Genomic DNA, 95,582 nt, shown 5'->3' with positions numbered 1-95,582 from the left:
AGAACCGCAACTACATCACCCGCAAGAACCGGCGGAACGACCCCGACCGGATCGAGCTGAAGAAGTACTGCCCGACCGACCGCAAGCACACGGTCCACCGCGAGACGCGCTGACCGCAGCGGTCGCGAGGAGAGGGCGGGAGCATGGCGCTGGACGCAGGACTGGTCGGGCGCAGCTACCCGCCCTCTGCCGTGTACGAGGTCGGGCGCGAGAAGATCGCGGAGTTCGCCACGGCGCTGGCCGACCCTGACCCGGTCTACCGCGACCCGGCCGCGGCCCGCGCCGCCGGTCACCCCGACGTCATCGCCCCGCCGACCTTCGCCATCGTGCTGTCCCTCGGTGCGGGCAACGTCGTCGTCGAGGACCCCGAGGTGGGGCTCGACTACAGCCGGGTCGTGCACGGCGAGCAGCGGTTCACCCACCACCGCCCGATCCGGGCCGGCGACCGACTGGTCGCCACCGCCACCATCGACGCGGTGAAGACGGTTGCCGGCAACGACATGCTGACCACCCGCGTCGACCTGGCCACCGAGGACGGCGAGCCGGTGTGCACGACCCGCTCGATGCTCGTCGTCCGGGGCACGGCGTGAGCCCGCGACCGACCGACGTCGAGGTCGGCACCGAACTGCCCGAGCAGACCTCCCGGGTCACCCGCGCCGACCTGGTCCGGTACGCAGGCGCCTCGGGTGACCTCAACGTCATCCACTGGAACGAGCGGGTCGCCCGCGAGGTCGGCCTCCCGGGTGTGATCGCGCACGGGATGCTCACCGCGGGCCTCGCCGTCCGAGCGGTCACCGCCTGGGCCGGCGACCCGGGTGCCGTCGTCGACTACTCGGTGCGCTTCAGCCGGCCGGTCGTGGTGCCCGACGACGACCTCGGTGCCGAGCTGACCGTGCGCGGCAGGGTCGCCGCCCTCCTCGAGGACGGCCGGGTGCGCGTCGACCTCACCGTGACCAGTGGGGGCGACAAGGTCCTGTCCCTGGCCCGCGCCGTCGTCGCGCTGGGCTGATCGGGTCCGCGGGTCTCAGCCTGCGGAGCCCAGGAGCTGCTGCATCCGGCGGACACCCTCGACCAGGTCGTCGTCCCCGAGGGCGTAGGACAGGCGGAGGTACCCCGGCGTGCCGAAGGCCTCGCCCGGGACGACGGCGACCTGGGCCAGTTCCAGCAGCAGCTCGGCCAGCTCGGCGCTGGTGGCGGCCGTGCGGCCGGCGATCGAGCGGCCGAGCAGGGCGGTGACCGACGGGTAGACGTAGAAGGCGCCCTGTGGCTCGGGGCAGGCGATCCCCGGGATCTCCCGGAGCATCCGGACGACGGTCCGGCGGCGCCGGTCGAGGGTGGCCCGCAGCTCCGCGACGCAGGACTGGTCACCGCTGAGCGCGGCCACCGCGGCGGCCTGGGCGACGTTCGAGACGTGCCCGGCCGGGGCGACTGCAGGGCCGTCGCCCCGGCCACCACGTCGGCCGGCCCGATCAGCCAGCCCACCCGCCAGCCGGTCATCGCGTACGCCTTGGCGACGCCGTTGACGACCACGCACCGCGGCTGGACCTCGGGCACCAGGGCGGGCAGCGACGGCGCCGTCGTCCCGTCGTAGGTCAGGTGCTCGTAGATCTCGTCGGTGACCACCCAGAGGCCGGCAGCCAGCGCCCACCGGCCGATCTCGGCCACCTCCTCGCGCGGGTGGACGGCGCCGGTGGGGTTGGCCGGGGAGCAGAACAGCAGCAGCTTCGTCCGCGGGGTGCGAGCCGCCTCGAGCTGTCCGACGGAGACCAGGTAGCCGCTGGCCTCGTCGGCGACCACCGGGACGGGCACGCCGCCGGCCAGCCGGACCGCCTCCGGGTAGGTGGTCCAGTGCGGCGTCGGGAGCAGCACCTCGTCGCCGGGGTCGAGCAGCGCCGCCAGTGCCTGGGCGACCGCCTGCTTGCCCCCGGCGGTGACCAGGACGTCGGTCGGCTGGGCGGTCAGGCCCGAGTCGCGCAGCGTCTTCGCGACGATCGCCTCCCGGAGCTGGGGGAGGCCCCCGACCGGGGTGTACCGGTGCATCGCCGGGTCCCGGGCCGCCCGGACGGCCGCCTCGACGACGTGGTCGGCCGTGGGGGAGTCCGGTTCGCCGGCGGCGAAGCTGATCACGGGCCGCCCGGTGGCCCGCAGCGCCTTGGCGCGGGCGTCGGCGGCCATCGTCGCGGAGGAGGCGATGGCGGCGACCCGCCGGGAGACCCGCCGCTCCGCCGATGGCGCCGGTTCGACGGGCTCGGACCCGGGGGCGGGGGCGGTCGGCATGATCCGATCGTGGCAGACGGACCGGGTGTCCCAGCCCGCTCCGTGTCCCCCGCGGAGGCGCCCCGGCTCCCGTGTTGGCTGCTGGCCGGGCCGGTCCCGTACACTCGACGACCTGGGGCCTGTGGGACCCCGCCACCGGCGTGCCCCGGAGGCCCTCTTCGGGGGGTCACGTCGAGACTGGGGCCGCGTCGCGACGCGGACCCGGCGTTCCCTAGGGGTGTAGCTCAATTGGCAGAGCAGCGGTCTCCAAAACCGCAGGCTGCAGGTTCAAGTCCTGTCACCCCTGCCACGACCTGACGACCGACCGAGAAGAGCCGACCGAAGTGAGCCGGACCGACGTGAGCGAGGCGCTGTGAGCGAGAAGGACGGCGAGCCGAACGGCGAGCAGGTCGACGCCGAGCAGCTCGACGCCGAGACGCCGGGCGTGGAGGACGCGGGAGCGCTCGAGGCCGCCGAGGCCGACGTCGCCGACGAGGCGGAGACCGACGAGGACAAGGTCGTCGCCACCCCCACCCAGCGCCGGTCCCGCACGTCGAGCCGTCCCTCCGGGCGGACGCCGGACACGGGTTCCACCGGGACGCGCACCCGCGCCGCCGCCGAGCGCGAACGCGCCGCCGAACAGCGGAAGAAGCGGGACCTGGGGCGGTTCCTCCGCGAGGTCGTCGCCGAGCTGCGCAAGGTGATCTGGCCCGGTCGCAAGGAGCTGATCACCTACACCACCGTGGTGATCATCTTCGTGGCGGTCATGGTCGCGATCGTCGCCGGCCTGGACCTCCTCTTCGCCCAGGGCGTGCTCGCCGTCTTCGGCTGACCGCCCTCCGCGACTGCACCACACCCGACAAGGAAGAGACCCTGTGACTGACCCCCGCGAGCCCTTCGAGACCGACAGCGCCGTCGAGGGCACCGACCTCGACGACGCGCGTGCGGACGTGCGCGGTAGCGCAGACCTCGAGACGGGCGCCGGCGAGACCGGGTCCGCCGAGGGATCGAGCGACACCGCAGACCAGGACACCGACACCGGTTCCGCCGACGCCGTCCCCGAGGTGGAGTCCGGTGGCCGCGACACCCTCGTCGCCGACCCCCTGGCCGAGCCCGCCCCCGACCACGACCCCGTGGTCGTCGAGGCCCTCGAGACCGCGGCGGCGGAGGACGAGGACCCGGCAGAGGCCCTGCGGTCGACGCTGCGTGGCCAGTTCGGCGACTGGTACGTGATCCACTCCTACGCGGGCTACGAGAACAAGGTGAAGACCAACCTCGAGTCCCGGATCACGTCGCTGGACATGGAGGACTACATCTTCCAGATCGAGGTGCCCACCGAGGAGGTCACCGAGATCAAGAACGGCAAGCGGACGCAGGTCAACCGCAAGAAGCTGCCCGGTTACCTGCTCGTCCGGATGGACCTCAACGACGAGTCCTGGGGTGCGGTCCGCAACACCCCGGGCGTCACCGGCTTCGTCGGGGCCACCTCCAAGCCCTCGCCGCTGAGCATCGACGAGGTCGTCAACCTGCTGGTGCCGGCCACCACCGCCAAGCCGGTCTCCACGACCGAGGCGGCGCCCAGCGCCGGCCCCGCGCCGGAGGTCGAGTTCGAGGTCGGCGAGTCCGTCACCGTCATGGACGGGCCGTTCGCGACGCTGCCGGCGACCATCAACGAGATCAACCCGGAGCAGCAGAAGCTCCAGGTGCTCGTCTCCATCTTCGGCCGCGAGACGCCGGTCGAGCTGTCGTTCACCCAGGTCACCAAGATCTGAGGACCCCCTCGCCCCCCACCCTTCGCAGGCTCGGGGTGGGGCCCTGCGAGGGAGCCGTTCCAGCCAGTCACCACCGTCACGAAGAAGGAAGTCATGCCCCCCAGGAAGCGGTTGACCGCGGTCATCAAGCTCCAGATCAACGCCGGTGCGGCCACCCCCGCGCCGCCCGTGGGCCCCGCCCTCGGTCAGCACGGCGTCAACATCATGGAGTTCTGCAAGGCGTACAACGCCGCGACGGAGGCGCAGCGCGGCAGCGTCATCCCCGTCGAAATCTCGGTCTTCGAGGACCGGTCGTTCACCTTCGTCACCAAGACGCCCCCGGCAGCGCGCATGCTGCTGAAGGCCGCCGGTGTGGAGAAGGGCTCGGGTGAGCCGCACAAGACCAAGGTCGCGACGGTCACCCGCGACCAGGTCCGCGAGATCGCGCAGACCAAGATGGCCGACCTGAACGCCAACGACCTCGAGCAGGCCGAGAAGATCATCGCCGGCACCGCCCGGTCGATGGGCATCACCGTCAAGTGAAGGACGCCGGTGCCTCCCGGCACCGGGGCCGTTCCATCGCTGACCCGGTCAGCACCTCACCTCAGTAGTCGTGGGAGGGCCTCGCCAGGCCCGCACACCACATGACCCCCGTCCCGGGGGAAGGAGAACCACCATGGCGAAGCACGGCAAGAACTACCGCAAGGTCGCCGAGCTGGTCGACGCGGACACGCTCTACAGCCCGCTGCAGGCCGCCGGTCTGGCCAAGCAGACCTCGACCACCAAGTACGACGCCACCGTCGAGGTCGCCATCCGGCTCGGGGTCGACCCGCGCAAGGCCGACCAGATGGTCCGCGGCACGGTCAACCTGCCGCACGGCACCGGCAAGACCGCCCGCGTCATCGTCTTCGCGACCGGCGACAAGGCAGCCGAGGCGGAGGCCGCCGGCGCCGACGTCGTCGGCTCCGACGACCTGATCGAGCAGATCCAGGGCGGTTTCCTGGACTTCGACGCCGCGATCGCCACCCCGGACCAGATGGCCAAGGTCGGTCGCATCGCCCGCATCCTCGGCCCCCGTGGCCTGATGCCGAACCCGAAGACGGGCACGGTGACCCCCGACGTCACCAAGGCCGTCAACGACATCAAGGGCGGGAAGATCAACTTCCGCGTCGACAAGCAGGCCAACCTGCACCTGGTGATCGGCAAGACGTCCTTCGACCAGGCCAAGCTGGTGGAGAACTATGCCGCTGCCCTGGACGAGGTCCTGCGGGCCAAGCCCTCGGCGGCCAAGGGCCGGTACCTGCGGAAGGTCACCGTCTCCACCACCATGGGCCCGGGCATCCCGGTCGACCCGAACCGCACCCGCAACCTCACCGTGGACGAGCCCTCCTGATCGGCGCACCTGTCTGATCGACGGACCCCGTCCCCACGAGGGCCCCGCAGCGCACGTCGCTGCGGGGCCCTCGTGCGTCGGGGCCCGCGTGCGTCGGGCCGGCAGTCCCGTGTACTCTTCCTGCTGTTCCCCCCAAGACCGCTGGTCGTCGCACGTCCGCGTGCGATCGAAGGTCCGGAAACGACCGGACGACCCGCGCAGGTGGACGGTTCGACGAACGTGGCACGGCCTGGGCTCAGCGCCCGGACCGTGAACGTCCCTCGCCCCGTGCGCCCTGCGCCGGGGCGTTCCTCGTCTCCGGGCCCGATCGCCCCGGGCGCACGTCGCCGGTGGTCGCCCGACAGACGAGAGGAGGCCCATGCCCACGCAGGCGAAGGCCGCGGTGATCGAAGAGATCACCGAGCGGTTCCAGAAGTCCAGCGCGGCCGTGCTCACCGAGTACCGCGGGCTGACCGTGGCGCAGCTGACCGAGCTGCGTCGTTCCCTCGGTGCGGGCAGCAGCTACGCCGTCGTCAAGAACACCCTGACGAAGCGTGCGGCGGACTCGGTCGGTCACTCCGACCTGGCCCCGCTGCTCAACGGCCCCACCGCGATCGCCTTCATCGAGGGCGACCCGGTCGAGGCCGCCAAGGCCATCCGTGACTTCGCGCGGGCCAACCCGCTGCTGGTCATCAAGGGCGGCGTGGTCGAAGGCCGCACGGTCGACGCAGCCGAGGTCACCCGCCTCGCCGACGTCGAGTCCCGTGAGGTCCTGCTGGCCAAGCTGGCCGGCGCCATGAAGGGCAACCTCACCAAGGCGGCCGGGCTGTTCCAGGCCCCGCTGTCGCAGGTCGCCCGACTGGCCGAGGCCCTCAAGGAGAAGAAGCCGGCCGAGGGCGCTGCTGCCTCGGACGACGCTGCTCCCGCCGACTCTGCTGCTGACACCACCCCCGACACGACCGATGCTGCCGCGGACTCCGCGGCCAGCACCGACTGACCCCCTCAAGGAGACACCATGGCCAAGCTTTCCACTGACGAGCTGCTCGACGCCTTCAAGGAGATGACCCTCCTGGAGCTGTCGGACTTCGTGAAGCAGTTCGAGGAGACCTTCGAGGTCACCGCCGCCGCCCCCGTCGCCGTCGCGGCTGCCGGCGGTGGTGGTGGCGCTGCCGCCACCGAGGCCCCGGTCGAGCAGGACGAGTTCGACGTCATCCTCGAGGCTGCCGGCGACAAGAAGATCCAGGTCATCAAGGAGGTGCGCGGCCTCACGTCCCTCGGCCTCAAGGAGGCCAAGGACCTGGTCGACAACGCACCGAAGCCGGTCCTGGAGAAGGTCGCCAAGGACGCTGCGGAGAAGGCCAAGGCCGCCCTCGAGGGCGCCGGCGCCACCGTCACCGTCAAGTGACCCCCCACCCGGCCGCCACCTCCGTGGCGGCCGGGTAGCACCACCCCGCACTGACGACAGGGGCCGATCCACTCCGGTGGGTCGGCCCCTGTCGTGCGTCCCGGCCGCTGTCGCCGGGTGGGGTCCACGGGGTCTTCGTTCACCCACAGGTCGCGGCGTGGCGGTCCCACGTGGGCTGCGGCACTGGCATCATCGGCAGGGCACTCATCCCGCTCACCCCCGATCCCGCGGCACCGGGCTCCTGCTGGAGCCCCGTGTCCCCCGGGCCGGGTGGGCGCCGGCCACCCCTCGCGGGTGGGTCCCCGACCGCCCCGGCGGCCCGACGTGGACACCGGCGCTGAGCAGGGGTAGGGTCTCCTGTTGCGCTGCCCTCTGACTGCCAGCCCGTCGAGACGGGTCACGAGGGGTGCCCGGGAACGGCTCCGGGTCACCCCGTGTTGACCGTACCGACGGGGCAGGCATCCGCGGTCAGCCTCGCCGACAACGACGACGACCCAGGACGAACTGCACCCACCGCCCGCACGTCGTGAGGTCCTCGAAAGGACGCATCTTGGCAGGCTCTCGCCCCACCAGCACCACCACCACTGATCCCAGCACCACCGCGGTCGACGTCCAGCCCGGTCCCCGTACCGGCGGCACCGACCAGCAGAAGATCCCCGGCGCGCCGCTCCGCGTCTCGTTCGCCAAGATCCGCGAGCCCCTCGAGGTCCCGGACCTGCTCGCCCTGCAGACCGCCTCGTTCGACTGGCTGGTCGGCGCCCCGGAGTGGAAGGCCACCCTCGCCCCCGAGGACCAGGCCAACGCCGTCGGCGGCCTCGCCGAGATCCTCGAGGAGATCTCGCCGATCGAGGACTTCAGCGGCTCGATGTCGCTGTCCTTCTCCAACCCGCGCTTCGAGGACGTCAAGGCGTCCCTCGAGGAGTGCAAGGACAAGGACATGACCTACGCGGCGCCGCTGTTCGTCACCGCCGAGTTCATGAACAACACCACCGGCGAGATCAAGAGCCAGACGGTGTTCATGGGCGACTTCCCGGTCATGACGAGCAAGGGCACGTTCGTCATCAACGGGACCGAGCGCGTCGTCGTCTCCCAGCTGGTCCGCAGCCCCGGCGTCTACTTCGACAAGAGCCTGGACAAGACGTCGGACAAGGACGTCTACAGCGCCAAGGTCATCCCCAGCCGCGGTGCGTGGCTGGAGTTCGACGTCGACAAGCGCGACACCGTCGGCGTCCGGATCGACCGCAAGCGCCGCCAGCCGGTCAGCGTCCTGCTCAAGGCCCTCGGCTGGACCGAGGATCGGATCCGCGAGCACTTCCAGTGGTCGCCCACCATGCTGGCCACCCTGGAGAAGGACCACCTCGCCGGCCAGGACGAGGCGCTGCTGGACATCTACCGCAAGCTGCGGCCGGGCGAGCCGCCGACGCGTGAGTCGGCGCAGGCGCTGCTGGAGAACCTCTTCTTCAACCCGAAGCGCTACGACCTGGCGAAGGTCGGCCGCTACAAGGTCAACAAGAAGCTGGGTGTCGACGTGCCCAAGGGCACCTCGACGCTGACCGAGGACGACATCGTCGCCACCATCGAGTACGTCGTGCGTCTGCACGCCGGCGAGCCCGACCACGGCGTCGACGACATCGACCACTTCGGCAACCGTCGCCTGCGCACGGTCGGCGAGCTGATCCAGAACCAGATCCGGGTCGGCCTCTCCCGCATGGAGCGCGTGGTCCGCGAGCGGATGACGACCCAGGACGTCGAGGCGATCACGCCGCAGACGCTGATCAACATCCGGCCGGTCGTCGCCTCCATCAAGGAGTTCTTCGGCACCAGCCAGCTCTCGCAGTTCATGGACCAGACCAACCCGCTCGCGGGCCTGACCCACAAGCGCCGCCTGTCGGCGCTGGGCCCGGGTGGTCTGTCCCGTGAGCGTGCGGGCATGGAGGTCCGCGATGTGCACCCGAGCCACTACGGCCGGATGTGCCCGATCGAGACCCCTGAGGGCCCGAACATCGGCCTGATCGGCTCGCTGTCCTCGTTCGGCCGGGTGAACCCGTTCGGCTTCATCGAGACGCCGTACCGCAAGGTCGAGAACGGCACCGTCACCGACCAGATCGACTACCTGACCGCTGACGAGGAGGACCGCTTCGTCGTCGCCCAGGCCAACTCGCCGCTGGACGCGACGGGCCGGTTCGCCGAGGACCTGGTCCTGGTCCGCACCAAGGGCGGGGAGACCACCGACCTCGCCCCGGAGAACGTCGACTACATGGACGTCTCGCCGCGGCAGATGACCTCGGTCGCGACGGCGATGATCCCGTTCCTCGAGCACGACGATGCCAACCGCGCCCTGATGGGCGCGAACATGCAGCGTCAGGCGGTCCCGCTGCTGCGCAGCGAGGCCCCGCTGGTCGGCACCGGCATGGAGCTGCGTGCCGCCGTCGACGCCGGTGACGTCGTGGTGGCCGAGAAGGCCGGTGTGGTCGAGGACTCCACCGCCGACTACGTCACCGTGATGGCCGACGACGGGACCCGGCAGACCTACCGGCTGCTGAAGTTCCAGCGCTCGAACCAGGGCACCTCGATCAACCAGAGCCCGGTGGTCGAAGAGGGCCAGCGGGTCGAGGTGGGCCAGGTCATCGCCGACGGCCCGTGCACCGACGAGGGCGAGATGGCGCTGGGCAAGAACCTGCTCGTCGCCTTCATGCCCTGGGAGGGTCACAACTACGAGGACGCGATCATCCTGTCGCAGCGCCTCGTGCAGGACGACGTCCTGTCCTCGATCCACATCGAGGAGTTCGAGGTCGACGCCCGCGACACCAAGCTCGGTGCCGAGGAGATCACCCGGGACATCCCGAACGTCTCCGAGGAGGTCCTCGCCGACCTCGACGAGCGCGGGATCATCCGGATCGGTGCCGAGGTCGTCCCCGGCGACATCCTCGTCGGCAAGGTCACGCCCAAGGGCGAGACGGAGCTGACCCCCGAGGAGCGGCTGCTGCGGGCGATCTTCGGCGAGAAGGCCCGCGAGGTGCGCGACACCAGCCTCAAGGTCAAGCACGGTGAGTCCGGCAAGGTCATCGGCGTCCGGGTCTTCTCCCGCGAGGACGGCGACGAGCTGCCCGCCGGCGTGAACGAGCTCATCCGGGTCTACGTGGCCCAGATGCGCAAGATCAGCGACGGCGACAAGCTGGCCGGCCGCCACGGCAACAAGGGCGTCATCTCCAAGATCCTCCCGCAGGAGGACATGCCGTTCCTCGAGGACGGCACGCCGGTCGACATCGTGCTCAACCCGCTGGGCGTGCCCGGCCGGATGAACGTCGGCCAGGTGCTGGAGACCCACCTCGGGTGGATCGCCAAGACCGGCTGGGAGGTCGAGGGCACCCCGGAATGGGCGGCCAAGCTGCCGGGCGCTGCGCGTCAGGCCGCGCCGGGCACCCGCACCGCGACGCCGGTCTTCGACGGTGCCAAGGAGGAGGAGATCATCGGCCTGCTGGGCTCGACGGTCCCGAACCGCGATGGCAACCGGATGGTCAAGGAGACCGGCAAGGCGCGGCTGTTCGACGGCCGCTCCGGGGAGCCCTTCCCCGAGCCGATCTCGGTGGGCTACGTCTACATCCTGAAGCTGCTGCACCTGGTCGACGACAAGATCCACGCCCGTTCGACCGGGCCGTACTCGATGATCACCCAGCAGCCGCTTGGTGGTAAGGCGCAGTTCGGTGGTCAGCGCTTCGGTGAGATGGAGTGCTGGGCGATGCAGGCCTACGGCGCGGCCTACGCGCTGCAGGAGCTGCTCACCATCAAGTCCGACGACATCCTCGGCCGCGTCAAGGTGTACGAGGCGATCGTCAAGGGCGAGAACATCCCGGAGCCGGGCATCCCGGAGTCCTTCAAGGTGTTGCTCAAGGAGCTCCAGTCGCTCTGCCTGAACGTGGAGGTCCTCTCCAGCGACGGCAACGCGATCGAGCTGCGCGACACCGACGACGAGGTCTTCCGGGCCGCGGAGGAGCTGGGCATCGACCTCAGCCGTCGCGAGCCGTCGTCCGTCGAAGACGTCTGATCGGCCGCCGGCCGGCCCTGAGCGAGTCAGGGCCGGCCGGCCCCACACCCTCATCGATTAGAAGCGAAGAACTAGCCCCGGAAAGGGGTACATCGAGTGCTCGACGTCAACTTCTTCGACGAACTGCGCATCGGTCTGGCCAGCGGTGACGACATCCGCCAGTGGTCACACGGCGAGGTGAAGAAGCCCGAGACCATCAACTACCGCACTCTCCGTCCGGAGAAGGACGGTCTGTTCTGCGAGAAGATCTTCGGTCCCACTCGGGACTGGGAGTGCTACTGCGGGAAGTACAAGCGCGTCCGCTTCAAGGGCATCATCTGCGAGCGCTGCGGCGTCGAGGTCACTCGCGCCAAGGTGCGTCGTGAGCGGATGGGCCACATCGAGCTGGCCGCGCCGGTCACCCACATCTGGTTCTTCAAGGGCGTCCCCTCGCGCCTGGGCTACCTGCTCGACCTGGCGCCCAAGGACCTCGAGAAGATCATCTACTTCGCTGCGTACATGATCACCTCCGTCGACGACGAGGCGCGTCACCGCGACCTGCCGACCGTCGAGGCCGAGATCAGCGCGGAGAAGTCCAACCTCGAGGGTCGCCGCGACGCCGACGTGGAGGCACGCCAGCAGAAGCTGGAGGCCGACCTCGCCGAGCTGGAGGCCGAGGGTGCCAAGTCCGACGTGCGCCGCAAGGTGCGCGAGGGCGGCGAGCGCGAGATGCGCCAGCTGCGCGACCGGGCCCAGCGGGAGATCGACCGCCTCGACGAGGTGATGGACACCTTCCGCAAGCTCGAGGTCAAGCAGCTCATCGCCGACGAGGGCCTCTACCGCGAGCTGCGCGACCGCTTCGGTGAGTACTTCGAGGGCGGCATGGGCGCCGCGGCGCTGCAGAAGCTGCTCGCCGGCTTCGACCTCGACGCCGAGGCCGTCTCGCTGCGCGAGACCATCCGCAGCGGCAAGGGCCAGCGCAAGCTGCGGGCCCTCAAGCGGCTGAAGGTCGTCGCCGCGTTCCAGCAGACCCAGAACTCGCCCATGGGCATGGTCCTGGACTGCGTGCCGGTGATCCCGCCGGACCTGCGCCCGATGGTGCAGTTGGACGGTGGCCGCTTCGCGACCAGCGACATGAACGACCTGTACCGACGGGTGATCAACCGGAACAACCGGCTCAAGCGACTGCTCGACCTGGGCGCGCCGGAGATCATCGTCAACAACGAGAAGCGGATGCTCCAGGAGTCCGTGGACGCGCTGTTCGACAACGGTCGTCGTGGCCGTCCCGTCACCGGCCCGGGCAACCGTCCGCTGAAGTCCCTGAGCGACCTGCTCAAGGGCAAGCAGGGCCGGTTCCGGCAGAACCTGCTGGGCAAGCGCGTCGACTACTCCGGCCGTTCGGTCATCGTCGTCGGCCCCCAGCTCAAGCTGCACCAGTGCGGTCTGCCCAAGCAGATGGCGCTGGAGCTGTTCAAGCCCTTCGTGATGAAGCGGCTGGTCGACCTCAACCACGCGCAGAACATCAAGTCCGCCAAGCGGATGGTGGAGCGTGCGCGGCCGGTCGTGTGGGACGTCCTGGAAGAGGTCATCACCGAGCACCCGGTGCTGCTGAACCGGGCGCCGACGCTGCACCGTCTGGGCATCCAGGCCTTCGAGCCCCAGCTGGTCGAGGGCAAGGCCATCCAGATCCACCCGCTCGTCTGCACCGCGTTCAACGCGGACTTCGACGGTGACCAGATGGCGGTGCACCTGCCGCTGTCGGCCGAGGCGCAGGCCGAGGCCCGCATCCTCATGCTCTCCAGCAACAACATCCTGAGCCCGGCCGATGGTCGTCCGATCACCGCGCCGACCCAGGACATGGTGCTGGGCCTCTACCACCTGACCTCCCTCTCCGGGTCGGTCGAGGTGCCCGAGGGCGAGCGGCCCAAGTCGTACTCGACGACGGCCGAGGCGGTCATGGCCTTCGACAAGGGCGTGCTCGGACTGCAGGAGCGGGTCCTCATCCGCCTCGACGAGGTCTTCGGCGTCGACAGCGGCCCGAACGACCCGTGGGAGGCCCCCGAGGGCTGGGAGCCCGGCCAGCCGGCCGTCGTCTCCACCAGCCTGGGCCGGGTCCTCTTCAACGAGGCCCTGCCGGAGGACTACCGGTTCGTCAACTACCAGGTGCCGAAGAAGGCGCTGGGCGCGATCGTCAACGACCTCGCCGAGCGCTACCCGAAGGTGCAGGTGGCGGCGACGCTGGACGCCCTCAAGTCGGCCGGGTTCCGTTGGGCGACCCGTTCGGGCGTGACGATCGCGATCGACGACGTCGTCACCCCGCCGGTGAAGGCCGCGATCCTGGAGCGGCACGAGGACGAGGCCCGCAAGATCGAGCGTCAGTACGAGCGGGGCGTCATCACCGACGCCGAGCGTCGTTCCGAGCTCATCGAGATCTGGACGCGGGCACGGGCCGAGGTCAGCCAGGCGATGGTCGACAACTTCCCGACCACCAACCCGGTCTGGGTCATGGTCAACTCCGGCGCTCGCGGCAACATGATGCAGATCAGCCAGATCGCCGGCATGCGTGGCCTGGTGGCCAACCCGAAGGGCGAGATCATCCCGCGGCCGATCAAGGCCAACTTCCGGGAGGGTCTGTCCGTGCTGGAGTACTTCATCTCCACGCACGGTGCCCGCAAGGGCCTGGCCGACACCGCGCTGCGGACCGCCGACTCCGGGTACCTCACCCGCCGGCTGGTCGACGTCTCGCAGGACGTCATCATCCGCGAGGAGGACTGCGGCACCGAGCGCGGCGTGATCATGCCGATCGGCACCGTGGTGGACGGCGCGGTCATCCGTGACGCCCACGTGGAGACCAGCGTCTACGCCCGTGCACTGGCCGCTGACGTGGTCGCTGCCGACGGCACCCAGATCGCCCCGGCCGGGGCCGACCTGGGCGACGTGCTGATCGCTCAGCTGGTCGACGCCGGGGTCTCCGAGGTCAAGGTGCGCTGCGTGCTCACCTGCGAGTCGCTGCTGGGCACCTGCGCCACCTGCTACGGCCGGTCGCTGGCCTCCGGCAAGCTCGTGGACGTCGGCGAGGCGGTCGGCATCATCGCCGCCCAGTCGATCGGCGAGCCCGGCACGCAGCTGACGATGCGCACCTTCCACACCGGCGGTGTGGCGGGCGCGGACATCACGCACGGTCTGCCGCGTGTGGTCGAGCTCTTCGAGGCCCGTGTCCCCAAGGGCAAGGCCCCGATCGCCGAGCTGGCCGGCAACGTCCGGATCGAGGACGGCGACCAGTTCCGCAAGCTCACCATCACCCCGGACGACGGGTCCGACGAGGTCGTCTACGACAAGCTGTCGCGTCGCTCGCGGCTGCGGGTCGAGGACGGCGGGCACGTCGAGGTCGGCGAGCAGCTGACCGAGGGTGCGGTCGACCCGCACGAGGTGCTGCGGATCATGGGCCCGCGTGAGGTGCAGCTGCACCTGGTGCGCGAGGTCCAGGAGGTCTACCGCAGCCAGGGTGTGTCGATCCACGACAAGCACATCGAGGTGATCATCCGCCAGATGCTGAAGCGGGTGACCATCATCGACTCGGGCGCGACGGAGTTCCTGCCCGGTGCGCTTGTCGAGCGGACCCTGTTCGAGACGGAGAACCGTCGGGTGGTCGCCGAGGGCGGCGAGCCGGCCTCGGCCCGTCCGGTGCTGATGGGGATCACCAAGGCGTCGCTGGCGACGGAGTCGTGGCTGTCGGCCGCCTCCTTCCAGGAGACGACGAAGGTGCTCACCGACGCCGCCATCCAGGGGAAGAGCGACAGCCTGCTCGGGCTCAAGGAGAACGTGATCATCGGGAAGCTGATCCCGGCCGGTACCGGCATCAGCCGCTACCGGAACATCACGGTCGAGCCCACCGAGGAGGCGCGTGCCGCCGTCTACACCATGGCCGGTTACGACGACGGGCAGTACTACAGCCCGGACGTCTTCGGTCAGGGCACGGGCGAGGCCGTCCGACTCGAGGAGTACGACTGGCGCTGACGCGCTGAGTGAGTGACAGGAGGGCCCCGGGAGCGCGAGCTCCCGGGGCCCTTCTGCGTCTCACCGGAGGTCACGTGACGCAAGGGGCCGGGTTGCCCCGGCCCCGCCGGGCTCAGCCCGCCAGGCGGCGCATCGTCTCGACGGTGCGGAGCCGGCCCTCGCGGCTGTCGTCGAGGGGCTGCAGGTTGATCGTGGTCACCCCGGCCGCGGCGAACGCGGCGATCCGTTCGGCCACGTAGGACTCCGGCCCGATCAGCGAGGTCGCTCGCACGAGGTCCTCCGGGACGGCGGCGGCCGCCTCGTCCTTGCGCCCGGCCAGGTACAGCTCCTGGATGGCCTCCGCCTCGGCCTCGTAGCCGTACCGGCGGGCCAGGTCGTTGTAGAAGTTCTTGCCCTTGGCGCCCATGCCGCCGACGTACAACGCGATCCCCGGCCGCACTGCCTCCACCAGGTGCTCGACGTCCTCGCCGATCGCCACCGGGACGCCGACGACGACGTCGAGCTCACCGAGCGACGGGTCCCGCTTGGCCTTGCCCGCCTCGAGGGAGGCGCCCCAGACGTCGGCAGCACGCTCTGGGTGGAAGAAGATCGGCTCCCACTTCTCCGCGATCTCGGCGGCGAGCTCCACGTTCTTGGGGCCGAGCGCGGCGAGCAGCACCGGGATCTGCGGCCGCACCGGGGTGTTGATCAGCTTCAGCGGCTTGCCGAGGCCGGTGCCCTGGTCGGCCGGGAGCGGCACCTGGTACTTCTTGCCGTCGTGCTCCAGCCGCTCGCGGCGCCACACCTGGCGGCAGATCTCGATGATCTCGCGGGTCCGCTGCAGGGGGGCGTCGTAGGGCAGCCCGTGCCAGCCCTCGATGACCTGCGGCCCGGAGGCGCCCAGCCCGAGGGTGAACCTCCCGCCGGAGACGAAGTCCAGACCGGCCGCGGTCATCGCGATCAGTGCCGGCGTGCGGCTGTAGATGGGCAGGATGCCGCTCATCAACTCGACCCGGTCGGTCACGGCCGCCAGGTAGCCCAGCTGGCTGACCGCGTCGAACGTGTACACCTCCGCGCACATCGCGACGTCGAGCCCGGCGGACTCCAGGTCACGGATCTCGTCCGCGGTCTGCTTGAAGTCACCGGCGTAGCTGGCCTGGATCCCGATGCGCACGCGCCCTCCTCGGCGTCCGTGGCACCCTCGTCGGTGCCACTGCCGCGACGGTAACGGCCCGGCGGGGGAGTGGGCCCCCGGGGCGCTCAGAGGGCGCGGACGGTGCCGATCACGTGCGTGACGACCCGTACGCCGTCGACGTCGGCCGGCACGCGGGCGCCGGCGCCCGGCTCGGTCAGGTCGACCCGGACGACGTAGTCGGCGGCCTGCCGCGCCAGCCCGACCGCGGCGACGCCGGGGTCAGCGGCGAAGCGGGAGGCCAGCGCGTCCTTGGCTGCGCGGGCGGAGGCGCGGTCGGTCATGCCCCCATGGTGCCCCCCGCTGCCGGATCAGGACAGCGCAACGCCGGGCGAGGTCCTCCTCCCGGGGTCGCTCAGCCCGCGAACCACTCCACGTCGAGCTCGCGCAGCACCGTGGCCAGCGGGTTGGCGAAGGTGACGCCGCCACCGGCGCTGCCGCCCGTCGTCGACCCGGCGAACAGCAGACCGAGCGGTGCGCGGTCGCGGCTGCGCCAGATCACCGACCCGCTGTCGCCCCCGGCGCTGAACCCCCCGCTGACGCCCTCGATCTCCACCTGGTCGTCGAAGGTGTGCACGGCGTCGTCGAACTGCACCCCGACGCCGTCGACCTCGACGGCGGTGATCCGCCCGCGCGTGTGGCCCGTCGTGCGCCCCACCTTCTCCACCAGCTCGTCGGGGTCGGTGTCGTCCGCGGCGGCGACCACGGCGGAGAGCGGGCCGCCGGGGTAGCCGGCGGGGTTCGTCGTCATGCCGGGGTCCAGGGCGGCGACCGCGGCGTCGACCAGGTTCCCCGGCTCGAGGCGGAACCGGATGAAGGCGGCCAGACTGCCGACCCGGTCGGTGTCGAGGCCCCCGTCGGCGACACCCGGCTGGAACACCGGGTCGCCCGTCACGCCCGCGTCGCTGTTGGCCAGCACGTGGTTGTTGCTGAGCACGAGCAGCTCTTCCGTACCGCGGCGCCGGACGAACCCACCGAGGGTGCCGGCGGTGACGTCGCGATGGCCGACGGACGCCCCGGGCCGCAACGGACGCCCCCGCCGCCGCAGCTCATCGGGGGTGGGGGAGGTCAGCGGCCGGACCGGCCCGATGACCCGGACGTCCACCTCGTCCCGGGCGCCGGCGTCCAACCCGCCCAGCACGACGTCGGCGTCGGCCTGCTCGATCAGCCGGATCGCCAGGTGCACCTGACCTCTGGCGACCGGCGTCAGGCCCAGGGCCACCCCGCTCCACCGGGAAGGACCGTCGACGGAGCTGGCCGCGACGCTGGACAGTGGCACCTCGCTCAGCCGCTTGGACAGCCGGGCCTTCAGTTCGCGGGCGTTGTCGGGGAGCACGGCGTACCTCCGAGCGGCAGGCGCACCACGGACGAGGTGCGGGATGTGAGCGGTTCGCCACAGACGGTAGGGCGGGAGTCCGACAGAAGCGACGTGACGACGGACGACGACGCGCGCCGGGACCCCTGCCCGCCGCCGTCCGGTTCCGGTACGTTCCCCGCACGACCCCTCGGGCAGCTGCGTGCAGCGCCCGGGAACATGCCCGAGGCAACGGCAGTTGGTGCAGGACAGACCGGCTGAACCGGTGCGCAGCCCACATGTCGACCCGGCTTTGACCGGTCAGGCAGGGCCGGGTACTGTGGTCAGCTGTGCCCAGGATGACTGGGCCTGCTCCCGCAAGCGGTGCACCTGCGCGTCCATCGGTCCTCGGATCGACCGGATGCCGGGGGCCACTCCCGTCACCGACGGGGTCCACTGCAAGGTGGTGTGGCCGGCGCCGAGTCGCGAGGAGCAACGAGTCCGGTTCGATCAACTGGCCGGTTCTCGCGAAGGGCGACACGCCCGAGCGCGGGGGTCGGAGGGTGGGTCGCGGGCAGACTCGGTAGGGCCGGGCCACCGGGCACACCACAGGCAGTGCACCACATCCACAGCACGACCCAGCGCAGGCAGGAGATCCAGGCCACCCATGCCCACGATCCAGCAGCTGGTCCGCAAGGGCCGCGAGGACAAGGTCGAGAAGACCAAGACCCCGGCGTTGAAGGGATCCCCTCAGCGCCGCGGCGTGTGCACGCGCGTCTACACGACGACGCCGAAGAAGCCGAACTCGGCGCTGCGCAAGGTCGCTCGCGTGCGCCTCACCAGCGGTGTCGAGGTGACCGCCTACATCCCGGGCGTCGGCCACAACCTGCAGGAGCACTCGATGGTGCTCGTGCGTGGCGGCCGGGTGAAGGACCTGCCCGGCGTCCGCTACAAGATCATCCGTGGCTCGCTGGACACCCAGGGTGTCCGCGGCCGCAAGCAGGCTCGCAGCCGGTACGGCGCGAAGAAGGAGAAGAGCTAATGCCGCGCAAGGGCCCCGCGCCGAAGCGTCCGCTCGTCGCCGACCCGGTGTACCAGTCGCCGCTGGTGACCCAGCTGGTGAACAAGGTGCTCGTGGACGGCAAGCGCTCTGTCGCCGAGGCGATCGTCTACGGCGCCCTCGAGGGCGTCCGGGCGAAGAACGACACCGACCCGGTCGTCACGCTCAAGCGCGCGCTGGACAACGTGAAGCCCGCCCTCGAGGTGCGCAGCCGCCGCGTCGGTGGTGCGACCTACCAGGTGCCGATCGAGGTCCGCCCCTCCCGCAGCACGACCCTCGGACTGCGCTGGCTCATCCAGTACAGCCGGGCGCGTCGCGAGAAGACGATGACCGAGCGCCTCATGAACGAGCTGCTGGACGCCAGCAACGGCCTCGGTGCCGCGGTCAAGCGCCGCGAGGACACGCACAAGATGGCCGAGTCGAACAAGGCCTTCGCGCACTACCGCTGGTGACGCCAGTCCATCAGCAGCCGCTGCCCGCGGTGGAACCGGGCGACCCCCGGACACCGCGCACGGACGAGAACGAAGAGGAGTGACGTAATGGCCCAGAACGAGGCCCAACTCGCCAAGACCCGCAACATCGGGATCATGGCGCACATCGACGCCGGCAAGACGACGACGACCGAGCGGATCCTCTTCTACACCGGTATCAACTACAAGATCGGTGAAGTCCACGACGGCGCGGCCACGATGGACTGGATGGAGCAGGAGCAGGAGCGCGGCATCACCATCACGTCCGCCGCGACGAAGTGCTCCTGGAACGACCACGACATCAACATCATCGACACCCCGGGTCACGTCGACTTCACCGTCGAGGTGGAGCGGTCGCTGCGGGTGCTCGACGGTGCGGTCGCCGTCTACGACGGTGTCGCCGGCGTGGAGCCGCAGACCGAGCAGGTCTGGCGCCAGGCCGAGAAGTACAGCGTCCCGCGCATGTGCTTCGTGAACAAGCTCGACCGCACCGGCGCCGACTTCTTCCGGTGCGTCGACATGATGGTGGAGCGGCTCAACGCCAACGCGCTGGTGCTGCAGCTGCCGATCGGTGCCGAGGCCGACTTCATCGGCGTCGTCGACCTGGTCCAGATGAAGGCCCTGACCTGGCGCGGTGAGACCAAGATGGGCGAGGACTACGCCATCGAGGACATCCCCGCCGAGCTGGCCGACCAGGCCGCGGAGTACCGCGAGAAGCTCCTCGAGAACATCGCGGACTTCGACGACTCGCTGATGGAGGACTACCTCGCCGGCGAGGAGATCGCCGTCGACCGGCTCAAGGCGGCCATCCGCAAGGCCACCATCGCCGGCCAGGTGAACCCGGTCCTGACCGGTACGGCCTTCAAGAACAAGGGCGTGCAGCCCCTGCTCGACGCGGTCGTCGACTACCTGCCCAGCCCGCTGGACGTCGAGGCCATCGTCGGCACCGCGCTCGACGGCGAGACCGAGGTCCTGCGGCACGCCGACGAGAACGAGCCGTTCTCCGCGCTGGCCTTCAAGATCCAGACGGACCAGCACCTCGGCAAGCTCACCTACATCCGGGTCTACTCCGGCAAGCTCGACGCGGGTTCCCCGGTGCTCAACAGCACCAAGGACCGCAAGGAGCGGGTCGGCAAGATCTACCAGATGCACGCCAACAAGCGCGAAGAGCGCCAGGGCGTGGGCGCCGGCGAGATCGTCGCCGTCAACGGCATGAAGCAGACCACGACGGGTGACACGCTCTGCGACCCGCAGAAGCCGGTCATCCTCGAGTCGATGACCTTCCCGGCGCCGGTCATCTCGGTCGCCATCGAGCCGAAGACGAAGAGCGACCAGGAGAAGCTGGGCACGGCCATCCAGAAGCTGGCCGAGGAGGACCCGACGTTCCAGGTCCGCCTCGACGAGGAGACCGGTCAGACGGTCATCTCCGGCATGGGTGAGCTGCACCTGGAGATCCTGGTCGACCGCATGCGGCGTGAGTTCAACGTCGAGGCCAACGTCGGCAAGCCGCAGGTGGCCTACCGCGAGACGATCCGCAAGGCCGTCGAGCGCTACGACTACACGCACAAGAAGCAGACGGGTGGCTCCGGCCAGTTCGCGAAGGTGCAGATCGCCCTCGAGCCGCTGGAGATGAGCGGCGACTCGGCGACCTACGAGTTCGAGAACAAGGTCACGGGTGGGCGCATCCCGCGGGAGTACATCCCGTCGGTCGACGCCGGCATGCAGGACGCCATGCAGTACGGCATCCTCGCCGGCTACCCCATGGTCGGCGTCAAGGCGTCGCTCCTGGACGGCCAGTACCACGAGGTCGACTCCTCGGAGATGGCCTTCAAGATCGCCGGATCGATCGCCTTCAAGGAGGCCGCCCGCAAGGCCAGCCCGGCCCTGCTGGAGCCGATGATGGCGGTCGAGGTCGTCACCCCCGAAGAGAACATGGGCGACGTCATCGGCGACCTGAACTCCCGCCGCGGGACCATCCAGGCGATGGAGGAGCGTTCCGGCGCTCGCGTCGTCCGGGCCCTGGTGCCGCTGTCGGAGATGTTCGGCTACGTGGGCGACCTGCGCAGCCGCACTCAGGGGCGGGCGAGCTACACCATGGTGTTCGACACCTACGCCGAGGTCCCGGCCAACGTCGCCAAGGAGATCATCGCCAAGGCGACCGGCGAGTAACCGGACGGCGGTCCACCCGCCGGCCACCGCGAGCGTGAGCTCGCACCCCAGACACGCGAACGACTGCGAAGAATCGACGAGAGGAACCCAGTGGCCAAGGCCAAGTTCGAGCGGACCAAGCCGCACGTCAACATCGGCACCATCGGGCACATCGACCACGGCAAGACGACGCTGACCGCGGCGATCACCAAGGTGCTGCACGACAAGTTCCCGAACCTCAACGAGGCGTCCGCGTTCGACATGATCGACAAGGCGCCCGAGGAGAAGGCTCGCGGCATCACGATCTCGATCGCCCACGTCGAGTACCAGACCGAGAACCGGCACTACGCGCACGTCGACTGCCCCGGGCACGCCGACTACATCAAGAACATGATCACCGGTGCCGCGCAGATGGACGGCGCCATCCTGGTGGTCGCCGCCACCGACGGCCCGATGCCGCAGACCAAGGAGCACGTGCTCCTGGCCCGCCAGGTCGGTGTCCCCTACATCGTGGTGGCGCTGAACAAGGCCGACATGGTCGACGACGAGGAGATCCTCGAGCTCGTCGAGCTAGAGGTCCGCGAGCTGCTGTCCGAGTACGAGTTCCCGGGCGACGACGTCCCCGTGGTCCGCGTCTCGGCGCTGAAGGCCCTCGAGGGCGACGCCGAGTGGGGCGACAAGCTCATGGAGCTCATGAACGCCGTCGACACGGCGATCCCCGAGCCCGAGCGTGAGATCGACAAGCCGTTCCTCATGCCGGTCGAGGACGTCTTCACGATCACCGGTCGTGGCACGGTCGTCACCGGCCGCGTCGAGCGCGGCATCGTCAAGGTCTCCGAGGAGATCGAGATCGTCGGCATCCGCCCGAACTCGACCAAGACGACCGTCACCGGCGTCGAGATGTTCCGCAAGCTGCTCGACCAGGGCCAGGCCGGGGACAACGTCGGTCTGCTGCTGCGCGGCATCAAGCGCGAGGACGTCGAGCGTGGCCAGGTCGTCGTGAAGCCGGGTTCCATCACCCCGCACACGAACTTCGAGGGCTCGGTCTACATCCTCTCGAAGGACGAGGGTGGCCGGCACACGCCGTTCTTCAACAACTACCGTCCGCAGTTCTACTTCCGGACGACGGACGTCACCGGCGTCGTCACGCTGCCTGCGGGCACCGAGATGGTCATGCCGGGTGACAACACCGAGATGTCGGTGGAGCTGATCCAGCCCATCGCCATGGAGGAAGGCCTGCGCTTCGCGATCCGCGAGGGTGGCCGCACCGTCGGCGCCGGCCGGGTCGTCAAGATCAACCAGTGACACCCTGACGGGCGGCGGCCGGTTCGGCCGCCGCCCGTCAACCGGGTCGGGAGACCCGACCCCGGGTCAGCAGACCCACTTGTACTTTCACAACCGATCGGCAGGAGCGAAGACAACCGATGGCGGGACAGAAGATCCGCATCCGGCTGAAGGCCTACGACCACGAGGCCATCGATGCCTCGGCTCGGCGCATCGTGGACACGGTGACGAAGACCGGAGCGCGCGTCGTCGGCCCGGTGCCGCTGCCGACGGAGAAGAACGTGTACTGCGTCATCCGCTCGCCGCACAAGTACAAGGACTCGCGCGAGCACTTCGAGATGCGTACGCACAAGCGGCTCATCGACATCCTCGACCCGACGCCGAAGACGGTCGACGCGCTGATGCGCATCGACCTGCCGGCCTCGGTCGACGTCAACATCCAGTAAGGGCTGTCCAGACATGGCGAGCACATTCCGTGGTCTCCTCGGCGAGAAGCTGGGGATGACCCAGGTATTCGACGAGAACAACCGCATCGTGCCGGTGACCGTCATCAAGGCGGGCCCGTGCGTGGTCACCCAGGTGCGCACCCCTGAGAAGGACGGCTACTCCGCCGTCCAGCTCGGTTTCGGTGCGATCGACCCCCGCAAGGTGAACAAGCCCGAGGGCGGGCACTTCGCCAAGGCGGGCGTCACCCCGCGTCGGCACCTGGTCGAGCTGCGCACCGAGGACGCCGCCGACTACTCGGTCGGTCAGGAGCTGACCGCCGAGGTCTTCTCCGACGTGGCCAAGGTCGACGTCATCGGCACCAGCAAGGGCAAGGGCACCGCCGGCGTCATGAAGCGTCACGGCTTCAAGGGCCTCGGCGCCGGCCACGGCACCCACCGCAAGCACCGCGCCCCCGGCTCGATCGGCGGGGCCTCCACCCCGGGTCGTGTCTTCAAGGGCGTCCGCATGGCCGGGCGCATGGGCGCGGTCACCACGACCACGCTCTCGCTGAAGGTCCACCAGGTCGACACGGAGAAGGGCCTGGTCCTGATCAAGGGCGCTGTCCCTGGTCCGCGCGGCGGGCTCCTGCTCGTCCGTTCCGCGGTCAAGGGCGGCCCCGTAGGGAGTGACGCGAAGTGACCGCATCGACATCGGCAGGTCCGGCCGGCACCCGGTCCGACCGCCAGGTCGACGTCCGGACGCCGGCGGGGGAGACCTCCGGCAGCGTCACGCTGCCCGGCGAGCTGTTCGACACCCCGGCCAACGTCTCGCTGCTGCACCAGGTCGTCGTCGCCCAGCTGGCCGCGGCCCGCCAGGGCACGCACTCGACCAAGACGCGTGCCCAGGTCAGCGGTACCGGCGCCAAGCCGTACCGCCAGAAGGGCACCGGCCGTGCCCGTCAGGGTTCGCTGCGGTCGCCGCAGTTCACCGGCGGTGGCATCTCGCACGGTCCGCAGCCGCGGAACTACGAGCAGAAGACGCCCAAGAAGATGAAGGCCGCCGCCCTGCGCGGTGCCCTCTCCGACCGGGCTCGTGACGGCCGCGTGCACGTCGTCTCCGCGTTCGTCGACGGCGACGCGCCCTCGACCAAGGCCGCGCTCAAGGTCCTGGACGCGATCAGCACCGCCAAGCGCGTGCTGGTCGTCCTCGACCGCGACGACGTCCTCAACTGGGTCAGCCTGCGCAACGTGCCGCGGGTGCACCTGATCGAGGCCGGTCAGCTGAACACCTACGACGTGCTGGTGTCCGACGAGGTCGTCTTCACCGAGACCGCGCTGACCGAGTACGTCACCGGCCCGGCCCGGGGCGGCAAGGGCGCGGCCTCCTCGGCCGAGCTCCCCGACCTGGAGACCCACGAGATCGACGGCGACGTGCCCTCGATCGCGCCGGCCACCACGACCGAGACGTCCGAGGAGAAGGCATGAGCGTCCGCGACCCCCGGGACGTGCTGCTGTCCCCGGTCATCTCGGAGAAGAGCTACGGGCTGCTGGACGAGAACAAGTACACGTTCATCGTCCGGCCCGACGCGAACAAGACCCAGATCAAGATCGCTGTGCAGCAGGTCTTCAACGTGAAGGTCCTCGCCGTCAACACGATCAACCGCCAGGGGAAGAGGAAGCGCTCCAAGGGCGCTGTGATGGGGAAGCGCAAGGACACCAAGCGCGCCATCGTCTCCGTTGCCCCCGGTGACCGCATCGAGCTCTTCGGTGGACCCGGCGCCTGAGCGCCGGTGACCACCGATCGGACCAGAGAGAACAGACAGGGACTCTGAGGAACCATGGCCATCCGTAAGTACAAGCCGACGACGCCGGGCCGCCGCGGCTCGTCCGTCGCCGACTTCGCCGAGGTCACCCGCGACCATCCCGAGAAGTCGCTGGTCCGACCGCTGCACGGTCGTGGCGGGCGCAACGTCCACGGTCGTGTGACTGCTCGTCACCAGGGCGGTGGGCACAAGCGCGCCTACCGCCTCATCGACTTCCGCCGGGCCGACAAGGACGGTGTGCCGGCCAAGGTCGCGCACATCGAGTACGACCCGAACCGCACCTCGCGCATCGCGCTGCTGCACTTCGCCGACGGGGAGAAGCGCTACATCATCGCTCCGGCGAAGCTGAAGCAGGGCGACACGGTCGAGTGCGGCCCGGCGGCCGACATCAAGCCGGGCAACAACCTGCCGCTGCGCAACATCCCGGTCGGCACGGTCATCCACGCCATCGAGCTGCGGCCCGGTGGCGGGGCCAAGATCGCCCGCTCGGCCGGCACCAGCGTCCAGCTGGTCGCCCGTGAGGGTCGTTTCGCCCAGCTGCGGATGCCCTCGGGGGAGATCCGCAACGTCGACGTCCGCTGCCGCGCCACCATCGGCGAGGTCGGCAACGCCGAGCAGTCGAACATCAACTGGGGCAAGGCCGGGCGGATGCGGTGGAAGGGCAAGCGCCCGACCGTCCGTGGTGTCGCCATGAACCCGGTGGACCACCCGCACGGTGGTGGTGAGGGCAAGACCTCCGGTGGCCGGCACCCGGTCAACCCGAAGGGCAAGCCGGAGGGCCGGACGCGCAAGCGCAAGGCCAGTGATGCCCTGATCGTGCGCCGCCGGCGCACCAACAAGAAGCGCTGAGCGGGTAGAGGAGTCCGACAGACATGCCACGCAGCCTCAAGAAGGGCCCGTTCGTCGACGACCACCTGCTCGCCAAGGTGGACGTACAGAACGACAAGGGCACCAAGAACGTCATCCGCACCTGGTCGCGGCGTTCGACGATCATCCCCGACATGCTCGGGCACACGATCGCCGTGCACGACGGCCGCAAGCACGTCCCGGTGTTCGTCACCGAGGCGATGGTCGGGCACAAGCTCGGCGAGTTCGCGCCCACGCGCACCTTCCGTGGGCACGTCAAGGACGACCGCCGGTCGCGGCGCGGCTGAGCGACGACCAGGTAGAGAAGAGACCCAGATGACTTCCCAGTTGGGACAGGAGACGCCGGTCGCCCGGGCCACGGCCCGGTTCGTCAGCGTCACCCCCATGAAGGCCCGCCGGGTGGTGGACATGATCCGCTACCTGCCGACCGACGAGGCCCTGGCACTGCTGCGCTTCACCCCGCAGACCGCCAGCGAGCCGGTGGCCAAGGTCGTCGCCAGCGCGGTCGCCAACGCCGAGCACAACCTGCAGTTGGACCCCGCAGCGCTGGTCGTCAGCGCCGCGTTCGTCGACGAGGGCCCCACGCTCAAGCGGATCCGTCCGCGTGCGCAGGGCCGGGCGTTCCGCATCAACAAGCGGACCAGCCACATCACCGTCGAGGTGACCGAGGTGAGCTCGAGCGCTGAGCTGGCCCTGCGGTCGCGCAAGGCACGTCGGGAGACCGGGCAGTCTGGCCCGGCCACCCAGCAGCAGAAGAGCAACACGAGGGGAGGGACCCGCTAGTGGGTCAGAAGGTCAACCCGCACGGGTTCCGGCTCGGCATCACCACCGACTACAAGTCCCGGTGGTACGCGGACAAGCTGTACGCCGACTACGTCAAGGAAGACGTGGCCATCCGGAAGCTCATGGGCAAGGGCATGGAGCGCGCCGGGATCTCGAAGGTGGAGATCGAGCGCACCCGTGACCGGGTCCGAGTGGACATCCACACCGCCCGGCCGGGCATCGTCATCGGTCGCCGTGGTGCGGAGGCCGACCGCATCCGCGGTGAGCTGGAGAAGCTCACCGGCAAGCAGGTGCAGCTGAACATCCTCGAGGTGAAGAACCCCGAGTCCGACGCGCAGCTGGTCGCCCAGGGCGTCGCCGAGCAGCTCTCCAGCCGGGTCAGCTTCCGTCGTGCCATGCGCAAGGCGATGCAATCCGCGCAGCGCAGCCCGCAGGTCAAGGGCATCCGGGTGCAGTGCTCGGGTCGCCTCGGCGGCACCGAGATGAGCCGTTCGGAGTTCTATCGCGAAGGCCGCGTGCCGCTGCACACGCTCCGGGCGAACATCGACTACGGCATCTACGAGGCCCGCACGACCTTCGGCCGCATCGGTGTGAAGGTCTGGATCTACAAGGGCGACGCCAGCGGTTCGCGCGCGGAGCGGGAGGCCCTCGAGGCCCTCGCGCAGCGTCAGCAGCGCCGTGAGCGCGCCCAGCGTCCCCAGCGGCGGTCCGGCTCGTCCGGCACCACTGCCGGGGGCACCGAGGCAGGCCGCGCTGCGGCTGACGCCCCGGTCTCCACCGAGCAGCCGGCCGAGGCTCCCGCGGACGCCACCAGCGCCGTCGCCGTCGTCTCGGGTGAGGCTGCCCCCGCGCAGAGCATCGGCGAGGCCGCCGGTGCCGAGGGCACCGCGGCCGCGAAGGCCGCCGGCGCCGAGAACACGGAGGGCTGACCAGTGCTCATCCCACGTCGGGTCAAGCACCGCAAGCAGCACCACCCCGACCGCACCGGGCGGGCCAAGGGCGGCACCGCGATCAACTTCGGTGACTTCGCGATCCAGGCTCTCGAGCCCGCGTACGTGACCAACCGGCAGATCGAGTCCGCTCGTATCGCCATGACGCGTCACATCAAGCGTGGCGGCAAGGTGTGGATCTCGATCTACCCCGACCGCCCGCTGACGAAGAAGCCGGCCGAGACCCGCATGGGTTCCGGCAAGGGCTCGCCCGAGTGGTGGGTGGCGAACGTCAAGCCCGGTCGGATCATGTTCGAGCTGTCGGGTGTCGCCGAGCCGGTGGCCCGCGAGGCCATGCGCCGCGCGATCCACAAGCTCCCCATGAAGTGCCGCTTCATCACTCGCGAAGGAGAGGTGTGATGGCCGCCGGCCTCACTGCGCCTGAGCTGCGCGAGCTGTCCGCCGACGAGCTGGCCACCCGGCTGCGCGAGTCGCGCGAAGAGCTGTTCAACCTGCGGTTCCAGGTGGCCACCGGCCAGCTGGACAACAACCGGCGACTGCAGACCGTCCGCCGCGACATCGCCCGGATCTACACGATCATGCGCGAGCGCGAGCTCGGTCTCTCGGTCGCCCCGAACGAGGGGGTCGCATGAGCGAGGTCACCAACACCGCCGATACCTCGACCGGCCCCGGCCTGGCCGGGCGTGGCTACCGCAAGGTCCGTGAGGGCCTGGTCGTCAGCGACAAGATGGACAAGACCATCGTCGTCGAGGTCGAGGACCGCGTGAAGCACGGGCTGTACGGCAAGGTTCTGCGTCGCACCAGCAAGCTGAAGGCGCACGACGAGCAGAACACCGCCGGCATCGGCGACCGGGTGCAGATCATGGAGACGCGCCCCACCTCCGCCACCAAGCGGTGGCGTCTGGTGACGGTCGTGGAGAAGGCCAAGTAAGAAGTCGACAACCGGCCTCTCGGGGTCGGTGAGCAGGGAGTACCCTGGACGACTGGCGCGCTCTTCGGAGCTCGCCGCATCCCGGTACCCGTGCACGGACGCACCGGCGGCGCTCGCTGCCGGTGCGTCCGCACGTGGGTGCCGGACAGCCGGTTCACCGATCCGGTCCGGCTGTCGCCACTCAGATTCAGGAGCAGGAAGTGATCCAGCAGGAGTCGCGGCTCAGGGTCGCCGACAACACCGGGGCCAAGGAGATCTTGTGCATCCGCGTGCTCGGTGGCTCGGGGCGTCGCTACGCGGGCATCGGTGACGTCATCGTCGCCACCGTCAAGGACGCGCTGCCGGGCGCAGGCGTCAAGAAGGGCGATGTGGTCAAGGCCGTCATCGTCCGCACGGTCAAGGAGCGCCGTCGTCCGGACGGCTCCTACATCCGCTTCGACGAGAACGCCGCGGTGATCATCCGCGACAGCGGCGACCCGCGCGGCACGCGCATCTTCGGCCCCGTCGGCCGGGAGCTGCGCGACAAGCGCTTCATGCGGATCATCTCGCTCGCTCCGGAGGTGTTGTGATCATGGCTCAGCCGACGAGCGGGAAGACCCCGTCGATGAAGGTCAAGAAGGGCGACTCCGTCGTCGTCCTGGCCGGCAAGGACAAGGGTGCCAAGGGCCGCGTCATCGCGGCCTTCCCCCGGACCCAGAAGGTCCTGGTGGAGGGCATCGGCCGGGTGAAGAAGCACACCCGGATCAGCACCACCCAGCGCGGTGCCCAGCAGGGCGGGATCGTCACGCAGGAGGCCGCCATCCACGTGAGCAACGTGATGGTGATCGACTCCGAGGACAAGCCGACCCGGGTCGGTTACCGCAAGGACGAGGAAGGCCGCAACATCCGGGTCTCGCGGCGCACCGGTAAGGACCTCTGATCACCATGAGCGCACCCACCCGTGAGCTGCCCCGCATGCTGGCCCGGTACCGCGAGGAGATCGCGCCGGCCCTCCAGTCCGAGTTCGGCTACCCCAACGTCATGCAGATCCCCGGTCTCGTGAAGATCGTGGTCAACATGGGCGTCGGCGAGGCCACCCGTGACGCCAAGTTGATGGACGGCGCGGTCCGCGACCTCACCGCCATCACCGGCCAGAAGCCCGCCGTCGTGCGGGCCCGGAAGTCGATCGCGCAGTTCAAGCTGCGCGAGGGCATGCCGATCGGCGCGAAGGTGACCCTCCGCGGCGACCGCATGTGGGAGTTCCTGGACCGGCTGCTGTCGCTGGCCCTGCCCCGCATCCGTGACTTCCGTGGCCTGAACCCCAAGCAGTTCGACGGCCACGGCAACTACACGTTCGGTCTGACCGAGCAGTCGATGTTCCGCGAGATCGACGTCGACAAGATCGACCGGCCCCGCGGCATGGACATCACCCTGGTGACCACCGCCACCACCGACGAGGAGGGCCGGGAGCTGCTGTCGCTGCTCGGGTTCCCCTTCGCCGGCCAGACCGTCGTGAACGCCACCCGCTGACGCGGTCTGCGTAGAAGGTAGGAGACCAAGAGATGGCCAAGAAGGCCCTTGTCAACAAGGCGGCTCGCACGCCGAAGTTCGCCGTCCGCGGCTACACCCGTTGCCAGCGGTGCGGCCGGCCGCACGCGGTCTTCCGCAAGTTCGGCCTGTGCCGGATCTGCCTGCGGGAGATGGCGCACGCGGGCGAGCTGCCCGGCGTGACCAAGTCGAGCTGGTAACAGACGCAGTACGGCCCGCCCCGCACGGGGCGGGCCACTCGCTCCCGGGTACGCCCCGGAGCACCACCCACGTCGCCGAGAGGCCCGCGCACGACAGCGTGCGGAACCGCGGTGAGAGAGGCACGACGCACCCATGACGATGACCGACCCGATCGCGGACATGCTCACGCGGATCCGCAACGCCAACCAGGCGTACCACGACGCCGCGGCCATGCCGTCGTCGAAGCTCAAGACGAAGGTCGCCGCGATCCTCCAGCAGGAGGGCTACATCGGCGGCTGGACCGTCAACGACGTCGAGGTCGAGGGCCACGTCCGCAAGGAGCTCGTGGTCTCCCTCAAGTACGGCCCGAACCGCGAGCGCAGCATCGCCGGTGTCCGTCGGGTGTCCAAGCCCGGCCTGCGTGTCTACGCGAAGTCGACTGCCCTGCCCAAGGTCCTGGGCGGCCTCGGGGTGGCGATCATCTCCACCTCCACCGGGCTGCTGACCGACAAGCAGGCGAACAAGAAGGGCGTGGGTGGGGAAGTCCTCGCCTACGTCTGGTAAGAGGAGCGAGCAGACATGTCACGGATCGGACGACTCCCGATTCCGGTGCCGAGCGGGGTTGACGTCGCCATCGACGGGCGAACGGTCAACGTCTCAGGCCCGAAGGGGAAGCTCAGCCACACGCTGGCAGCTCCCATCACCGTCGAGCACGGTGAGAACGGCGCGCTGCTGGTGCAGCGTCCCAACGACGAGCGCGAGAGCCGGGCCCTGCACGGCCTGTCCCGCTCGCTCATCGCCAACATGATCACCGGCGTCACCCAGGGGTACGAGAAGACCCTGGAGATCGTCGGCGTCGGCTACCGCGTGCAGGCCCGTGGGTCGGACCTCGAGTTCGCCCTCGGCTTCAGCCACCCGGTGCTGGTGAAGGCCCCCGAGGGGATCTCCTTCACCGTCGAGGCCCCCACCCGCCTGCGGGTGAGCGGCATCGACAAGCAGCAGGTCGGCGAGGTCTCCGCCAAGATCCGCAAGATCCGCAAGCCCGACCCGTACAAGGGCAAGGGCGTGCGGTACCAGGGCGAGGTCGTCAAGCGCAAGGTCGGGAAGACGGGCAAGTGATGGCACAGGCAGCCAAGACCGAGAAGGGTGTCCGGGTGCACAAGCCCGTCGGCACCGATGTCAGCACCGCGCGCCGCGTCTCGCGGCTGCGCCGGCACAACCGCCTGCGCAAGCGGGTGGGTGGCACGCCGGAGCGCCCGCGTCTGGTCGTCAAGCGCAGCTCCCGGCACATCCACGTCCAGGTCGTCGACGACACCGTGGGCCGTACCCTGGCCAGTGCGTCGACCATGGACGCCAGCCTGAAGGGCGCGGAGGGCGACAAGTCCGCCCTCGCCCGGCAGGTCGGTGCCCTGGTCGCCGAGCGCGCCAAGGCCGCCGGCATCGCCGCCGTCGTCTTCGACCGTGGCGGCAACCGGTACGCCGGGCGCATCGCCGCCCTGGCGGACGGCGCCCGCGAAGGCGGGCTGGACTTCTGATGAGCACCATCACTGAGCAGATCGAGAGGGACGTCTGATGCCAGGACCACAGCGACGCGGCGGTGGCGCCGGCGGGACGGGTGGCCCCGGCGGTGCCGGCGGCGGCAACGACCGTCGTGACCGCCGTGACGGCGGCCGCGGCCCCGGTGGCGGTACCGCCGAGAAGAGCCAGTTCATCGAGCGCGTGGTGGCCATCAACCGCGTGTCGAAGGTCGTCAAGGGCGGTCGGCGCTTCAGCTTCACCGCGCTGGTCATCGTGGGCGACGGCAACGGCACCGTGGGTGTCGGCTACGGCAAGGCCAAGGAGGTGCCCGCGGCGATCGCCAAGGGCGTCGAGGAGGCCAAGAAGCACTTCTACAAGGTGCCCCGCATCGCCAGCACCATCCCGCACCCGGTGCAGGGTGAGGCGGCTGCTGGTGTCGTGCTGCTGAAGCCGGCCAGCCCCGGTACCGGTGTCATCGCCGGTGGTCCGGTGCGCGCCGTGCTCGAGTGCGCCGGCATCCACGACATCCTGTCCAAGAGCCTCGGGTCCTCGAACCCGATCAACATCGTCCACGCGACCATGCAGGCGCTGAAGGACCTCGTCCGTCCCGAGGAGATCGCGGCTCGCCGCGGTCTGCCCCTGGAGGACGTCGCCCCGGCCGCCATGCTGCGTGCGCGGGCCGGTCAGGGGGTCTGAGATGGCTCAGCTGAAGGTCACCCAGGTCAAGTCGGCCATCGGCACCAAGCCGAACCAGCGCCAGACGTTGCGTTCGCTCGGGCTGAAGCGGATCAACGACTCGGTCGTCCAGGAGGACCGTCCCGAGATCCGCGGGATGGTCGCGACGGTGCCGCACCTGGTCGCCGTCGAAGAGATCGTCTGAGCTTCGGGCGAGAAGGAATACAGACATGACTCTCAAGGTCCACCACCTGCGTCCGGCCCCCGGCGCTCACACCAAGAAGACCCGCGTGGGTCGTGGTGAGGGCTCCAAGGGCAAGACGGCCGGTCGCGGCACCAAGGGCTCCGGCGCTCGCGTGCAGGTCTCTGCCCGCTTCGAGGGTGGTCAGACCCCCCTCTTCATGCGGCTGCCGAAGCTCTCGGGCTTCAAGAACAACAACAAGGTCGTCTTCCAGGTCGTGAACCTGGACCGGATCGCCTCCCTGTTCCCGCAGGGCGGCACGATCGACCCGGAGACGCTGGCCGACGCCGGCGCCATCCGTCGCGGTCAGCCGGTCAAGGTCCTCGGCACGGGCGAGCTCGGCGGGGTGAAGGTCGACGTGCAGGCGCACGCCTTCTCCAAGTCCGCCGAGGAGAAGATCGGCGCTGCCGGGGGCAGCACCACCCAGATCTGACGAAGGACCCCTCTGCCCCCCGCCGTGAGCGCGCTCGCGGCGGGGGACGCAGGGGGGCTTTTGTCTGTCCGGCCGCCGGCCGGAGCGCCACCTGACCGTCGTCCGCGCGACTGGGCCCACCCCTCCGGGTGGGCGGGTCGCCGGAGCCACGGCCTGACGTTGATAGCCTCATAGGACCTACTCGGGGAGGGCACGTGCTGCAGGCGTTCGCCGCGGCGTTCCGGACGCCAGATCTCCGGCGCAAGCTGCTGTTCTCCCTGGCGCTGATCGCCGTCTACCGGCTGGGTGCCAGCATCCCCGGCCCAGGGGTCTCGACCGAGGCGATCAACAGCTGTCTGGACCTGGCTGCGGCCTCCGACCAGCGGGACGTCTACTCGCTGGTCAACCTGTTCTCCGGCGGAGCGCTGCTCCGGCTGTCGGTCTTCGCGCTGGGCATCATGCCGTACATCACGGCGAGCATCATCGTCCAGCTGCTGGTCGTGGTCATCCCGCGGTTCGAGCAGTTGAAGAAGGAAGGGCAGTCGGGTCAGGCGAAACTGACCCAGTACACCCGCTACCTGACGATCGCCCTCGCCGTCCTGCAGAGCACCGGGATCATCGCCCTGGCCCGTAGCGGCCAGCTGTTCCCCAACTGCCCGCAGGACATCATCCCGTCGGACTCCGTCTGGACGACGGTCATCCTCGTCATCACGCTGACCGCCGGCACGGCCGTGATCATGTGGCTGGGCGAGCTCCTCACCGAGAAGGGGATCGGCAACGGCATGTCCGTGCTGATCTTCACCTCGATCGCCGCCCGGATCCCCGCCGAGGGCGGCGCGATCCTGCAGACCCGCGGTGCCTTCATCTTCACCGTCGTGTGCATCTTCGCCCTGGTCGTCATCGCCTCGGTGGTCTACGTCGAGCAGGCGCAGCGCCGCATCCCGGTGCAGTACGCCAAGCGGATGGTCGGACGCCGGATGTACGGCGGCACGTCGACCTACCTGCCGCTGAAGGTGAACCAGGCCGGCGTCATCCCGGTCATCTTCGCCTCCTCGTTGCTGTACCTGCCGCAGTTGCTCAGCCAGCTGCAGAGCGACTCGAGCGGCCCGGTCCGCCGGTTCTTCGAGAACTACGTGATCAACCAGAGCAGCCCGGTGCACATCGCCATCTACTTCGGGCTGATCATCTTCTTCACGTACTTCTACGTGTCGATCACGTTCAACCCCGAAGAGCGCGCCGACGACATGAAGCGCTACGGCGGCTTCATCCCGGGCATCCGCCCCGGTCGGCCCACTGCGGAGTACCTGCAGTACGTGCTGTCCCGGATCACCCTGCCGGGGTCCATCTACCTCGGGTTGGTGGCAGTGTTGCCCAACCTGTTCCTCTCGATCACCCAAGAGGGACAGAACCAGAACTTCCCGTTCGGCGGGACCGCGGTGCTGATCATGGTGGGAGTGGGCTTGGAGACGGTGAAGCAGATCGAGACGCAGTTGAACCAGCGCAGCTACGAAGGGTTCCTCCGCTAGTGCGCGTCGTGCTGCTGGGCCCTCCCGGAGCTGGCAAGGGGACCCAGGCCCAGATCATCGCCGAGCGGCTCGGTGTGCCCGCGATCTCGACGGGCGACATCTTCCGGGCCAACGTCAGTGGTCAGACCGAACTGGGCCGACAGGCCAAGGCCTACATGGACTCCGGTGACCTGGTGCCCGACGAGATCACCGTCGCGATGGTCTCCGACCGCCTGGCCGAGTCCGATGCGAAGGCCGGCTTCCTGCTCGACGGCTTCCCGCGCACCATCGCCCAGGCCGAGCAGCTGCGTGACTCCCTCGCGGAGATGGGCCACGCGCTGGACAGGTGCCTGGAGCTCGTCGTCGACGAGGACGAGCTCGTGCGCCGGCTCTCCGGGCGCCGGATGCTGGTGGACGGTGAGTGGGTCCAGCGGGACGACGACAAGCCGGAGACCGTGCGGCACCGTCTCGAGGTCTACCGGGAACAGACGGCGCCGCTGGCCGGGTTCTACGAAGAGGTCGGGCTGCTCAGCCAGATCAACGCCATCGGGGAGGTCGACGAGGTCACCCGGCGCGCCCTGGAGGTCCTCGGTGCCGAGGAAGCGCTGGCCGACGAGCCCGACGACGAGTCCGGTCGCTGAGTCCCCGGGGTCCCGGTGAACGGTGACCGCAGTGCGGCGTGGGCGGCCCGGCTGCCGTTGCTGGCGGAGTGGAGTGGACGCATGATCCAGATCAAGACAGCACACGAGATCGAGCTCATGCGAGCCTCCGGACTGGTCACCGCGGGGGCCCTCAAGGCCGTCCGCGCGGCCGTGCGTCCCGGGGTGACCACCGGCGAGCTCGACGCGATCGCCGAGGACCACATCCGGTCGTGCGGGGCCGTGCCCAACTTCCTCGGGTACCACGGCTTCACCGGCACCATCTGTGCGTCGATCAACGACGAGGTGGTGCACGGCATCCCGAACCCCGACCGGACGCTCGCCGAGGGCGACAACATCTCCATCGACTGTGGCGCCATCCTGCAGGGCTGGCACAGCGACTCCGCGATCACGGTCCCGGTGGGGACACCGTCCGCCGAGGACGCGGCTCTGCTGGAGGTCACCGAGCGGTCGATGTGGGCAGGGCTGGCGAAGGCTGTCGCCGGCGGCCGGCTGACCGACATCAGCCACGCGGTGGAGGAGTCGATCACCGCGCACGAGCACCCCTACGGGATCGTCGACCACTACGGCGGTCACGGCATCGGCACGGAGATGCACCAGGACCCGCACGTGCTGAACTACGGGCGTGCGGGGCGTGGGCCCAAGCTCGTCCCCGGCCTGGCACTGGCCATCGAGCCGATGGTCACCATCGGTGACCCGGCCACCGTGGAGCTGGACGACGGCTGGACCGTGGTCACCAAGGACGGCTCACGGGCCGCGCACTTCGAGCACAGCGTCGCCATCACGCCAGAGGGCCCGTGGGTCCTCACGGCCGAGGACGGCGGCGTTGCCGGCCTCGCGCCGTTCGGGGTCACGCCCCGCTCCTGACCGGCTCCCTCCGGACGCTCTCTGCGCGCGAGCAGAGGGTGCTGGGGGGCGAGAGGGGTCCGTCACCCTGGCCCGGGTTGGAGCCCTGGTGCTGTGGGGAGTACAGTGGCCGATGGCGTTCGCGCCGTCCGTCGTCGTGCTGTGGCCGTACGCCGAGGGACGCCCTCAGCGAGATCGCCCGTTCCACTGTGCCCGACACGTCGAGTGCAGCCAGCAAGGAATCCCGCACCACCGCCCTGTCGCTCCGGCATGGGCGCATGCAGATCCGATCGAACGAGGAGGCCGTGTAGGCGTGGCTAAGAAGGACGGGGCCATCGAGGTCGAGGGTCGTGTCGTCGAGCCGCTGCCCAACGCGATGTTCCGGGTCGAACTGCAGAACGGGCACCGGGTGCTCGCCCACATCAGCGGCAAGATGCGGCAGCACTACATCCGGATCCTGCCCGAGGACCGCGTCGTCGTGGAGCTCTCGCCCTACGACCTGACGCGCGGCCGCATCGTCTACCGCTACAAGTAACCCGCTGCCGGTCCGGGTCCCCACGGGGTCCGGGGGTCGGCGCACGATCTACAGGAATGAGGGCGGCACCGGTGAAGGTCCAGCCGTCGGTGAAGAAGATCTGTGACAAGTGCAAGGTGATCCGCCGGCACGGCCGGGTCATGGTCATCTGCGAGAACGCCCGGCACAAGCAGCGCCAGGGCTGAGGGAGTACCAGACAATGGCACGACTTGCTGGCGTCGACCTTCCCCGCGAGAAGCGGATGGAGATCGCGCTCACCTACATCTACGGGATCGGGCCGACCTCGGCCAAGGCGACCCTGGCCGCAACGGGCGTCAGCCCGGACCTGCGCGCCAAGGACCTGACCGACGAGGACCTGCTCAAGCTGCGCGACTACATCGACGAGCACTTCCGCGTCGAGGGTGACCTGCGCCGTGAGGTGGCCGCCGACATCCGCCGCAAGGTGGAGATCGGTTGCTACCAGGGTCTGCGGCACCGCCGCGGCCTGCCGGTGCACGGTCAGCGCACCAAGACGAACGCGCGCTCGAGCAAGGGCCCGCGCAAGACCATCGCGGGCAAGAAGAAGGCCCGCTGATCTCAGCACGTCGGCGCACCGTCGCGGGTCCGTAGGGCCGGACCGGCGGTGCGCCTGAGCACGACCGCCCCCTCGGCTAGGACCGGGTGGGCGACCAGGCCACGAACACAGACTCAGACCGGAGAGAGATGCCTCCCAGGGCTCGCGCGGCAGCTGGCACCAAGAAGGTGCGCCGCAAGGAGAAGAAGAACGTCGCCCATGGTGCGGCGCACATCAAGAGCACCTTCAACAACACGATCGTGTCGATCACCGACCCCACGGGCAACGTGATCAGCTGGGCCTCGGCCGGGCACGTCGGGTTCAAGGGCTCCCGCAAGTCCACGCCGTTCGCGGCGCAGATGGCTGCGGAGAACGCCGCACGCAAGGCGCAGGAGCACGGCATGCGCAAGGTCGACGTCTTCGTGAAGGGCCCGGGCTCCGGTCGGGAGACCGCGATCCGCTCGCTGCAGGCCACCGGCCTCGAAGTGGGTCAGATCCAGGACGTGACGCCTCAGCCGCACAACGGCTGCCGCCCCAAGAAGCGCCGCCGGGTCTGACCGGTCACTGACGAGACGAACTAGGAGTACCTGACGTGGCCCGTTACACCGGAGCCGACTGCCGTCTGTGCAGGCGCGAGAAGATGAAGCTGTTCCTCAAGGGCAGCAAGTGCGAGTCCGCGAAGTGCCCGATCGAGATCCGGCCCTACCCGCCGGGCGAGCACGGCCGCGGTCGCAGCAAGGACAGCGAGTACCTGCTCCAGCTGCGCGAGAAGCAGAAGGCCCGCCGCATCTACGGCGTGCTGGAGAAGCAGTTCCGCGGTTACTACGAAGAGGCGAACAAGAAGTCGGGCAAGACCGGTGAGGTCCTGCTGCAGATCCTCGAGTCCCGCCTCGACAACGTGGTCTACCGGGCCGGCTTCGCCGAGTCCCGTGACATGGCCCGCCAGCTGGTGCGCCACGGTCACATCAAGGTCAACGGTCGCAAGGTCGACATCCCGTCCTACCGGGTGAGCGCCAACGACATCCTCGAGGTGGCTGCGAAGTCCGCCGAGATGGTGCCGTTCCAGCTCGCCCAGGCCAAGGCCGGCTCTCGTCCCGTGCCGCCGTGGCTGGAGGTCATCTCCTCGCAGCTGAAGGTGTTGGTCCACAACATCCCGGCGCGCCAGGTGATCGACACCCCCGTCCAGGAGCAGTTGATCGTCGAGCTCTACTCGAAGTGATCGGCCGGTAGGACAGCAAGACTGCAGGACCAGCACGACGGCGGGACGGGCGGACCGATGTCCGTCCCGCCGGCACCACCCCCTCACGGCGTCATATGGCGGGTGCCGGAGGACCTGAAGGAGAACCATGCTCATCGCACAGCGTCCGACCCTCGCCGAGGAGACCATCGACGCCCAGCGCTCACGGTTCGTCATCGAGCCGCTCGAGCCGGGTTTCGGTTACACCCTCGGCAACTCGCTGCGTCGCACCCTGCTGTCCTCGATCCCCGGCGCCGCTGTCACCAGCATCCGGATCGAGGGCACTCTGCACGAGTTCACCACCGTGCCGGGGGTCAAGGAGGACGTCACCGAGATCATCCTGAACCTCAAGGGCCTCGTGGTCAGCTCCGACTCCGACGAGCCGGTGACCATGTACCTGCGCAAGCAGGGTCCTGGTGAGGTCACGGCGGCGGACATCGCCCCGCCGGCCGGCGTCGAGGTGCACAACCCCGACCTGCACATCGCCACGCTGAACGCGAAGGGCCGGCTGGAGATCGAGCTGGTCGTCGAGCGCGGTCGCGGCTACGTGCCGGCCACGCAGAACAAGCAGCCCGGCCAGGAGATCGGCCGCATCCCCGTCGACTCCATCTACTCGCCGGTGCTGAAGGTGACCTACGCGGTCGAGGCGACCCGTGTCGAGCAGCGCACCGACTTCGACCGGCTCGTGGTCGACGTCGAGACCAAGCCGTCGATGGAGCCCCGCGACGCGATCGCCAGCGCCGGTTCGACCCTGGTCGAGCTGTTCGGCCTGCTCCGCGAGCTGAACGTCGACGCGGAGGGCATCGAGGTCGGGCCCAGCCCGGCCGAGGCCGCCGACATCGCCAACTTCTCGATGCCCATCGAGGACATGGACCTCACGGTGCGGTCCTACAACTGCCTCAAGCGCGAGGGCGTGCACACCGTCGGTGAGCTCGTCACCCGCTCCGAGGCCGACCTGCTCGACATCCGCAACTTCGGCGCGAAGTCGATCGACGAGGTCAAGCTCAAGCTGGCCGCGATGGGCCTGGCGCTCAAGGACAGCCCCCCCGGGTTCGTCCCCACCTCGGTGGAGAGCTACGACGAGGGCTACGAGACCGACGCCTACCAGGGCGACGCAGCCTTCGGTGACCCCGCCACCTTCGACGAGGGCACCTACCAGGAGACCGAGCAGCTCTGACAGGCTGTTCGTGATCCGGGGCGCGGCCGGTGGGGGAGACCCTGCCGGCCGAGCCCCGCACCGAGCACTGAGCACGGCCATCCCCACGGTGGCCCAGCAGCACGCAGCACTGCGATGTGGACGACGCAGCCGGCACACGCCCCGCCCGGCCGCCTGAGGAAGGACCGACATGCCCACCCCCACCAAGGGCCCCCGTCTCGGCGGCTCCCCCGCGCACGAGCGGCTGATGCTGGCCAACATGGCCACCTCGCTGTTCGAGCACGGGCGGATCACCACCACCGAGGCCAAGGCCAAGCGGCTGCGGCCGCTGGCCGAGAAGCTGGTCACCTTCGCCAAGCGCGGTGACCTGCACGCCCGTCGGCAGGTGCTGACGACGATCCGGGACAAGGACGTCGTGCACCACCTGTTCGCCGAGATCGGCCCGCGCTTCGCCGACCGTCCCGGTGGCTACACGCGCATCGTCAAGGTCGGTCCCCGCAAGGGCGACAACGCGCCGATGGCGATCATCGAGCTGGTCGAGGGCCAGACGGTGGCGCAGCAGGCCGTCGGCGAGGCCGAGCGCGCCCGCGGCACCCGGTTCGCTGCCGGCGCCGGTGCATCCGCTGCCGCCGGTGAGGTGACCGCTGACGCCCGCGAGGTGTCGGACGGCGACCTGACCGACGATGGCGTCACCACCGGCCCCGGCGGGGACACCAGCCCTGCGGTGACCGGTGGCGAGCCGGACGAGGCCGTGGCTGCCGGCCAGGAGGTCGTCGCCGACGTCTTCAACCCGGACGGCGACCGCCAGGACGACGGCAACGTCACCCCGCAGCCGACGTCCGAGAACCTGGCCGTCGTCGACGACCCGACGCTCAGCCCCGACGTGGCCGCTGCTGCGGCGGCCGAGGTCGAGGCCGCCGAGATCAGTGACGCGGCGACCGCGGGCACCCACGCCCCCGGTGGCGAGCCGGCCACCGACCCCAAGTGAGCTGAGACCGTTCCGGCGGTCTGCTCCATGCAGGACATGCGCGCTGACGAGCCCGCCACCGATGCCGGTGGCGGGCTCGTCCGCGTCCGGTTGGGGATCTCCTACGACGGGACGGCGCTGCACGGTTGGGCCCGCCAGCCCGGTCTGCGCACCGTCCAGGGCGAGCTGGAACTGGCACTGACCACGGTGCTGCGGGTGGACGTGGACCTGACGGTCGCGGGCCGCACGGACGCCGGCGTGCACGCCACCGGGCAGGTCGCGCACGCCGACCTGCCCGGGGACCTCTTCACCGCCCACCGGGACCGGCTGTTGCGCCGCCTGCGAGGCGTCTTGTCCCCGGACATCGCCGTCACCTCGGCGGAGGCGGTCACAGCCGACTTCGACGCCCGGTTCTCCGCGCTGGCCCGGCACTACGTGTACCGCCTCACTGACGCCGACGCCGGCCCCCCGCCGCTGCGCCGGGCCGACACGGTCGGCTGGCCGCGCCGGTTGGACGTCGGTGCGATGCAGGCGGCGGCGCGCCTCCTCCTCGGACAGCAGGACTTCGCCGCCTTCTGCCGGCGACGCGAGGGGGCGACCACGATCCGGACCCTGCTCGCGCTGGACGTCCAGCGCGACGGCGACCTGGTGGAGATCCGCGCGTCCGCCGACGCCTTCTGCCACTCGATGGTCCGCAGCCTGGTCGGTGCGCTGGGCGCCGTGGGCGAGGGGCGCCGACCGGCGGAGTGGCCGTCGTCCCTGCTCTCCCGCAGTGAACGGGCCAACGACGTGCCGGTCGCGCCGGCCGGTGGCCTGACGTTGCTGCGGATCGACTACCCGAACGACGCCGGCCTCGCGGCTCGGGCAGTGGTCACCAGGGCGAAGCGCAGCTGACCGGCGCCTGTCGCGCCCGCGAGGCCGTCCGTCGTCAGGACGTCAGGGGAGGGCGGCGACGGCCTCGGTGACCGGGGTGTCGCCGGAGAGCAGCTCGACCACGGCGCCGTCCTTCGGGTCGTCGAGCAGGGCCAGCAGCACGGCGGCGACGTCGTCACGGGGGACCTCGCCGCGGTCCGTAGTGTGCTCGAGCCGGACGCGTCCGGTGCCGGGGTCGTCGGTGAGGCTCCCCGGGCGGATGACCATGGGGGACAGGCCCTCGCGGGACAGCACGTGCTCCTCGGCTGCCAGCTTGGCCCGCAGGTAGGCGACGAACACCTCGTCCATGTCCTCGGGGGCGCCGTCCCCGGCCACCATCTCGACGCCGATCGACGAGACCAGCAGGTAGGGGCGGACGCCGGCCGCGACGGCTGCCTCGGCCAGCAGCACGGCGGCGCCGCGGTCGACGGAGTCCTTGCGCTCGATGCCGCTGTCCGGGCCACCGCCGGCGGCGAAGACCACGGCATCGGCGCCGGAGACGACGGCGGCGAGCTCCTCCACCGAGGCCTGCTCCAGGTCCAGCACCACCGGCTGGACCCCGTCGGACTCCAGGTCGGCCTGGTGGTCGGGGTTGCGGACGATGCCGACGGCGGTGTCCCCCCGCTGGCTCAGCAACCGGCCGAGGCGGCGGGCGATCTTCCCGTGGGCTCCTGCTGTGACGACGCGCATGGTGCGGCCCTACCCGCCGTGTGTGGTCCCCACGCAGGTCGGCCGCGTGGGGAACGGCTCACTCCCGGCCGGGCGCGGCCCGGGCGCGGGCGAGGTCGGCGGGGGTGTCGCAGTCGGTCCACGGCGCCGGCCGGCCGGGCAGCGCGGCCGGCCGATGGCGGCTGACGGACAGTCCGGAGAGCACGGTGCCCAGTGGCGTGTGCGGGCGGGGGTCACGGACGGCGGCGCGGAGTGCCGCGGTCCGCCAGACGCCCAGGAGGAGCTGGTCGCGGCCGGTGTCGTCGACGACCAGCACGCCGTCGTCGACGAGTCGCCGGCGTAGTGCGGTCACCAGGTCCCGGGTGAGGAAGGGCAGGTCGGCGGCGAGGACGGCGACCACCTCGGCGTCGCCGACCGCGGCGAGCCCGGCGGCGAGCGCCGGGACCGGCCCCCCGCCCGGAGGCACCTCCCGGACGAGCACGACGCCCTCGGGGACGGGCTGCGGGGGCCCGACGACGACGATCGGATCGGCGTCCCGGGCGGCGTCCACGACGGTGGCGAGCATCGTGCGCCCGCCGACGTCGAGCTGCGGCTTGGGCTGCCCGCCGAGCCGGGCTGCCCGGCCGCCGGCCAGCACGACGGCCGCGAAGCGCGGGAGCGGGGTCATGCCCGGAACGGTAGGGCGCGACCGGTGAGTACCGTCAGCCGCGTGGGACGAGTCACCAGCCGCACTCCGGTGCTGCGCATCCGCGGCGCCGTGCACACCCGACGGCCCGACACGGTCGCCTCCGAGGAGCCCCTGGAGATCCGGCTCGGCGGCACGCCGCTGGCGGTGACGATGCGGACCCCGGGCGACGACTTCGACCTGGTGCACGGCTTCCTGACCACCGAGGGCGTGATCGCCTCGGCGGCCGACATCGCCGGGCTGCGGTACTGCAACTCCGTGGACGACGAGGGCCGCAACACCTACAACGTCGTGGACGTCGACCTGGCGCCCGGCGTGCAGGCCCCGGACACCGCGCTGGACCGGAACTTCTATACGACCAGTTCCTGCGGTGTCTGCGGCAAGGCCAGCATCGACGCCATCCGCACGAAGACCGCCTACGACGTGGCCGCCGACGACACCCGCCTCACCCTGGCGACCCTGCTGGCGCTGCCGGACCGGCTGCGCGCCGCCCAGCAGGTGTTCGACAAGACCGGCGGGCTGCACGCGGCCGGGTTGTTCTCCGCCGGCGGTGAGCTGGTGGCGCTGCGGGAGGACGTCGGCCGGCACAACGCCGTGGACAAGGTGGTCGGCGACGCGGTGCGGGAGGGCCGGGTGCCGCTGGCCGGGCACGTGCTGATGGTCAGCGGCCGGTCGTCCTTCGAGCTGACCCAGAAGGCGGCGATGGCTGCCGTGCCGGTGCTGGCCGCGGTGTCGGCGCCCAGCTCGCTGGCGGTGGAGCTGGCCCAGGAGGTGGGCATCACCCTGATCGGCTTCCTCCGCGGTGACGGCTGCAACGTCTACACCCACCCCGAACGCCTCGTCCTGCCCGACTAGGCACACAGAGCCGGGCACGGACGCAGTAGGGACGGACTGGGCCGGGCATGAGCACCGACCAGCCGGGCACGAACAGAGCCGGGCACGAGTACGGACCCCCGTCCGGAGGACGGTCCGTGAGCGCAGCGCGGGGCCGGAGGCTCCCGCTGCGATCGCGGGAAGCGGCTCAGTTCAGCTGGGGGACGGCTGCTGGCCGCGCTGCGGCGCGGCAGCGTCGCCAGGAGCATGGTCGCCACCGCGGAGCTGGCTGACCACGTGCGGCAGCAGCGGGCCCAGCACGGCGAGACCGTCCCGGACGCCACCGGTCGAGCCGGGCAGGTTGACGATCAGGGTGCGTCCGGCGGTGCCGGCGACGCCGCGGGACAGCACCGAGGTGGGCACCTTGCCCTCCCCGTACCGGCGCACCGCCTCGGCGATGCCGGGGGCCTCCCGCTCGAGCACCGCGCGGGTGGCCTCCGGCGTGACGTCGGTCGGTGAGAGCCCGGTGCCGCCGGTGGTCAGGACGACGTCGGCCCCGCCCGCCACGGCCTCCCGCAGCACCTCGGTCAGCGCCGCGACGTCGTCCGGGCGCACGTGCGGACCCTCGACGGTGAAGCCGAGCCCCCGCAGCCCCTTGGCGAGCGTCTGGCCGGAGCGGTCCTCGTAGACCCCGGCCGAGGCGCGGTTGGAGGCGGTGAGCACGACGGCCCGGGCGTCGGCCGGCAGGTCGGCGCTCATCGGGTCCAGTCGCCCTTCTTGCCACCGGACTTGGCGAGCAGTCGGACGTCGGTGATGCAGGCGCGCGGGTCGACGGCCTTCACCATGTCGATGACGGTGAGCCCGGCGACGGCGACGGAGGTGAGCGCCTCCATCTCCACGCCGGTGCGGTCGGCGGTGCGGGCGGTGGCGGTGATCTCCACGGCGTCGTCGGTGACGTCGAGGTCGACCGTCACGCCGTGCAGTGCGATGGGGTGGCACAGCGGGATCAGGTCGGGGGTGCGCTTGGCCCCGGCGATCCCGGCGATCCGGGCCACCGCGATGGCGTCGCCCTTGGGCACGCCCGTGCCGCGCAGCAGCGCGACCACCTCGGGGCTGACCAGCACCCGGCCGGCGGCGGTGGCGACCCGTGCGGTGACCGGCTTGGCGGTCACGTCGACCATCCGTGCCGCGCCGGACTCGTCGACGTGGGTGAGTCGTGCCGGGCCCTCGGGTGAGGTGGTCACTGGAGTGCTCCTTCGATCAGGACGACGGTGACCTGGGCGCCCGCGGGCAGGTCGGTGACGTCCTCGGGGACGACGACGAGGCAGTTGGCGCGGGCGAGGTGGGCGACCAGGTGCGAGCCGGGCCCGCCGACCTGGTCGACGACCTCCCCGTCGAACCGCCCGCGCAGGAACTGCCGGCGGCCGGCGGGGGAGCGCAGCGGGGCGGTGAGCCGGGCGGTGGTGCGCAGCCGGTCGGGGGAGGCGTGGCCGAGCGCCCGGCGCAGGGCGGGGCGGACGAACACCTCGAAGGAGACGAAGGAGCTCACCGGGTTGCCGGGCAGCGTGATGACCGGGACGCCGTCGACGGTGCCGGCACCCTGCGGACCTCCCGGCTGCATGGCGACCTTGCCGAACTCGACCGTCCCCAGCCCGGCGAAGGCGTCCTTGACGACCTCGTACGCACCGGCGCTGACCCCGCCGCTGGTGACCAGCAGGTCGGCGTCCGGCAGCTCGGCGCGGACGGTGGCGAGGAACTGCTCGACGTCGTCGGGCACGAAGTGCAGCGTGCGCGCCTCGCCACCGGCCTCGGTGACGGCGGCGGCCAGCAGCACCGAGTTGGACTCGTAGATCTGGCCCGGTCGCAGCGGGCGGCCGGGTTCGACCAGCTCGCTGCCGGTGGAGAGCACCAGCACCCGGGGACGGCGCCGCACCGGCACGGTGTCGTACCCGACCGCGGCCGCGAGCCCCAGCTGCGCCGCGCCGAGCGCGGTGCCGGCGGGCATGGCCAGCTCGCCGGCCCGGATGTCCTCACCGGCGTGCCGCAGATGGGTGCCGGCCGAGGGGGCGGAGGTGATGGTGACGACGTCGGTGCCGGCGTCGGTGCGCTCGACCGGGACGATCACGTTCGCACCGTCGGGCACCGGGGCGCCGGTCATGATGCGGTGCACCGTGCCTGGCAGCAGCGGTGGCACGTCGGTGCGCCCGGCCGGCAGGTCGGCGGCGACGGGCAGCCGGACGGGGGCCTCCGCGGTGGCCGCCCCTACCTCGGCGTGCCGTGCGGCGTAGCCGTCCATGGCGGAGTTGTCGAAGCCCGGCAGGGCCACCCGCGCGGTCAGGTCGCGGGCGAGCACCCGTCCGGCGGCCGCGGCGAGCGGGACGTCCTCGACCGGCAGCGGGGCGAGCAGCCCGGCGACCGCTGCCTGGTGTTCCTCGACCGTGCGCACGGCCCCATCCTCACCGATGCCGCTCCAGCGGGTGGCGGCGCGGGCCGGGACCGTGCCGGGACCGGTCGTGCACAGCCGGTGATCGCACGACGCAGGGTGGGCAGGCAGGCTGGGACGGTCACCGACGCCGCCCGGCAGGCAGGCCGGGGCCGGCGCGGCACCACGTGCACGACGAGGAGGAAGCGTGCCAGTTCCGGAGGGTCCCGCGGTCGTCGTCGGCCAGGTGGGTCGCGACCTCGTCCTGGAGGTGGACCGGTTGCCGCGCGGTGGACGGAGCGCCGACGTCCGCCGCCGCCGGGAGCTGCTGGGTGGGAAGGGAGCGAACCAGGCCGTCGCGATGGCGCAGCTGGGCTGGCCGGTCGCCCTGGTCGGGGTGCTCGGCGACGACCCGCCCGGCGACCTGGTCCTGGCCCAGGCGGTCAGCGACGGTCTGTCGGTCTCCGGGGTGGTCCGCCGCCGGGGCGCCGAGACCGCTCTGCTGGTCGACCTGGTGGAGGCCGGTGGCACGCGGCGGCTGCTGGAGGACGTCCCGGAGCCGACGCTGCTGACCGCGGCCGACGTCGATGCGGCTGCCCGGTCGTTCGCGCGGGCGTCCGCCGTCGTGCTCCAGCTGCAGCAGCCGGGGGCCGCCGTCCGCGCCGCCCTGGCGCGGGCCCCGCGGGGCGCGTTGACGGTCGCCGACGGCGCCCCGCCGGACCCGGAGACCCGGGAGGCGCTGCTGGGCCGGGTGCGGGTCCTGCGGGCCGACCTGGTCGAGGCCGGGCTGTGGGTGGACGGCGAGCTGGACGGGCTGGGTGACGTGCGCGCCGCAGCCCGCCAGCTGTGCGCAGCAGGCCCCAGGGTGGTCTGCCTGTCGGCCGGGGAGGACGGCGACCTCACGGTGTGGCGGGAGCCCGGCGGCCGGGTGCGCGAGGAGCTGGTGCCGCTGCTCGGCCAGGACCCGGTCGACCCGACGGGCGCCGGTGACAGCGTGGTGGCGGCGTTCGCCGTCGCGCTGTTGCGTGGCGCCGACCCGGGGGCAGCCGCCTGGCAGGCGGGAGCCGCGGCGGCCCTGACCGTGGGCAGGCTCGGCGGCCGACCCGCGCTGGACCCCGAGGAGGTGACGCGCCTCGCCGTGGAGTCCCGGGAGCGCGGCGGTGCGGGCCGCTGACGCGCCGCGCTAGCGTTGCCGGGACGTGGAGGCGGACGAGAGGTGGCGCAGGGTGACCGAGATCGACCGGATGCTGGCGGCGAACGAGGCCTGGCTGGATGAGTTCCCCGGCGATCTCCCGGTCGCGCCGGCCCGCGAGGTCGCCGTCGTCGCCTGCATGGACTCCCGCATGCCGCTGTTCGGCATGCTGGGCCTCGACGTCGGTGACGCGCACGTCATCCGCAACGCCGGTGGCGTGGTCACCGAGGACACCCTCCGGTCGCTGGCCATCTCCCAGCACGTGCTCGGCACCCGTGCGGTCGTGCTCGTGCACCACACCGACTGCGGGCTCAACAAGGCCACCGACCAGGAGGTCGCCGACCTGGTGGAGCGGACCACCGGCCACCGGCCGCCCTGGGTGGCGCGCACCTTCACCGACGTGGACGCCGACGTCCGGGAGTCGATCCGGCTCATCCGGGAGACGCCCTACCTGCTCAGCACCGAGGTGCGGGGCACGGTCTACGACGTCGCGAGCGGCCGGCTCCGCGAGGTGGAAGACCCTGCTGCTCCCCACCTCTCGGAGGCTCGCGGCGGGTCCCTGCAGCAGGGCCAGGAGCAGGGTTCGTAACTGGCGCTGGTATCGTCCTCCGTTGGTGCGTGATGCCGGTTGGTGCACACGTGTCCGGGGCGCCGATGTCATCGGGTCCGCCCAAGTCTCCCGTCCTCGGTGAGGCGATCCCACCAGCCACCCGCCCGACGACGACAGGACGAGTGAGCCTCGTGCGCACGTACAGCCCCAAGCCCGGTGACATCACCCGGGCCTGGCACGTCATCGACGCCACCGACGTGGTGCTCGGTCGACTCGCCAGCCAGACCGCGATCCTCCTCCGCGGCAAGCACAAGCCCCAGTTCGCGCCGCACGTCGACGCCGGCGACTTCGTCGTCATCGTCAACGCGGGCAAGGTGGCCCTGACCGGCTCCAAGCGCGACACCAAGGTCGCCTACCGCCACTCCGGCTACCCGGGTGGACTGCGGACGATCAACGTCGGCGACGAGCTGAAGACCCGTCCCGACCGCGTCATCGAGCGCGCCGTCAAGGGGATGCTGCCGCACAACACGCTGGGCCGGCAGATGCTCTCCAAGCTCAAGGTCTACGCCGGGCCCGAGCACCCGCACGCCGCCCAGCAGCCCCAGACCTACGAGATCAAGCAGGTGGCCCAGTGACCAGCGCACTGACCGTGACCGACGCCGACGGGCGTCCCATCCAGACCGTCGGCCGCCGCAAGGAGGCCATCGTCCGGGTGCGTCTGCTCCCCGGCACCGGTGAGTTCAAGCTCAACGGCCGCACCATCGAGCAGTACTTCCCCAACAAGGTGCACCAGCAGCTCATCCGTGAGCCGTTCGTGATCCTGGAGAAGAACGAGCAGTACGACGTCGTCGGCATCCTGCACGGCGGCGGCGTCAGCGGCCAGGCCGGTGCGCTGCGCCTGGCGATCGCCCGCGCGCTCATCGAGATCGAGCCCGAGGACCGTCCGGCCCTCAAGAAGGCCGGCTTCCTCACCCGTGACCCGCGGGTCACCGAGCGCAAGAAGTACGGCCTGAAGAAGGCCCGCAAGGCGCCTCAGTACTCGAAGCGCTGACGGTACGTCCGTGGGTCGGCTCTTCGGGACCGACGGTGTCCGCGGCCGGGCCAACGCCGAGCTGACGCCGGAACTGGCGCTCTCGGTGGCCCGTGCCGCGGCCAGCGTGCTCGCCGACCGCGACGGGACCTCGCGTCCCGTCGCGGTCGTCGGCCGTGACCCCCGCGCCAGCGGGGAGATGCTCGAGGCCGCGGTCGTCGCCGGCCTGGCGAGCGCCGGTGCCGAGGTGCTGCGCGTGGGCGTCCTGCCGACCCCGGCGATCGCGCACCTGACCGGCCGCACCGACGCCGACCTGGGCGTGATGCTCTCAGCCAGCCACAACCCGATGCCCGACAACGGCATCAAGCTGTTCAGTCGCGGTGGCCACAAGCTGCCCGACGCCGTCGAGGCCGCCATCGAGCGGCGGGTCATGGGCACCGACGACGGCGACCCCCGCGGCGACCACCGCCCGACCGGTGGGGGCATCGGCCGCGTCCGCGACCTGGCCGGCGCCGCGGAGGACTACACCACCCACGTGCTCTCCGCGTTGCGCGAGCCCCTGCGTGACCTGCGCGTCGTCGTCGACTGCGCCCACGGGGCCGCCTACCGCTGTGCGCCGGAGATCTACCGCCGGGCCGGTGCGCAGGTGCACGTCATCGGCGGCGAGCCCGACGGCTGGAACATCAACGACGGCATCGGCTCCACCCACCTGGGGCCACTGATCGACGCCGTCGCGAAGCACGGTGCCGACATCGGCATCGCCCACGACGGTGACGCCGACCGCTGTCTGGCGGTGACCGCGCAGGGCGACGTCGTCGACGGCGACGCGATCCTGGCCATCTGCGCGCTGGCGCTGCACGAGAGCGGCAACCTGACCGACCAGACGGTCGTCGCCACGGTGATGAGCAACCTCGGCTTCCACCACACCATGCGTGCGGCCGGCATCTCCGTGCAGACGACGGCCGTGGGTGACCGCTACGTCCTGGAGGCGCTGCGCTCGCGGGGGCTCTCCCTCGGCGGCGAGCAGAGCGGCCACCTGGTCTTCCTGGACTGGGCGACCACCGGCGACGGGCTGCTCACCGGGCTGGCCCTGATGTCCCGGATGAGCGCCACCGGTGCCTCCCTGGCCGAGCTGGCCTCGGTGGTGCAGCGGTTGCCGCAGACTCTGGTCAACGTCCCCGTGACCGACCGGCTCGCGGTGGCGGAGAGCGACGAGGTCGCACGGGCGGTCAATGCCGTCGAGGCCGAGCTCGGCAGTTCCGGGCGGGTGCTGCTGCGGCCCTCGGGCACCGAGCAGTTGGTGCGCGTGATGGTGGAGGCGCCGACCCAGGAACAGGCCGACACCGTCGCTGCGCGGCTCGCGGAGGTCGTGGCCGCCACACGCTGACCCGTCGTCGGCGGCCGGGGGAGCGGGTGTCCCCCGCAGGTGGGACCGGGGCCCGCGGTGTCCGATCGGGCTGGACGAGTGTCCGGTGGGACGGCTGGGGCTCGGCTTCCGCGGCGCGGCAGCGAAGTGGGAGCGAGCCGGTACGCTCGGTCAAATGTGCGGCATCGTGGGGTACGTCGGCCCGCAGGACTCCCTGGAGATCGTCCTGGAGGGCCTGCGCCGACTCGAGTACCGAGGCTATGACTCTGCCGGGGTGGCGGTGCTGGCCGATGGCCGGCTGACCACTGCCAAGAAGGCGGGCAAGGTCGCCAACCTGGAGAAGGAGCTGGCCGAGGAGGCGCTGCCCGCCTCGACCATCGGCATCGGCCACACGCGCTGGGCCACGCACGGCGGCCCCACCGACCGCAACGCGCACCCGCACGTCTCCGCCGACGGCACCGTCGCGGTGATCCACAACGGCATCATCGAGAACTTCGCGCCGCTGCGCGCCGAGTGCGAGGCCACCGGGATCGAGTTCTCGTCCGAGACCGACACCGAGGTCGTCGCCCACCTCCTCGCTGCCGTCTACCGGGAGACGCCGGAGGGCCCTGACCGGTTCGCCGAGGCCATGCGCCAGGTGAGCCGGCGCCTGGAGGGTGCGTTCACCCTGGTCGCCACCCACGTCGCGGAGCCCGACCGGCTGGTCGCCTCGCGACGCAACAGCCCGCTGGTGGTCGGTGTGGGCGACGGGGAGTACTTCTTCGGCTCCGACGTCGCGGCGTTCATCGGGCACACCCGTGTGGCGCTGGACGTGGAGGAGGACCAGGTCGTGCTCCTGGACCGCGAGCACGGGGTCACGGTGACCGACTTCGCCGGCACCGTGGTCGAGCCGGCGACCCGCACCGTCGACTGGGACGCCGCGGCCGCGGAGAAGGGCGGCTACGACTGGTTCATGCTCAAGGAGATCGCCGAGCAGCCCGAGGCAGTGGCCAACACCCTGCTGGGCCGGCTCGGCGAGACCGGTGAGCTGGTGCTCGACGAGGTCCGGCTCTCCGACCAGGAACTGCGCGACGTCGACAAGGTCTTCGTCGTCGCCTGCGGGACGGCGTACCACGCCGGGCTGATCGCCAAGTACGCGATCGAGCACTGGACCCGCGTCCCGGTCGAGGTCGAGCTGGCCAGCGAGTTCCGCTACCGCGACCCGGTGCTGGACCGGAGCACGCTGGTCGTGGTCATCAGCCAGTCCGGCGAGACGATGGACACCCTCATGGCGCTGCGGCACGCCCGGCAGCAGAAGGCCAAGGTCCTGGCGATCTGCAACGCCAACGGGGCGACCATCCCGCGGGAGTCCGACGCCGTCCTGTACACCCACGCCGGGCCGGAGGTCGCCGTCGCCTCGACCAAGGGCTTCCTGACGCAGGTCGTGGCCTGCTACCTGGTGGGGCTCTTCCTGGCCCAGGTGCGCGGGGTCAAGTACGCCGACGAGGTCTCCGCCATCGTCGAGGACCTGCGGGCGCTGCCGGCGCAGGTGACCGAGGTGCTGGCCTCGATGGAGCCGGTCCGGGAGCTCGCGCGTGACCTGGCCACCGCGAACACGATCCTGTTCCTCGGTCGTCACGTCGGCTACCCGGTGGCCCTCGAGGGGGCGCTCAAGCTCAAGGAGCTCGCCTACATCCACGCCGAGGGCTTCGCCGCCGGCGAGCTGAAGCACGGGTCGATCGCGCTGATCGACCAGGGCACCCCGGTCGTGATCGTCGTCCCGTCGCCGCTGAGCCGGGGGTCGGTGCACGGCAAGGTGGTGAGCAACATCCAGGAGGTCCGCGCCCGGGGCGCCCGCACCATCGTGATCGCCGAGGAGGGCGACGACGACGTGCTGCCCTACGCCGACCACCTCATCCGGGTGCCGCGTACCCCGACCCTGCTCGCGCCGGTGGTGACGACCGTGCCGCTGCAGGTGCTGTCCTGCGAGATCGCCGCCACCCGCGGCCTGGACGTGGACCAGCCGCGCAACCTCGCCAAGAGCGTCACCGTCGAGTAGCAGCACCCGATCCGGCGCCCAGCGCCGATCAGGTGACCTGATCACCGGCTGTCCCCCCGCACCAGCGTCGGTGCGGGGGGACAGTCGTCGGTGGGGGTGGACGGCGGCGCGGGCACACTGTCCGGGTGATCATCGGGATCGGTGTCGACGTCTGCCCGGTCGAGCGGTTCGCCGCCTCGCTGGCCCGCACCCCTGGGCTGCGTGACCGGCTGTTCACGCCGGCCGAGCAGCGCACCCCGGCGGGCGGTGAGCGCGGCAGCGAGTCCTTGGCGGCCCGCTTCGCCGCCAAGGAGGCGCTGGCCAAGGCGCTGGGCGCCCCGGGGGACCTGCGCTGGCACGACGCCGAGGTGGTCGTCGGGGAGCGGGGGCGTCCGCACCTGGAGGTCCGCGGCACGGTGGCCCGGCGCGCCGCGGAGCTGGGCGTCACCTCCTGGCACGTGTCGCTGAGCCACGACGGGGGCATCGCCTCCGCCATGGTGATCGCCGAGGGGACTGCCACGTGATCGGGCTGCACACCGCTGCGCAGGTCCGGGCTGCGGAGCAGTCCGTCCTGGCGGGGCTCCCGGCGGGGGCGCTCATGCAACGGGCCGCGACCGGGTTGGCGACCGTCTGCCTGGGGTTGGTGGGCCGGGCGCACGGCGTCCGGGTGGTGCTGCTGGTCGGCTCCGGTGACAACGGCGGCGACGCGCTGTTCGCCGGTGCCCTGCTGGCGCAGCGTGGCGCGAGGGTCACTGCCGTCCTGCTCACCCCGGACCGGGCGCACGCCGGAGGACTGGCCGCGTTCCGTCGCGCCGGTGGCCGGGTGGCCGAGGCGGCCGATGCGGGACTGCACCGGGCCGACCTGGTCCTCGACGGGATCGTCGGCCTCGGCAGCACCGGCGGACTGCGAGAACCGGCCGCCGCGCTGGTCCGGGAGGCGACCGCCGGGCCGGGGCTGCTGGTCGCGGTCGACCTGCCCAGCGGCGTCGTCGCCGACACCGGCGAGGTCCCCGGGGCGGCCTTCCCCGCTCAGCACACGGTCACCTTCGGTGCCGTCAAGCCGGGGCTGGTGGTGGGCGCCGGTCGCCGGCAGGCCGGCACGGTGCACCTGGTCGACATCGGGCTCGGCCCCGCCCTCGCCGAACCGGCGGCCCAGCAGCTGACCGACGCCGACGTCGTCCCGCACCTGGACGCCCCCGCCCCCGACGACGACAAGTACTCCCGCGGCGTGGTCGGCGTCCTGGCCGGTTCGGCGACCTACCCCGGCGCCGGGGTGCTGTGCACCGGTGCGGCGGTGCGGACCCGGCCGGGCCTGGTCCGGTACGCCGGCACGGCCGCGGAGGGCGTCCGTGCCGCCTGGCCGGAGGTCATCGTCACCGCCGGCCGCCCGGGGGACGCCGGACGGGTGCAGGCCTGGGTGGTCGGCCCGGGGATGGGCACCGACGACGACGCCGCCAGCGTGCTCGCCGAGGTGCTGGCCACCGACCTGCCGGTGGTGGTCGACGCCGACGGGCTGACACTGGTCTCCCAGCGACCGGAGCTGGTGGCGGACCGCACGGCACCCACCGTGCTGACGCCGCACGACCGCGAGTTCGCCCGCCTCTTCGGTGAGGTCGGCACCGACCGGCTGACCGCTGCGCGCCGGGGGGCGGCGGAGCTGGGCTGCACGGTGCTGCTCAAGGGCGACGCGACCGTCGTCGCCGACGCCGCCGGCACGACCTTCGTCAACGGCACCGGCACCCCGTGGCTGGCGACCGCCGGCACCGGGGACGTGCTCGCCGGCATCCTGGGGGCGGTGCTGGCGACCGGGCTGCCGGCCGCGGAGGCCGCGGCCGTCGCGGCCCACGTGCACGGCCGGGCCGGTCAGCTGGCCGCCGAGGAGGGCCCGCTGATCGCCGGTGACCTGGTCCGCCGGCTGCCCGAGACGCTGGCCCGGCTGCGCGCCGGTGCGGGCTGACCGCGGCGGCCTGGGACAGTGGGCAGCGTGACGCAGGTGCAGCAGGTGCTGGGCAGCCGGGCCGAGGTGGTCGTCGACCTCGACGCGATCGCGGCGAACACCGCCGCGCTGCGCGCGCGGGCCGGCCGGCCGCTGATGGCGGTGGTCAAGGCCGACGGCTACGGGCACGGGCTGGTGCCCGCTGCCCGGGCGGCGCTCGCCGGCGGGGCCGATGCCCTCGGGGTGACGGTGCTGGAGGAGGCGCTTGCACTGCGCGCCGCCGGGGTCACCGCACCCCTGCTGTCCTGGCAGCACGCGCCGGGGGAGGACTACGCCGCGGGGCTGGCCGCCGACGTCGAGCTGTCGGTCAACGCGGAGTGGGCGCTGGCCGAGGTGGTCGACGCCGCCCGGGCCACCGGCCGCTCTGCCCGGGTGCAACTGTTCGCCGACACCGGCCTGTCCCGGGAGGGCGCCACACCCGAGGCCTGGCCAGGGCTGGTGGCCGCGGCGGCGCGTGCCCAGGCCGACGGCGACGTCGTCGTCACCGGGTTGTGGAGCCACCTCGCCTACGCCGACGCCCCCACCCACCCGACCATCGCCCGGCAGGTGCAGGTCTTCGAGGAGGCGGTGGCGCTGGCCCGGCGGGCCGGGCTGACCGACGCCCGCCGGCACCTGGCCAACTCGGCGGCCACCATCGCCCTGCCCGAGACCTGGTACGACATGGTCCGGCCCGGGGTCGCGCTGTACGGCCTGGACCCGCTGGGCGGCGACCCGGGGCAGTACGGGCTCCGCCCGGCGATGACGGTCCAGGCCCAGGTGGCGCTGACCAAGCGGGTGCCGGCCGGGACCGGGGTGTCCTACGGCCACACCTACTCCCCGGCGGGCGAGACGACGCTGGCCCTGGTGCCGGTCGGCTACGCCGACGGGGTGCCCCGCGCCGCCGGCAACCGGGCACCGGTGCTCGCCGCGGGGGCGCAGCGGACCATCGCGGGCCGGGTCTGCATGGACCAGTTCGTCCTCGACGTGGGCGACGACCTGATCGCGCCCGGTGACGCGGTGGTGCTGTGGGGCTCGGGGGCGGACGGCGAGCCGACCGCCCAGCAGTGGGCCGACGCGGTCGACACCATCCACTACGAGCTCGTCACCCGGGTGGGCGGCCGCTTCTCCCGCCGCTACGTCGGCACCGCGGGAATCGCCTGATGGCGCAGCACGGCCACCTCCGCCTGGGCCGCACGGCCGGTCTGGTCGGCGCCGCAGTCGGCCTGGCCGCGGCCGGCACGGCGGTCGGGGTCGCGGTCACCCGGACGGCGACGGCCCGGGTGCGGGCCGGCCAGCTGGCCGGTCAGCGCGGGGAGGACGGCCGCCCCGTCGAGGACGTGCCGGTGAACCAGCTGCGCCGGGAGGACCCGCTGGGCTCCGGCCGCCGTGCCGCCGACCGCACGGTGGTGGTGCAGGCCGACGACGGGGTGGCGCTCACGGTCGAAGAGGTCGGCCCGACCGATGCGCCGCTGACCGTCGTCTTCGTGCACGGCTACGCGCTGTCCATGGCCTCCTGGACGTTCCAGCGCAGGGACCTCGGCGAGCAGCTGGCCACCGCCAACGGCCACCGGCCCACCGCGCGCCTGGTCTTCTACGACCAGCGGGGGCACGGCGCCTCCGGCCGCGGTGCCGCCGAGCGTTCGACCATCGACCAGCTGGCCGCGGACCTGGAGTCGGTGCTCACCGCGCGGGTGCCCCGCGGGCCGGTGGTGCTGGTCGGCCACTCGATGGGCGGGATGACGGTGCTCGCCCTGGCCCAGCGCCGGCCGGAGCTGTTCGGGACCCGGGTCGCCGGGGTGGCGCTGGTGTCCACCTCCAGCGGCAACCTCGGCGACCTGGACTTCGGGCTGCCCGCGCTGCTGACCCGGGTCCGCGCCACGGTGCTGCCGGTCGCGGTCTGGACCATGCGCCGCAGACCCGGGCTCGCCGAGGTGACCCGGCGACTGGCCAAGAACGTCGTGTCGGCGGTCACCTGGTCGATGTCGTTCTCCTCCACCGGCGTCGACCCGGCACTGGGGCGTTACGTGGACGCGATGATCGCCGGGACCCCGGTCGACGTGGTCGCCGAGTTCTACCCGGCGATCGCCGGGCTGGACGTCAGCGGCGCGATCGAGCCGTTGTGCCGGGTGCCGACCGTGGTGCTCACCGGCGACGCGGACAAGCTGATCCCCAAGGCGCACAGCGAGCGGATCCGGACGCGGCTCGAGGAGTCGGGGGAGGGCGCCGTCGAGTACGTCGCCGTCCCGGACGCCGGGCACCTGGTGCCGCTGGAGCACCCGGGACAGGTGACCGACGTGCTGGCCAGCCTGATCCGCCGGGTCGCCGCCGGGCAACGCCCCGCCGGCTGACCCCCGGCCGGGCCCCGGTCGTAGGGTGCTGGCGTGGCTGCTCCCCGACCCGACGCGGCCGCCGCCGAGGTGGCGGCGACCGCCGCGGCCGCGCCGGACTGGTCCTCGCTCGCCGAGGTCGCCCGCTCCTGCGTCGCGTGCCCCGAGCTGGCCGCCACCCGGCAGCACGTCGTCGTCGGGGACGTGCCGGTGACGGGTCGGCCGCGGCTGGTGGTCGTGGGGGAGGCGCCGGGCGCCACCGAGGACGAGACCGGCCGGCCGTTCGTGGGCAGGAGCGGCGCGCTGCTGGACCTGTTGCTCGACGAGGCCGGGCTGCCCCGGGCGGAGGTGGCCGTGCTCAACATCGTGAAGTGCCGCCCGCCGGGCAACCGCACCCCGAAGGCCCCCGAGGTCGCCCGGTGCAGCGGCTGGCTGCGCCGCCAGCTCGACCTGCTCGGCGCCGACGTCGTGGTCGCCCTCGGGCTCTCCTCGGCCAAGTGGTTCCTCGGGCCACGCACCGTGCTCGGCCAGGTGCGTGGCCGGGCGCACGACGTCGACGGGCGCGCCGTGTGGGTCACCTACCACCCGTCGGCCGCGATCCGGTTCGGCCCGAACGGTGCCCCGCGAGCCGCGCTCGCCGCCGACCTGCGCGCCGTGGCGGGCTCGCTGTGAGGCGCGCGCACGAGCTGCCCACCGTCGCCGACACCCAGGCCTTCGGCCGCGAGCTGGCCGGGTTGCTCCGGGCCGGTGACCTCGTCGTGCTGGCCGGGCCGCTGGGTGCGGGCAAGACCGCGCTCACCCAGGGGATCGGTGCCGGCCTCGGTGTCCCCGGCCCGGTGACCTCACCGACGTTCGTGCTGGCCCGGGTGCACCGCGGCGGACGGGTCCCGCTGGTGCACGTCGACGCCTACCGGCTGGCCGGCATGGCCGACGTCGACGACCTGGACCTGGACGCCACCACCGACGAGGCGGTCACCGTCGTCGAGTGGGGCCACGGCCTGGTCGAGCAGTTGGCCGACGAGCACCTGGTGGTCGAGCTCGACCGGCGGGACGACGACGTCCGCACCGTCCGGCTGGTGCCCGTCGGCCCGGGCTGGGAGCAGCGGCTCACCGACGCCTGAGCCTCAGCCGGCCCGCTCGACGATCGGGCGCAGGAGCGCCGCCAGGTCGGCCGGCGCGGCCAGGAACGGCGAGTGGCCGGTGTCCAGCCGGAGCACGGTGCCGGCGCGGGAGGACATCGCCTCCTGGGCGGCCACCGGGATGGCCTGGTCCTGCTCGCAGACGACGTAGGTGCTCGGCAGTTCCGTCCAGGCGGCGCGGCTCAGCGGTTGGGTGAGCGCGGCCGTGGACTGCAGCTGCAGTTCGGCCACCGCCTGCCGGGTGAGCTCCGGGGAGACGCCGTTGTAGAACACCGTCTCCGGCGCGGTGGCCCGCACGTGCGTCGGGTGCAGCTCCTGCCAGGACGGGACCTGTCCGCCCAGGCTGCTCACCAGCGAGTCGCCCACGTCGAGCTGGAAGGCGCACAGGTAGACCAGGTGCGCCACGCCCAGCTCGGCGGTGGCCGCCTCGCTGATCGGGATCCCGCCGTAGGAGTGCCCCACCAGGACGACGGGGCCCTCGACCTCGGCGAGCGCGTCCCGGACGGCGGCGGCGTCGGCGGTGAGGTCGCCGAGCGACTGCGGGTCGGTGCCGGAGCTGGGCAGCGCGACACGGACGACGTCGACGCCGGGCAGGTGGTCGACCAGCGGCTGCCAGCACCACGGGGTGTGCCAGGCGCCGTGGACCAGGATCAGGGTGGCGGGCATGCGGGTTCCTCGTCGTCGGGGGGAGGTGGGCCCGCGCAGTCGATCAACAGCCTGCCTCGGGCGCAACCGCCGGCCGCTGCCGACGGCGGGCCGGGGAGCGGCATCTACCCTCGACGGTCGTGCTCGTCCTCGCGCTCGACACCGCCACCCCGACCCTCGTCGTCGGGCTGGCCGAGGTCACCTCGACCCGGGTGGAGGGTGCGCTGCTGCTCCCCGCCCAGCGCACCGTCGAGGTGCTCGCCGAACGGGCCCTCCCGTCGGGGAACCGGCACGCCGAACTGCTCACCCCGGCGATCCGCGAGGTGCTCGCCGAGGGCGGGGTCGCGATGCGTCAGGTGGACTCCTTCGTGGTGGGGCTGGGGCCGGGCCCGTTCACCGGGTTGCGGGTCGGGGTGGTCACCGCGGCCGCCCTGGGTGACGCGATCGGGACGACGGTCTACGGCGTCTGCTCGCTGGACGCCGTCGGTGACGGCGCCCGGTCGGTGGTCACCGACGCGCGGCGCAAGGAGGTCCACTGGGCCACCTACGGTGCTGACGGGGAGCGGCTGACCGGCCCCGGCGTCGACCGGCCGGAGGACGCCCCGGTCACCGACCCGGTCGTCGGGGACGTCCGGTTCACCGAGCGGCTGGGCCGCGAGGTGGTCGCCGCCGAGGTCACCACCGCCGGGCTGCTGCGCGCCGCCGTGCCGCTGTTCGACCGGCCGCCGGCAGCGCTGGAGCCGCTGTACCTCCGCCGTCCCGACGCGGTGCCGTCGGTGACCCGCAAGCCGGTGAGCCAGTGAGCGTGCGGCTGCGCGACATGACCGTCGCGGACCTGCCCCGGGTGATGGAGCTGGAGGAGGAGCTCTTCGCGCCGGACACCTGGACCGAGTGGATGTACCGGGACGAGCTCGCCCGTCCCGACACCCGGCACTACCTGGTCGCCGTCGATGCCGATGCCGACGCCGACGCCGTGGTCGGCTACGCCGGGCTGATCGCCTATCCCTACGAGGCGCACATCGCGACCATCGGGGTGGCCGGCACGCGGCAGCACGAGGGGATCGGGGCGCTGCTGCTGGACGCGCTGCTCGCCGAGGCGGACGGGCGGCGCACGCCGGTGCTGCTGGAGGTCCGCGAGGACGACGAGGCGACCCAGGCGTTCTACCGCCGGCGCGGGTTCGCCGAGATCGGCCGCCGCCCGAACTACTACCCGCTCAGTGGGAAGGACGCCGTCGTGATGCTGCGGGAGGTGCGGCGATGAGCCAGCCGCTGGTGCTGGGGTTCGAGACCTCGTGCGACGAGACCGGGATCGGGCTGGTGCGCGGGCAGACGTTGCTGTCCGACGCGCTGGCCACGTCCATGGCCGAGCATGAGCGCTTCGGCGGGGTGGTCCCGGAGATCGCCAGCCGGGCGCACCTGGAGGCGATGGTCCCGACCGTGCACCGGTCGCTGGCCGACGCCGGGGTGACCCTGCGCGACGTCGACGCGATCGCCGTCACCGCCGGCCCGGGGCTCACCGGCGCGCTCCTGGTGGGCGTGGCCGCGGCCAAGGCCTACGCGCTGGCCCTCGACGTCCCGCTGTACGGGGTGAACCACCTGGCCGCGCACGTCGCCGTCGACGAGCTGGAGCACGGCCGGCTGGCCGAGCCCTCGATCGCGCTGCTCGTCTCCGGCGGGCACAGCTCCCTGCTGCTGGTGCCCGACCTCGCCCAGGACGTGCAGGAGCTGGGCCGGACGATCGACGACGCCGCGGGGGAGGCCTTCGACAAGGTCGCCCGGGTGCTCGACCTGCCCTTCCCAGGCGGCCCGCCGATCGACCGCGCCGCCCGGGAGGGCGACCCGCGGGCGATCGCCTTCCCGCGCGGGCTCACCGGCCCCCGGGACGCGACCTACGACTTCTCCTTCTCCGGGCTGAAGACGGCGGTGGCCCGGTGGGTGGAGGGCCGGGAGCGGGCCGGGGAGCCGGTGTCGGTCGCCGACGTCTCCGCGTCCTTCCAGGAGGCGGTGGTCGACGTGCTGACCGCCAAGGCGGTGCGGGCCTGCCGCGACCACGGGGTCGACCACCTGGTCATCGGCGGCGGTGTGGCGGCCAACTCGCGGCTGCGCGCCCTGGCCCAGGAGCGCTGCGACGCCGCCGGGATCGTGCTGCGCACCCCGAGCCCGCGGCTGTGCACCGACAACGGTGCGATGGTGGCCGCGCTCGGCTCCCGCCTGGTGGAGGCGGGAGTGCCGGCGGCGCCGATCGACCTGGGCGCCGACAGCTCCATGCCGATCGACCTCATCAGCCGCTGAACCACCGAAATGGCCATTTTGGTGGACTAGGGGGCCGCGCAGACCAGCACGGTGGGGGCGCCGGCGACGCGGGTGACGACGACGACCGCGCTGTCCTCGCCGGGGCCGCGGAGCTGGCGGGCCAGCGTCTCGGGCTCGATCGGCGACCCCCGCTTCTTCACCACCACCCGGCCGACGCCGCGGGCGCGCAGCAGCGCCTTGAGCTTCTTCAGGTTGAACGGCAGCACGTCGGTCACCCGGTAGGAGCTCACCCACGGGGAGTCCGCGGCCGCGTCGGAGGTCAGGTACGCGATCGTCGGGTCGACCAGGGTCGCGTCCAGCTCGGTCGCGGCCAGGGCGACCAGCCCGGAGCGGATGACCGCGGGGTCGGGTTCGTGCAGCCAGCCGCGCACCGGGCCCGGCTCGGCGTCACCCGGGTCGGTGTCGGCGGTCAGCTCGTGCACCACGCCGTCCCGGCCGACGACGGTGGCCCGGCGCCAGGTGCGCGACGGCGCCCGCCCCCACAGCAGCGCCTCCACGATCGACCCGCCCAGCGACACCCACTCGGCCTCCACCCCGGCGGGCACCCGGTCGTGGTCCAGCCCGGGAGCCACCTTGACCACGCACGTGGGGGCGGTGTCGAGCAGGGCCTGCGCCGTCGACCACGGCGGGGACCAGCGGTCGGGGTCGAGCTGGCGGCGTCCGCCGGCCCGCCGGGCGGGGTCCAGGACGGCGGCGTCGCAGCCGGCCACCCGGCCCCCGGTCGCGGCGGCCACCAGGTCGACCGCGTCCGCCGCGCGTACCTCGACGCCGCGGAGCCCCGCCGCCGCGGCGTTGAGCCGGGTGAGCTCGCGGGCGACCGGGTCCAGGTCGACGGCGACCACGGCGGCGCCGGCCCGGGCCAGCGCGATCGTGTCGGTGCCGGCGGCGCAGCCGAGGTCGACCACCGACCGGGCGCCGGCGGCCAGCAACCGGGCTGCCCGCCGGTCGGCGAGGAGCGGACGGCCGGCCTGCTCCAGCGCGTCGGCGGTGAAGAAGAAGCGGTCGGCGTCGGCGCCGAAGGCCGGCCGGGCCCGCTCCCGCTGCCGGGCGATGCCCCAGGCCGGGCCGGCCAGCTCCACTCCCACCTCGGACCGCAGCCGGGTCAGCGCGGTGACGGCGTCGGTGCGGTCGGCCAGCAGCTCCCGCGCGCGGGTCAGCGCGGCCGCGCCGGCCGGGGTCGCGAGCGCCTGCAGCTGGCGCACCGTCTCCGCTGCCTGCCCGTCGGTCTCGTCGTCGTGGGGGTCGCCGGGCACCGGCACAGCCTGGCGCATCGCCGTCCCCACCTGGGCGGGACCCCGGTTGAGCGGCTGGCACTCACATGGGTAGAGTGCCAATCGACACGGGCCGGGCCCCGACCCCCGCGACGGCGAGGCCCAGCCCCCGTGCCACAGCATCAGCACCATCCATTCGAGAGCCCGTCCGACACCGAAGGGGGCGTCACGACGTGACGACCGCTACCAAGGTCAACATCAAGCCGCTCGAGGACCGCGTGGTCGTCCAGGCCAACGAGGCCGAGACCACCACCGCCTCTGGCCTGGTCATCCCGGACACCGCCAAGGAGAAGCCCCAGGAGGGCACCGTCGTCGCAGTCGGCCCCGGCCGCGTCGACGACAACGGCAACCGGGTCCCGCTCGACGTGAACGTCGGCGACGTGGTCATCTACTCGAAGTACGGCGGCACCGAGGTGCGCTACGGCGGCGAGGACTACCTCGTCCTGTCCGCGCGCGACCTGCTCGCCGTCGTGGAGAAGTGACCGCACTCCTCCGCTAGACCAGCACGACACCGCCCCGGCGACCCGAACCACCGGGTCCCGGGGCGGTCGTCGTCTGCCCCCGTTCTCCTCCGCACCACCTGAGAGAGGTCTGGCATGGCCAAGATCATCCTGTTCGACGAGGACGCCCGTCGCGCCCTCGAGCGTGGCGTCGACAAGCTCGCCGACGCCGTCAAGGTCACCCTCGGCCCCCGTGGCCGCAACGTGGTCATCAACAAGAACTTCGGCGCTCCGACGATCACCAACGACGGCGTGACCATCGCCCGGGAGATCGAGCTCGAGGACCCGTACGAGAACCTCGGCGCCCAGCTCGCCAAGAACGTCGCCACCAAGACCAACGACGTCGCCGGTGACGGCACCACCACCGCCACCGTGCTGGCCCAGGCCCTCGTGCACGAGGGCCTGCGCAACGTCGCCGCCGGGGCCAACCCGATGAGCCTGGGCCGCGGCATGCGCGCCGCCGTCGACGCGGTCTCCGCCGCCCTCGACGCCGTCGCCATCCCCGTCGACGACCGCAAGGCGATCGCCGGGGTCGCCACCGTCTCCGCCCAGGACGCCGAGGTCGGCGAGCTGATCGGCGAGGCGATGGAGCGGGTCGGCAAGGACGGCGTCATCACCGTCGAAGAGGCCAACGGCATGACCACCGACCTGGACGTCACCGAGGGCGTGCAGTTCGACAAGGGCTACCTGTCGCCGTACTTCGTCACCGACAACGAGTCGATGGAGGCCGTCCTCGAGGACGCCCTCGTCCTCATGGTCAGCGGCAAGGTCAGCGCCCTGGCCGACCTGCTGCCGCTGCTGGAGAAGGTGCTGGCGACCGGCAGCCGCCCGCTGTTGATCGTGGCCGAGGACGTCGAGGGCGAGGCGCTGTCCACCCTGGTCGTCAACTCCATCCGCAAGACCGTCAAGGTCGTCGCGGTGAAGTCGCCCTACTTCGGCGACCGGCGCAAGGCGTTCATGACCGACCTCGCCATCGTCACCGGTGGCCAGGTCGTCAGCGAGGACGTCGGCCTGTCCCTGGACGGCGTCGGCCTCGAGGTGCTGGGCACCGCGCGCCGGGTGACCGTCACCAAGGACGACACCACGATCGTCGACGGCGGCGGCACCTCCGGCGCCGTGGCCGACCGGGTCGCCCAGATCCGCAAGGAGATCGAGGCGACCGACTCCGACTGGGACCGCGAGAAGCTGCAGGAGCGGCTGGCCAAGCTGGCCGGCGGCATCGCGGTCATCCGGGTCGGTGCCGCCACCGAGGTGGAGATGAAGGAGCGCAAGCACCGCATCGAGGACGCGATCGCCGCCACCCGCGCTGCGGTGGAGGAGGGCGTCGTCCCCGGTGGTGGCTCCGCGCTGGTGCACGCCGCCTCGGCGATCGACGACCTGGAGCTGACCGGCGACGAGCTGATCGGCGCCCGGTCGGTGCGCAAGGCGATCGACTCGCCGCTGTCGCTGATCGCCTCCAACGCCGGGTTCGAGGGGCCGGTCGTCGTCGGCCGGGTCCGTGAGCTGGGTGTGGGTCAGGGCTTCAACGCCGCCACCGGCGAGTACGGCGACCTGGCCGCCCAGGGCGTCATCGACCCGGTCAAGGTCACCAAGGCGGCCCTGTCGCACGCCGCCTCGATCGCGGCCATGGTGCTCACCACCGACTCCGCGATCGTGGAGAAGCCCGCCGAGCAGGAGTCCGACGGCGCCGGGCACCACACCCACGGGCACTCGCACGGCCACGGGCACAGCCACTGAGCTGAGCGCGACCGGCTGACACCCGCCCCCGCTCCCGTCTGGGAGCGGGGGCGGACCCGTTCGTGGCCGCGGGCGCACCACCCATGAGGGTCAGTCCACCGAGACAGGGGCTCAACGTGCCGTTCGCGCCGTCGATGGGGTGGGGTGCCAGACGTGGAGGTCGGTGAGCGGGCGGTGCCCCGCCCGGATCCGGCGACCCCTGAGGACGCCGTCGAGCTGGCGGCTGCCCTCGACGAACTGGAGGCGCTGTCCCGCTTCGACGTCGACGGAATCGGTGACCGGGCGCAGCAGGCCGAGGACGCCGCCCGCGCGCTGGGGGCACCCGAGCTGGAGCTGCGTGCCCGGCTGGTGCTGGCGGACCTGGCCCGACGGCGCGGCGACGTAGCCGAGGCCGGCCGGATCGCCCGCCAGGTGCAGCGCTGGGCCACCGACGCGGACGCCCGGCACCTGCTGTCCCGCAGCCACTTCCTGCTGGCGGCCGTCCTTCAGGAGCTGGGCGACCTCTCGCTCGCCCTGGAGCACGCCGTCCAGTCCGTGCACCTGCTCGGGGACGAGGACCCGCCGGTGCTGCGGATCGACCACCTCGCCCGGATGGCCGACTGCCAGGGCCTGCAGGGTGACGAGGGAGCCCGGGAGCGCTACGCGGAGGTGTTCGGTCTCGCCGAGCAGCTCGGTGACGTGGACCGCCAGTTGCTGATCCTGAACAACTGGGCCTACGTGGAGACGATCGCCGGCCGGTACGAGCGCGCACTGGGGCTGAGCACGCAACTGCAGGCACTCGCCGAACGGCACGGGGTGCCGTTGCACGTCGGACGGCTGGACACCATCGCCCGTGCCCTTCTGGGGCTGGGCCGGCTGGAGGAGGCGGAGCACGCACTGGCGCCGGGAACGGAGTCCGGGGCGCTGGACGCCTCGCCGGACGGGGACGCCGGTGCGGACTTCCTGCTGACCCTGGCCGAGGTGCGCCGTCGCCGAGGGCACGTGGCCGGCGCCCAGGAGGTGCTGGACGAGTGCGTGCGACGGTGCGAGCAGCACGGGCTGACCGCCATCCGGGTGCGCGCCCGGCGGGAGCAGGCCGAGCTGCACGCAGCGGGTGCGGACTACAAGGCGGCGTTCGAGGAGCACCAGCTGTACAGCCAGGCGGCGCTGGACCTCCAGTCCGCGCAACGCGACGCCCGGGCCCGGGCGCTGCAGGCGATGTACGAGGCGACCGAGGCGCGGCGGCAGAGCCGGCGCTACCGCGAGCTCTCGCTGCGTGACCCGCTGACCGGCCTGTACAACCGCCGCTTCGTCGACGACCAGCTCCCGCAGCTGCTGGACCGGGCGATCACGACGACCGAGATCGTCTCCGTGGCGCTGGTCGACCTGGACCACTTCAAGCGGGTCAACGACACGTGGTCGCACGACGTCGGCGACCAGGTGCTCCGCGCGGTGGCGGCGGAACTCGAGGTCGCGGCGTCGGGCGGCGCCGCGCCGGGTGGCTTCGCCGCGCGGATGGGGGGCGAGGAGTTCCTGCTGGTGCTCGTCGGCGGGGACCTGCCGCGCGCCGTCCGGCAGCTGGACGACCTGCGCCGGGCGGTCGCCGCGCACCCCTGGGCCGAGCTGGCCGACGGCCTCACGCTGACCCTCAGCGCGGGGGTGGCGACCACGGCCGGGGGCGCTTGGACGGCGCTCGCCGACCTGCTCAGCCGCGCCGACGAGCACCTGTACGAGGCCAAGACCCGGGGACGGGACCGCGTCGTCAGCGACCTGGGCTGAGCGGACCCCGGATCCCGGACAGCCGAGAGGGCCGGTCCGACGCGTTCGTCGGACCGGCCCTCTCGGCAACTCGTCAGCGGGGGAGGCCTCCCGCGGACGGATCAGACCGCAGCGGCGATGGCAGCGGGCTCTGCGGCGATCAGCCGCGCTCGCTCCTCCTCGCTCATGCCGCCCCAGACCCCGTAGGGCTCGCGGACCGACAGGGCGTGCTGGAGGCAGGACTCGATGACCGGGCAACGTCCGCAGACGGCCTTGGCGGCGGCCTGGCGGCGCGCACGGGCCGGGCCGCGCTCGCCGTCGGGGTGGAAGAAGAGCGAGGTGCTCTCGCCCCGGCAGGAACCGTGCAGCTGCCAGTCCCAGACCTCGGCCACGGGGTTGGGCAGTCGGCGGATGTCAGCCATTGGACCTCCTCGGCTCAGTGCACCGGGGGGTCTGCCCGGTCGCTTCCGGGCCGATGCCCGCTGCCGACGAGCCGCAAACACGACCGATCGCGTTCGTCGTGCGGGATCGGCCGAGTTGTGCTTCGGCCGCCGCGCGCTCACAGGTCGTCACCCGCGGGGGTGACGGCCACTGTCGCCGCGCTACCCACAGGATCAAGGTGATCACAGTGAGTGCCGACCACCAGGGTGGGGGACACCCCGACACCCGTCCGGGAGACCGGAGGTGCCGGCGCTCCCGGGAGCGGGGGGACCACCTCGCTCCGGCCACCCGCCCGGGCGACGCCCGGTCGGTACGCCGCCGGTTCCGACCGGCGCAGACGGGAGCAGTCGTGATCGAGGACAGGACGCGGGGCAACGGCAGCGGTGGATCCGTCGTCTGGGTGTTCGACGAGCGGCGCCGGGTCCGGGACGACGTCGCCGGCCGGCTGCTCGCCCTGCCCTTCGTCAGCCGCGTCGAGGCCGTCGCCGACCCGGCGTCGCTGATGGCCCGGCTGGACAACCGCGTGCCCGACGTCCTGCTCGTCGGCACCCAGCGGGCGACCGACAGCGGGCTGTCCGTGGCCACCCAGGTCCTGCGTGCCCACACGACGTTGCCGGTGCTCATGCTCGGGGCACCGGACGACGCCGAGACCGTGCGCGCCGCGGTGTCCCTCGGCGCCCGCGGGTACCTCCGCTGGGACGCCAGCCCCCTCGAGCTCGGGCTGGGCCTGTCCCGTACCGGCATGCGCCCCGACGGCGGGCGCCTGCCCCACCAGCTGGCCCCTGCGCCGCGCAGCGCCCAGCAGGCGGGCGTGCTCGCCGGCGCACCCGCCGGCTCGGGCTGGGGTGGTGCCAGCCCGCTGGCCGGCCTGGCCCCGACCACGGTGCGCTCGACCGTGCCCGAGACGCCGCAGGTCGCCCTGTCCGCGCGGGAGATGCAGGTGCTCACCGGGATGAGCCAGGGCAAGAGCAACGCCCAGATCGGCCGGGAGCTCTACCTGTCCGAGGACACGATCAAGACCCACGCGCGGCGGCTGTTCCGCAAGCTCGGCGCCAAGGACCGCGCCGAGGCCGTGGCCACCGGCTTCCGCCGCGGGATCATGCACTGAGCTGGATCGGCAAACCCAGCCAGAAGCGGCTGAGCGCGGTGTCCGGACTTCCGGACACCGCGCTCGGCCGCTTCTCGGGACCATGGACGGAGACGGCTCAGCCTCCGGGGTCCTCCGTCAGTCGTCGCGGGCGTGGCGGCCGCCGGTGCCGTGCCGGCCGGTGGGCTCCTCGCGCTCGGCCAGGGCGGCGATCCCGTCGGCGTAGCCGCTGGCGTAGTCCCAGCTGACGTAGTCGTCGGGGTCGGGGTCGAACGGCGGCTCGTGCCGGCCGGTCTGCCCCTCGTCCAGCAGCTGGCGCAGGTTCGCCTGCATCAGCGCCCAGTCGACGTGGTGCTCCTCGTCGCAGTCGGGGCAGTCCACGACGATGCCCTTGACCCCGGTGGGCTCCAGCAGCGTGCGGAAGACCTCCAGCTCGGCCAGGTCGTCGAGCACCCCGGCCCGCTCCTCCATGGTCAGCGGTGGCTGCACCGAGTGGTCACCGGAGCCGAGCTCGCCCCCGAAGTCCGGGTCGCGATCCGGGGTCGCGCCGAATGCGTCGTCCCACGCGTCCACGTGTCCTCCTCGCCGGCCAGGGCCGGCATCCTCGGTCATTGCTGGTCAGCCAGCAGTCGGCCGGGCACGCCCGACCGACGGACCACGGTAGCGGGGCGAGGGACCCCTCCGGTGCTCCGCCTAGCATGTGGGGGGATCCAGTGCGCCTGGCGAGGCGCTCCCACCGAAGAAGTCGAGAGGGTGGCGGCACATGCAGCCCGACGAGCGCATCCCTGAACTGCCGGCCAAGTTCGCCCCGCTGGGGCTGACCTACGACGACGTCCTGCTGGTCCCCGGGGCCTCGGACATCGTCCCCACCGACGTGGAGACCAGCACCCGGCTGACCCGCGGCATCCGGCTGGCCATCCCGTTGGTCTCCTCGGCGATGGACACCGTCACCGAGTCGCGGATGGCGATCGCCATGGCCCGTGCCGGTGGCATCGGGGTCCTGCACCGCAACCTCGCCGCCGAGGACCAGGCCGGCCAGGTCGACCTGGTCAAGCGCTCCGAGGCCGGCATGGTCACCAACCCGGTCACCTGCTCCCCGGACAACACCCTCGCCGAGGTCGACGCGCTGTCGGCCCGCTACCGGATCTCCGGGGCACCGGTCGTGGACGCCGAGGGCGTGCTGGTCGGCATGGTCACCAACCGGGACATGCGCTTCGAGACCGACCAGCACCGGCTGGTGCGCGACGTGATGACGCCGCTGCCGCTGGTCACCGCCCCGGTGGGCGTCGACCCGGATCGGGCGCTGGCGCTGCTCAAGCAGCACAAGATCGAGAAGCTGCCGCTGGTGGACGACGGCGGGCGGCTGCGCGGGCTGATCACCGTCAAGGACTTCGTCAAGCGCGACCAGTACCCCAACGCCACGAAGGACGTCGACGGGCGGCTGTCCGTCGGTGCCGCGCTGGGCGTGGGCGAGGACGCCTACAAGCGGGCCGGGCTGCTCGTGGACGCCGGGGTCGACGTGCTCGTCGTCGACACCGCCCACGGCCACCAGCGCGCCGTGCTGGACATGGTCGCCCGGGTGAAGAAGGACTTCGCGAACGTGGGCCACGGCGTGCAGGTGGTCGGGGGCAACATCGCCACCCGGGCCGGCGCGCAGGCGCTGATCGACGCCGGGGTCGACGCGGTCAAGGTCGGCGTCGGGCCGGGCTCGATCTGCACCACCCGCGTGGTGGCCGGGGTCGGCGTCCCGCAGGTCACCGCCATCTACGAGGCCGCGCTCGCCGCCCGCCCGGCCGGGGTCCCGGTCATCGCCGACGGCGGGCTCCAGTACTCCGGTGACATCGTCAAGGCGCTGGTCGCCGGCGCGGACACCGTCATGATCGGCGGCCTGTTCGCCGGGGTCGAGGAGGCCCCGGGGGAGCTGGTCTTCATGAACGGCAAGCAGTACAAGACCTACCGCGGCATGGGCTCCCTCGGCGCGATGCAGAAGCGCGGCAACCAGTCCTTCAGCCGGGACCGCTACTTCGCCGACGACGTCCTCTCCGACGACAAGCTCGTGCCCGAGGGGATCGAGGGGCAGGTGCCCTACCGCGGGCCGCTGTCCGGGGTCGCCCACCAGCTGGTCGGCGGGCTCCGCGCCGGCATGGGCTACGCGGGTGCGGCCACCGTCGCCGACCTGCAGGAGCGCGGCCAGCTGACCCGGATCACCTCCGCGGGGCTCACCGAGAGCCACCCGCACGACATCCAGATGACCGTCGAAGCCCCCAACTACCGAGGCCGCTGACCCCATGCCAGTACGTGACAACGTCGAGATCGGCCTGAACCGCTTCGCCCGCCGGGGCTACGACCTGGACGAGGTGTCGATCGTCCCCTCCCGGCGCACCCGGGACCACGACGACGTCTCCACCGCCTGGCAGATCGACGCCTTCAGGTTCGAGATCCCGCTCGTCACCAGCCCCAGCGACGCGGTGGTCAGCCCGGAGACCGCGGTCGCGGTCGGTCAGGCCGGTGGCCTGGGTGTGCTCAACGCCGAGGGCCTGTGGGCCCGGTACGACGACCCGACCGACGTCTACCGCCGCCTGCGCGACGCCGCCGGGCCCGACAGCGGCCCGCCGACCGCGCTGCTGCAGGAGGTCTACGCCGAGCCGGTGAAGCCGGACCTGATCGCCGCCCGGATCAAGGAGGTGCGGGACGCCGGGGTGACCACGGCGGTGCGCGTCTCCCCGCAGCACACCGTGGCGCTCGCCCCGACCGTGCTCGCCGCCGGGGTCGACCTGCTGGTCATCCAGGGCACGATCGTCTCCGCCGAGCACGTCACCACCGGCGGGGACGCGTTGAACCTCAAGGAGTTCATCGCCGACCTCGACGTCCCGGTGATCGTCGGCGGCGCGGCGGACTACCAGACCGCGCTGCACCTGATGCGCACCGGCGCCGCCGGCGTGATCGTCGGCGTGGGCGCCGACAGCTGGTCCACCGCCGACGCCGTGATGGGCGTCCGGGTGCCGCTGGCCAGCGCGATCGCCGACGCCGCGGCGGCCCGCCGCGACTACCTCGACGAGACCGGTGGCCGGTACGTGCACGTCATCGCCAACGGCCGGATCGAGACCAGCGGCGCCATCGCCCGGGCGCTGGCCTGCGGTGCCGACGCCGTCCAGCTCGGGGAGCCGCTGCGCACCGCCGCGGAGGCGCCGGCCGGCGGCGTGTGGTGGGACTCCGTGGCCGCGCACCCGCGACTGCCCCGCGGCGGCACGTCCGCACCGGCGCAGGCCCGCGGCTCGCTGGAGGAGGTGCTGCTCGGCCCGGCCACCTCCGCCGACGGGCGCACCAACCTCTTCGGTGCTCTGCGCCGCACCATGGCCAAGACCGGCTACCGGGACCTCAAGGAGTTCCAGCGGGTCGACCTGGTGATCGGTGGCAACGGCGACACCGCGGCCGGTCCCGGCCACCTGGTGGGCTGACGCCCCCGATGAGCAGCAGCCCCACCACCAGCAGCCCGGCCACGATGGACTTCCCGACCGTGCTGGTCGTCGACTTCGGTGCCCAGTACGCCCAGCTGATCGCCCGCCGGATCCGGGAGGCCGGGGTCTACTCCGAGCTCGTCGGCTCCGACGTGCCGGTCGCCGAGCTGCTGGCCCGCAAGCCGGCGGCGATCGTGCTCTCCGGCGGGCCCTCCAGCGTCTACGCCGAGGACGCCCCGCAGGTCGACCCGGCCGTCTTCGAGGCGGGGGTGCCGGCCTTCGGCATCTGCTACGGCTTCCAGGCGATGGCCGCCAGCCTCGGCGGCACCGTGGCCCGCACCGGCGACCGGGAGTACGGCGGCACCCCGCTGACCGTGACCACCCCGGGTCAGCTGTTCGGCGAGCTGCCGAACGAGCAGTCGGTGTGGATGAGCCACGGCGACGCGGTCAGCGCCGCACCGCCCGGCTTCACCGTCACCGCCACCAGCACCGGCGCCCCGGTCGCGGCCTTCGAGGACGTCGACCGGCGGCTGGCCGGCGTGCAGTTCCACCCCGAGGTGAAGAACACCCCGCACGGGCAGACGGTGCTCGAGCACTTCCTGTTCGACATCGCCGGCCTGGAGCCGAGCTGGACGATGGCCAACGTCGTCGACGAGCAGGTCGCGTCGATCCGCGCGCAGATCGGCGACCGCCGCGCCATCTGCGGGCTGTCCGGTGGGGTCGACTCCGCGGTGGCCGCGGCGCTGGTCCAGCGGGCCATCGGTGACCGGCTCACCTGCGTCTACGTCGACCACGGGCTGATGCGCGAGGGCGAGACCGAGCAGATCGAACGGGACTTCGTCGCCGTCACCGGAGCCGACCTGCGCGTCGTCGACGCCAGCGAGCAGTTCCTCGCCGCGCTGGCGGGGGTCAGTGACCCGGAGACGAAGCGGAAGATCATCGGCCGGGAGTTCATCCGGGTCTTCGAGCAGGCCGCCCTCGACGTGATCGCCGACGCCAAGGAGCACGGCGAGACCGTCGACTTCCTGGTGCAGGGCACCCTCTACCCCGACGTGGTGGAGTCCGGTGGCGGCACCGGGACGGCGAACATCAAGAGCCACCACAACGTCGGCGGGCTGCCCGAGGACCTGACCTTCACCCTGGTCGAGCCGTTGCGCACGCTGTTCAAGGACGAGGTGCGCGAGGTCGGCCGGCAGCTGGGCCTGCCCGACACCCTGGTGCAGCGCCAGCCCTTCCCCGGCCCGGGCCTCGGCATCCGGATCATCGGTGAGGTCACCCGTGACCGGCTGGACGTGCTGCGTCAGGCCGACGCGATCGCCCGCGAGGAGCTCACCGCGGCGCACCTGGACACCGAGATCTGGCAGTGCCCGGTGGTACTGCTGGCCGACGTCCGCAGCGTGGGCGTGCAGGGCGACGGGCGCACCTACGGACACCCCGTGGTGCTGCGCCCGGTGTCCAGCGAGGACGCGATGACCGCGGACTGGACCCGGCTGCCCTACGACGTGCTGGCGAAGATCTCCACCCGGATCACCAACGAGGTGGCCGAGGTGAACCGGGTCGTGCTCGACGTGACGAGCAAGCCGCCGGGCACCATCGAGTGGGAGTGAGCGGGAGGACCCCGACCGTCACCTCTTCCTGACGCCGCCGGGGATGGTCGGGCGGGGGCGCTCCGGCGCGTCACCTGTTCGGGGGCGCCGAGTGGCGAGGGCCGGCGGCTCATGATCAGGTTGTCGCCGATCTGATCGTCCACGCGAGGAGGTGCCGGAGTGACCGCCGGGGTGTGGCCACTCTGGCCGAGCGCGCTGGCCCTCGTCGCCATGGCAGCGGTGATCGTCTTCGCCGGCATCCGGCTGACCCGCGCCGCCGACGAGCTCGCCGACCGCACCCGGACTGGGCGACGCGATCGGTGGCGCCCTGCTGCTCGGTGCGGTCACCTCCCTGCCGGGCATCGTGACCACCGCGACCGGCGCGCTGGAGGGCGATGCCGGGTTCGGCCTGGCCAACCCGATCGGCGGCGTCGCGGTGCAGATGGTCTGGCTGGCCATCGCCGACCTGGTCTACCGCCGGGCGAACCTGGAGCACGCCGCCGCCTCATTGGAGAACGTGCTGCAGGCGCTGCTCCTGGTCGGGATGCTGTCCCTGCCGGTGGTCGCCTACGCCACCCCCACGCTGCAGTGGGGCTGGATCCACCCGGTGACCCTGCTGATCCCGCTGCTCTACGGCTACGGGCTGGTCCTGCTCCGGCGGATGCACGACCACCCCATGTGGCAACCCATCCAGACCTCGGCCACGGTCGAGGACGTCGAACCCGACGGCACCGACGCCTCGACCCGGCGGCTGTGGGGCCGGCTCGCGGCGCTCGCGCTGGTGGTCGGCGTCGCCGGCTGGGTGATCGGCCAGGCCGGGCTGGGTGTCGTCCAGGCGACCGGGCTGCCCAGCGGCGTCGTCGGCTTCACCCTGACCACGGCGGTCACCTCGCTGCCCGAGCTCGTCGTGCTGATCACCGCGGTGCGGATGGGGGCGCTGACCCTGGGCATCGGCAACATCATCGGCGGGAACGTCTTCGACACCCTGATGATCCCGGTGGCCGACGTCGCCTACCTGGAGGGGCCGGTCTACCGCGACGCCGGTGAGATCAGCCTGGTGCTGCTCGGCGGCACGATCCTGATGACCGTCGTGCTGGCGACCGGGCTGGTGATGCGCGAGCGCAAGGGGGTCGGGTTCGAGGGCATCCTGCTGCCGCTGATCTACCTCGGCACCGTGGCCATCGCGGTCGTCACGCGCTGAGTGGCCGGGCCCGGGGGCGTCCCCCGGGCCCGGCCACCGCCGCCCTCAACTCCGGCGGCGGGCCTTGCGCCACTCGTTGACCAGCAGCGCGACCCCGGCGCCGATCAGGATGACCCAGGCGATGCCGTCGCCGAACCAGGCGAGGTCGAGGTCCACCCCGGCCATCAGCAGCACCGCCACCAGGATGAACAGCACCCCGGCCACCAGAGCCCCGGGGTCGATGTCGCGTCGGCGGTCGGAGGAGTCGCCGGGGGAGGCGGTGGAGCTCCCGGTCGTGCTGCCGGTCGTGCCCTGGGGGAACACCTCGGTGTCCCGCCGTCCGTAGGGGTCGTGCTCAGCCACGGGACACCTCCACGTCGCCCAGACCGGAGTGGATCATGATCTCGAACTCCGGGTCGGAGTCCCCGGACCACTCGTCCGTCCCCCGACCGGGGAAGAAGCCGCTCGTCACGCTGTCGCCGAACAGGTCGGTCTCGCCGACCCCCTGGACGACGTCCAGCTCCACGTCGGCGGAGAAGGGCACGATCACCTCGATGTCGCCGATCCCGGAGTCGATCCGGGTGGTGATCGGGGAGTCCAGGTCGTCGAGGTCGACGCCGCGCAGGTCCAGCAGCAGGTCGCCGGCGCCGTTCTCGTAGTCCGACTGCACGGCGGCGGCCGACGCCGGGCGCCAGGTGCGGTCGCCCATCCCGCCGGACGGGACGTCGACGGTCGAGGCGATCGCCAGCGCCACGGAGAGCACCAGGCCGAGCCCGATGAGCCCGCCCTTGGCGCCCCGGCCGATCCCGGTCAGCGCGCCGACCATCAGGCCGACGCCGACGACGAGGAGGGCGATGCCCAGGACGCCGCGGGCACCCAGCTCCACGTCGGTGAACTGGTCCAGCAGCACCGCGATGCCAGCGATGATCAGCAGCGCCGCGACCGTCACGCCGGGCACCGGAGAACGCGGGCCGGTGCGGGCCTGGTCCGGGACGCCGGGCTGGCCGGGCGGCGCCGCGGGGGCGGCCGGCATGAGCAGCCACAGCAGCACGTAGATGATCAGGCCGCTGCCGCCCGCGAGGGTCAGCGCGATGGCGCCCACCCGCCACAGCAGGGCGTCCACACCGGTGTAGTCGGCCAGGCCGCCGGCGACGCCGCCGATCACCCGGTCCGTGCGGCTGCGGCGCAACGGTGGACGCGCCACCGGCCCCGGTGGCGGCGGAGGCGGCCACGAGCCCGGTGGCTGCTCGGCCGCCGGGGGCGGGGCGGAGGGAGGGAGTGCTGAGGTCATGCCACGAGCCTGCCGACTCCGCTCGCCCCGCGGTATCAGGGAACCCCCTGGACCGACCCTGATCCCCGACGGTCGCCCTGCCTCCGGGTGATCACCGGTGTGCGTGGTGCGGGGACGGTGACACCATCGGTGTCGTGACCACCAGCACCGCGCCGGCGGCCGGGCATCCCGCCCCGGCCGCGGCCCGGCTCCCCGACGGCCGTCCGGCCCGTCCTCCGCTGGCGCGACCGGCCGGCGACCGACTGCTGGCCGGGGTGGTCGCCGGCACCGCCGCGCACCTGCGCCTGGACCCGCTCGTGGTGCGGGTCGTCGTGGTCGGGCTGGCGTTCACCGGGGTCGGCGTCGTCGCCTACGCGCTGCTGTGGCTGACCATGCCGGTCGCCGACCCGTCCGGGGAGGACGACCCGACCGCCGTCATCGGGCAGCGCCCCAGCCGCCGCCAGATGATCCTGCTGGCGCTGCTGTCCTTCGTCGTCTTCGGGCTGGTCTCCCAGCTGCTCACCTTCGGCGGCTACGACGTCGTCCTGCCGCTGGCGCTCGCCGGGATCGGGCTGGCGCTGATCTGGCGGCAGACCGAGACCGACGCCTCGCTCTCCCGACGCACCAGTCGCTGGGGACTGGCCGCCGGCGTCGTCGTCGGCGTGGTCGGTGTGGTGCTGCTGCTGGCCACCACCGGGCAGCTGGCCAACGCCCGCAACGGCTTCACCGCCACCGTGGTGATCCTCGTCGGCCTGACACTGGCGACCGCCCCGCTGTGGCGCCGGCTGCTGGACCAGCGCGCGGCCGAGCGGGCTGCCCGGATCCGCTCCGAGGAGCGCGCCGCGGTCGCCGCCCACCTGCACGACTCGGTGCTGCAGACCCTCGCGCTGATCCAGCGGCACGCGGCCGACCCCACGGTGGTGAACCGGCTGGCCCGCAGCCAGGAGCGGGAGCTGCGGGCCTGGCTGTACGAGCCGACCGTCGCCACCGGCGGCACCTGGGCCGGGTTGGTCGCCCGACTGGTGGCCGAGGTGGAGGCCGACCACGCCGTCACCGTCGAGCCCGTCGTCGTCGGTGACCTGCCCGTCGACGACGCGGTCGCCACCCTCGGCCAGGCCGCCCGGGAGGCGGTCGTCAACGCGGCGAAGCACTCGGGTGCGCCGTCGGTCTCGCTGTACAGCGAGGTGACGCCGGGCTCGGTGGCGGTCTTCGTCCGGGACCGCGGGACCGGGTTCGACCCCGCCGCCGTACCGGGAGACCGGCGCGGACTGCGCGACTCGGTGGTGGGGCGGCTGACCCGACTGGGCGGCACGGCAACGGTGCGGTCCGCGCCGGGAGAGGGGACCGAGGTGGAGCTCTGCCTCCCACGTGCACAGGTGGAGGCGTCGCTGTGAACCGCACCCGGGTCTTCCTGGTCGACGACCACGCGATGGTCCGCGCCGGCGTGCGCGCCGAGCTGGGCGAGGAGGTCGAGGTGGTCGGCGAGGCAGCCGACGTCCCGACCGCGGTGGCCGGCATCCGGGCCAGCACACCGGACGTCGTCCTGCTCGACGTGCACCTGCCCGGCGGGGGTGGCCACGCCGTCCTCGAGTCGCTGCGCACCGAGCTGCCCGAGACCCGGTGGCTGGCGCTGTCGGTCTCCGACGCCGCCGAGGACGTCATCGCCGTCATCCGGGCCGGGGCCCGCGGGTACGTCACCAAGACGATCTCCGGGGCCGACCTGCGGGACGCCGTCCGCCGGGTCGCCGAGGACGACGTCGTCTTCAGCCCCCGGCTGGCCGGTTTCGTGCTGGACGCCTTCTCCGCCGGGCCCGCCGCACCGGTCCCCGCCGAGGACCCGGCCACCGACCCGGGCCTGGACCTGCTGTCGGCCCGCGAGCGCGAGGTGATGCAGCTGCTGGCCCGCGGCTACACCTACCGGGAGATCGGCGGGCGGCTGTTCATCTCGGTGAAGACGGTGGAGTCGCACGCCTCCAACGTGCTGCGCAAGCTGCAGCTGTCCAACCGGAACGAGCTCACCCGCTGGGCGGCCACCAACCGCCTGCTGTGACGCGGCGGCCGGTGGCCGCGGTGCGGTCGGTCGGGCGCCAGGTCAGCCGGTGTGCACCACGTGGAAGGCCTCGGCCAACCGGCCGTCGGGCAGGCCGTGGGCACGCGCGTTCTGCTGCATCCAGCCGGTCAGGAACTCCTGCAACTGGCCCTCGGGCCAGTGCGAGACCTGGCTGACGTGCGAGCGCAGTGCGGCGAGCTTGCGGTCGAGCACGTCGGTGACGTCCACGGCGTGGTCCGAGCGGGGGCCGCCGCCCAGCCACACCTCCGACACCGTCCAGGCGTCCAGGCCCTCGTCGGCCAGCAGCTCGGGGAAGGCGAAGGGGTTGCGGGCGTCGGGGTACACCGCACGCAACGTGGACTCGCCCACGGTCATGTGGTCGGGGTGGCTGGCGCCGATCCGCTCCCAGAAGCGCTCGGGTGAGCTGGTGAGCACCCGCTGCGGCCGCACCTGGCGGATCACCCGGCTGATGTCGCGGCGCAGGTCCAGGGTCGGCTCGAGCCGCCCGTCCGGGTACCCGAGGAACCGGACGTCGGTGACACCCACCGCCGCGGCCGCAGCTCGCTGCTCCTCGCGGCGCAACGGGCCCATCTGGTCGCGCGGGGTCTCGTCGAAGCCCCCGGCGTCCCCGTCGGTCACCATGCAGTAGGTGACCTCCGTGCCCGCCGCCGTCCAGGTGGCGACCGTGCCGGCGCTGCCGAAGTCGACGTCGTCGGGGTGGGCGAGCACGCACAGGACGCGGTCGACGTGCTCGGCGGGGGCAGTGGGGAGCGGCATCACGCGCCGCAGCTTATGGGCACCCTCCAGGGCCCCGGTCGAGCTCACGAGGCCTGGGGGAGGGTGACCCTCCCTCAGAGCCGGCCGCGGCCCTGACGCAGCAGCATCATCCCGAGTGCGGCGCCGTCCGGACCGAGCGCGGTGCGGAAGCGGGCGAGGACCCGCTGCTCGCGGGACAGCGACAGCCGCATGCCGCCCGAGGCGGTGCGCAGCGCGCCGATCTCCTGGGAGACGGCCAGCCGGCGCTGGACCAGCTCGATGATCTGCGCGTCGCAGGCGTCGATCTCGGCGCGCAGCGCGTCGATGTGCTCGGCCGGGTCGGCAGGGCGCTCGGTGGAGACGCTGGGGGAGAGGGTGCTGCTCATCGGGTCCTCCGGGGCGGGTGTGAGGCCGTCGGACCCGGGACACAGAAAACGCCCCGGGGCCTTGGGCCCGGGGCGTCGTGTGCGGTGGCTGATCAGCCAGCGAGTACGGACACCGGAACCCGGTGGCCGTAGGAAAACTCGCGATGCGTCAGCACGTCGAGGAGTCTGTCACACCACGGACCGCGCGGCCAGGTCACGCCGTCCCCAGGCGACACGCGCGCCCCGGTGGTCGTCGGTGCCCCGGCTTAGAGTGGGCGGGTCATGAGCAGCCCCCAGCACACCCTCCCCGGCACCGCCGCGCTCCCCCGGCACACGTCCGGCCAGATCGGCCGCGAGCTCGACCGGATGCTCGCCGGCCTGAACGGCCCGCAGCGCGAGGCCACGGTGCACGAGGGCAGTCCGCTGCTCATCGTCGCCGGCGCGGGGTCGGGCAAGACGCGGGTGCTCACCCACCGCATCGCCTACCTGCTCGGTGCCCGCGGCGTGCAGCCCGGCGAGATCATGGCGATCACCTTCACCAACAAGGCCGCCGGCGAGATGAAGGAGCGCGTCGCCGCCCTCGTCGGCCCGCGGGCCCGGGCGATGTGGGTGTCCACGTTCCACTCGATGTGCGTGCGCATCCTGCGCGCCGAGGCCGGCAAGCTCGGCATGAAGAGCTCGTTCACCATCTACGACCAGGGCGACTCGGTCCGGCTGATGACGATGGTCGCCCGCGACCTGGACCTCGACGCCAAGCGGTATCCCGGTCGCGGCCTGGCCAACCAGGTCTCGAACCTGAAGAACGAGCTCGTGGACGAGGAGTCCTACGCCCCGCAGACGGCACCGGAGAAGGTGCTGAAGGAGGCGTACACGCTCTACCAGCGGCGGCTGCGCGAGGCGCACGCGATGGACTTCGACGACCTGATCATGACCACGGTGCACCTGCTCCAGGCCTTCCCCGACGTGGCCGAGCACTACCGCCGCCGGTTCCGGCACGTCCTGGTCGACGAGTACCAGGACACCAACCACGCCCAGTACGTGCTGGTCCGCGAGCTGGTCGGCACGCACGGTGGCCCGGTGCCACCGGCCGAGCTGTGCGTCGTCGGGGACGCCGACCAGTCGATCTACGCCTTCCGCGGCGCGACGATCCGGAACATCGACGAGTTCGAGCGCGACTACCCCGACGCCACGACCATCGTGCTGGAGCAGAACTACCGCTCCACCCAGCGCATCCTGCGCGCGGCCAACCAGGTGATCGCCCGCAACACCGCCCGCCGGCCGAAGAACCTCTGGTCCGACGCCGGGGACGGCGAGCTGATCGAGGGCTACGTCGCCGACAACGAGCACGACGAGGCTGCCTGGGTCGCCGAGCAGATCGACGCGCTCACCGACGAGGGCAAGGCGCAACCCAAGGACATCGCGGTCTTCTACCGCACCAACAACGCCTCCCGGGTCTTCGAGGAGGTGTTCATCCGGGTCGGCATGCCCTACAAGGTCGTCGGCGGGGTGCGCTTCTACGAGCGCCGGGAGGTCCGGGACGCGGTCGCCTACCTCAAGGTGGTCGCCAACCCGGCCGACGTGGTGAGCCTGCGGCGGGTGCTGAACACCCCCAAGCGCGGCATCGGCGAGCGGGCCGAGGCGTGCGTCGAGCGGTTCGCCGACCGTGAGCGGATCCCGTTCGCCAGCGCGCTGCGCCGGTGCTCGGAGGTCGGTGACCTGGCCACCCGGTCGCTCAAGGCGATCCAGGAGTTCGTCGCGCTGCTGGAGGAGTTCGAGCAGCTCGTCGAGACCGGCTCGGGCCCGGCGGCGCTGCTGGAGAGCGTGCTGGACCGCACCGGCTACCTCGCCGAGCTGGAGGCCAGCACCGACCCGCAGGACGAGGGGCGGGTCGACAACCTCAACGAGCTCATCTCGGTGGCCGCCGAGTTCGAGGCGGCCAACCCCGGCGGCACCGTCACCGAGTTCCTCGAGCAGGTCTCGCTGGTCGCCGACGCCGACCAGATCCCGGTCAGCGGCGACGAGGCCGGCGTGGTCACGCTGATGACCCTGCACACGGCCAAGGGCCTGGAGTTCCCGGTGGTCTTCCTCACCGGCCTGGAGGACGGCGTCTTCCCGCACCTGCGGGCCCTCGGTGACCCGCGGGAGCTGGAGGAGGAGCGGCGGCTGGCCTACGTGGGCATCACCCGGGCGCGGCAGCGGCTGTTCCTCTCCCGGGCGATGGTGCGCACCAGCTGGGGGCAGCCGGCCTACAACCCGCCGTCCCGGTTCCTCGACGAACTGCCGTCCGACGCCGTCCACTGGGAGCGGATGGAGCCGGCGCCCAGCAAGCCGATGAGCTCCGCCCAGGCCCGGGTCGCCTCGACCGGGTTGTCGACCGGGGGCCTGCACGGCGGTGCGGGCAACCGGGCCGTGATCAGCGTCGACGTCGGCGACCGGGTCAGTCACGACGCCTTCGGGCTCGGCACGGTGGTTGAGATCAACGGCGCCGGCGACAAGGCGCAGGCCACGGTCGACTTCGGTTCCGGCGGCACCAAGCGGCTCGTGCTGCGCTACGCCCCGCTCGTCAAGCTCTGAGGTCGTCGGCGGCGACCTCGTAGACCAGCTCGAGACCGTCCTCGTCGTCCTCCTGCTCGCCGACCGGCACGAAGCCGTAGGGGAGCGCCAGGGCCCGGGAGGCGGTGTTGGTCGGGCTGATGGTCACCCGGACGGTGCGTACCGCGGGCTCAGCCCGTGCGCGGGTGAGCAACTGCTCGAAGGCGGCCCGGGCATAGCCCTGCCGGCGCCACACGGGTGCCACGGCGTAGCCGATCTCGACCATGCCGTCGCGATCAGGCGCGCCGTGGAACCCCGCCCGCCCGACGGCTGCCCGGCGGGTGGGGTCCCAGATGACCCGGGTGATCCAGCCGGCGTCCTCGGGGTGGGTGGTCAACTGTGCGGCGCGCCGGCGCCACACGGACGCCCAGTCCGGGCCGGCGAAGTACGCGGTCAGCGGCACCGGGCTGAGTTCGTCGGCCGCGGCGAGATCACCGGCGGCCAGAGCGGTGAACACCGCAGCCGGGAGCTGGACCAACCGCACGGACGGACCGGACGGCGGGTTGGCGGAGGTCACGGGGCCAGTCTGCCGGGGGCCACCGGCCTGGGTCAGCCGACGGACAGGCCCCGCTCGGCGAGCCAGTCCTCGGGGTCGATCGGCTTGCCGTTCATCCCACCGCGGTGGATCTCGAAGTGCAGGTGCGGCCCGGTCGACTGGCCCTGGTTGCCGACCTTGGCGATCTGCTCGCCGGCCGAGACGACGTCGCCGGCTGACACGTCGTAGTAGCGCATGTGCCCGTAGATCTGGACGTTCCCGTCGGCGTCCTGGATGTACACGGCGTTGCCGTAGCCCGACGCCGGCCCGGCGCGCAGCACGACCCCGTCGGCCGCGGCGAAGATCGGGGTGCCGAGCGGGGCAGCGAGGTCGAGACCCCAGTGCATGGTGCCCCAGCGTTGGCAGAAGCACGTGGTCAGCCGGCCGGTGGTGGGGACGACGAAGTCCGGCTCGCGGGCGGCCCGGGAGGCGGCGATCTCGCTCAGCCGGGCCTGGGCCTCTGCCTGGCTGATCTCCCCGCGTGCGCCCTCGACGTCCACGCCGCCGGCGAAGCTGGCATCGGCCAGCCCCAGCCCGTAGTCCACTCCGGAGGCCATCGGGGCGGGCTCCGGGTCACCGAGTCCGCCCAGCAGCGAGGTCGCCAGGGCGCCGGCGACGGCGATGGCCAGCAGCGCGGGTGCCCGGCGCCGCGGCGGGCGGGGGAACGCCCGTCGCACGACGTCGCCCGGGGGGCTCGCCGGAGTCTCGTCGGGGGCGGCCGCGGCGCGGGCGGCGGTGCTCGGGTCGGCGTCCTGGGTGGCCGCCCACTCGCGGTCCCAGTCCCAGTCGTCGTCGAAGTCGTCGGCCCAGTCGCCGGACGGGCCGGTGGGGGCGACGGCGGGGACGATCTCGGACTGCGTGCGGCCCACGAGTGTTCGTACACGGGACATCGGGCACCTCCCGGGCAGCACGCCGCGGGGAGCCGGGCGTCGTCGAGCACCAGCGGCCGCGCGGAGCGGTGGGTGCTGGTGCTGCGGTTCGGTGACGCCGGTGGAAATCCCATCGGTGTCATTCGCGACGCTACGGAGGGGCGGTGGGTGGTTCAACGATCTGACAGCGCGTGTCGACACCACAAACCATGAGTGACGACACCCGCGCTTGGCAGGTGTTGTCGTCGTGGTCAGGCGGCAGCGGCGGGGGTGTCGGCCTCGGAGCTGCGCAGGCCGGCCAGGGTCGCGGCGACCTCGTCGACCACGCCCCGGTGGATCGGCAGCGACATGTGCCCGACGCCCGGCACGAGCACGTTGCGGGCCTGGAGATCGGGGTGCTCGCAACGCCCGGCCGACGACGGCACGACCATCTGGTCCAGGTCGCTGTAGACCGCCGTCACGCGGGTGCGGCACTCCGGCGCCGGGGCGGCGAGCTCCTGGAACAGGTCCGACCCCGGCCGCAGCTGGCGCACCAGGCGGGTGGGCAGGACGTGCGCCCACCGGCTCCCGCCGTGCGGCGTCCCGAGGGTCACCAGCGACTCCACCCGCGCGTCGCCGCCCAGGCGCTGCACGAGGTACCGGGCGACCAGTCCGCCGAGACTGTGGCCGACCACGTGCACCCGGTCGTGCCCGGTCGCCCGGCAGACCTCCTCGATGTGCTGGCCGAGTGCCTCGGCAGCGCTCTGCACGTCGCGCAGCAGCGGGCTGTAGTTCCAGGTGCAGACCTGGGCGAAGCCACGCCGGCGGAGGCTGCGGCGCATCACCGTGAACACCGACCGGTTGTCGATCAGCCCGTGGACCAGCACGACGGGGATCCGGGCGGCGAGGGGGTCGGCGGCGAACAGGGCGCGGACGGCGGCGGGCTGTGCGCCGGGGCGGTAGCTCCCGTCGGGGCGCAGCCGCTCGGTGCGGGTGCCCAGCGGGTAGAGCAAGGTGTGTGCGCCCACCCAGGCCAGCTCGGTGAGGCTGCCGGTGAGTGCAGCGGGGGAGACCAGTCGCCGGAGGCCGGTGCGGCGAGGCAGTGTCGGCGTCGCGGGGACGTCGCTCCCTGCTCCAGCGCGCGGGGCGTGCCAGGCTGGTGCGGAGGGCAGAACGGGCTCGTGCACGCCGTTCCCCCTCCCGTCCGCCTCGGCACCGCGCCGGGCGGCGCGACATGAGCAGTGGTGTGCTCGGTTCAGGGGACCGTAATGCCCCGTTGTGTTGAACGTCACACAACTGTCACGCGACACGCGCTCGCGGCCAGAGAGCCCGATCCGAGGAGAACCCCAGTGCCCGCCCGTGACCGCGACCCCGCCCGCACCGGCGAGCCAGGCCGGCCTGCCGCCGCGCGCGCCTCCGCGGCCCGCCGCTCCGGAGGCTCCCGGGCCGGTGTCACCGCGCCGTCCGCCCCCGGCCCCGACCAGCTCGTCGTCGGGGCGGTCCCCGTGCTGGCCCGGATCTGCGGGGTGCTCCTGCTACTCGCCGGGCTGGCCGGCGCCGCGGCGTTGTTCCCGACCTACCTCGTGGTCGGGGGGGTCGCGGTGAGCCCGGTGCGGGGGGCGCTGGACGCCGTCGTCTCCCTCGTGGCGCCGGTCGCCTCGATCGCGGTGGGCGCCGGGCTGGCTCTCGGGCGGGTGCCTCGGCTCGGCCTGGCCTACGCGGCGGTCACCGGTGCGCTGGCCGTGGGCCGGCTGCTCATCGAGCTCCATCGGGGGCAGGGGTCGACAACCCGGCCGGCGGTCGAGGTGCTGGCCGGCGAGCTGGTGCTCACCAGCTCGGTGGAGACCGCCGCCGGCTGGGTGCTCGGGGTCCTCGCCCTGAGCCTCGCCGTCCTCGCCGGCCTGACCGCCTTCGCCGCCTGGAGCCGCACCGTGATGGACGACGGCGCGGCGCTGGACCCCCTGCGGCCGGTGCTCGCCGGCGCGGCGGCGCTCCTCGGCGTCGCGGCGGTGCTGGCACTGGCGCTGCCCGCAGCGGACGTCCCGGACCGGGTGGTGACCGACCCGCTGACCGGGCTGGAGGTCGTCGTGGAGCAGGAGGGGCCGCAGGCGCTGTTGGAGCGACCCGGGCTGGCCCTGCTGGGCGGGCTGCTGCTGGCCGGCGCGCTCGTGCTGGCCGCCGTCGTCGCGCCGTCGTTGCGGCCCCGGCTCGCCGCCGTCGGCGGCCTGCTCGCCGTCGCCGTCTTCCTGCTGGACAGCGCGCTGACCGGGCTCCGCGATGCCTGGTCCAGCCCCGACCTGGAGTGGACCGTGCCGGGCGCCGGCCTGCTGGTGCTGGCCCTCGGCGCGGTGGGGCTCACGCTGCTGGCCTGGCGCTGGCGGCGCGGTTCCCCCGCTCAGGGGTGACGTGGGCCACCCTCGCGCCCCTAGAGTCGAGGTCGTGGCAGCCGAGCGCATTCGAGTCGTGATCGCCAAGCCGGGCCTCGACGGCCATGACCGGGGCGCCAAGATCGTGGCCCGGGCGCTCCGCGACGCCGGCATGGAGGTCGTCTACACCGGGCTGCACCAGACGCCCGAGCAGATCGTGGACACCGTCGTCCAGGAGGACGCCGACGCGGTCGGGCTCTCGGTGCTCTCCGGCGCGCACATGACGCTGTTCCGGCGGCTCACCGAGCTGCTCCGCGAGCGGGACGTCGACGACGTCGTCGTCTTCGGGGGCGGGATCATCCCCGACGCCGACCTGCCCGAGCTGGCCCAGCTCGGGGTGGCCCGGGTGTTCACCCCGGGCGCGAGCACCGAGGAGATCGTGGGCTGGGTCCGGGAGCACGTGGGCGTCTCCGCCGAGGCCTGACCGCCTCGTCCGGTGCCCGCTCAGCGGAAGAGACGGGTGAGACGTCCCCCTCGGTCGGAGGGCACCTGACGCGGGCACCCCGGGGGCGGGCTACGGTCCTTGCTCGTGGATCTCTTCGAGTACCAGGCCCGTGACCTGTTGGCCTCGCACGGCGTGCCCGTGCTCCCCGGCGGCGTAGCCGAGACGCCCGAGGAGGCGGAGGCGATCGCCCGCGAGATCTCCGCCCCGGTCGTCGTGAAGGCGCAGGTGAAGGTCGGCGGCCGCGGGAAGGCCGGCGGCGTGAAGCTGGCCGACGACCCTGAGGCCGCCAAGGCGCGGGCACAGGACATCCTCGGGCTGGACATCAAGGGGCACATCACCCACCGGGTGATGGTCGCCCAGGCCAGCGACATCGCCGAGGAGTACTACTTCTCCTACCTGCTCGACCGTTCCAACCGCACCTTCCTCGCCATGGCCTCGGTCGAGGGCGGCGTCGAGATCGAGACGCTCGCCGTCGAGCGCCCGGAGGCGCTGGCCCGGGTCCCCGTCGACGCCTCGATCGGTGTCGACGCCCAGAAGGCCGCCGAGATCGTCGACGCCGCCGGCTTCCCGGCCGAGGTCCGCGACCAGGTGATCGCCATCGCCGTCCAGCTGTGGGACGTCTTCAGCAAGGAGGACGCCACCCTGGTCGAGATCAACCCGCTGGCCAAGGCGCCCGACGGCACCGTGCTCGCCCTGGACGCGAAGGTCACCCTGGACGAGAACGCCTCCTTCCGGCACGGCGAGCACGACGCCCTCGAGGACTCCGCCGCCGCCGACCCGCTGGAGGCCGCGGCCAAGGAGAAGGGCCTCAACTACGTCAAGCTGGACGGCCAGGTGGGCATCATCGGCAACGGTGCCGGCCTGGTCATGAGCACGCTGGACGTCGTCGCCTACGCCGGTGAGGAGTTCGGCGGCGTCCGCCCGGCCAACTTCCTGGACATCGGCGGTGGCGCCTCCGCCCAGGTGATGGCCGACGGGCTGGGCGTCATCCTGTCCGACCCGGCCGTGAAGAGCGTCTTCGTCAACGTCTTCGGCGGGATCACCGCCTGCGACGCCGTGGCCGACGGCATCGTCTCGGCGCTGGGCCTGCTCGGCGACGAGGCCACCAAGCCGCTGGTCGTGCGGCTGGACGGCAACAACGTGGAGGAGGGCCGGCGGATCCTCGCCGAGGCCGCCCACCCCCTGGTGACCGTGGTCGACACCATGGACGGCGCCGCCCGCCGCGCCGCCGAGCTCGCCGCCTCCTAACCGTCTTCTGGCCTCGTCCAGAGGCTCGCCCCGAGCTCGCGAGGGGTGAGGAGGACGAGGTCCTTCTACTGAACAGGACACAGCAGAGATGTCGATCTTCCTCACCGAGAACAGCAAGGTCATCGTCCAGGGCATCACCGGATCCGAGGGCCGCAAGCACACTGCGCGGATGCTCGCCTCCGGCACCGCCGTCGTCGGTGGCGTGAACCCCAGCAAGGCCGGTCAGTCCGTCGACTTCGACGGCACGACCGTCCCCGTCTTCGGCTCCGTCGCCGACGCGATGAAGGAGACCGGGGCCGACGTCACCGTCGTCTTCGTGCCGCCGAAGTTCGCCAAGGACGCCGTCCTCGAGGCCGTCGACGCCCAGATCGGGATGGCCGTGGTCATCACCGAGGGCATCCCGGTGCACGACTCGACCTACTTCTGGGCGCACGCCCAGGGCGGCTCCACCCGCATCATCGGCCCGAACTGCCCCGGGCTGATCAGCCCCGGGCGGTCCAACGCCGGCATCATCCCGGCCAACATCACCCAGGCCGGCAAGATCGGGCTGGTCAGCAAGTCCGGCACGCTGACCTACCAGATGATGTACGAGCTCCGGGACATCGGCTTCTCCACCGCCGTCGGCATCGGCGGTGACCCGGTCATCGGGACGACGCACATCGACTGCCTCCAGGCGTTCCAGGACGACCCGGAGACCGAGGCGATCGTGATGATCGGCGAGATCGGCGGCGACGCCGAGGAGCGGGCCGCGGACTTCATCAAGGCCAACGTGACCAAGCCGGTCGTCGGCTACGTCGCCGGCTTCACCGCCCCCGAGGGCAAGACGATGGGCCACGCCGGCGCCATCGTCTCCGGCTCGGCCGGCACGGCCGCTGCCAAGCAGGAGGCCCTCGAGGCCGCCGGTGTGAAGGTCGGCAAGACCCCGTCGGAGGCCGCCCGCCTCATGCGGGAGATCGTCGGCGGCTGACGAAGGACCCCGTCCTCCCCGGGACGGGGCTGAACTGCACCGCTGCTGCCCGGCCTCTCTCCGGAGGGTGCCGGGCAGCGGCGTGCCCGGGGTGCCCGTCGGCGCCGGGACGGCGGAGACTCGCGGGTGCTCGCCCGTACCCGACCGTCCACGCACGAGGAGCCCACGATGACGTCGAGTGGTCCCGAGCCGGCCTGGGTGCCACCGCCCCCGCCAGCGGGCGGACCCGCGGCCGGCCGCGGGTTCGACCGGAGTCGACTGACGACGATGGACCTCCTGGTGGCCGGGGGAGCCCTCCTCTACCTGCTCGTCGGTCTCCTCCCGTGGGCCTCGGTCACCTTCGACTTCGCCGGCCGGATCACGGCCAGCGGGTACGAGTTCTCCGCACTGGTCGTGCTGAGCGCGCTGTTGCTGCTCGGCGCGGGAGCGTGGGCGGTGCTCCCCGCCGTCCGCCCGGCCCGGGCCGGCTTCCTGCGCGCCGCACCGGCCGTCGTCCTGGCCGCGCTCGCGCTGCTGTGCACGCTCATCGCGTGGCTGCGGAGCCTCGACTACGGCTTCCAGTTCCCCGCGCTGCTGGGCGTCCTCGTCGCCGCCGCCGTGACCGTGCTGGCCGCGGCGTCCCTGCTGCCCGAGCTCCGCGCGTGGTCCGGCCGGCAGGCCGGCCCGGCCGGGGCGCCCACCGGGAGCCGGCCGGGTGGGAGCCAGTCGCTGCAGCACGGAGGGCCGCTGGGCGGGCTACCCCAGTACGGCCGACCGCACTACGGACAGCCGACGGGCTGGGGACAGCCGCACCACGGGCAGCCGCACCCCGGGCAGCCGCGGTACGGGCAGCCTGCCGAGCCCTGGCAGCCGCCGGTCGGCCCCGACCGACCACGGCCTGCAGCTGACCGCTGACCCCCTGCCACGGCCGGGACCGTGACTTGAGTCGCCCCGGCGCGTGCGCCGGGCCAGGCCCCGTGTGCCTTGCGACAGTGGAGGGGTGACCTCCGTGCGGACGCGCCTGCCCTCCGTCGGGTCGGGGGAGCGTCGCACCAGGTTGACCGGCGTCCTGGCCGTGGCCGCAGCGCTGGCCGTGTCGGTCCTGGGACTGGCCGGCCTGACCCTCGCCGTCGTCGTCGTCCAGACCCTGGACCCCGACGGTGGGCTGCCGCTGACGGCCTCCGCGCGGGTGGCCGGTCAGCTGTGGCTGCTCGGGCAGGGCGCAGAGCTCCAGCTGTCCTCGGGCCCGTTGCGGCTCGCGCCGCTGGCGGTGACCGCGGGGATCGCCTGGGGGATCAGCCGGGCAGCAGGGTCGGTGGCGGCTCTCCGGCGGTCGCGCACCGCAGGGGGAGCGGCGGTGGTGCTGGCGGTCGTCGTCGCCGTCCACGTCGCCCTCACCGCCGGCCTGGCGCTGGTCGTCGACGCACCGGGTGCCTCCGTCCCCCTGCCGCGTGCGGTGCTGGGAGCCGGCGTCGTCGCGCTCGTCGCCGGCGGGCTGGGAGTGCTGCGCGACTCGGGCCTGGGCGCGGAGCTCGTCGACCGGTTCCCCGGTCCCGGCCGGGTGGTCCTGCGCGCGGTCGCCGCCGGGACCCTGGCGCTGGCCGCCTGCTGCACCGCGGTGGTCGCGGTGGCCCTCGTGCACGACGTGGCCGGGCTCGGCCGGGTCATCACCGGCCTCGGCGGCGCCGGTGCCGGAGCCGCCGGGCAGGTGGGGCTGAGCCTGCTGCTGCTGCCCAACGCCGTGGCCGCGGTGATGGGCCTCGCCGCCGGCCCCGGCTTCCTGGTGGGCGCCGGGACGTTCGTGTCCACCAGTGGGGTGACGCTGGGCAGCGTGCCCGCACTGCCGCTGCTCGCCGCGCTGCCCGACACGCAGGCGGTGCCGCTGCTGGCCTTCCTCTCCCAGGCCCTGCCCGCGGTGGCGGGCCTGGTCACGGGTGCGGTGGTCGGTCGTCGACTCGGGGACGACGACGGCGGCACGGTGATCGCTGCGCTGTGGGGCGTGGTCGCCGGGCTGGGTGTCGGGGTGTGCGCCGGGCTGTGGGTGCTGGTCGCCGGGGGTCGGCTCGGTGACGCGGCGCTGGCCGAGGTGGGTGCGCCGGCGCTCGCCACGGGGCTGGCGATCGCCGCCCAGGCGGCCCTCGCCGCGGCCGTGGCCGCCGCCGTCAGCCGCTGGCGCTCGCGGGGCTGACCCCGGCCGCGGTCGGCCCCGCCGGAGGTGACGGCTAGGGTTGGCGAACGTGTCCGCCGACGCGACCGCCGTCCCGCGGTCTGGCCCCGATCGGGCCCGCGTCGTGGTCCTGCTGTCCGGGGCCGGCACGCTGTGCGCCGCACTGCTGGCCGCCACCGCCACGCCGGGGTACCCCGCCGAGGTCGTCGCCGTCGGCTCCGACCGCGCCGACGCCCCCGGGCTGGCGCACGCGCGCAACGCCGGCGTCCCCACCTTCGTCCTCGCCCTGCGCGACGCCCCCGACCGGGCCGGCTGGGACGCTGCGCTGGCCGCGGAGCTGGCCCGCCACCGGCCGGACTGGGTCGTCTGCGCCGGCTTCATGAAGCTGCTGGGCCCCGCCGTCCTGGGTGCGTTCGGTGGCCGGGTGGTCAACACCCACCCGGCGCTGCTGCCGGCCTTCCCCGGCGCCCACGCCGTCCGGGACGCCCTGGCCGCCGGCGTCCCCACCACCGGCGCGACCGTCCACCTCGTCGACTCGGGCGTCGACACCGGCCCGGTGCTCGCCCAGCGCCCGGTGCCGGTGCTGCCCGGGGACGACGAGGAGCGCCTGCACGAACGGATCAAGGACGTGGAGCGGGAGCTCCTGGTGCAGACCCTGGCCGGCCTCGTGGTCCAGGCCGCCGGACTGCCCCCCACCGACGCACCGACACAGGAGAGCACCCGATGAGCGACCGCACCCCCGTCCGCCGCGCCCTGCTCGGGGTCTACGACAAGAACGGCGTCGAGGAGCTGGCCCGTGGCCTGGTCGACGCCGGGGTGGAGCTGGTCAGCACCGGCGCCACCGCTGCCCGGATCGCCGCCGCAGGTCTGCCGGTCACCCCCGTCGAGCAGGTCACCGGCTTCCCCGAGTGCCTGGACGGTCGGGTGAAGACGCTGCACCCGGCGGTGCACGCCGGGATCCTCGCCGACCGGCGCCGGCCCGAGCACGTCGCCCAGCTCGACGAACTGGGCATCGCCGCCTTCGACCTGGTCGTGGTGAACCTCTACCCGTTCAGCGACACGGTGGCCTCGGGCGCCTCGCCCGACGAGTGCATCGAGCAGATCGACATCGGCGGCCCGGCGATGGTGCGCGCGGCGGCGAAGAACCACCCCTCGGTCGCGGTCGTCGTCGACCCGGGCCGCTACGACGAGGTGGTCGAGGCGGTCGGGGCCGGCGGGTTCACCCTGGCGCAGCGCCGGGAGCTGGCGGCCGAGGCGTTCCGGCACACCGCCGCCTACGACGTCGCCGTCGCCTCGTGGATGGGCAACGTGCTCGCCCCGGACGACGCGAGCGGCTTCCCCGAGTGGGTCGGCGGGAGCTGGGAGCGCGCCGACGTCCTCCGCTACGGCGAGAACCCGCACCAGGGCGCGGCTCTGTACCGCAGCGGGCAGTCGGGGCTGGCCGACGCCGAGCAGCTGCACGGCAAGCAGATGTCCTACAACAACTACGTCGACACCGACGCCGCCTGGCGGGCCGCGCACGACCACGCCGACCCGTGCGTGGCGATCATCAAGCACGCCAACCCCTGCGGGATCGCCGTCGGCGCCGACATCGCCGCCGCGCACCGCAAGGCGCACGCCTGCGACCCGGTCTCGGCCTTCGGCGGCGTGATCGCCGCCAATCGTGAGGTCGACCTGACCCTGGCCGAGCAGATCTCCGAGGTCTTCACCGAGGTCGTCGTCGCCCCGTCGTTCACCGAGGACGCCCTCGGCGTGCTCACCGCGAAGAAGAACATCCGGCTGCTGCGCATGCCCGAGGCTCCCCGGTTGTCGGTGGAGCTGCGCGCGATCAGCGGCGGGCTGCTGCTGCAGACCGCCGACCGGATCGACGCCCCGGGCGACGACCCCACCAGCTGGACGCTGGCCGCCGGTGCACCGCTGGACGCCGCCGGGCTGGACGACCTGGTGTTCGCCTGGCGGTCGGTGCGCGCGGTGAAGAGCAACGCCATCCTGCTCGCCGCCGACAAGGCCACCGTCGGGGTCGGCATGGGCCAGGTCAACCGGGTCGACTCCGCCCGGCTCGCGGTGGCCAGGGCGGGGGAGCGCGCGACCGGCTCGGTCGCCGCCTCCGACGCGTTCTTCCCCTTCGCCGACGGGCTGCAGGTGCTGCTGGACGCCGGTGTGCGGGCCGTGGTGCAGCCGGGCGGGTCGGTGCGGGACGAGGAGGTCGTCGCCGCCGCGCAGGCCGCTGGGGTGACGCTCTACCTCACCGGCACCCGCCACTTCGCGCATTGAGGCCGGATCCGCAGCCCCCGGAGCCGGACACGGTCTGGGAGGACGAGGACCTCGCGGGCGTCGACTGGGACTGGGCGCGGTTGGAGCGGGTGACGTTCATCGACTGCCGCTTCGACGACGCCTCGATGGCGGAGCTGGTCACCAGCCGGTGCGTGTTCGAGCGTTGCGTCCTCACCGGCGCCGCGCTGTCGGGCTCCCGGCACGAGGGGACGGCGTTCCTCTCCTGCCGGTTCGACCGGGCGAAGCTGTCCAACGTCACCTGGACCGGCTGCAAGCTGACCGGCTCGCAGTTCCCCGGTGCCACGCTGCGGCCGATGACCTCGGAGGAGTCCGACTGGTCCTACGTGTCGCTGCGGGGTGTCGACCTGTCCGGCGTCGACCTGGCCGGCCAGAAGCTGACCGAGGCCGACCTCACCGACACCGACCTGACCGACGCCGACCTGACCCGGGCCGACCTCCGGCGGGCGCGGCTGCAGTCCACCCTGCTGCGCGGGGCGGACCTGCGCGGAGCCGAGACCGACGGCGTCAACTGGCGGGGGTTCGACCCCACCGGCGTGCGCCTGGACCTGGTGCAGGCGGTGCTGTTCACCCGCTCCCACGGCGCCCTGGTGGCCGACTGAGACCTGCGGTCGGCCGGGGCGTCGCCCCACCGGACGGCTGGTCGGTCAGCGGCCGGTCACGTCGAGCCCCGGGGGCGGGCGCATCGGGCAGACTGCACCACGTGGCAGCGACGACTCTCGACGGCAAGGCGACCGCGGCGACGATCCGGGCGGAGCTGACCGAGCGGGTGGCCGCCCTGGCCGCTGCCGGGCGGCGGCCGGGCCTCGGCACCCTGCTGGTCGGCGACGACCCGGGCAGCCGCTGGTACGTCGGGGCCAAGCACTCCGACTGCGCCCAGGTCGGCATCGCCAGCATCCAGCGGGAGCTGCCGGCCACCGCCGACCTCGCCGAGGTGCTCGCCGTCGTCGACGAGCTCAACGCCGACCCCGCCTGCACCGGCTACATCGTGCAGCTGCCCCTGCCGCGCGGCATCGACGAGAGCGTCGTGCTCGAGCGGATCGACCCGGCGAAGGACGCCGACGGCCTCCACCCGGTCAACCTCGGCCGGCTCGTGCTCGGCGTCCCCGGGGCGCTGCCCTGCACGCCGGTCGGGATCGTCGAGCTGCTCCGCCGCTTCGACGTCCCGCTGGCCGGTGCGGAGGTCGTCGTGGTCGGGCGCGGCATCACCGTCGGCCGCCCGCTGGGCCTGCTGCTCACCCGGCGCACCGAGAACGCGACCGTGACCCTGTGCCACACCGGCACCCGGGACCTGGCCGCGCACACCCGCGCGGCCGACGTCGTCGTCGCGGCGGCCGGCGTCCCGGGGCTGATCACCGCCGACATGGTCAAGCCCGGGGCGGCCGTGCTGGACGTGGGGGTCAGCCGGGTCGACGGCAAGATCGCCGGCGACGTCGCCGCGGACGTGCGGGAGGTGGCCGGCTTCGTGGCCCCCAACCCCGGTGGCGTCGGCCCGATGACCCGGGCGATGCTGCTGGCCAACGTCGTCCTCGCCGCCGAGCAGGCGGCCGGGCTCGAGGTGCTGACGGCATGAGCCGGCGCGCCGGCGGGCCGGCGCCCGACCGGTCGCCGCTCTACCTGCGCCGACCGCTGCTGGCCGGCTTCCTCCGGCAGTGGCCCCTGCTGACCGTCATCGTCATCGCCGGGGTGGGCCTGCTGCTCGTCGCCGGTGACCGGTGGCGTCAGGGGCTGGTCGTGATGGGGCTCGCCCTGGTCACCGCGGCCGCGCTGCGGTTGCTGCTCCCGTTGCGTCGCACCGGCTTCCTCGCCGTCCGCAGCCAGCGCGTCGACGTCGCCCTGACGGGGTGCGCCGGCGTCGCGCTGGTGGCCATGGCACTGAACATCCCGCCGACCTGACCGGCCCGGAGCGGCCCCCGCATGGCCGGACGACGCCGCCCGGGGCTAGGTTGGCGGGCATGGCAGATCGGGCCCGGAACGGCAAGGTGACCGTGGTAGGTGCCGGCTTCTACGGCTCGACGACCGCGTTGCGGCTGGCGGAGTATGACCTGTTCGAGACGGTCGTGCTCACCGACATCGTGGAGGGCAAGCCCGAGGGGCTGGCGCTGGACATCAACCAGTCGCGCCCGATCGAGGGCTTCGAGACCCAGGTCGTGGGGGTCGGCGGCGGCTCGTACGCGGGCACCGAGAACTCCGACGTCGTGGTCATCACCGCGGGGCTGCCGCGCAAGCCCGGCATGAGCCGGATGGACCTCATCGAGACCAACGCCGGCATCGTCCGCCAGGTCGCCGAGAACGTCGCGCAGACCTCTCCGGACGCCGTGGTCATCGTCGTGTCCAACCCGCTGGACGAGATGACCGCGCTGGCGCAGCTGGCCACCGGCTTCCCGAAGGCCCGCGTCATGGGCCAGGCCGGGATGCTGGACACCGCGCGGTTCAGCAACAACGTCGCCGAGGAGCTCGGCGTCCCGGTCGGCTCGGTGCGCACGCTGACCCTCGGTTCGCACGGCGACACGATGGTCCCGGTGCCCTCCCGTTGCACCGTCGACGGCAAGCCGCTGGCCGACGTGCTGGCCGCCGACCGGATCGCCCACCTGGTCGACCGCACCCGCAACGGCGGGGCCGAGGTCGTGGCCTTGCTGAAGACCGGCTCCGCCTACTACGCGCCGTCGGCCGCAGCCGCCCGGATGGCCCGCGCCGTGATCGAGGACAGCGGCGCCGTGATGCCGGTGTGCGCCTGGGTCGACGGCGAGTACGGGATCTCCGGGGTCTACCTGGGGGTCGAGGCCGAGATCGGCCGGGAAGGTGTCCGGAAGGTCGTCGAAGGCGACCTCTCCGACAGTGAGCTGGCCGGCCTGCGAGAGGCCGCCGAGGCGGTACGCGCCAAGCAGGCCGACGTAGCCGACCTCTGAGGGAAGGACCCCGCTGCCCTCCACCGCTCGCACGCGCGCGGTGGGGCCCTGCAGCGGGGCCATGAGCGCACAAAGGAGAACGACGTGAGCAAGATCAAGGTCGAGGGCAAGGTCGTCGAGCTCGACGGCGACGAGATGACCCGGATCATCTGGCAGTTCATCAAGGACCAGCTGATCCTCCCGTACCTGGACGTCGACCTCGAGTACTACGACCTCGGGATGGAGAACCGCGACGCGACCGACGACCAGGTCACGGTCGACGCGGCCAACGCCATCAAGCAGCACGGGGTCGGCGTCAAGTGCGCCACCATCACCCCGGACGAGGCGCGGGTCGAGGAGTTCGGCCTCAAGAAGATGTGGCGCTCCCCGAACGGGACGATCCGCAACATCCTCGGCGGCGTGATCTTCCGCGAGCCGATCATCATGCAGAACGTGCCGCGGCTGGTGCCGGGCTGGACGAAGCCGATCATCATCGGCCGTCACGCCTACGGCGACCAGTACCGCGCCACCGACTTCACGTTCCCCTCCGCGGGCACCCTGAAGGTCGTCTTCACCCCCGAGGACGGCGGCGAGCCGATCGAGCGCGAGGTCTTCCAGGCCCCCGGCGCCGGCGTCTCGCTGTCGATGTACAACCTCGACGACTCGATCCGCGACTTCGCCCGGGCCTCGCTGAACTACGGGCTCAACCGCGGCTACCCGGTCTACCTCTCCACGAAGAACACGATCCTGAAGGCCTACGACGGCCGGTTCAAGGACATCTTCGAGGAGGTCTTCCAGGCCGAGTTCAAGGAGCAGTTCGACGCGGCCGGGATCACCTACGAGCACCGGCTGATCGACGACATGGTCGCCGCCTCCCTCAAGTGGGAGGGCGGCTACGTCTGGGCCTGCAAGAACTACGACGGTGACGTGCAGTCCGACACGGTGGCCCAGGGCTTCGGCTCGCTCGGCCTGATGACGTCGGTGCTGGCCACCCCGGACGGCAAGACCGTCGAGGCCGAGGCCGCCCACGGCACGGTCACCCGGCACTACCGCCAGCACCAGCAGGGCAAGGAGACCTCGACGAACCCGATCGCGTCGATCTTCGCCTGGACCCGGGGTCTGGCTCACCGCGGCGTGCTCGACGGCACCCCCGAGGTGACCCGGTTCGCCGAGACCCTCGAGCGGGTCTGCATCGAGACCGTCGAGAGCGGTCAGATGACCAAGGACCTGGCGCTGCTGATCTCCAAGGACGCCCCGTGGCTGACCACCCAGGACTTCCTGGCGGCCATCGACAGCAACCTGCAGAAGGCCATGGCCTGACGACAGCTGTCGTAGCAATGGCCTGACGACAGCAGTCGTAGCAATGGCCTGACGACAGCTGTCGTAGCAATGGCCTGACGACAGCTGTCGTAGCAATGGCCTGACGACAGCTGTCGTAGCAATGGCCTGACGACAGCTGTCGTAGCGCAGAACGGCCCCCGTGACCTCCGGTCGCGGGGGCCGTCCTGCGTCGTGGGGCGGTGCCGAGATCGGGCTGCTGGTTGCCTCGATCCCTTCGAGGCAGCCACCAGCCCGAGGTGATCACTGCCCTGTGGACGACGCCCGCGCCGGGCGGGCCGGTCGCCGCAGGCTGCCCCGGTGCGGATCCCGCCGTACCGCC

General features: G+C 72.3%; 105 protein-coding genes, 1 tRNA gene and 3 pseudogenes. 88 read left to right on the top strand and 21 right to left on the bottom strand.

Features of this window, described 5'->3' with window-relative positions; translation table 11 throughout:
• From rpmG to G5C62_RS02820, 3 genes are all read left to right on the top strand, one after another.
• A partial coding sequence (rpmG, locus tag G5C62_RS02830) for a 50S ribosomal protein L33 (RefSeq protein WP_164699914.1) occupies positions 1–113 on the top strand: 113 nt, incomplete at its 5' end.
• A 30-nt stretch (positions 114–143) separates the two neighbouring features.
• Positions 144–590 (top strand): MaoC family dehydratase N-terminal domain-containing protein, encoded by a 447-nt coding sequence (locus G5C62_RS02825; RefSeq protein WP_164699913.1) that lies wholly within the window; start codon positions 144–146, stop codon positions 588–590.
• The gene (locus G5C62_RS02820) at positions 587–1,009 is read left to right on the top strand and encodes a MaoC family dehydratase (protein WP_164699912.1); all 423 of its coding nucleotides are present in this window, start codon (positions 587–589) and stop codon (positions 1,007–1,009) included. The genes G5C62_RS02825 and G5C62_RS02820 overlap by 4 nt, the downstream gene beginning before the upstream one ends.
• A gap of 15 nt (positions 1,010–1,024) precedes the next feature.
• Here the strand turns inward: G5C62_RS02820 and G5C62_RS28480 are convergent, their stop codons facing one another.
• Together G5C62_RS28480 and G5C62_RS28475 are read right to left on the bottom strand one after the other, a co-directional pair.
• Positions 1,025–1,384, bottom strand: coding sequence for an aminotransferase class I/II-fold pyridoxal phosphate-dependent enzyme (locus tag G5C62_RS28480; RefSeq protein ID WP_277424753.1), 360 nt, complete (start codon positions 1,382–1,384; stop codon positions 1,025–1,027).
• Positions 1,385–1,491: 107 nt separating this feature from the next.
• Positions 1,492–2,175 (bottom strand): annotated as a pseudogene (locus tag G5C62_RS28475) (aminotransferase class I/II-fold pyridoxal phosphate-dependent enzyme); the annotation flags it as partial.
• Positions 2,176–2,490: 315 nt separating this feature from the next.
• Here G5C62_RS28475 and G5C62_RS02810 point away from each other — a divergent pair.
• From G5C62_RS02810 to G5C62_RS02770, 9 genes are all read left to right on the top strand, one after another.
• Positions 2,491–2,566: transfer RNA gene (locus tag G5C62_RS02810), tRNA-Trp, on the top strand.
• Positions 2,567–2,629: 63 nt separating this feature from the next.
• Positions 2,630–3,088 carry a preprotein translocase subunit SecE gene (gene secE / locus G5C62_RS02805; protein ID WP_206330439.1) on the top strand — a complete coding sequence of 153 codons (459 nt, stop codon included), beginning with the start codon at positions 2,630–2,632 and terminating at the stop codon, positions 3,086–3,088.
• Positions 3,089–3,131: 43 nt separating this feature from the next.
• Complete coding sequence (nusG, locus tag G5C62_RS02800; RefSeq protein WP_156119051.1) at positions 3,132–4,028, top strand: transcription termination/antitermination protein NusG; 897 nt, start codon at positions 3,132–3,134, stop codon at positions 4,026–4,028.
• A 93-nt stretch (positions 4,029–4,121) separates the two neighbouring features.
• A complete protein-coding gene (gene rplK, locus G5C62_RS02795; protein WP_036334253.1) occupies positions 4,122–4,550 on the top strand; it encodes a 50S ribosomal protein L11 in 429 nt (142 codons plus the stop codon).
• 133 nt (positions 4,551–4,683) lie between these two features.
• On the top strand, positions 4,684–5,400 hold the full coding sequence (rplA, locus tag G5C62_RS02790) for a 50S ribosomal protein L1 (RefSeq protein WP_164699911.1): 717 nt from the start codon (positions 4,684–4,686) through the stop codon (positions 5,398–5,400).
• A 358-nt stretch (positions 5,401–5,758) separates the two neighbouring features.
• Positions 5,759–6,376 carry a 50S ribosomal protein L10 gene (rplJ, locus tag G5C62_RS02785; protein ID WP_036334256.1) on the top strand — a complete coding sequence of 206 codons (618 nt, stop codon included), beginning with the start codon at positions 5,759–5,761 and terminating at the stop codon, positions 6,374–6,376.
• Between the two features lie 18 nt (positions 6,377–6,394).
• Positions 6,395–6,784 carry a 50S ribosomal protein L7/L12 gene (rplL, locus tag G5C62_RS02780; protein ID WP_036334258.1) on the top strand — a complete coding sequence of 130 codons (390 nt, stop codon included), beginning with the start codon at positions 6,395–6,397 and terminating at the stop codon, positions 6,782–6,784.
• A gap of 652 nt (positions 6,785–7,436) precedes the next feature.
• Positions 7,437–10,829: a DNA-directed RNA polymerase subunit beta gene (gene rpoB / locus G5C62_RS02775; RefSeq protein ID WP_052090896.1), complete on the top strand. Its 3,393-nt coding sequence runs from the start codon at positions 7,437–7,439 to the stop codon at positions 10,827–10,829.
• Between the two features lie 96 nt (positions 10,830–10,925).
• Positions 10,926–14,825 (top strand): DNA-directed RNA polymerase subunit beta', encoded by a 3,900-nt coding sequence (locus G5C62_RS02770; RefSeq protein ID WP_164699910.1) that lies wholly within the window; start codon positions 10,926–10,928, stop codon positions 14,823–14,825.
• Between the two features lie 112 nt (positions 14,826–14,937).
• On the opposite strand, the gene G5C62_RS02765 is transcribed toward G5C62_RS02770, so the two are convergent.
• From G5C62_RS02765 to G5C62_RS02755, 3 genes are all read right to left on the bottom strand, one after another.
• Positions 14,938–15,978, bottom strand: coding sequence for an LLM class F420-dependent oxidoreductase (locus tag G5C62_RS02765; protein WP_164699909.1), 1,041 nt, complete (start codon positions 15,976–15,978; stop codon positions 14,938–14,940).
• A gap of 86 nt (positions 15,979–16,064) precedes the next feature.
• Complete coding sequence (locus G5C62_RS02760) at positions 16,065–16,280, bottom strand: hypothetical protein (protein WP_036334357.1); 216 nt, start codon at positions 16,278–16,280, stop codon at positions 16,065–16,067.
• Positions 16,281–16,351: 71 nt separating this feature from the next.
• On the bottom strand, positions 16,352–17,332 hold the full coding sequence (locus tag G5C62_RS02755) for a hypothetical protein (protein WP_164699908.1): 981 nt from the start codon (positions 17,330–17,332) through the stop codon (positions 16,352–16,354).
• Between the two features lie 625 nt (positions 17,333–17,957).
• Here G5C62_RS02755 and rpsL point away from each other — a divergent pair.
• The 36 genes and pseudogenes from rpsL to truA all read left to right on the top strand — a co-directional run bounded on the left by rpsL (position 17,958) and on the right by truA (position 40,936).
• Positions 17,958–18,332 carry a 30S ribosomal protein S12 gene (gene rpsL, locus G5C62_RS02750; protein ID WP_036334266.1) on the top strand — a complete coding sequence of 125 codons (375 nt, stop codon included), beginning with the start codon at positions 17,958–17,960 and terminating at the stop codon, positions 18,330–18,332.
• Positions 18,332–18,802 carry a 30S ribosomal protein S7 gene (rpsG, locus tag G5C62_RS02745; RefSeq protein WP_164699907.1) on the top strand — a complete coding sequence of 157 codons (471 nt, stop codon included), beginning with the start codon at positions 18,332–18,334 and terminating at the stop codon, positions 18,800–18,802. Before rpsL ends, rpsG begins: the two co-directional genes overlap by 1 nt.
• Before the next feature lie 87 nt (positions 18,803–18,889).
• Positions 18,890–20,989, top strand: coding sequence for an elongation factor G (gene fusA / locus G5C62_RS02740; protein WP_036334268.1), 2,100 nt, complete (start codon positions 18,890–18,892; stop codon positions 20,987–20,989).
• Between the two features lie 90 nt (positions 20,990–21,079).
• Positions 21,080–22,273 (top strand): elongation factor Tu, encoded by a 1,194-nt coding sequence (tuf, locus tag G5C62_RS02735; RefSeq protein WP_036334269.1) that lies wholly within the window; start codon positions 21,080–21,082, stop codon positions 22,271–22,273.
• 119 nt (positions 22,274–22,392) lie between these two features.
• Entirely contained in the window at positions 22,393–22,698 is a 306-nt protein-coding gene (gene rpsJ, locus G5C62_RS02730) for a 30S ribosomal protein S10 (protein WP_014742859.1), read from the top strand.
• A gap of 13 nt (positions 22,699–22,711) precedes the next feature.
• The gene (gene rplC / locus G5C62_RS02725) at positions 22,712–23,377 is read left to right on the top strand and encodes a 50S ribosomal protein L3 (RefSeq protein ID WP_036334270.1); all 666 of its coding nucleotides are present in this window, start codon (positions 22,712–22,714) and stop codon (positions 23,375–23,377) included.
• A complete protein-coding gene (gene rplD, locus G5C62_RS02720; RefSeq protein ID WP_164699906.1) occupies positions 23,374–24,162 on the top strand; it encodes a 50S ribosomal protein L4 in 789 nt (262 codons plus the stop codon). Before rplC ends, rplD begins: the two co-directional genes overlap by 4 nt.
• Entirely contained in the window at positions 24,159–24,461 is a 303-nt protein-coding gene (rplW, locus tag G5C62_RS02715; protein WP_014742856.1) for a 50S ribosomal protein L23, read from the top strand. Before rplD ends, rplW begins: the two co-directional genes overlap by 4 nt.
• 54 nt (positions 24,462–24,515) lie before the next feature.
• Complete coding sequence (rplB, locus tag G5C62_RS02710) at positions 24,516–25,349, top strand: 50S ribosomal protein L2 (protein WP_036334274.1); 834 nt, start codon at positions 24,516–24,518, stop codon at positions 25,347–25,349.
• 23 nt (positions 25,350–25,372) lie between these two features.
• Positions 25,373–25,654: a 30S ribosomal protein S19 gene (rpsS, locus tag G5C62_RS02705; RefSeq protein ID WP_036334275.1), complete on the top strand. Its 282-nt coding sequence runs from the start codon at positions 25,373–25,375 to the stop codon at positions 25,652–25,654.
• 28 nt (positions 25,655–25,682) lie between these two features.
• A pseudogene (rplV, locus tag G5C62_RS02700) lies at positions 25,683–26,030 on the top strand (50S ribosomal protein L22); the annotation flags it as partial.
• Between the two features lie 119 nt (positions 26,031–26,149).
• Complete coding sequence (gene rpsC, locus G5C62_RS02695; protein WP_036334278.1) at positions 26,150–27,079, top strand: 30S ribosomal protein S3; 930 nt, start codon at positions 26,150–26,152, stop codon at positions 27,077–27,079.
• 3 nt (positions 27,080–27,082) lie between these two features.
• Positions 27,083–27,499, top strand: a complete 417-nt coding sequence (gene rplP, locus G5C62_RS02690) for a 50S ribosomal protein L16 (RefSeq protein WP_014742851.1) — start codon at positions 27,083–27,085, stop codon at positions 27,497–27,499.
• Positions 27,499–27,732 carry a 50S ribosomal protein L29 gene (gene rpmC / locus G5C62_RS02685; RefSeq protein ID WP_014742850.1) on the top strand — a complete coding sequence of 78 codons (234 nt, stop codon included), beginning with the start codon at positions 27,499–27,501 and terminating at the stop codon, positions 27,730–27,732. The genes rplP and rpmC overlap by 1 nt, the downstream gene beginning before the upstream one ends.
• A complete protein-coding gene (rpsQ, locus tag G5C62_RS02680; protein ID WP_036334280.1) occupies positions 27,729–28,031 on the top strand; it encodes a 30S ribosomal protein S17 in 303 nt (100 codons plus the stop codon). The genes rpmC and rpsQ overlap by 4 nt, the downstream gene beginning before the upstream one ends.
• Before the next feature lie 200 nt (positions 28,032–28,231).
• Positions 28,232–28,600 (top strand): 50S ribosomal protein L14, encoded by a 369-nt coding sequence (gene rplN / locus G5C62_RS02675; RefSeq protein WP_026844850.1) that lies wholly within the window; start codon positions 28,232–28,234, stop codon positions 28,598–28,600.
• 35 nt (positions 28,601–28,635) lie between these two features.
• Positions 28,636–28,950 (top strand): 50S ribosomal protein L24, encoded by a 315-nt coding sequence (rplX, locus tag G5C62_RS02670; protein ID WP_036334358.1) that lies wholly within the window; start codon positions 28,636–28,638, stop codon positions 28,948–28,950.
• 5 nt (positions 28,951–28,955) lie between these two features.
• Complete coding sequence (gene rplE, locus G5C62_RS02665; RefSeq protein WP_036334284.1) at positions 28,956–29,540, top strand: 50S ribosomal protein L5; 585 nt, start codon at positions 28,956–28,958, stop codon at positions 29,538–29,540.
• 32 nt (positions 29,541–29,572) lie between these two features.
• Complete coding sequence (locus tag G5C62_RS02660; protein ID WP_036334286.1) at positions 29,573–29,758, top strand: type Z 30S ribosomal protein S14; 186 nt, start codon at positions 29,573–29,575, stop codon at positions 29,756–29,758.
• 133 nt (positions 29,759–29,891) lie between these two features.
• Entirely contained in the window at positions 29,892–30,302 is a 411-nt protein-coding gene (gene rpsH, locus G5C62_RS02655) for a 30S ribosomal protein S8 (protein ID WP_036334288.1), read from the top strand.
• Positions 30,303–30,317: 15 nt separating this feature from the next.
• On the top strand, positions 30,318–30,857 hold the full coding sequence (rplF, locus tag G5C62_RS02650; protein WP_036334290.1) for a 50S ribosomal protein L6: 540 nt from the start codon (positions 30,318–30,320) through the stop codon (positions 30,855–30,857).
• Positions 30,857–31,273 (top strand): 50S ribosomal protein L18, encoded by a 417-nt coding sequence (gene rplR, locus G5C62_RS02645; RefSeq protein WP_081975217.1) that lies wholly within the window; start codon positions 30,857–30,859, stop codon positions 31,271–31,273. The genes rplF and rplR overlap by 1 nt, the downstream gene beginning before the upstream one ends.
• A 37-nt stretch (positions 31,274–31,310) precedes the next feature.
• Positions 31,311–31,952 carry a 30S ribosomal protein S5 gene (gene rpsE, locus G5C62_RS02640; protein ID WP_036334292.1) on the top strand — a complete coding sequence of 214 codons (642 nt, stop codon included), beginning with the start codon at positions 31,311–31,313 and terminating at the stop codon, positions 31,950–31,952.
• A 1-nt stretch (position 31,953) separates the two neighbouring features.
• A complete protein-coding gene (rpmD, locus tag G5C62_RS02635; protein WP_164699904.1) occupies positions 31,954–32,136 on the top strand; it encodes a 50S ribosomal protein L30 in 183 nt (60 codons plus the stop codon).
• Between the two features lie 25 nt (positions 32,137–32,161).
• Positions 32,162–32,605, top strand: coding sequence for a 50S ribosomal protein L15 (gene rplO / locus G5C62_RS02630; protein WP_036334296.1), 444 nt, complete (start codon positions 32,162–32,164; stop codon positions 32,603–32,605).
• Positions 32,606–32,799: 194 nt separating this feature from the next.
• Positions 32,800–34,110, top strand: coding sequence for a preprotein translocase subunit SecY (gene secY, locus G5C62_RS02625; RefSeq protein WP_164699903.1), 1,311 nt, complete (start codon positions 32,800–32,802; stop codon positions 34,108–34,110).
• Positions 34,110–34,730: an adenylate kinase gene (locus tag G5C62_RS02620; RefSeq protein ID WP_164699902.1), complete on the top strand. Its 621-nt coding sequence runs from the start codon at positions 34,110–34,112 to the stop codon at positions 34,728–34,730. Before secY ends, G5C62_RS02620 begins: the two co-directional genes overlap by 1 nt.
• A gap of 81 nt (positions 34,731–34,811) precedes the next feature.
• Positions 34,812–35,615: a type I methionyl aminopeptidase gene (gene map, locus G5C62_RS02615; RefSeq protein ID WP_036334360.1), complete on the top strand. Its 804-nt coding sequence runs from the start codon at positions 34,812–34,814 to the stop codon at positions 35,613–35,615.
• 292 nt (positions 35,616–35,907) lie between these two features.
• Entirely contained in the window at positions 35,908–36,129 is a 222-nt protein-coding gene (infA, locus tag G5C62_RS02610; protein ID WP_012950459.1) for a translation initiation factor IF-1, read from the top strand.
• Between the two features lie 71 nt (positions 36,130–36,200).
• Complete coding sequence (gene rpmJ / locus G5C62_RS02605; protein ID WP_014742835.1) at positions 36,201–36,314, top strand: 50S ribosomal protein L36; 114 nt, start codon at positions 36,201–36,203, stop codon at positions 36,312–36,314.
• Positions 36,315–36,328: 14 nt separating this feature from the next.
• Positions 36,329–36,703, top strand: a complete 375-nt coding sequence (rpsM, locus tag G5C62_RS02600) for a 30S ribosomal protein S13 (protein WP_036334299.1) — start codon at positions 36,329–36,331, stop codon at positions 36,701–36,703.
• 128 nt (positions 36,704–36,831) lie between these two features.
• Positions 36,832–37,239, top strand: a complete 408-nt coding sequence (rpsK, locus tag G5C62_RS02595) for a 30S ribosomal protein S11 (protein WP_026844840.1) — start codon at positions 36,832–36,834, stop codon at positions 37,237–37,239.
• 35 nt (positions 37,240–37,274) lie between these two features.
• Positions 37,275–37,901, top strand: coding sequence for a 30S ribosomal protein S4 (gene rpsD, locus G5C62_RS02590; protein WP_036334300.1), 627 nt, complete (start codon positions 37,275–37,277; stop codon positions 37,899–37,901).
• Between the two features lie 127 nt (positions 37,902–38,028).
• The gene (locus G5C62_RS02585) at positions 38,029–39,096 is read left to right on the top strand and encodes a DNA-directed RNA polymerase subunit alpha (RefSeq protein WP_036334302.1); all 1,068 of its coding nucleotides are present in this window, start codon (positions 38,029–38,031) and stop codon (positions 39,094–39,096) included.
• 169 nt (positions 39,097–39,265) lie between these two features.
• A pseudogene (gene rplQ, locus G5C62_RS27760) lies at positions 39,266–39,613 on the top strand (50S ribosomal protein L17); the annotation flags it as partial.
• Between the two features lie 486 nt (positions 39,614–40,099).
• Positions 40,100–40,936 carry a tRNA pseudouridine(38-40) synthase TruA gene (truA, locus tag G5C62_RS02575; RefSeq protein WP_206330438.1) on the top strand — a complete coding sequence of 279 codons (837 nt, stop codon included), beginning with the start codon at positions 40,100–40,102 and terminating at the stop codon, positions 40,934–40,936.
• 42 nt (positions 40,937–40,978) lie between these two features.
• Here truA and G5C62_RS02570 read toward each other — a convergent pair whose 3' ends face one another.
• Positions 40,979–41,644, bottom strand: coding sequence for an NAD(P)H-binding protein (locus G5C62_RS02570; protein WP_164699899.1), 666 nt, complete (start codon positions 41,642–41,644; stop codon positions 40,979–40,981).
• A gap of 58 nt (positions 41,645–41,702) precedes the next feature.
• Complete coding sequence (locus G5C62_RS02565; protein ID WP_164699898.1) at positions 41,703–42,290, bottom strand: molybdenum cofactor guanylyltransferase; 588 nt, start codon at positions 42,288–42,290, stop codon at positions 41,703–41,705.
• A 42-nt stretch (positions 42,291–42,332) separates the two neighbouring features.
• On the opposite strand from G5C62_RS02565, the gene fdhD reads away from it, so the two are divergent.
• On the top strand, positions 42,333–43,163 hold the full coding sequence (gene fdhD / locus G5C62_RS02560) for a formate dehydrogenase accessory sulfurtransferase FdhD (RefSeq protein ID WP_164699897.1): 831 nt from the start codon (positions 42,333–42,335) through the stop codon (positions 43,161–43,163).
• Between the two features lie 171 nt (positions 43,164–43,334).
• On the opposite strand, the gene G5C62_RS02555 is transcribed toward fdhD, so the two are convergent.
• From G5C62_RS02555 to glp, 3 genes are read right to left on the bottom strand one after another with little or no spacing between them, the layout of a single operon-like run.
• A complete protein-coding gene (locus G5C62_RS02555; RefSeq protein WP_164699896.1) occupies positions 43,335–43,880 on the bottom strand; it encodes a molybdenum cofactor biosynthesis protein B in 546 nt (181 codons plus the stop codon).
• Complete coding sequence (gene moaC / locus G5C62_RS02550) at positions 43,877–44,365, bottom strand: cyclic pyranopterin monophosphate synthase MoaC (protein ID WP_036334311.1); 489 nt, start codon at positions 44,363–44,365, stop codon at positions 43,877–43,879. Before moaC ends, G5C62_RS02555 begins: the two co-directional genes overlap by 4 nt.
• On the bottom strand, positions 44,362–45,567 hold the full coding sequence (gene glp, locus G5C62_RS02545; protein ID WP_164699895.1) for a gephyrin-like molybdotransferase Glp: 1,206 nt from the start codon (positions 45,565–45,567) through the stop codon (positions 44,362–44,364). Before glp ends, moaC begins: the two co-directional genes overlap by 4 nt.
• A 184-nt stretch (positions 45,568–45,751) precedes the next feature.
• Here glp and G5C62_RS02540 point away from each other — a divergent pair, with 184 nt between their 5' ends.
• The 12 genes from G5C62_RS02540 to tsaE all read left to right on the top strand — a co-directional run bounded on the left by G5C62_RS02540 (position 45,752) and on the right by tsaE (position 57,121).
• Positions 45,752–46,717 carry a PfkB family carbohydrate kinase gene (locus G5C62_RS02540; protein WP_164699894.1) on the top strand — a complete coding sequence of 322 codons (966 nt, stop codon included), beginning with the start codon at positions 45,752–45,754 and terminating at the stop codon, positions 46,715–46,717.
• Positions 46,718–46,769: 52 nt separating this feature from the next.
• Positions 46,770–47,324, top strand: coding sequence for a carbonic anhydrase (locus G5C62_RS02535; RefSeq protein WP_277424750.1), 555 nt, complete (start codon positions 46,770–46,772; stop codon positions 47,322–47,324).
• A gap of 152 nt (positions 47,325–47,476) precedes the next feature.
• Positions 47,477–47,920: a 50S ribosomal protein L13 gene (gene rplM, locus G5C62_RS02530; protein WP_036334364.1), complete on the top strand. Its 444-nt coding sequence runs from the start codon at positions 47,477–47,479 to the stop codon at positions 47,918–47,920.
• Positions 47,917–48,336 carry a 30S ribosomal protein S9 gene (rpsI, locus tag G5C62_RS02525; protein ID WP_164699893.1) on the top strand — a complete coding sequence of 140 codons (420 nt, stop codon included), beginning with the start codon at positions 47,917–47,919 and terminating at the stop codon, positions 48,334–48,336. The genes rplM and rpsI overlap by 4 nt, the downstream gene beginning before the upstream one ends.
• Positions 48,337–48,346: 10 nt before the next feature.
• Positions 48,347–49,702 (top strand): phosphoglucosamine mutase, encoded by a 1,356-nt coding sequence (gene glmM / locus G5C62_RS02520; protein ID WP_036334317.1) that lies wholly within the window; start codon positions 48,347–48,349, stop codon positions 49,700–49,702.
• Positions 49,703–49,856: 154 nt separating this feature from the next.
• Positions 49,857–51,719, top strand: coding sequence for a glutamine--fructose-6-phosphate transaminase (isomerizing) (gene glmS / locus G5C62_RS02515; RefSeq protein ID WP_164699892.1), 1,863 nt, complete (start codon positions 49,857–49,859; stop codon positions 51,717–51,719).
• A gap of 125 nt (positions 51,720–51,844) precedes the next feature.
• Positions 51,845–52,222, top strand: a complete 378-nt coding sequence (locus tag G5C62_RS02510) for a holo-ACP synthase (RefSeq protein ID WP_164699891.1) — start codon at positions 51,845–51,847, stop codon at positions 52,220–52,222.
• Complete coding sequence (locus G5C62_RS02505; RefSeq protein ID WP_164699890.1) at positions 52,219–53,655, top strand: NAD(P)H-hydrate dehydratase; 1,437 nt, start codon at positions 52,219–52,221, stop codon at positions 53,653–53,655. The genes G5C62_RS02510 and G5C62_RS02505 overlap by 4 nt, the downstream gene beginning before the upstream one ends.
• A gap of 27 nt (positions 53,656–53,682) precedes the next feature.
• Positions 53,683–54,834 carry an alanine racemase gene (alr, locus tag G5C62_RS02500; RefSeq protein ID WP_206330437.1) on the top strand — a complete coding sequence of 384 codons (1,152 nt, stop codon included), beginning with the start codon at positions 53,683–53,685 and terminating at the stop codon, positions 54,832–54,834.
• Positions 54,834–56,021 (top strand): alpha/beta fold hydrolase, encoded by a 1,188-nt coding sequence (locus G5C62_RS02495; protein WP_164699889.1) that lies wholly within the window; start codon positions 54,834–54,836, stop codon positions 56,019–56,021. The genes alr and G5C62_RS02495 overlap by 1 nt, the downstream gene beginning before the upstream one ends.
• Before the next feature lie 33 nt (positions 56,022–56,054).
• Positions 56,055–56,672, top strand: a complete 618-nt coding sequence (locus tag G5C62_RS02490) for a uracil-DNA glycosylase (RefSeq protein ID WP_036334323.1) — start codon at positions 56,055–56,057, stop codon at positions 56,670–56,672.
• Positions 56,669–57,121: a tRNA (adenosine(37)-N6)-threonylcarbamoyltransferase complex ATPase subunit type 1 TsaE gene (gene tsaE / locus G5C62_RS02485; RefSeq protein WP_036334325.1), complete on the top strand. Its 453-nt coding sequence runs from the start codon at positions 56,669–56,671 to the stop codon at positions 57,119–57,121. The genes G5C62_RS02490 and tsaE overlap by 4 nt, the downstream gene beginning before the upstream one ends.
• A gap of 3 nt (positions 57,122–57,124) precedes the next feature.
• Here the strand turns inward: tsaE and G5C62_RS02480 are convergent, their stop codons facing one another.
• Positions 57,125–57,805, bottom strand: a complete 681-nt coding sequence (locus G5C62_RS02480) for an alpha/beta hydrolase (RefSeq protein WP_164699888.1) — start codon at positions 57,803–57,805, stop codon at positions 57,125–57,127.
• Between the two features lie 119 nt (positions 57,806–57,924).
• Here G5C62_RS02480 and tsaB point away from each other — a divergent pair, with 119 nt between their 5' ends.
• The 3 genes from tsaB to tsaD are packed head-to-tail and all read left to right on the top strand — an operon-like array spanning position 57,925 to position 60,076.
• Positions 57,925–58,587: a tRNA (adenosine(37)-N6)-threonylcarbamoyltransferase complex dimerization subunit type 1 TsaB gene (tsaB, locus tag G5C62_RS02475; protein ID WP_164699887.1), complete on the top strand. Its 663-nt coding sequence runs from the start codon at positions 57,925–57,927 to the stop codon at positions 58,585–58,587.
• Positions 58,584–59,045, top strand: a complete 462-nt coding sequence (gene rimI / locus G5C62_RS02470) for a ribosomal protein S18-alanine N-acetyltransferase (RefSeq protein WP_241175666.1) — start codon at positions 58,584–58,586, stop codon at positions 59,043–59,045. Before tsaB ends, rimI begins: the two co-directional genes overlap by 4 nt.
• On the top strand, positions 59,042–60,076 hold the full coding sequence (tsaD, locus tag G5C62_RS02465) for a tRNA (adenosine(37)-N6)-threonylcarbamoyltransferase complex transferase subunit TsaD (protein WP_164699886.1): 1,035 nt from the start codon (positions 59,042–59,044) through the stop codon (positions 60,074–60,076). The genes rimI and tsaD overlap by 4 nt, the downstream gene beginning before the upstream one ends.
• Positions 60,077–60,102: 26 nt before the next feature.
• Here the strand turns inward: tsaD and G5C62_RS02460 are convergent, their stop codons facing one another.
• Positions 60,103–61,350: a THUMP-like domain-containing protein gene (locus tag G5C62_RS02460; protein ID WP_241175665.1), complete on the bottom strand. Its 1,248-nt coding sequence runs from the start codon at positions 61,348–61,350 to the stop codon at positions 60,103–60,105.
• A gap of 191 nt (positions 61,351–61,541) precedes the next feature.
• Here G5C62_RS02460 and groES point away from each other — a divergent pair, with 191 nt between their 5' ends.
• The 3 genes from groES (at position 61,542) to G5C62_RS02445 (ending at position 65,363) form a co-directional block, all read left to right on the top strand.
• A complete protein-coding gene (gene groES / locus G5C62_RS02455; RefSeq protein WP_036334331.1) occupies positions 61,542–61,850 on the top strand; it encodes a co-chaperone GroES in 309 nt (102 codons plus the stop codon).
• 114 nt (positions 61,851–61,964) lie between these two features.
• Complete coding sequence (gene groL / locus G5C62_RS02450; RefSeq protein ID WP_164699884.1) at positions 61,965–63,605, top strand: chaperonin GroEL; 1,641 nt, start codon at positions 61,965–61,967, stop codon at positions 63,603–63,605.
• A gap of 144 nt (positions 63,606–63,749) precedes the next feature.
• Positions 63,750–65,363, top strand: coding sequence for a diguanylate cyclase (locus tag G5C62_RS02445; RefSeq protein WP_164699883.1), 1,614 nt, complete (start codon positions 63,750–63,752; stop codon positions 65,361–65,363).
• Positions 65,364–65,464: 101 nt separating this feature from the next.
• Here the strand turns inward: G5C62_RS02445 and G5C62_RS02440 are convergent, their stop codons facing one another.
• Positions 65,465–65,764 carry a WhiB family transcriptional regulator gene (locus tag G5C62_RS02440; protein WP_036334333.1) on the bottom strand — a complete coding sequence of 100 codons (300 nt, stop codon included), beginning with the start codon at positions 65,762–65,764 and terminating at the stop codon, positions 65,465–65,467.
• A gap of 368 nt (positions 65,765–66,132) precedes the next feature.
• On the opposite strand from G5C62_RS02440, the gene G5C62_RS02435 reads away from it, so the two are divergent.
• A complete protein-coding gene (locus G5C62_RS02435) occupies positions 66,133–66,891 on the top strand; it encodes a response regulator transcription factor (protein WP_164699882.1) in 759 nt (252 codons plus the stop codon).
• A gap of 117 nt (positions 66,892–67,008) precedes the next feature.
• Here the strand turns inward: G5C62_RS02435 and G5C62_RS02430 are convergent, their stop codons facing one another.
• Positions 67,009–67,443, bottom strand: a complete 435-nt coding sequence (locus G5C62_RS02430; RefSeq protein WP_164699881.1) for a DUF5319 family protein — start codon at positions 67,441–67,443, stop codon at positions 67,009–67,011.
• Between the two features lie 190 nt (positions 67,444–67,633).
• Between G5C62_RS02430 and guaB the strand changes: the two genes are divergently transcribed.
• The 4 genes from guaB to G5C62_RS02410 all read left to right on the top strand — a co-directional run bounded on the left by guaB (position 67,634) and on the right by G5C62_RS02410 (position 73,115).
• A complete protein-coding gene (gene guaB, locus G5C62_RS02425; protein WP_036334336.1) occupies positions 67,634–69,154 on the top strand; it encodes an IMP dehydrogenase in 1,521 nt (506 codons plus the stop codon).
• A gap of 4 nt (positions 69,155–69,158) precedes the next feature.
• Positions 69,159–70,328 carry a GuaB3 family IMP dehydrogenase-related protein gene (locus G5C62_RS02420; RefSeq protein ID WP_164699880.1) on the top strand — a complete coding sequence of 390 codons (1,170 nt, stop codon included), beginning with the start codon at positions 69,159–69,161 and terminating at the stop codon, positions 70,326–70,328.
• A gap of 44 nt (positions 70,329–70,372) precedes the next feature.
• A complete protein-coding gene (gene guaA, locus G5C62_RS02415) occupies positions 70,373–71,935 on the top strand; it encodes a glutamine-hydrolyzing GMP synthase (RefSeq protein WP_231558020.1) in 1,563 nt (520 codons plus the stop codon).
• Between the two features lie 343 nt (positions 71,936–72,278).
• A complete protein-coding gene (locus tag G5C62_RS02410) occupies positions 72,279–73,115 on the top strand; it encodes a sodium:calcium antiporter (RefSeq protein WP_206330436.1) in 837 nt (278 codons plus the stop codon).
• A 45-nt stretch (positions 73,116–73,160) separates the two neighbouring features.
• Here the strand turns inward: G5C62_RS02410 and G5C62_RS02405 are convergent, their stop codons facing one another.
• Positions 73,161–73,457 (bottom strand): hypothetical protein, encoded by a 297-nt coding sequence (locus G5C62_RS02405; RefSeq protein WP_052090894.1) that lies wholly within the window; start codon positions 73,455–73,457, stop codon positions 73,161–73,163.
• Complete coding sequence (locus G5C62_RS02400) at positions 73,450–74,385, bottom strand: PspC domain-containing protein (RefSeq protein ID WP_164699879.1); 936 nt, start codon at positions 74,383–74,385, stop codon at positions 73,450–73,452. The genes G5C62_RS02405 and G5C62_RS02400 overlap by 8 nt, the downstream gene beginning before the upstream one ends.
• A 134-nt stretch (positions 74,386–74,519) precedes the next feature.
• On the opposite strand from G5C62_RS02400, the gene G5C62_RS02395 reads away from it, so the two are divergent.
• Together G5C62_RS02395 and G5C62_RS02390 are read left to right on the top strand one after the other, a co-directional pair.
• Complete coding sequence (locus G5C62_RS02395; protein WP_164699878.1) at positions 74,520–75,758, top strand: ATP-binding protein; 1,239 nt, start codon at positions 74,520–74,522, stop codon at positions 75,756–75,758.
• Positions 75,755–76,414: a response regulator transcription factor gene (locus G5C62_RS02390; protein WP_036334343.1), complete on the top strand. Its 660-nt coding sequence runs from the start codon at positions 75,755–75,757 to the stop codon at positions 76,412–76,414. The genes G5C62_RS02395 and G5C62_RS02390 overlap by 4 nt, the downstream gene beginning before the upstream one ends.
• Before the next feature lie 42 nt (positions 76,415–76,456).
• Here G5C62_RS02390 and G5C62_RS02385 read toward each other — a convergent pair whose 3' ends face one another.
• Together G5C62_RS02385 and G5C62_RS02380 are read right to left on the bottom strand one after the other, a co-directional pair.
• Positions 76,457–77,191: a PIG-L deacetylase family protein gene (locus G5C62_RS02385; protein WP_164699877.1), complete on the bottom strand. Its 735-nt coding sequence runs from the start codon at positions 77,189–77,191 to the stop codon at positions 76,457–76,459.
• 74 nt (positions 77,192–77,265) lie between these two features.
• Positions 77,266–77,556 carry a chorismate mutase gene (locus G5C62_RS02380; RefSeq protein ID WP_036334345.1) on the bottom strand — a complete coding sequence of 97 codons (291 nt, stop codon included), beginning with the start codon at positions 77,554–77,556 and terminating at the stop codon, positions 77,266–77,268.
• 261 nt (positions 77,557–77,817) lie between these two features.
• Between G5C62_RS02380 and pcrA the strand changes: the two genes are divergently transcribed.
• Entirely contained in the window at positions 77,818–80,109 is a 2,292-nt protein-coding gene (gene pcrA, locus G5C62_RS02375; RefSeq protein ID WP_164699876.1) for a DNA helicase PcrA, read from the top strand.
• Here the strand turns inward: pcrA and G5C62_RS02370 are convergent.
• The 3 genes from G5C62_RS02370 to G5C62_RS28470 form a co-directional block, all read right to left on the bottom strand.
• Positions 80,099–80,644: a GNAT family N-acetyltransferase gene (locus G5C62_RS02370; RefSeq protein WP_206330435.1), complete on the bottom strand. Its 546-nt coding sequence runs from the start codon at positions 80,642–80,644 to the stop codon at positions 80,099–80,101. The genes pcrA and G5C62_RS02370 overlap by 11 nt on opposite strands.
• A gap of 32 nt (positions 80,645–80,676) precedes the next feature.
• A complete protein-coding gene (locus G5C62_RS02365) occupies positions 80,677–81,531 on the bottom strand; it encodes a M23 family metallopeptidase (RefSeq protein WP_241175664.1) in 855 nt (284 codons plus the stop codon).
• 251 nt (positions 81,532–81,782) lie between these two features.
• Positions 81,783–82,697, bottom strand: coding sequence for a triacylglycerol lipase (locus G5C62_RS28470; protein ID WP_164699874.1), 915 nt, complete (start codon positions 82,695–82,697; stop codon positions 81,783–81,785).
• Between the two features lie 162 nt (positions 82,698–82,859).
• On the opposite strand from G5C62_RS28470, the gene G5C62_RS02355 reads away from it, so the two are divergent.
• The 13 genes from G5C62_RS02355 to G5C62_RS02295 all read left to right on the top strand — a co-directional run bounded on the left by G5C62_RS02355 (position 82,860) and on the right by G5C62_RS02295 (position 95,242).
• A complete protein-coding gene (locus G5C62_RS02355) occupies positions 82,860–83,915 on the top strand; it encodes a hypothetical protein (protein ID WP_241175663.1) in 1,056 nt (351 codons plus the stop codon).
• Between the two features lie 34 nt (positions 83,916–83,949).
• Positions 83,950–84,360 carry a cobalamin B12-binding domain-containing protein gene (locus G5C62_RS02350; RefSeq protein WP_164699873.1) on the top strand — a complete coding sequence of 137 codons (411 nt, stop codon included), beginning with the start codon at positions 83,950–83,952 and terminating at the stop codon, positions 84,358–84,360.
• 105 nt (positions 84,361–84,465) lie between these two features.
• Positions 84,466–85,629 carry an ADP-forming succinate--CoA ligase subunit beta gene (gene sucC / locus G5C62_RS02345; RefSeq protein ID WP_164699872.1) on the top strand — a complete coding sequence of 388 codons (1,164 nt, stop codon included), beginning with the start codon at positions 84,466–84,468 and terminating at the stop codon, positions 85,627–85,629.
• Positions 85,630–85,717: 88 nt separating this feature from the next.
• Complete coding sequence (gene sucD / locus G5C62_RS02340) at positions 85,718–86,596, top strand: succinate--CoA ligase subunit alpha (RefSeq protein WP_036334175.1); 879 nt, start codon at positions 85,718–85,720, stop codon at positions 86,594–86,596.
• Between the two features lie 267 nt (positions 86,597–86,863).
• Positions 86,864–87,490, top strand: a complete 627-nt coding sequence (locus G5C62_RS02335) for a hypothetical protein (RefSeq protein WP_164699871.1) — start codon at positions 86,864–86,866, stop codon at positions 87,488–87,490.
• Between the two features lie 85 nt (positions 87,491–87,575).
• A complete protein-coding gene (locus G5C62_RS02330) occupies positions 87,576–88,763 on the top strand; it encodes a DUF6350 family protein (protein ID WP_164699870.1) in 1,188 nt (395 codons plus the stop codon).
• A 49-nt stretch (positions 88,764–88,812) separates the two neighbouring features.
• Positions 88,813–89,469 carry a phosphoribosylglycinamide formyltransferase gene (purN, locus tag G5C62_RS02325; RefSeq protein ID WP_164699869.1) on the top strand — a complete coding sequence of 219 codons (657 nt, stop codon included), beginning with the start codon at positions 88,813–88,815 and terminating at the stop codon, positions 89,467–89,469.
• Positions 89,466–91,016, top strand: coding sequence for a bifunctional phosphoribosylaminoimidazolecarboxamide formyltransferase/IMP cyclohydrolase (gene purH, locus G5C62_RS02320; RefSeq protein ID WP_036334178.1), 1,551 nt, complete (start codon positions 89,466–89,468; stop codon positions 91,014–91,016). Before purN ends, purH begins: the two co-directional genes overlap by 4 nt.
• The gene (locus G5C62_RS02315) at positions 91,013–91,636 is read left to right on the top strand and encodes a pentapeptide repeat-containing protein (protein WP_036334180.1); all 624 of its coding nucleotides are present in this window, start codon (positions 91,013–91,015) and stop codon (positions 91,634–91,636) included. The genes purH and G5C62_RS02315 overlap by 4 nt, the downstream gene beginning before the upstream one ends.
• A gap of 101 nt (positions 91,637–91,737) precedes the next feature.
• Positions 91,738–92,607 (top strand): bifunctional methylenetetrahydrofolate dehydrogenase/methenyltetrahydrofolate cyclohydrolase, encoded by an 870-nt coding sequence (locus G5C62_RS02310; RefSeq protein WP_036334182.1) that lies wholly within the window; start codon positions 91,738–91,740, stop codon positions 92,605–92,607.
• A complete protein-coding gene (locus G5C62_RS02305; protein WP_052090876.1) occupies positions 92,604–92,930 on the top strand; it encodes a DUF3017 domain-containing protein in 327 nt (108 codons plus the stop codon). Before G5C62_RS02310 ends, G5C62_RS02305 begins: the two co-directional genes overlap by 4 nt.
• A 59-nt stretch (positions 92,931–92,989) precedes the next feature.
• On the top strand, positions 92,990–93,943 hold the full coding sequence (mdh, locus tag G5C62_RS02300) for a malate dehydrogenase (protein ID WP_036334183.1): 954 nt from the start codon (positions 92,990–92,992) through the stop codon (positions 93,941–93,943).
• Between the two features lie 84 nt (positions 93,944–94,027).
• Positions 94,028–95,242 (top strand): NADP-dependent isocitrate dehydrogenase, encoded by a 1,215-nt coding sequence (locus G5C62_RS02295; RefSeq protein ID WP_164699868.1) that lies wholly within the window; start codon positions 94,028–94,030, stop codon positions 95,240–95,242.
• Positions 95,243–95,582: the final 340 nt, after the last annotated feature.

It is taken from the genome of Modestobacter sp. KNN46-3 (genome assembly GCF_011039295.1).
The sequence above is the reverse complement of the archived record's forward strand: the minus strand, read 5'-3'. Positions and strand labels throughout refer to the sequence as shown.

Excerpts from the sequence above, each read along its gene's own strand:
- G5C62_RS02555 (WP_164699896.1), bottom strand. The coding sequence starts at position 43,880 with ATGAGCGCCGACCTGCCGGCCGACGCCCGGGCCGTCGTGCTCACCGCC.
- rpsQ (WP_036334280.1), top strand. The coding sequence starts at position 27,729 with ATGAGCGAGGTCACCAACACCGCCGATACCTCGACCGGCCCCGGCCTG.
- mdh (WP_036334183.1), top strand. The coding sequence starts at position 92,990 with ATGGCAGATCGGGCCCGGAACGGCAAGGTGACCGTGGTAGGTGCCGGC.
- guaB (WP_036334336.1), top strand. The coding sequence starts at position 67,634 with ATGCAGCCCGACGAGCGCATCCCTGAACTGCCGGCCAAGTTCGCCCCG.
- guaA (WP_231558020.1), top strand. The coding sequence starts at position 70,373 with ATGGACTTCCCGACCGTGCTGGTCGTCGACTTCGGTGCCCAGTACGCC.
- rpsJ (WP_014742859.1), top strand. The coding sequence starts at position 22,393 with ATGGCGGGACAGAAGATCCGCATCCGGCTGAAGGCCTACGACCACGAG.
- rplB (WP_036334274.1), top strand. The coding sequence starts at position 24,516 with ATGGCCATCCGTAAGTACAAGCCGACGACGCCGGGCCGCCGCGGCTCG.
- G5C62_RS02760 (WP_036334357.1), bottom strand. The coding sequence starts at position 16,280 with ATGACCGACCGCGCCTCCGCCCGCGCAGCCAAGGACGCGCTGGCCTCC.
- G5C62_RS02495 (WP_164699889.1), top strand. The coding sequence starts at position 54,834 with ATGGCGCAGCACGGCCACCTCCGCCTGGGCCGCACGGCCGGTCTGGTC.
- G5C62_RS02480 (WP_164699888.1), bottom strand. The coding sequence starts at position 57,805 with ATGCCCGCCACCCTGATCCTGGTCCACGGCGCCTGGCACACCCCGTGG.
- rpsH (WP_036334288.1), top strand. The coding sequence starts at position 29,892 with ATGACGATGACCGACCCGATCGCGGACATGCTCACGCGGATCCGCAAC.
- G5C62_RS02335 (WP_164699871.1), top strand. The coding sequence starts at position 86,864 with ATGGACCTCCTGGTGGCCGGGGGAGCCCTCCTCTACCTGCTCGTCGGT.
- rplF (WP_036334290.1), top strand. The coding sequence starts at position 30,318 with ATGTCACGGATCGGACGACTCCCGATTCCGGTGCCGAGCGGGGTTGAC.
- rpmC (WP_014742850.1), top strand. The coding sequence starts at position 27,499 with ATGGCCGCCGGCCTCACTGCGCCTGAGCTGCGCGAGCTGTCCGCCGAC.
- rplL (WP_036334258.1), top strand. The coding sequence starts at position 6,395 with ATGGCCAAGCTTTCCACTGACGAGCTGCTCGACGCCTTCAAGGAGATG.
- G5C62_RS02420 (WP_164699880.1), top strand. The coding sequence starts at position 69,159 with ATGCCAGTACGTGACAACGTCGAGATCGGCCTGAACCGCTTCGCCCGC.
- tsaD (WP_164699886.1), top strand. The coding sequence starts at position 59,042 with ATGAGCCAGCCGCTGGTGCTGGGGTTCGAGACCTCGTGCGACGAGACC.
- rpmD (WP_164699904.1), top strand. The coding sequence starts at position 31,954 with ATGGCTCAGCTGAAGGTCACCCAGGTCAAGTCGGCCATCGGCACCAAG.
- G5C62_RS02385 (WP_164699877.1), bottom strand. The coding sequence starts at position 77,191 with ATGCCGCTCCCCACTGCCCCCGCCGAGCACGTCGACCGCGTCCTGTGC.
- rplK (WP_036334253.1), top strand. The coding sequence starts at position 4,122 with ATGCCCCCCAGGAAGCGGTTGACCGCGGTCATCAAGCTCCAGATCAAC.
- G5C62_RS02565 (WP_164699898.1), bottom strand. The coding sequence starts at position 42,290 with ATGACCCCGCTCCCGCGCTTCGCGGCCGTCGTGCTGGCCGGCGGCCGG.
- glmS (WP_164699892.1), top strand. The coding sequence starts at position 49,857 with ATGTGCGGCATCGTGGGGTACGTCGGCCCGCAGGACTCCCTGGAGATC.
- rplR (WP_081975217.1), top strand. The coding sequence starts at position 30,857 with ATGGCACAGGCAGCCAAGACCGAGAAGGGTGTCCGGGTGCACAAGCCC.
- rpsM (WP_036334299.1), top strand. The coding sequence starts at position 36,329 with ATGGCACGACTTGCTGGCGTCGACCTTCCCCGCGAGAAGCGGATGGAG.
- purH (WP_036334178.1), top strand. The coding sequence starts at position 89,466 with ATGAGCGACCGCACCCCCGTCCGCCGCGCCCTGCTCGGGGTCTACGAC.
- rplA (WP_164699911.1), top strand. The coding sequence starts at position 4,684 with ATGGCGAAGCACGGCAAGAACTACCGCAAGGTCGCCGAGCTGGTCGAC.
- G5C62_RS02380 (WP_036334345.1), bottom strand. The coding sequence starts at position 77,556 with ATGAGCAGCACCCTCTCCCCCAGCGTCTCCACCGAGCGCCCTGCCGAC.
- G5C62_RS02440 (WP_036334333.1), bottom strand. The coding sequence starts at position 65,764 with ATGGCTGACATCCGCCGACTGCCCAACCCCGTGGCCGAGGTCTGGGAC.
- fusA (WP_036334268.1), top strand. The coding sequence starts at position 18,890 with ATGGCCCAGAACGAGGCCCAACTCGCCAAGACCCGCAACATCGGGATC.
- rpsE (WP_036334292.1), top strand. The coding sequence starts at position 31,311 with ATGCCAGGACCACAGCGACGCGGCGGTGGCGCCGGCGGGACGGGTGGC.
- rplW (WP_014742856.1), top strand. The coding sequence starts at position 24,159 with ATGAGCGTCCGCGACCCCCGGGACGTGCTGCTGTCCCCGGTCATCTCG.
- rplC (WP_036334270.1), top strand. The coding sequence starts at position 22,712 with ATGGCGAGCACATTCCGTGGTCTCCTCGGCGAGAAGCTGGGGATGACC.
- groL (WP_164699884.1), top strand. The coding sequence starts at position 61,965 with ATGGCCAAGATCATCCTGTTCGACGAGGACGCCCGTCGCGCCCTCGAG.
- sucD (WP_036334175.1), top strand. The coding sequence starts at position 85,718 with ATGTCGATCTTCCTCACCGAGAACAGCAAGGTCATCGTCCAGGGCATC.
- G5C62_RS02825 (WP_164699913.1), top strand. The coding sequence starts at position 144 with ATGGCGCTGGACGCAGGACTGGTCGGGCGCAGCTACCCGCCCTCTGCC.
- G5C62_RS02305 (WP_052090876.1), top strand. The coding sequence starts at position 92,604 with ATGAGCCGGCGCGCCGGCGGGCCGGCGCCCGACCGGTCGCCGCTCTAC.
- rplO (WP_036334296.1), top strand. The coding sequence starts at position 32,162 with ATGACTCTCAAGGTCCACCACCTGCGTCCGGCCCCCGGCGCTCACACC.
- rpsG (WP_164699907.1), top strand. The coding sequence starts at position 18,332 with ATGCCGCGCAAGGGCCCCGCGCCGAAGCGTCCGCTCGTCGCCGACCCG.
- G5C62_RS02400 (WP_164699879.1), bottom strand. The coding sequence starts at position 74,385 with ATGACCTCAGCACTCCCTCCCTCCGCCCCGCCCCCGGCGGCCGAGCAG.
- pcrA (WP_164699876.1), top strand. The coding sequence starts at position 77,818 with ATGAGCAGCCCCCAGCACACCCTCCCCGGCACCGCCGCGCTCCCCCGG.
- G5C62_RS02570 (WP_164699899.1), bottom strand. The coding sequence starts at position 41,644 with ATGCGCGTCGTCACAGCAGGAGCCCACGGGAAGATCGCCCGCCGCCTC.
- rpsS (WP_036334275.1), top strand. The coding sequence starts at position 25,373 with ATGCCACGCAGCCTCAAGAAGGGCCCGTTCGTCGACGACCACCTGCTC.
- G5C62_RS02660 (WP_036334286.1), top strand. The coding sequence starts at position 29,573 with ATGGCCAAGAAGGCCCTTGTCAACAAGGCGGCTCGCACGCCGAAGTTC.
- map (WP_036334360.1), top strand. The coding sequence starts at position 34,812 with ATGATCCAGATCAAGACAGCACACGAGATCGAGCTCATGCGAGCCTCC.
- rpsL (WP_036334266.1), top strand. The coding sequence starts at position 17,958 with ATGCCCACGATCCAGCAGCTGGTCCGCAAGGGCCGCGAGGACAAGGTC.
- rplE (WP_036334284.1), top strand. The coding sequence starts at position 28,956 with ATGAGCGCACCCACCCGTGAGCTGCCCCGCATGCTGGCCCGGTACCGC.
- truA (WP_206330438.1), top strand. The coding sequence starts at position 40,100 with ATGCGCGCTGACGAGCCCGCCACCGATGCCGGTGGCGGGCTCGTCCGC.
- rpsK (WP_026844840.1), top strand. The coding sequence starts at position 36,832 with ATGCCTCCCAGGGCTCGCGCGGCAGCTGGCACCAAGAAGGTGCGCCGC.
- G5C62_RS02585 (WP_036334302.1), top strand. The coding sequence starts at position 38,029 with ATGCTCATCGCACAGCGTCCGACCCTCGCCGAGGAGACCATCGACGCC.
- rplJ (WP_036334256.1), top strand. The coding sequence starts at position 5,759 with ATGCCCACGCAGGCGAAGGCCGCGGTGATCGAAGAGATCACCGAGCGG.
- rplX (WP_036334358.1), top strand. The coding sequence starts at position 28,636 with ATGAAGGTCAAGAAGGGCGACTCCGTCGTCGTCCTGGCCGGCAAGGAC.